Source organism: Streptomyces sp. NPDC002574 (assembly GCF_042889545.1).
GTDB lineage: Bacteria > Actinomycetota > Actinomycetes > Streptomycetales > Streptomycetaceae > Actinacidiphila.
In genome coordinates, this window is record NZ_JBIARB010000014.1 from 112,073 (window position 1) to 221,539 (window position 109,467).

At 70.9% G+C, this 109,467-nt stretch carries 116 protein-coding genes, 4 tRNA genes and 1 pseudogene (2 of these 121 only partly in view); 90 read left to right on the forward strand and 31 right to left on the reverse strand.

The features are described 5' to 3' along the window. A protein-coding gene (locus ACFYXS_RS30905) for an SDR family oxidoreductase (RefSeq protein ID WP_389254130.1) crosses the window boundary here: on the reverse strand, positions 1–765 show its 5' portion. The gene continues 111 nt to the left of window position 1, outside the view; only the first 765 of its 876 coding nucleotides appear in the window; its start codon is at positions 763–765; the stop codon falls past the left edge of the window. A gap of 106 nt (positions 766–871) precedes the next feature. Here ACFYXS_RS30905 and ACFYXS_RS30910 point away from each other — a divergent pair, with 106 nt between their 5' ends. Further along, positions 872–1,264, forward strand: a complete 393-nt coding sequence (locus tag ACFYXS_RS30910; RefSeq protein WP_389254133.1) for a winged helix-turn-helix transcriptional regulator — start codon at positions 872–874, stop codon at positions 1,262–1,264. A gap of 40 nt (positions 1,265–1,304) precedes the next feature. Here the strand turns inward: ACFYXS_RS30910 and ACFYXS_RS30915 are convergent, their stop codons facing one another. The 5 genes from ACFYXS_RS30915 to ACFYXS_RS30935 form a co-directional block, all read right to left on the reverse strand. Beyond that, positions 1,305–2,390, reverse strand: coding sequence for a 2-oxoacid:ferredoxin oxidoreductase subunit beta (locus ACFYXS_RS30915; protein WP_389254135.1), 1,086 nt, complete (start codon positions 2,388–2,390; stop codon positions 1,305–1,307). Continuing rightward, positions 2,383–4,308, reverse strand: coding sequence for a 2-oxoacid:acceptor oxidoreductase subunit alpha (locus ACFYXS_RS30920; protein ID WP_389254137.1), 1,926 nt, complete (start codon positions 4,306–4,308; stop codon positions 2,383–2,385). The genes ACFYXS_RS30915 and ACFYXS_RS30920 overlap by 8 nt, the downstream gene beginning before the upstream one ends. Positions 4,309–4,516: 208 nt before the next feature. Next, positions 4,517–5,176: a LuxR C-terminal-related transcriptional regulator gene (locus tag ACFYXS_RS30925; RefSeq protein WP_389254140.1), complete on the reverse strand. Its 660-nt coding sequence runs from the start codon at positions 5,174–5,176 to the stop codon at positions 4,517–4,519. A 121-nt stretch (positions 5,177–5,297) separates the two neighbouring features. Next, positions 5,298–6,611 carry a sensor histidine kinase gene (locus ACFYXS_RS30930; RefSeq protein WP_389254142.1) on the reverse strand — a complete coding sequence of 438 codons (1,314 nt, stop codon included), beginning with the start codon at positions 6,609–6,611 and terminating at the stop codon, positions 5,298–5,300. A 163-nt stretch (positions 6,612–6,774) separates the two neighbouring features. Further along, positions 6,775–7,935 (reverse strand): sensor histidine kinase, encoded by a 1,161-nt coding sequence (locus tag ACFYXS_RS30935; RefSeq protein WP_389254144.1) that lies wholly within the window; start codon positions 7,933–7,935, stop codon positions 6,775–6,777. Between the two features lie 213 nt (positions 7,936–8,148). On the opposite strand from ACFYXS_RS30935, the gene ACFYXS_RS30940 reads away from it, so the two are divergent. The 12 genes from ACFYXS_RS30940 (at position 8,149) to ACFYXS_RS30995 (ending at position 19,074) form a co-directional block, all read left to right on the forward strand. Further along, the gene (locus tag ACFYXS_RS30940) at positions 8,149–8,517 is read left to right on the forward strand and encodes an NADH-quinone oxidoreductase subunit A (RefSeq protein WP_389254146.1); all 369 of its coding nucleotides are present in this window, start codon (positions 8,149–8,151) and stop codon (positions 8,515–8,517) included. Continuing rightward, positions 8,508–9,113, forward strand: a complete 606-nt coding sequence (locus tag ACFYXS_RS30945; RefSeq protein WP_389254148.1) for an NADH-quinone oxidoreductase subunit B — start codon at positions 8,508–8,510, stop codon at positions 9,111–9,113. Before ACFYXS_RS30940 ends, ACFYXS_RS30945 begins: the two co-directional genes overlap by 10 nt. Next, positions 9,110–10,078 carry an NADH-quinone oxidoreductase subunit C gene (locus ACFYXS_RS30950; protein WP_389254150.1) on the forward strand — a complete coding sequence of 323 codons (969 nt, stop codon included), beginning with the start codon at positions 9,110–9,112 and terminating at the stop codon, positions 10,076–10,078. Before ACFYXS_RS30945 ends, ACFYXS_RS30950 begins: the two co-directional genes overlap by 4 nt. Then, positions 10,075–11,037 (forward strand): NADH-quinone oxidoreductase subunit NuoH, encoded by a 963-nt coding sequence (nuoH, locus tag ACFYXS_RS30955; RefSeq protein WP_389254152.1) that lies wholly within the window; start codon positions 10,075–10,077, stop codon positions 11,035–11,037. Before ACFYXS_RS30950 ends, nuoH begins: the two co-directional genes overlap by 4 nt. Next, positions 11,037–11,582: a NuoI/complex I 23 kDa subunit family protein gene (locus ACFYXS_RS30960; RefSeq protein ID WP_389254154.1), complete on the forward strand. Its 546-nt coding sequence runs from the start codon at positions 11,037–11,039 to the stop codon at positions 11,580–11,582. Before nuoH ends, ACFYXS_RS30960 begins: the two co-directional genes overlap by 1 nt. Next, entirely contained in the window at positions 11,579–12,139 is a 561-nt protein-coding gene (locus ACFYXS_RS30965) for an NADH-quinone oxidoreductase subunit J (protein ID WP_389254156.1), read from the forward strand. The genes ACFYXS_RS30960 and ACFYXS_RS30965 overlap by 4 nt, the downstream gene beginning before the upstream one ends. Beyond that, complete coding sequence (nuoK, locus tag ACFYXS_RS30970; protein WP_389254158.1) at positions 12,139–12,519, forward strand: NADH-quinone oxidoreductase subunit NuoK; 381 nt, start codon at positions 12,139–12,141, stop codon at positions 12,517–12,519. The genes ACFYXS_RS30965 and nuoK overlap by 1 nt, the downstream gene beginning before the upstream one ends. Continuing rightward, positions 12,516–14,519 carry an NADH-quinone oxidoreductase subunit L gene (locus tag ACFYXS_RS30975; RefSeq protein ID WP_389254160.1) on the forward strand — a complete coding sequence of 668 codons (2,004 nt, stop codon included), beginning with the start codon at positions 12,516–12,518 and terminating at the stop codon, positions 14,517–14,519. Before nuoK ends, ACFYXS_RS30975 begins: the two co-directional genes overlap by 4 nt. A 3-nt stretch (positions 14,520–14,522) precedes the next feature. Beyond that, positions 14,523–16,094, forward strand: coding sequence for a NuoM family protein (locus tag ACFYXS_RS30980; protein WP_389254162.1), 1,572 nt, complete (start codon positions 14,523–14,525; stop codon positions 16,092–16,094). Further along, entirely contained in the window at positions 16,094–17,608 is a 1,515-nt protein-coding gene (locus ACFYXS_RS30985; protein WP_389254164.1) for an NADH-quinone oxidoreductase subunit N, read from the forward strand. Before ACFYXS_RS30980 ends, ACFYXS_RS30985 begins: the two co-directional genes overlap by 1 nt. A 161-nt stretch (positions 17,609–17,769) precedes the next feature. After that, positions 17,770–18,630: a zinc metalloprotease HtpX gene (gene htpX, locus ACFYXS_RS30990; RefSeq protein ID WP_389254384.1), complete on the forward strand. Its 861-nt coding sequence runs from the start codon at positions 17,770–17,772 to the stop codon at positions 18,628–18,630. Between the two features lie 57 nt (positions 18,631–18,687). Then, positions 18,688–19,074, forward strand: coding sequence for a YccF domain-containing protein (locus ACFYXS_RS30995; protein WP_389254166.1), 387 nt, complete (start codon positions 18,688–18,690; stop codon positions 19,072–19,074). Positions 19,075–19,104: 30 nt separating this feature from the next. Here ACFYXS_RS30995 and ACFYXS_RS31000 read toward each other — a convergent pair whose 3' ends face one another. The 4 genes from ACFYXS_RS31000 to ACFYXS_RS31015 form a co-directional block, all read right to left on the reverse strand. Next, positions 19,105–20,487 (reverse strand): FAD-binding oxidoreductase, encoded by a 1,383-nt coding sequence (locus ACFYXS_RS31000; protein ID WP_389254168.1) that lies wholly within the window; start codon positions 20,485–20,487, stop codon positions 19,105–19,107. Between the two features lie 86 nt (positions 20,488–20,573). Beyond that, a complete protein-coding gene (locus ACFYXS_RS31005; protein ID WP_389254170.1) occupies positions 20,574–21,026 on the reverse strand; it encodes a flavodoxin family protein in 453 nt (150 codons plus the stop codon). 1 nt (position 21,027) lies between these two features. Then, positions 21,028–22,347 carry a radical SAM protein gene (locus ACFYXS_RS31010; protein WP_389254172.1) on the reverse strand — a complete coding sequence of 440 codons (1,320 nt, stop codon included), beginning with the start codon at positions 22,345–22,347 and terminating at the stop codon, positions 21,028–21,030. Between the two features lie 252 nt (positions 22,348–22,599). Next, the gene (locus ACFYXS_RS31015; RefSeq protein WP_389254174.1) at positions 22,600–23,088 is read right to left on the reverse strand and encodes a YajQ family cyclic di-GMP-binding protein; all 489 of its coding nucleotides are present in this window, start codon (positions 23,086–23,088) and stop codon (positions 22,600–22,602) included. Between the two features lie 187 nt (positions 23,089–23,275). Between ACFYXS_RS31015 and ACFYXS_RS31020 the strand changes: the two genes are divergently transcribed. The 5 genes from ACFYXS_RS31020 to ACFYXS_RS31040 all read left to right on the forward strand — a co-directional run bounded on the left by ACFYXS_RS31020 (position 23,276) and on the right by ACFYXS_RS31040 (position 28,164). After that, a tRNA-Tyr gene (locus ACFYXS_RS31020) sits at positions 23,276–23,357 on the forward strand. A 181-nt stretch (positions 23,358–23,538) separates the two neighbouring features. After that, on the forward strand, positions 23,539–24,570 hold the full coding sequence (locus ACFYXS_RS31025; protein WP_389254176.1) for a hypothetical protein: 1,032 nt from the start codon (positions 23,539–23,541) through the stop codon (positions 24,568–24,570). 150 nt (positions 24,571–24,720) lie between these two features. Then, positions 24,721–25,074: a VOC family protein gene (locus ACFYXS_RS31030; protein WP_389254178.1), complete on the forward strand. Its 354-nt coding sequence runs from the start codon at positions 24,721–24,723 to the stop codon at positions 25,072–25,074. A 110-nt stretch (positions 25,075–25,184) separates the two neighbouring features. Continuing rightward, complete coding sequence (locus ACFYXS_RS31035) at positions 25,185–26,102, forward strand: hypothetical protein (protein WP_389254180.1); 918 nt, start codon at positions 25,185–25,187, stop codon at positions 26,100–26,102. Positions 26,103–26,181: 79 nt separating this feature from the next. Beyond that, the gene (locus ACFYXS_RS31040) at positions 26,182–28,164 is read left to right on the forward strand and encodes a S9 family peptidase (RefSeq protein WP_389254182.1); all 1,983 of its coding nucleotides are present in this window, start codon (positions 26,182–26,184) and stop codon (positions 28,162–28,164) included. A gap of 35 nt (positions 28,165–28,199) precedes the next feature. On the opposite strand, the gene ACFYXS_RS31045 is transcribed toward ACFYXS_RS31040, so the two are convergent. The 6 genes from ACFYXS_RS31045 to ACFYXS_RS31070 form a co-directional block, all read right to left on the reverse strand. After that, a complete protein-coding gene (locus ACFYXS_RS31045) occupies positions 28,200–28,982 on the reverse strand; it encodes a hypothetical protein (RefSeq protein ID WP_389254184.1) in 783 nt (260 codons plus the stop codon). Next, positions 28,979–29,536 (reverse strand): SigE family RNA polymerase sigma factor, encoded by a 558-nt coding sequence (locus ACFYXS_RS31050; RefSeq protein ID WP_389254186.1) that lies wholly within the window; start codon positions 29,534–29,536, stop codon positions 28,979–28,981. The genes ACFYXS_RS31045 and ACFYXS_RS31050 overlap by 4 nt, the downstream gene beginning before the upstream one ends. Positions 29,537–29,567: 31 nt before the next feature. Next, positions 29,568–30,257, reverse strand: a complete 690-nt coding sequence (locus tag ACFYXS_RS31055; RefSeq protein ID WP_389254188.1) for a hypothetical protein — start codon at positions 30,255–30,257, stop codon at positions 29,568–29,570. Between the two features lie 267 nt (positions 30,258–30,524). Then, positions 30,525–31,070, reverse strand: a complete 546-nt coding sequence (locus ACFYXS_RS31060) for a hypothetical protein (RefSeq protein ID WP_389254190.1) — start codon at positions 31,068–31,070, stop codon at positions 30,525–30,527. Positions 31,071–31,372: 302 nt separating this feature from the next. Then, positions 31,373–32,356 carry an ABC transporter permease gene (locus tag ACFYXS_RS31065; RefSeq protein WP_389254191.1) on the reverse strand — a complete coding sequence of 328 codons (984 nt, stop codon included), beginning with the start codon at positions 32,354–32,356 and terminating at the stop codon, positions 31,373–31,375. Positions 32,357–32,540: 184 nt separating this feature from the next. After that, a complete protein-coding gene (locus tag ACFYXS_RS31070; RefSeq protein WP_389254193.1) occupies positions 32,541–33,473 on the reverse strand; it encodes a helix-turn-helix transcriptional regulator in 933 nt (310 codons plus the stop codon). Positions 33,474–33,620: 147 nt separating this feature from the next. Here ACFYXS_RS31070 and ACFYXS_RS31075 point away from each other — a divergent pair, with 147 nt between their 5' ends. Beyond that, entirely contained in the window at positions 33,621–34,550 is a 930-nt protein-coding gene (locus ACFYXS_RS31075) for an aldo/keto reductase (RefSeq protein WP_389254195.1), read from the forward strand. A 467-nt stretch (positions 34,551–35,017) separates the two neighbouring features. Here ACFYXS_RS31075 and ACFYXS_RS31080 read toward each other — a convergent pair. The 5 genes and pseudogenes from ACFYXS_RS31080 to ACFYXS_RS31100 all read right to left on the reverse strand — a co-directional run. Continuing rightward, positions 35,018–35,443: pseudogene (locus tag ACFYXS_RS31080) on the reverse strand (MarR family winged helix-turn-helix transcriptional regulator); the annotation flags it as partial. A gap of 156 nt (positions 35,444–35,599) precedes the next feature. Then, on the reverse strand, positions 35,600–36,955 hold the full coding sequence (locus ACFYXS_RS31085) for a Kelch repeat-containing protein (RefSeq protein WP_389254197.1): 1,356 nt from the start codon (positions 36,953–36,955) through the stop codon (positions 35,600–35,602). A 127-nt stretch (positions 36,956–37,082) separates the two neighbouring features. Then, positions 37,083–38,294, reverse strand: coding sequence for a Kelch repeat-containing protein (locus ACFYXS_RS31090; protein WP_389254199.1), 1,212 nt, complete (start codon positions 38,292–38,294; stop codon positions 37,083–37,085). 122 nt (positions 38,295–38,416) lie between these two features. Next, positions 38,417–39,079 (reverse strand): SDR family oxidoreductase, encoded by a 663-nt coding sequence (locus tag ACFYXS_RS31095; protein ID WP_389254201.1) that lies wholly within the window; start codon positions 39,077–39,079, stop codon positions 38,417–38,419. 28 nt (positions 39,080–39,107) lie between these two features. Beyond that, the gene (locus ACFYXS_RS31100; RefSeq protein ID WP_389254203.1) at positions 39,108–40,361 is read right to left on the reverse strand and encodes an amidohydrolase family protein; all 1,254 of its coding nucleotides are present in this window, start codon (positions 40,359–40,361) and stop codon (positions 39,108–39,110) included. Between the two features lie 214 nt (positions 40,362–40,575). Here ACFYXS_RS31100 and ACFYXS_RS31105 point away from each other — a divergent pair. The 7 genes from ACFYXS_RS31105 (at position 40,576) to ACFYXS_RS31135 (ending at position 44,262) form a co-directional block, all read left to right on the forward strand. Next, positions 40,576–40,648: transfer RNA gene (locus ACFYXS_RS31105), tRNA-Thr, on the forward strand. Positions 40,649–40,694: 46 nt separating this feature from the next. Continuing rightward, a tRNA-Met gene (locus tag ACFYXS_RS31110) sits at positions 40,695–40,767 on the forward strand. 89 nt (positions 40,768–40,856) lie between these two features. Then, positions 40,857–41,021 carry a 50S ribosomal protein L33 gene (gene rpmG, locus ACFYXS_RS31115; protein ID WP_004571794.1) on the forward strand — a complete coding sequence of 55 codons (165 nt, stop codon included), beginning with the start codon at positions 40,857–40,859 and terminating at the stop codon, positions 41,019–41,021. Positions 41,022–41,119: 98 nt separating this feature from the next. Beyond that, positions 41,120–41,572, forward strand: a complete 453-nt coding sequence (locus ACFYXS_RS31120) for a MaoC family dehydratase N-terminal domain-containing protein (RefSeq protein WP_389254205.1) — start codon at positions 41,120–41,122, stop codon at positions 41,570–41,572. Between the two features lie 4 nt (positions 41,573–41,576). Further along, positions 41,577–42,011: a MaoC family dehydratase gene (locus ACFYXS_RS31125; RefSeq protein ID WP_389254207.1), complete on the forward strand. Its 435-nt coding sequence runs from the start codon at positions 41,577–41,579 to the stop codon at positions 42,009–42,011. A gap of 92 nt (positions 42,012–42,103) precedes the next feature. Beyond that, positions 42,104–42,682 carry a TetR/AcrR family transcriptional regulator gene (locus tag ACFYXS_RS31130; protein ID WP_389254209.1) on the forward strand — a complete coding sequence of 193 codons (579 nt, stop codon included), beginning with the start codon at positions 42,104–42,106 and terminating at the stop codon, positions 42,680–42,682. Positions 42,683–42,795: 113 nt separating this feature from the next. After that, positions 42,796–44,262, forward strand: coding sequence for a DHA2 family efflux MFS transporter permease subunit (locus tag ACFYXS_RS31135; RefSeq protein ID WP_389254211.1), 1,467 nt, complete (start codon positions 42,796–42,798; stop codon positions 44,260–44,262). A 78-nt stretch (positions 44,263–44,340) separates the two neighbouring features. On the opposite strand, the gene ACFYXS_RS31140 is transcribed toward ACFYXS_RS31135, so the two are convergent. Then, a complete protein-coding gene (locus ACFYXS_RS31140; RefSeq protein ID WP_389254213.1) occupies positions 44,341–44,814 on the reverse strand; it encodes a winged helix-turn-helix transcriptional regulator in 474 nt (157 codons plus the stop codon). A 191-nt stretch (positions 44,815–45,005) separates the two neighbouring features. Between ACFYXS_RS31140 and ACFYXS_RS31145 the strand changes: the two genes are divergently transcribed. Both ACFYXS_RS31145 and ACFYXS_RS31150 read left to right on the forward strand, forming a co-directional pair. Next, complete coding sequence (locus tag ACFYXS_RS31145; RefSeq protein ID WP_389254215.1) at positions 45,006–46,175, forward strand: thiolase family protein; 1,170 nt, start codon at positions 45,006–45,008, stop codon at positions 46,173–46,175. 68 nt (positions 46,176–46,243) lie between these two features. Further along, positions 46,244–47,299: a UDP-N-acetylmuramate dehydrogenase gene (locus ACFYXS_RS31150; protein WP_389254217.1), complete on the forward strand. Its 1,056-nt coding sequence runs from the start codon at positions 46,244–46,246 to the stop codon at positions 47,297–47,299. A gap of 29 nt (positions 47,300–47,328) precedes the next feature. Here the strand turns inward: ACFYXS_RS31150 and ACFYXS_RS31155 are convergent, their stop codons facing one another. Together ACFYXS_RS31155 and ACFYXS_RS31160 are read right to left on the reverse strand one after the other, a co-directional pair. Further along, positions 47,329–47,799 (reverse strand): GNAT family N-acetyltransferase, encoded by a 471-nt coding sequence (locus tag ACFYXS_RS31155; protein WP_389254219.1) that lies wholly within the window; start codon positions 47,797–47,799, stop codon positions 47,329–47,331. 79 nt (positions 47,800–47,878) lie between these two features. Beyond that, positions 47,879–48,511, reverse strand: a complete 633-nt coding sequence (locus tag ACFYXS_RS31160; protein WP_389254221.1) for an NAD(P)-dependent oxidoreductase — start codon at positions 48,509–48,511, stop codon at positions 47,879–47,881. A 57-nt stretch (positions 48,512–48,568) separates the two neighbouring features. Here ACFYXS_RS31160 and ACFYXS_RS31165 point away from each other — a divergent pair, with 57 nt between their 5' ends. Next, positions 48,569–49,183 (forward strand): TetR/AcrR family transcriptional regulator, encoded by a 615-nt coding sequence (locus tag ACFYXS_RS31165; RefSeq protein ID WP_389254223.1) that lies wholly within the window; start codon positions 48,569–48,571, stop codon positions 49,181–49,183. Here the strand turns inward: ACFYXS_RS31165 and ACFYXS_RS31170 are convergent. After that, positions 49,177–50,190: an adenosine deaminase gene (locus ACFYXS_RS31170; protein WP_389254225.1), complete on the reverse strand. Its 1,014-nt coding sequence runs from the start codon at positions 50,188–50,190 to the stop codon at positions 49,177–49,179. The two genes, ACFYXS_RS31165 and ACFYXS_RS31170, sit on opposite strands and share 7 nt — an antisense overlap. A gap of 119 nt (positions 50,191–50,309) precedes the next feature. Then, a complete protein-coding gene (locus ACFYXS_RS31175) occupies positions 50,310–51,527 on the reverse strand; it encodes a pyridoxal phosphate-dependent aminotransferase (RefSeq protein WP_389254227.1) in 1,218 nt (405 codons plus the stop codon). Positions 51,528–51,731: 204 nt separating this feature from the next. Between ACFYXS_RS31175 and ACFYXS_RS31180 the strand changes: the two genes are divergently transcribed. The 47 genes from ACFYXS_RS31180 to truA all read left to right on the forward strand — a co-directional run bounded on the left by ACFYXS_RS31180 (position 51,732) and on the right by truA (position 89,184). Further along, a tRNA-Trp gene (locus tag ACFYXS_RS31180) sits at positions 51,732–51,804 on the forward strand. A gap of 61 nt (positions 51,805–51,865) precedes the next feature. Further along, positions 51,866–52,165 carry a preprotein translocase subunit SecE gene (gene secE / locus ACFYXS_RS31185; protein ID WP_389254229.1) on the forward strand — a complete coding sequence of 100 codons (300 nt, stop codon included), beginning with the start codon at positions 51,866–51,868 and terminating at the stop codon, positions 52,163–52,165. 69 nt (positions 52,166–52,234) lie between these two features. Continuing rightward, entirely contained in the window at positions 52,235–53,071 is an 837-nt protein-coding gene (gene nusG / locus ACFYXS_RS31190; protein WP_389254231.1) for a transcription termination/antitermination protein NusG, read from the forward strand. A 236-nt stretch (positions 53,072–53,307) separates the two neighbouring features. Further along, positions 53,308–53,742 carry a 50S ribosomal protein L11 gene (gene rplK / locus ACFYXS_RS31195; protein ID WP_384295649.1) on the forward strand — a complete coding sequence of 145 codons (435 nt, stop codon included), beginning with the start codon at positions 53,308–53,310 and terminating at the stop codon, positions 53,740–53,742. 92 nt (positions 53,743–53,834) lie between these two features. Further along, on the forward strand, positions 53,835–54,560 hold the full coding sequence (gene rplA / locus ACFYXS_RS31200; RefSeq protein ID WP_384295644.1) for a 50S ribosomal protein L1: 726 nt from the start codon (positions 53,835–53,837) through the stop codon (positions 54,558–54,560). 149 nt (positions 54,561–54,709) lie between these two features. Continuing rightward, positions 54,710–55,627 carry a hypothetical protein gene (locus ACFYXS_RS31205; RefSeq protein WP_389254234.1) on the forward strand — a complete coding sequence of 306 codons (918 nt, stop codon included), beginning with the start codon at positions 54,710–54,712 and terminating at the stop codon, positions 55,625–55,627. 275 nt (positions 55,628–55,902) lie between these two features. Further along, entirely contained in the window at positions 55,903–56,460 is a 558-nt protein-coding gene (gene rplJ / locus ACFYXS_RS31210; protein ID WP_389254236.1) for a 50S ribosomal protein L10, read from the forward strand. An 83-nt stretch (positions 56,461–56,543) separates the two neighbouring features. Further along, complete coding sequence (gene rplL, locus ACFYXS_RS31215) at positions 56,544–56,927, forward strand: 50S ribosomal protein L7/L12 (protein ID WP_389254238.1); 384 nt, start codon at positions 56,544–56,546, stop codon at positions 56,925–56,927. Between the two features lie 575 nt (positions 56,928–57,502). Then, the gene (rpoB, locus tag ACFYXS_RS31220) at positions 57,503–60,988 is read left to right on the forward strand and encodes a DNA-directed RNA polymerase subunit beta (RefSeq protein ID WP_389254240.1); all 3,486 of its coding nucleotides are present in this window, start codon (positions 57,503–57,505) and stop codon (positions 60,986–60,988) included. 134 nt (positions 60,989–61,122) lie between these two features. Next, positions 61,123–65,022 (forward strand): DNA-directed RNA polymerase subunit beta', encoded by a 3,900-nt coding sequence (locus ACFYXS_RS31225; RefSeq protein ID WP_389254242.1) that lies wholly within the window; start codon positions 61,123–61,125, stop codon positions 65,020–65,022. A gap of 117 nt (positions 65,023–65,139) precedes the next feature. Beyond that, positions 65,140–65,583: a DUF1707 and DUF4190 domain-containing protein gene (locus ACFYXS_RS31230; RefSeq protein WP_389254244.1), complete on the forward strand. Its 444-nt coding sequence runs from the start codon at positions 65,140–65,142 to the stop codon at positions 65,581–65,583. A 278-nt stretch (positions 65,584–65,861) separates the two neighbouring features. Beyond that, positions 65,862–66,233, forward strand: a complete 372-nt coding sequence (rpsL, locus tag ACFYXS_RS31235; protein ID WP_014144289.1) for a 30S ribosomal protein S12 — start codon at positions 65,862–65,864, stop codon at positions 66,231–66,233. A gap of 2 nt (positions 66,234–66,235) precedes the next feature. After that, positions 66,236–66,706, forward strand: coding sequence for a 30S ribosomal protein S7 (gene rpsG / locus ACFYXS_RS31240; RefSeq protein WP_018558864.1), 471 nt, complete (start codon positions 66,236–66,238; stop codon positions 66,704–66,706). Positions 66,707–66,745: 39 nt separating this feature from the next. Beyond that, positions 66,746–68,872, forward strand: a complete 2,127-nt coding sequence (gene fusA, locus ACFYXS_RS31245; RefSeq protein ID WP_389254248.1) for an elongation factor G — start codon at positions 66,746–66,748, stop codon at positions 68,870–68,872. A 173-nt stretch (positions 68,873–69,045) separates the two neighbouring features. Next, positions 69,046–70,239, forward strand: coding sequence for an elongation factor Tu (tuf, locus tag ACFYXS_RS31250; RefSeq protein WP_389254250.1), 1,194 nt, complete (start codon positions 69,046–69,048; stop codon positions 70,237–70,239). A gap of 212 nt (positions 70,240–70,451) precedes the next feature. Continuing rightward, positions 70,452–71,636: a S8 family peptidase gene (locus ACFYXS_RS31255; protein WP_389254252.1), complete on the forward strand. Its 1,185-nt coding sequence runs from the start codon at positions 70,452–70,454 to the stop codon at positions 71,634–71,636. Positions 71,637–72,025: 389 nt separating this feature from the next. Beyond that, a complete protein-coding gene (gene rpsJ, locus ACFYXS_RS31260; RefSeq protein ID WP_014144312.1) occupies positions 72,026–72,334 on the forward strand; it encodes a 30S ribosomal protein S10 in 309 nt (102 codons plus the stop codon). Positions 72,335–72,348: 14 nt separating this feature from the next. Next, positions 72,349–72,993: a 50S ribosomal protein L3 gene (gene rplC / locus ACFYXS_RS31265; RefSeq protein WP_389254254.1), complete on the forward strand. Its 645-nt coding sequence runs from the start codon at positions 72,349–72,351 to the stop codon at positions 72,991–72,993. Between the two features lie 4 nt (positions 72,994–72,997). Further along, positions 72,998–73,648, forward strand: a complete 651-nt coding sequence (gene rplD / locus ACFYXS_RS31270; protein ID WP_319658482.1) for a 50S ribosomal protein L4 — start codon at positions 72,998–73,000, stop codon at positions 73,646–73,648. Beyond that, positions 73,648–73,974, forward strand: a complete 327-nt coding sequence (gene rplW, locus ACFYXS_RS31275; protein ID WP_319139009.1) for a 50S ribosomal protein L23 — start codon at positions 73,648–73,650, stop codon at positions 73,972–73,974. Before rplD ends, rplW begins: the two co-directional genes overlap by 1 nt. 47 nt (positions 73,975–74,021) lie before the next feature. After that, positions 74,022–74,858 carry a 50S ribosomal protein L2 gene (gene rplB / locus ACFYXS_RS31280; protein ID WP_319658483.1) on the forward strand — a complete coding sequence of 279 codons (837 nt, stop codon included), beginning with the start codon at positions 74,022–74,024 and terminating at the stop codon, positions 74,856–74,858. 12 nt (positions 74,859–74,870) lie between these two features. Beyond that, complete coding sequence (gene rpsS, locus ACFYXS_RS31285; RefSeq protein ID WP_018558873.1) at positions 74,871–75,152, forward strand: 30S ribosomal protein S19; 282 nt, start codon at positions 74,871–74,873, stop codon at positions 75,150–75,152. Positions 75,153–75,201: 49 nt separating this feature from the next. Next, on the forward strand, positions 75,202–75,549 hold the full coding sequence (rplV, locus tag ACFYXS_RS31290; protein ID WP_319139012.1) for a 50S ribosomal protein L22: 348 nt from the start codon (positions 75,202–75,204) through the stop codon (positions 75,547–75,549). Further along, the gene (gene rpsC / locus ACFYXS_RS31295; protein ID WP_389254258.1) at positions 75,549–76,382 is read left to right on the forward strand and encodes a 30S ribosomal protein S3; all 834 of its coding nucleotides are present in this window, start codon (positions 75,549–75,551) and stop codon (positions 76,380–76,382) included. The genes rplV and rpsC overlap by 1 nt, the downstream gene beginning before the upstream one ends. A gap of 5 nt (positions 76,383–76,387) precedes the next feature. Beyond that, positions 76,388–76,807 carry a 50S ribosomal protein L16 gene (gene rplP, locus ACFYXS_RS31300; RefSeq protein ID WP_389254260.1) on the forward strand — a complete coding sequence of 140 codons (420 nt, stop codon included), beginning with the start codon at positions 76,388–76,390 and terminating at the stop codon, positions 76,805–76,807. Next, positions 76,807–77,031, forward strand: a complete 225-nt coding sequence (gene rpmC / locus ACFYXS_RS31305) for a 50S ribosomal protein L29 (protein WP_319658486.1) — start codon at positions 76,807–76,809, stop codon at positions 77,029–77,031. Before rplP ends, rpmC begins: the two co-directional genes overlap by 1 nt. Then, positions 77,031–77,315, forward strand: coding sequence for a 30S ribosomal protein S17 (rpsQ, locus tag ACFYXS_RS31310; protein ID WP_319658487.1), 285 nt, complete (start codon positions 77,031–77,033; stop codon positions 77,313–77,315). The genes rpmC and rpsQ overlap by 1 nt, the downstream gene beginning before the upstream one ends. Positions 77,316–77,470: 155 nt before the next feature. Beyond that, positions 77,471–77,839, forward strand: a complete 369-nt coding sequence (rplN, locus tag ACFYXS_RS31315) for a 50S ribosomal protein L14 (RefSeq protein WP_319658488.1) — start codon at positions 77,471–77,473, stop codon at positions 77,837–77,839. Positions 77,840–77,842: 3 nt separating this feature from the next. Further along, complete coding sequence (gene rplX / locus ACFYXS_RS31320; protein ID WP_360902495.1) at positions 77,843–78,166, forward strand: 50S ribosomal protein L24; 324 nt, start codon at positions 77,843–77,845, stop codon at positions 78,164–78,166. After that, the gene (gene rplE / locus ACFYXS_RS31325) at positions 78,166–78,735 is read left to right on the forward strand and encodes a 50S ribosomal protein L5 (RefSeq protein ID WP_319658490.1); all 570 of its coding nucleotides are present in this window, start codon (positions 78,166–78,168) and stop codon (positions 78,733–78,735) included. Before rplX ends, rplE begins: the two co-directional genes overlap by 1 nt. A 3-nt stretch (positions 78,736–78,738) precedes the next feature. Then, positions 78,739–78,924, forward strand: coding sequence for a type Z 30S ribosomal protein S14 (locus tag ACFYXS_RS31330; protein ID WP_003948630.1), 186 nt, complete (start codon positions 78,739–78,741; stop codon positions 78,922–78,924). Positions 78,925–79,187: 263 nt separating this feature from the next. Next, positions 79,188–79,586 (forward strand): 30S ribosomal protein S8, encoded by a 399-nt coding sequence (rpsH, locus tag ACFYXS_RS31335; RefSeq protein WP_389254264.1) that lies wholly within the window; start codon positions 79,188–79,190, stop codon positions 79,584–79,586. A 21-nt stretch (positions 79,587–79,607) separates the two neighbouring features. Next, positions 79,608–80,147, forward strand: coding sequence for a 50S ribosomal protein L6 (gene rplF, locus ACFYXS_RS31340; protein ID WP_389254266.1), 540 nt, complete (start codon positions 79,608–79,610; stop codon positions 80,145–80,147). Between the two features lie 3 nt (positions 80,148–80,150). Then, positions 80,151–80,534 (forward strand): 50S ribosomal protein L18, encoded by a 384-nt coding sequence (rplR, locus tag ACFYXS_RS31345; protein WP_389254268.1) that lies wholly within the window; start codon positions 80,151–80,153, stop codon positions 80,532–80,534. 40 nt (positions 80,535–80,574) lie between these two features. Continuing rightward, positions 80,575–81,180, forward strand: a complete 606-nt coding sequence (gene rpsE / locus ACFYXS_RS31350) for a 30S ribosomal protein S5 (protein ID WP_319658494.1) — start codon at positions 80,575–80,577, stop codon at positions 81,178–81,180. Continuing rightward, positions 81,180–81,362, forward strand: coding sequence for a 50S ribosomal protein L30 (gene rpmD / locus ACFYXS_RS31355; RefSeq protein ID WP_087927574.1), 183 nt, complete (start codon positions 81,180–81,182; stop codon positions 81,360–81,362). Before rpsE ends, rpmD begins: the two co-directional genes overlap by 1 nt. A 1-nt stretch (position 81,363) precedes the next feature. Continuing rightward, positions 81,364–81,828 carry a 50S ribosomal protein L15 gene (rplO, locus tag ACFYXS_RS31360; RefSeq protein WP_384295517.1) on the forward strand — a complete coding sequence of 155 codons (465 nt, stop codon included), beginning with the start codon at positions 81,364–81,366 and terminating at the stop codon, positions 81,826–81,828. 208 nt (positions 81,829–82,036) lie between these two features. Further along, entirely contained in the window at positions 82,037–83,350 is a 1,314-nt protein-coding gene (secY, locus tag ACFYXS_RS31365; RefSeq protein WP_389254271.1) for a preprotein translocase subunit SecY, read from the forward strand. Further along, positions 83,350–84,024 (forward strand): adenylate kinase, encoded by a 675-nt coding sequence (locus ACFYXS_RS31370; protein WP_389254273.1) that lies wholly within the window; start codon positions 83,350–83,352, stop codon positions 84,022–84,024. Before secY ends, ACFYXS_RS31370 begins: the two co-directional genes overlap by 1 nt. 91 nt (positions 84,025–84,115) lie before the next feature. Further along, positions 84,116–84,955, forward strand: a complete 840-nt coding sequence (map, locus tag ACFYXS_RS31375; RefSeq protein WP_389254275.1) for a type I methionyl aminopeptidase — start codon at positions 84,116–84,118, stop codon at positions 84,953–84,955. 131 nt (positions 84,956–85,086) lie between these two features. Further along, positions 85,087–85,308 carry a translation initiation factor IF-1 gene (gene infA / locus ACFYXS_RS31380; protein ID WP_003956442.1) on the forward strand — a complete coding sequence of 74 codons (222 nt, stop codon included), beginning with the start codon at positions 85,087–85,089 and terminating at the stop codon, positions 85,306–85,308. Between the two features lie 29 nt (positions 85,309–85,337). Beyond that, positions 85,338–85,451, forward strand: coding sequence for a 50S ribosomal protein L36 (gene rpmJ, locus ACFYXS_RS31385; protein ID WP_003956441.1), 114 nt, complete (start codon positions 85,338–85,340; stop codon positions 85,449–85,451). Between the two features lie 183 nt (positions 85,452–85,634). Then, the gene (rpsM, locus tag ACFYXS_RS31390; protein ID WP_389254277.1) at positions 85,635–86,015 is read left to right on the forward strand and encodes a 30S ribosomal protein S13; all 381 of its coding nucleotides are present in this window, start codon (positions 85,635–85,637) and stop codon (positions 86,013–86,015) included. Between the two features lie 65 nt (positions 86,016–86,080). Continuing rightward, positions 86,081–86,485 (forward strand): 30S ribosomal protein S11, encoded by a 405-nt coding sequence (rpsK, locus tag ACFYXS_RS31395; RefSeq protein ID WP_003956432.1) that lies wholly within the window; start codon positions 86,081–86,083, stop codon positions 86,483–86,485. A gap of 162 nt (positions 86,486–86,647) precedes the next feature. Further along, entirely contained in the window at positions 86,648–87,670 is a 1,023-nt protein-coding gene (locus ACFYXS_RS31400) for a DNA-directed RNA polymerase subunit alpha (RefSeq protein WP_319658499.1), read from the forward strand. Between the two features lie 82 nt (positions 87,671–87,752). Beyond that, positions 87,753–88,256 (forward strand): 50S ribosomal protein L17, encoded by a 504-nt coding sequence (gene rplQ, locus ACFYXS_RS31405; protein ID WP_319658500.1) that lies wholly within the window; start codon positions 87,753–87,755, stop codon positions 88,254–88,256. Positions 88,257–88,326: 70 nt separating this feature from the next. After that, positions 88,327–89,184, forward strand: a complete 858-nt coding sequence (gene truA / locus ACFYXS_RS31410; protein WP_389254282.1) for a tRNA pseudouridine(38-40) synthase TruA — start codon at positions 88,327–88,329, stop codon at positions 89,182–89,184. 266 nt (positions 89,185–89,450) lie between these two features. Here truA and ACFYXS_RS31415 read toward each other — a convergent pair whose 3' ends face one another. Then, positions 89,451–91,298: a hypothetical protein gene (locus ACFYXS_RS31415; protein WP_389254284.1), complete on the reverse strand. Its 1,848-nt coding sequence runs from the start codon at positions 91,296–91,298 to the stop codon at positions 89,451–89,453. A 35-nt stretch (positions 91,299–91,333) separates the two neighbouring features. Continuing rightward, positions 91,334–92,401 (reverse strand): hypothetical protein, encoded by a 1,068-nt coding sequence (locus ACFYXS_RS31420; protein ID WP_389254286.1) that lies wholly within the window; start codon positions 92,399–92,401, stop codon positions 91,334–91,336. 66 nt (positions 92,402–92,467) lie between these two features. Between ACFYXS_RS31420 and ACFYXS_RS31425 the strand changes: the two genes are divergently transcribed. The 4 genes from ACFYXS_RS31425 to glmM all read left to right on the forward strand — a co-directional run bounded on the left by ACFYXS_RS31425 (position 92,468) and on the right by glmM (position 96,864). Next, positions 92,468–94,090: an ATP-binding cassette domain-containing protein gene (locus tag ACFYXS_RS31425; RefSeq protein WP_389254288.1), complete on the forward strand. Its 1,623-nt coding sequence runs from the start codon at positions 92,468–92,470 to the stop codon at positions 94,088–94,090. A 279-nt stretch (positions 94,091–94,369) separates the two neighbouring features. After that, positions 94,370–94,816, forward strand: a complete 447-nt coding sequence (gene rplM / locus ACFYXS_RS31430) for a 50S ribosomal protein L13 (RefSeq protein WP_319658506.1) — start codon at positions 94,370–94,372, stop codon at positions 94,814–94,816. Positions 94,817–94,856: 40 nt separating this feature from the next. Beyond that, a complete protein-coding gene (gene rpsI / locus ACFYXS_RS31435) occupies positions 94,857–95,357 on the forward strand; it encodes a 30S ribosomal protein S9 (RefSeq protein ID WP_389254291.1) in 501 nt (166 codons plus the stop codon). A gap of 148 nt (positions 95,358–95,505) precedes the next feature. Beyond that, positions 95,506–96,864 (forward strand): phosphoglucosamine mutase, encoded by a 1,359-nt coding sequence (gene glmM, locus ACFYXS_RS31440; RefSeq protein ID WP_389254293.1) that lies wholly within the window; start codon positions 95,506–95,508, stop codon positions 96,862–96,864. Here glmM and ACFYXS_RS31445 read toward each other — a convergent pair. Together ACFYXS_RS31445 and coaA are read right to left on the reverse strand one after the other, a co-directional pair. Next, the gene (locus ACFYXS_RS31445; RefSeq protein ID WP_389254295.1) at positions 96,861–97,814 is read right to left on the reverse strand and encodes a DUF389 domain-containing protein; all 954 of its coding nucleotides are present in this window, start codon (positions 97,812–97,814) and stop codon (positions 96,861–96,863) included. The two genes, glmM and ACFYXS_RS31445, sit on opposite strands and share 4 nt — an antisense overlap. A gap of 29 nt (positions 97,815–97,843) precedes the next feature. Next, positions 97,844–98,836, reverse strand: coding sequence for a type I pantothenate kinase (gene coaA, locus ACFYXS_RS31450; protein ID WP_389254297.1), 993 nt, complete (start codon positions 98,834–98,836; stop codon positions 97,844–97,846). A gap of 162 nt (positions 98,837–98,998) precedes the next feature. On the opposite strand from coaA, the gene ACFYXS_RS31455 reads away from it, so the two are divergent. The 10 genes from ACFYXS_RS31455 (at position 98,999) to ACFYXS_RS31500 (ending at position 109,095) form a co-directional block, all read left to right on the forward strand. Next, entirely contained in the window at positions 98,999–99,973 is a 975-nt protein-coding gene (locus ACFYXS_RS31455) for an ATP-binding cassette domain-containing protein (protein ID WP_389254299.1), read from the forward strand. After that, positions 99,970–100,776 (forward strand): ABC transporter permease, encoded by an 807-nt coding sequence (locus ACFYXS_RS31460; RefSeq protein ID WP_389254301.1) that lies wholly within the window; start codon positions 99,970–99,972, stop codon positions 100,774–100,776. The genes ACFYXS_RS31455 and ACFYXS_RS31460 overlap by 4 nt, the downstream gene beginning before the upstream one ends. 97 nt (positions 100,777–100,873) lie before the next feature. Continuing rightward, complete coding sequence (gene glmS, locus ACFYXS_RS31465) at positions 100,874–102,721, forward strand: glutamine--fructose-6-phosphate transaminase (isomerizing) (RefSeq protein ID WP_389254386.1); 1,848 nt, start codon at positions 100,874–100,876, stop codon at positions 102,719–102,721. Between the two features lie 13 nt (positions 102,722–102,734). After that, the gene (locus tag ACFYXS_RS31470; RefSeq protein WP_389254303.1) at positions 102,735–103,103 is read left to right on the forward strand and encodes a holo-ACP synthase; all 369 of its coding nucleotides are present in this window, start codon (positions 102,735–102,737) and stop codon (positions 103,101–103,103) included. 113 nt (positions 103,104–103,216) lie between these two features. Beyond that, positions 103,217–104,671 (forward strand): NAD(P)H-hydrate dehydratase, encoded by a 1,455-nt coding sequence (locus ACFYXS_RS31475; RefSeq protein WP_389254305.1) that lies wholly within the window; start codon positions 103,217–103,219, stop codon positions 104,669–104,671. Between the two features lie 69 nt (positions 104,672–104,740). Further along, positions 104,741–105,679: a L,D-transpeptidase gene (locus tag ACFYXS_RS31480; RefSeq protein WP_389254307.1), complete on the forward strand. Its 939-nt coding sequence runs from the start codon at positions 104,741–104,743 to the stop codon at positions 105,677–105,679. Between the two features lie 35 nt (positions 105,680–105,714). Continuing rightward, positions 105,715–106,851, forward strand: coding sequence for an alanine racemase (alr, locus tag ACFYXS_RS31485; protein ID WP_389254309.1), 1,137 nt, complete (start codon positions 105,715–105,717; stop codon positions 106,849–106,851). Between the two features lie 32 nt (positions 106,852–106,883). Continuing rightward, the gene (locus ACFYXS_RS31490; protein WP_389254311.1) at positions 106,884–108,233 is read left to right on the forward strand and encodes an alpha/beta fold hydrolase; all 1,350 of its coding nucleotides are present in this window, start codon (positions 106,884–106,886) and stop codon (positions 108,231–108,233) included. A gap of 11 nt (positions 108,234–108,244) precedes the next feature. Continuing rightward, positions 108,245–108,772, forward strand: a complete 528-nt coding sequence (gene tsaE, locus ACFYXS_RS31495) for a tRNA (adenosine(37)-N6)-threonylcarbamoyltransferase complex ATPase subunit type 1 TsaE (protein WP_389254313.1) — start codon at positions 108,245–108,247, stop codon at positions 108,770–108,772. A 134-nt stretch (positions 108,773–108,906) separates the two neighbouring features. Next, the gene (locus tag ACFYXS_RS31500) at positions 108,907–109,095 is read left to right on the forward strand and encodes a hypothetical protein (protein ID WP_389254315.1); all 189 of its coding nucleotides are present in this window, start codon (positions 108,907–108,909) and stop codon (positions 109,093–109,095) included. A gap of 43 nt (positions 109,096–109,138) precedes the next feature. Here ACFYXS_RS31500 and ACFYXS_RS31505 read toward each other — a convergent pair whose 3' ends face one another. Then, positions 109,139–109,467, reverse strand: the 3' portion of a protein-coding gene (locus ACFYXS_RS31505) for a hypothetical protein (RefSeq protein ID WP_389254317.1). Its footprint extends 241 nt past the window's final position; the window shows 329 of its 570 coding nt (coding positions 242–570); its start codon lies beyond the right edge, outside the window; its stop codon occupies positions 109,139–109,141.

The window sequence follows — 109,467 nt, forward strand, 5'->3', positions numbered from 1 at the left end:
GGCGTCGCAGTCGGCGTAGAGCGCGGCGACCGGCGCGGGCAGGCCGGCGCCGACGAGGGCCTCCGCGAACGCCGCCTCGGGCAGGTCGGTGTAGGTGACCGTGCGGCCGGACTGCCGGGACAGCTCCGCCGCGTACTCGGCGAGCGTCCAGGCGTGGTCGCCGCTGAGCTCGTAGGTCTTGTTCTCGTGGCCCTCGCCGGTCAGGACGGCGGCCGCCGCGGCGGCGAAGTCGCGGCGGGTCGCGGTGCCCACCCGGCCCTCGCCCGCGCTGCCGACGACACCGTGCTCCAGGTGGACGGGGATCTGGGCGGTGTAGTTCTCGGTGTACCAGCCGTTGCGCAGCAGGGTGTGGGTCAGCCCGGAGTCGAGCAGCGCCTGCTCGGTGGCCTTGTGCTCGTCCGCGAGCGCGATGTCGGCCTTCGGGCCGCCCAGGATGCCGGTGTAGACCAGGCGCGCGACGCCCGCCTCCTTGGCGGCGTCGATCACGGCCGTGTGCTGGGCGACCCGCTGCCCGACCTCGCTGCCGGAGATCAGCAGGACGACGTCGCCCTCCTCGAAGGCGGCCTTGAGGGTGTCGGGAGCGCTGTAGTCGGCGACCCGCAGCTCCACACCGCGCGCGGCGATGTCCGAGGCCTTCTCCGCGTCGCGCACGACGGCCACGACCCGGTCGGCCGGGACTCCGGCCTCGGTCCCGGCCCCGGCCAGCAGTTCGTCGATGACGAGACGGCCCAGATGTCCGGTGGCTCCGGTGACGACGATGCTCATGAGGGGTTCACTCCAGTCGGGCGGTTCCATTGGGTGCGGATGCGGAACTAACCCTAGGTGGGGTACTAACTCTGGGAAAGTACCCACTTTTGGGTAAGGTAGTGGCATGGACGTAAGGGAACAGCTCGCCGCCGTGCTGGGGAAGCCGGACGTGAACGCCCGCGACTGCCCCTCGCGCGTGATCCTCGAACACGTCACCAGCAGGTGGGGCGTCCTCGTGCTGGCCGCGCTCATCGACGGCACCCGGCGCTTCAGCGAGCTGCGGCGCACGGTCGGCGGCGTCAGCGAGAAGATGCTCGCGCAGACCCTGCAGACCCTGGAGCGCGACGGTTTTGTGCACCGCGTGGCCTACCCGGTGATCCCGCCGCGCGTCGAGTACTCCCTCACCGCGCTCGGCAAGGAGGCCGCCGACCAGGTCTGGGGCCTGGCCCGGTGGGCCGAGAGCCGTACCGAGCAGGTCGCGGCGGCCCGCGAGACGTACGACGGGGCCCGGGCCTGATCGACAGGCCCGGGCCCCGGAAGAGAGCGGGAACGGCGCGTCAGCCGACGACCGTCCAGGTGTCGCCGCCGGCCAGCAGCGAGGACAGGTCGCCCTTGCCGTGCTGCTCGACGGAGCGCTCCAGTTGCTCCGACATCAGGTCGTCGTAGACCGGTCTGACGACGCTGCGGAGCACCCCGATCGGCGTGTGGTGCAGGGTGTCGGGGTCGGCGAGGCGGGACAGGGCGAAGGCGGTGGTGGGCGACGCGGCGTGCGCGTCGTGCACCAGGATGTCGCCCTCGTTCTCGCCGGTGACCTCGACGACCTTCAGGTCGCCGGTGGCGGGGTCGCGTACGACGCCCTTGCTGCCCTCGGCGCCGAAGCGCACCGGCTGACCGTGCTCCAGGCGGATCACCGCCTCCTCGGCGGTGGCACGGTCCTTGAGCGTCTCGAAGGCGCCGTCGTTGAAGATGTTGCAGTTCTGGTAGATCTCCACGATCGCGGTGCCCGGGTGCGCCGCCGCCGCGCGCAGCACGCTCGTGAGGTGCTTGCGGTCGGAGTCGATGGTGCGGGCGACGAAGGACGCCTCCGCGCCGATTGCCAGCGACACCGGGTTGAAGGGTGCGTCCAGCGAACCCATGGGCGTGGACTTGGTGATCTTCCCGAGCTCGGACGTCGGGCTGTACTGGCCCTTGGTGAGCCCGTAGATCCGGTTGTTGAAGAGCAGGATCTTCAGGTTCACATTGCGCCGCAGCGCGTGGATCAGGTGGTTGCCGCCGATCGACAGTCCGTCGCCGTCACCGGTGACCACCCACACGGACAGGTCGCGCCGCGAGGCGGCGAGCCCGGTCGCGATGGCCGGGGCGCGGCCGTGGATGGAGTGCATCCCGTAGGTGTTCATGTAGTACGGGAAGCGGGAGGAGCAGCCGATCCCGGAGACGAAGACGATGTTCTCCCTGGCCAGGCCCAGTTCGGGCATGAAGCCCTGCACGGCGGCGAGGATCGCGTAGTCGCCGCATCCGGGGCACCAGCGCACTTCCTGGTCCGACTTGAAGTCCTTCATGGACTGCTTGGCGTCGGCCTTGGGAACCAGTGCGAGCGCCGGCAGCCCCGGGCCCGGGTGGTCGACGGCAGGAGCCTCAGACATCCGCACTCTCCTCCTGGATGGCGGCAGCAAGCTGCTCGGCCTTGAACGGAAGACCGGTGACCTGGGTGTGGGAGCGGGCGTCGACCAGGTACTTCGCCCGGAGCAGGTGGGCGAGCTGGCCGAGGTTCATCTCCGGCACCACCACCTTGTCGTAACGCTTCAGGACCTCACCGAGATTCCCCGGGAAGGGGTTCAGATGGCGCAGATGGGCCTGCGCGACCGCGCCCCCCGCGCCCCTGATGCGCCGTACGGCCGCCGTGATCGGCCCGTACGTCGAGCCCCAGCCGACGACCAGGGTGCGCGCGGCGCCGCCGGGGTCGTCCACGGCGACGTCCGGCACCTCGATGCCGTCGATCTTGGCCTGCCGGGTGCGCACCATGTGGTCGTGGTTGGCCGGGTCGTAGGAGATGTGACCCGTGCCGTCCTGCTTCTCGATGCCGCCGATCCGGTGCTCCAGCCCCGGTGTGCCCGGCACCGCCCAGGGGCGGGCCAGGGTCTCGGGATCGCGCTGGTAGGGCCAGAACTCCTCGGTGCCGTCCTCGGCCAGGTGGTTGGGCGTGGTGGCGAACTGCACGCGCAGATCCGGCAGTTCGTCCAGTTCCGGGACGCGCCAGGGCTCGGAGCCGTTGGCCAGGTAGCCGTCGGAGAGCAGCAGGACCGGCGTCCGGTACGTCAGGGCGATCCGGGCCGCCTCCAGGGCGGCGTCGAAGCAGTCGCCGGGGGTGCTGGGGGCCACGATGGGCACCGGCGCCTCGCCGTTGCGGCCGTACATCGCCTGCAGCAGGTCGGCCTGCTCGGTCTTGGTCGGCAGGCCCGTCGAGGGCCCGCCGCGCTGGATGTCGATCACCAGCAGCGGCAGTTCCAGCGACACCGCCAGGCCGATCGTCTCCGACTTCAGCGCCACACCGGGGCCGGAGGTCGTGGTGACGGCCAGCGAGCCGCCGAAGGCCGCGCCGAGCGCCGCGCCGATGCCGGCGATCTCGTCCTCGGCCTGGAAGGTGCGCACACCGAAGTTCTTGTGCTTGCTCAGCTCGTGCAGGATGTCCGAGGCCGGGGTGATCGGGTACGAGCCCAGGAACAGCGGCAGGTCGGCCTGGCGGCTCGCGGCGACCAGGCCGTAGGACAGGGCCAGGTTCCCGGAGATGTTGCGGTACGTGCCGGCCGGGAAGGCCTGCTCCGCCGGGGCCACCTCGTAGCTGACCGCGAAGTCCTCGGTGGTCTCGCCGAAGTTCCAGCCCGCACGGAAGGCGGCGACATTGGCCTCGGCGAGCTCGGGCTTCTTCGCGAACTTCTTGCGCAGGAAGTCCTCCGTGCCCTCGGTGGGCCGGTGGTACATCCACGAGAGCAGTCCGAGCGCGAACATGTTCTTGCTGCGCTCGGCCTCCTTGCGGGTCAGCGGGTAGTCCTTGAGTGCTTCCACCGTCAAGGTGGTCAGCGGCACCGGGTGCACCGCGTAGGCCGACAGCGAGTCGTCCTCCAGGGGGGAGGCGGCGTAGCCGACCTTCGTCATCGCGCGGGTGGTGAATTCATCGGTGTTGACGATGATCTCGGCGCCGCGCGGCAGGTCGCCGATGTTCGCCTTCAGTGCCGCCGGGTTCATCGCGACCAGCACGTTCGGGGCGTCACCCGGGGTGAGGATGTCGTGGTCGGCGAAGTGCAGCTGGAAGCTCGAGACGCCCGGCAGGGTGCCTGCGGGCGCCCTGATCTCGGCGGGGAAGTTCGGCAGTGTCGAGAGATCGTTGCCGAACGACGCCGTCTCCGAGGTGAACCGGTCCCCCGTGAGCTGCATGCCGTCGCCGGAGTCCCCCGCGAAACGGATGACGACCCGGTCGAGTTTCCTGGTCTCCTTGGCGGGTTTCCGCTGCTCACCCAGAACGGGCTGATCGGTGCCTGACGCGCTGCTGACCTGGCTGGTCACTGAAACGGACCTCCTTCAGGCGGCGGCACACGGCCGGAGCCGTGACCTTTTGTCCCACGCGCCATCGTACGTGGGTAAGGGTCGCCTTCCCGGGTGTTCCCACAGGGTGAAATCCGCGCGGGACACGCAGGCCCCACGCGCGGGGACGCCTGGCGTCCTCCCCATAGTTCCGCGCACCCGCGACCGGATCTGACAATATGTCAGCAGGCTACGAGTTCAGGTACGTCAGCACGGCCAGCACACGCCGGTGGTCCCCGACGCTGGGCGCCAGTCCCAGCTTCAGGAAGATGTTGCTCACGTGCTTCTCCACCGCCCCGTCGCTCACCACGAGCTGCTTGGCGATCGCGGAGTTCGTCCGCCCCTCGGCCATCAGCCCCAGCACCTCGCGCTCGCGCGGCGTCAGCCCGGTCAGCACGTCCTGCTTGCGGCTGCGGCCCAGCAGCTGGGCCACCACCTCCGGGTCCAGCGCGGTGCCGCCCGCAGCCACCCTGACCACGGCGTCGACGAACTCCCGGACGTCGGCCACCCGGTCCTTGAGCAGGTAGCCGACGCCGCGGCTGCTTCCCGCCAGGAGCTCGGTGGCGTACTGCTCCTCCACATACTGCGACAGCACGAGCACACCCAGCCCCGGGTGGTCGCGGCGCAGTCGCACCGCCGCCCGCACACCCTCGTCGGTGTGGGTGGGCGGCATCCGCACGTCGGCGACGACGACGTCGGGCAGCGCGCCCTCCGCCGCGAGCTCCGCGATCACCTTCAGCAGCGCCTCGGCGTCCCCCACGCCCGCCACGACGTCGTGCCCCCGGTCGGTCAGCAGACGGGTCAGCCCCTCCCGCAGCAGCACCGAATCCTCGGCGATGACCACACGCACTCTGTCCTCCACGCTTCCGGCCCCCAGGTCGACGTCGACGTGTCCCTCCCCAGCATTCCAGCTTCCGGCGGAAGGCACACGGCCTTGCCGCGCCGGGGAGGGCGGGGGACCGGATCGTCGCTCAGGTGCGCCAGGGCAGTTCCGCGGCCACGGTCGTCGGGCCGCCGGCCGGGGAGTCCACGGCCAGCACGCCGTCCACCGCGCCCAGCCGCTCGGCGAGACCGGCCAGACCCGACCCGGCGGCGGTGCTCGCGCCGCCGCGGCCGTTGTCGACGACGTGGATCATCAGCCGGTCACCGGAGCGCCACAGGTCGACGGTCGCCCGCGAGGCCCCGCTGTGCTTGCTGATGTTCTGCAGCAGCTCGGAGACGGTGAAGTACGCGATGCCCTCGATCGCCGGCACCGGGCGGCCCGGCAGGTCCACGCTCACCTGGACCGGCACGGTGCAGCGCGCGGCCAGCGAGGACAGCGCCGCGTCCAGGCCGCGGTCGGTGAGGACCGCGGGGTGGATGCCGCGGGCCAGGTCGCGCAGTTCCTGGAGGGCGAGTTTCACCTCGCCGTGCGCCTCCTCGACCATGGTCGCGGCGGCCTCCGGGTCCTCGTGGAGCTTCTCCTTGGCCAGGCCCAGGTCCATGGCCAGGGCCACCAGGCGGGCCTGCGCGCCGTCGTGCAGGTCGCGCTCGATGCGCCGCAGGTCGGCGGCGGCGGTGTCCACGACCACGCCGCGGTCGGACTCCAGCTCCGTGACACGGCTGGCCAGCCGGGACGGGCCGAGCAGCCCGGCGACCAGCCCCCGGTCGACGTAGGCCATGCCGCGGATCAGCCACGGCGTGGCCAGCACCAGCAGCAGCCCCACCGCGGAGGTCGCGGCCAGCTCGAACGGGGAGTCCAGGTACCAGCCGCGGCCGTGTCCGTCCCCGTACAGCTGCAGACCCGGCTGGTCGGTGTAGGCCGGGAAGACCCACCGCCACAGCGGGTAGGTGAGCATGCCCCAGCCGTAGGTGAAGAAGGAGACGGCCACGGAGAAGGTGAAGACGCCCCACGGGAAGTGCACGAAGCAGTAGAGGACGTGCCGCCAGGACGTGCCGTTGGTGAGCTGGCCGCCCAGCCACGCCATGAAGCCCTGCCCCGGCTGCCGCCGCAGCGGCGCCGGCTCGGCGACGTCCAGGTGCAGGCACTTGCGGGCCCGCTCGCGCTCCACCATGCCGAGGCCGCGGCAGCCGGCCAGCGTCACCGCGAGGACCGGCAGGCCGAGGAAGGTCACCAGCAGACCGGCGCCCAGGGACAGCATCGTCACGGCGAAGGTGAAGCCGATGATGCCCATCGGCAGATTGAGCAGCAGATAGAGGAGTTCGCGCCAAGTGCGGGCCTCGATCGGCGCTCGCAGCGCCGCGGGCAGCCGGTGCTCTCGCGGCTCCGGAAAACCGTATGCCATGGTCACGTCCGTCCCTTTCTCCGTGTGCCTGTGCCCTTGTGCCACTGGTCTGTGCACGCTTTCAGCCTCGCCGCCCCGGACTCCCCGGCACATGGTGCGGATGGGCCTCTTCGACCTGGGGAAAACCCCACCCCGGCCCCCGGGTCGCCGGCCAGTCCCGCGGTCAGTCGTGGTCGCGCCAGGGCAGCTCGGCCGTCACCGTCGTGGGGCCGCCCTGAGGGGAGTCGACGACCAGCAGACCGTCCACGGAGCCCAGCCGCTCGGTGAGCCCGGCAAGACCGCTGCCGCTCGCGGTGCTCGCGCCGCCCCTGCCGTCGTCCCGCACCTGGATCATCAGGCGCCCGTCGGACCGCCACAGCTCCACCGCGGCATGGTCCGCGCCGCTGTGCTTGCTGATGTTCTGCAGCAGCTCGGAGACGGTGAAGTACGCGATGCCCTCGATGGCGGGCGCCGGCCGGGACGGCAGGTCGACGCTCACCTGGACCGGCACGGTGCAGCGCGCGGCCACGGAGGACAGGGCCGCGTCCAGGCCGCGGTCGGTCAGGACCGCGGGGTGGATGCCGCGGGCCAGGTCGCGCAGTTCCTGGAGGGCGAGTTTCACCTCGCCATGGGCGTCGCCGACCATCCTGGCCGCCGCCTCCGGGTCCTCCTGGAGCTTCTCCTTGGCCAGGCCCAGGTCCATGGCCAGGGCGACCAGGCGGGCCTGCGCGCCGTCGTGCAGGTCGCGCTCGATGCGCCGCAGGTCGGCGGCGGCAGTGTCCACCACGGTGCCCCGGTCGGACTCCAATTCGGCGATGCGCCGCTCCAGTTCGTCCGAGGGCGACAGCAGGGCGCGCACCATCGCCCGGTCCGCGTTCGCCAGCCCCCGGGCGATGAACGGCAGCACCGGCCACGCCACGAACAGCGAGGTCAAGGCGATGGTGAAGGTGGCGATGCCCCACGGCAGCCGGGCGAGGAAGTACAGCGCGTGCCGCCACGCCACCGGGTCCTTCAGTGAGGTCCACAGCCACGGGAAGAAGCCCATCCGCCCCGGCCGCAGCGGGCGCGGCTCGTCCACCGCCACCCCGAGCAGCCCGCGGGCCCGGATCCGCTCCAGCCATCCCAGCAGCCGGCAGCCGGCCAGCCCCAGCGCCAGCAGCGGCAGGCCCACGACCGTGACCGACAGGCCGATGCCGAGGGACAGCACGACGACGACGTAGACGAAGCCCACGAGGTCGACCGCCAGGTTCGTCAGGAGATACGAGATCTCCTTCCACGTCACCGGGTCGAAGGCGATTCGCGCCGGCGGGAGGGGGGCGTCCCCGCGCTGGGAGTTGGTGGTCATGGGGCAAGCCTGCCGTCGGACGGGGGGCCGCCGCCATGGGGTGCGCCTGCCGGGACAAGGTGGGGTTATCCGTACCCCGCTCCGTGCCCCGCTCAGATGGGGTGGCTGCGACGCCTGGGGCAGGGCCTAGACTCCGTTCGTACAGATCGTCTAAAGATCCACCGGGATCGCTGGACAACGCACGAACGACGAGAGAACGAGGGGCGGACGGACGTGGACTACTTCCACGGCTACTCGGTCGTCGGCCTGGTCGCGGTGCTCGGGGTGCTCTTCGTGGCCGTGGCCTTCGGGGCCGGCCGTCTGCTGCGGCCAGTCGTGCCCACGCAGGAGAAGATGCTCACGTACGAGTGCGGCGTCGACCCGGTCGGCGAGGGCTGGGCGCACACCCAGATCCGCTACTACGTCTACTCCTTCCTGTACGTGATCTTCGCGGTCGACGCGGTCTTCCTCTTCCCGTGGGCGACGGTCTACGCGGCTCCCGGCTACGGCGGCACGACGCTGGTGGAGATGTTCGTCTTCCTCGGTTTCCTCGCCGTCGGCCTGCTCTACGCTTGGAAGAAGGGGGTCCTGCAATGGACGTGACCACCCCCGAGCCCCAGTACCTGCCCGAGCCCCGCCGGCTCGGCACGCTGGCCCGCCTCGCACCCGAACCCATGAAGGTGGTCCTCAACTGGGGCCGCCGCTACAGCCTGTGGGTCTTCAACTTCGGCCTCGCGTGCTGCGCCATCGAGTTCATCGCCGCCTCCATGGCCCGGCACGACTTCATCCGGCTCGGCGTGATCCCCTTCGCGCCGGGCCCGCGCCAGGCCGACCTCATGATCGTCTCGGGCACGGTGACCGACAAGATGGCGCCCGCCGTCAAGCGCCTGTACGAGCAGATGCCCGAACCGAAGTACGTCATCTCCTTTGGCGCCTGCTCCAACTGCGGCGGCCCCTACTGGGACTCGTACGCCGTCACCAAGGGCGTCGACCAGATCATCCCCGTCGACGTCTACGTGCCCGGCTGCCCGCCGCGGCCCGAGGCGCTGCTGCAGGGCATCCTCAAGCTCCAGGAGAAGATCGCCCGCGAGTCGCTGGGCGAGCGGTACGCCGAGAGCGGCACCCCGCAGGTGTCCGCCGAGGCGCTGCGCAGCGGCCTGGTGCAGGCACCGCCGCCGCCAGGGGAGGCCGCGAAGTGACCACCCCCTTCGAGCGGCTGACCGATCCGACGGCCGTCGCCGAGGTCTTCGGCCCGGAGGCCACGGTGGAGGAGGCGTACGGGCTGCTCACCGTGGACGTGCCCGCCGGCGCCTGGACCGGCGCCCTGCAGGCCGCCCGTGACGTGCTCGGCTGCACCTTCTTCGACTGGCTCAGCGCGGTCGACGAGCCCGGCTCCGGCTTCCGGGTCTGCGCCCACGTCGTCGCCCCGTCCGTCGGCTCCGTCCGTCGGCTGCTCATCCGCACCACCGTCCCGCACGACGCCCCGGTGCTGCCGACCGCGACCGGTATCTACGCGGGCGCCGCCTGGCACGAGCGCGAGACCCACGAGATGTTCGGCGTCGGTTTCACCGGTCATCCGCACCTGGCACCGCTGCTGCTGCCCGACGGATTCGAGGGGCACCCGCTGCGCAAGGACTTCGTGCTGGCGGCGCGGGTGGCGAAGGCGTGGCCGGGAGCCAAGGAACCGGGCGAGCCCTCGGCGGGAGCGGCGCACGGCGGGCCCAAGCGCCGCCAGATGCTGCCCCCGGGCGTGCCCGACCCCAACGACTGGGGCCCGCTGAAGGGCCAGCTCCCGCCCGCCCCGGCCCGTCCCGCCCGCACCCCGCGCGCGGCCGGTGCCACGGGCGCGGCCGGTGCAGCCGCCGCGGGACCCGCCGCGGGAGCCGCCGCAGGGGAACGCCCCGCCCGGCGTACCCGCAGCGTCACGGAGGGCTCGGTCAGTCAGACCGCCCCCGCCGCGCCGCCCCGCAAGCGCACCCCTGACGCCCCCTGGGACGTTCCCCAGGACACCCCGGCACCCGCACCCGCGCCGGCCGCGGCCGAGGGGGAGCCGGAGAGCGAACCCGTTCAGCCCACGGAACCCGAGGGCAACGGCAACGGCAACGACACCGGTCGCGGGAAGGGCAACGACGGCGACAAGGCAGAAGGAGGCGGCACCCAGTGAGCGACGCACTCGACGTGATCCTCCGGCTGCTCGCCGTCCTCGTGGTCTTCCTCGTGCTGCCCCTCGTCGTCGGCCAGACCGAGCACAAGGTGATGGCCCACATGCAGGGCCGGCTCGGCCCGATGTACGCGGGCGGTTTCCACGGCTGGGCGCAACTCGTCGCCGACGGCGTGAAGTTCGCGCAGAAGGAGGACGTGGTCCCGGCCGACGCCGACCGCAAGGTCTTCCAACTGGCGCCGGCCGTCGCGCTGCTGCCCTACCTCCTCGTCCTCGTCGCGATCCCGCTCGGCCCGAACGGCCTCGTGGGCCAGACCATCGACGCCGGCCTGTTCTTCGTGCTGGCCGTGATGGGCGTCGGTGTCCTGGGCTCGCTCATGGCGGGCTGGGCGTCGGCCAACAAGTTCTCCCTGCTCGGCGGCCTGCGGACCGCCGCGCAGCTGATGTCGTACGAACTGCCGATGCTGCTGGCCGCCGCGTCCGTCGCCATGGCCGCCGGGACGCTCTCGCTGCCCGGCATCGTGGAGGCGTACCAGTGGTGGTGGACGCCGTGGCAGCTGATCGGCGCCGTCGTCTTCTTCACCGCGGGCCTGGCGGAGCTGCAGCGGCCGCCGTTCGACATGCCGGTGGCCGACTCGGAGATCATCTTCGGGGCGTACACCGAGTACACGGGCCTGCGGTTCGCGCTGTTCCTGCTCGCCGAGTACGCGGGCATCGTCGTGCTGTGCGGGCTGACCACCGTCCTGTTCCTGGGCGGCTGGCACGGCCCGTGGTCCGACAGCCTCGGCTGGCTGTGGACCCTGGTCAAGACCGGTCTGCTGGCCTTCGTCGTCATCTGGCTGCGGGTCACCTACCCCCGTATGCGCGAGGACCAGCTGCAGCGCTTCGCCTGGACCTTCCTCATCCCGCTCGCCCTCGCCCAGATCGCGCTCACCGGCGTGGTGAAGGTGGTGACCTCCTGATGGGCATCCCCGGTTCCGGCCTGGCCAAGGGCCTGGCCGTCACCCTCCGCACCATGACGCGGCGTTCGCACACCGCGCAGTACCCGGAGGCGCAGCCCGAACTCCCGCCGCGCAGCCGCGGCGTGATCGCGCTGTTCGAGGAGAACTGCACGGTCTGCATGCTCTGCGCGCGCGAGTGCCCCGACTGGTGCATCTACATCGACTCCCACAAGGAGACGATGCCGGCCGCCGCGCCCGGCGGCCGCGAGCGCAGCCGCAATGTGCTCGACCGCTTCGCCATCGACTTCTCGCTCTGCATGTACTGCGGCATCTGCATCGAGGTGTGCCCCTTCGACGCGCTCTTCTGGTCGCCGGAGTTCGAGTACGCGGAGACCGACATCCTCGACCTCACCCACGAGCGCGACAAGCTGCGCGAGTGGATGTGGACGGTGCCCGCCCCGCCGCCGCTCGACCCCGCCGCCGAGGAGCCCAAGGAACTGGGCGCGGCGCGCAAGGCCGCCGAGAAGGCCGCGGCCGCCGCGCAGCAGGCGGAGGGCGACGCGTGAACCTCTCCGCAGCGGCCCACCCGGGCTTCCTGTCCCCGACGGGCGTCGAGATCGTCTTCGTGCTCGTCGGCATCGCCACCCTCGCCGCGGCCGTGGTCAGCGTCACCACCAAGCACCTGGTGCACGCCGCCCTGTGGCTGGTGGTCGCGCTCGGTGGGGTCGCCGTCGAATACCTCCTGCTCACCGCCGAGTTCATCGCCTGGGTGCAGGTGCTGATCTACGTCGGCTCCGTGGTCGTCCTCGTCCTGTTCGGCCTGATGCTCACCAAGGCGCCCATCGGGCCCTCCCCGGACGCCGATTCGGGCAACCGGATCGCCGCACTGACCGTCGCGATCGCGTCCGCCGGCACCTTGGTGTGGCTGGTCGTCGACGCCTTCCGGGCCACCTGGATCGACGTGGACCACGGTGTGCAGGGCTCCACCGAGGTCACCGGGCAGATCCTCTTCCGGCACTGGGTGCTGCCCTTCGAGGCGCTGTCGGTGCTCCTGCTGGCCGCCCTGGTCGGCGCCATCGTGCTGTCCCGCAAGCAGTCCCGTCAGCAGCCCGGGGAGTGCTGATGCATCTCGCCTATCCCGCCGTCCTGGCCGTCCTGCTCTTCTCCGTCGGCCTGTACGGGGTCCTGGCCCGGCGCAACGCGATCCTCGTCCTGATGTCGGTCGAGCTGATGCTGAACGCGGTCAACCTCAATCTGGTCGCCTTCGACGTGTGGCTGCGCGACACACTGCACGCGGGGCAGGCGCTGACGCTCTTCGTCATCGTCATCGCCGCCGCCGAGATCGGCATCGGGCTCGCCATCGTCCTGCTCGTGTACCGCAACCGGGGCACCTCGGACATCGACCGGCTCACCGAACTCGCCGCGGGGGACGGCGAGGACGATGGGGGCGTGTCCACCGCCGCACCCGAGACGCCCGAGAAGAACGCCGAGGCCGCCGCGTGACCCTGACGACCCTCGCCGTCCTCGTCCCCCTCCTGCCCTTCCTCGGTGCCGCCGGCGCGCTGCTGCTCGGCCGCACCGCGCCCGGCTTCGTCCGGCCGCTGGCCGTCCTGCCGACGGCGACCGCCTTCGTGCTCGCCGTGATCGTCGCGACGCGCCAGGGCAGCGGCGCCGCCACCGACGCGGCCACCCGGCTGACGCCGACCGGCTCGGTGCCCATCGACCTCGCCCTGCACCTCGACGGCTTCTCGGTGCTCATCGCCGTGCTCGTCGGGCTGGTCGCGACCTGCGTGCAGCTGTACTCCACCGGCTACCTGCGCGACGACCCGCGCTACGCCTCCTACTCCGCGCTGGTCTCCCTCTTCACCGCCGCCATGTTCCTGGTCGTCTACACGGGCGACCTGATGGTGCTGCTGGTGGGCTGGGAGATCATGGGCATCTGCTCGTACTTCCTGGTCGGCCACTACTGGGAGACCGAGGTCGCCCGCGCCGCCTCCCTCAAGGCCTTCCTGGTCACCAAGCTCGGCGACGTCCCCTTCCTGATCGGCGTCTTCGCGCTGGCCGCCGACGCCGGGACGTTCCGGATCAACGGCATCCTCACCGCGGCGACCCACGGCGGCCTCGCCCACCCGACGGTGATCGGCCTGCTGCTGCTCGCCGGTGTGGCGGGAAAGTCCGCGCAGTTCCCGCTGCACACCTGGCTGCCGGACGCCATGGCCGGCCCGACGCCGGTGTCGGCGCTGATCCACGCCGCCACGATGGTCGCCGCCGGCATCTACCTCGTCGCCCGGCTGCTGCCGGTCTTCGAGACGTCGGCCGCGGTGCTCACCGTGCTCGCGGTGATGGCCGCCGTCACCATGATCGGCTCGGGGCTCGCGGCGTTCGCGCAGGACGACATCAAGCGCGTCCTGGCGTACTCCACGATCGGCCAGCTCGGCTACATGGCCGGCGCCCTCGCCGTCGGCGACCGCGGCGCCGCCGTCTTCCACCTCCTGTCGCACGCTGCCTTCAAGGCTCTGCTCTTCCTCGCCGCGGGCGTGGTCATCCACGCCGCGGGCACCAACTCGCTCGCCGCGATGTCCCGCATGAGCGACATCGGCAAGCGCGCACCGGACGCCATGTGGACGATGGGCATCGCCCTGGCGGCCCTGGCCGCGATCCCTCCCTTCTCCGGCTTCTTCTCCAAGGAGTCCGTGCTGCGTGCCGCCGAGCACGCCTCCTCCGGCCACGCCAAGGGCGTCCCGACGGGAGTCGGCTGGCTGGTCCTGATCGCCGCCCTGGTCACCGCCGTACTGACCGCGGGCTACGCGACCCGGCTCTTCCTGCTCGCCTTCCGCGGCCGCGGCCCCGCCGCCCCCGAGGCGCACGCCAAGGAGCCGGCCGTCATGAACACGGTCCTGTGGGTGCTGGCCATCCCCACCCTCGCCTTCGGCGCGGTCTCCCTGGTGCCCTCCCTCCTGGATCTGCCCGCCTGGTTCGACGGCAACGAACTCGCCCCGACCCTGGTGACGTCCATCCTCGGCATTGGCCTCTCCCTCGTCGGTGTGCTCGCCACCTACGGCGCCTGGCAGGCGATGTCCGCCCGCCGCGGCGCGCCGCTCGGCGCGCTCGTGACCGCCGAGGCCGCCGAGGAGGAGCCCGCCCTCACCGAGGCCGCCGCGCTGCAGACGCACGAGCAGGTCTACGGGGACGTCGCCGCCGCCCAGGACCCCGCCGACCCCGGGCGCCTGCTGCTCGGCCCGCTCTTCGGCCCCGCCTCGCACGGCTTCCGCCTCGACGCCGTCTACTCGGTGCTGTTCGTCCGCCCCGTGCTCGCCGCCTCGGGCCTCGTGCGCTTCCTCGACCGGGAGGTCGTGGAGACCTACGTGCGCGGCGCGGGCGGCCTGCCCCGGCTGATCGGCGCGGTCGTGCGCCGCACCCAGACGGGCAATGTGCAGACCTATATCAGCGTGCTGCTGGCCGGCTCCGTGATCCTCGCCGTCCTCGTCGCCGTCGGAGCGTGAGCAGTGAACGACACCGTCCTCCAGTACGTCCTCGCGGCCGTCGTCGTCCTGCCGCTGCTCGGTGCCGCCGGCGCCCTGCTGCCGCCCCCGCCCGGCCTCAAGGGCAGGACCCCCGACCAGGCGCTCCTGCGCCACGGCGTGATCGTCACCGGTGCGGTGTTCGCCCTCACCGTCGTGCTGGCCGCCGGGTTCGACCACGGCCGGCCGGCGACGATGCAGGCGACCACCGACATCAACTGGATCCCGGCGCTCGGCATCCACCTCCACCTCGGTGTCGACGGCATCAGCCTCCCCCTCCTCGTCCTGACCGCGCTGCTGACCTTCCTCTGCGCGATCTACAGCTACTTCAAGATGCCCGCGGGCCCGTCCCCGAAGGCGTTCGTCGCGCTCCTGCTCCTTCTGGAGTCGGGCACGCTGGCGACGTTCGCCGTGCTCGACCTGGTGCTCTTCTTCCTGGCCTTCGAGACCGTCCTGATCCCGATGTACTTCCTCATCGCCCACTGGGGCGGCGAGAACCGGGACAAATCCGCCCTCCGCTTCATCCTCTACACACTGCTCGGTTCCGTGGTCATGCTGCTCGGCCTGCTCCTCATCGGGGTGAAGGCCGGCACGTTCGACATGGTGGCACTCGCCACTGACAGTGGCCCCGGAGCCGCTCTCAGTCACTCCACGCAACTGATCGCCGTCCTCGCCATCGGCATCGGCCTCGCCGTGAAGGCCCCGATGTGGCCGCTGCACAGCTGGCTCCCCGACGCCCACACCGCGGCCCCCACCGTCGGTTCGGTGCTGCTCGCCGGCGTCCTGCTGAAGATGGGCACGTACGGCTTCGTGCGGATCCTGCTGCCGATCGCCCCCGACGGCATGCGGACCTTCGCGCCCTATCTGGCCGCCTTCGCCGTCGTCGGGATCATCTACGGATCGCTGGCATGCCTGGCGCTCGCCCGCAGCGGCTCCGGCGGGGACCTCAAGCGCCTGATCGCCTACAGCTCCGTCGGTCACATGGGCTTCGTCCTGCTGGGCATCGCCACCCTGACCCCGACCGGCGTCAACGGCGCGCTCTTCGCCAACATCGCCCACGGCCTGATCACCGGCCTGCTCTTCTTCCTGGTCGGCGCCCTGAAGGACCGCTACGGCACCACCGACCTGGACGGCCTCGCCGGCCGGACCGGCGCGGCGCTCTACGGCCGCGCCCCGCGCATGGGCGCCCTGCTCGCCTTCGCCGCCGTCGCCTCCCTCGGCCTGCCGGGCCTGGCGGGCTTCTGGGGCGAGATGCTGGCCATGTTCGGCTCCTTCAAGCCCGCCGCCGGCCTGGACCGGGGCGCGTACCTCACGTTCACCGCGATCGCCGCGTTCGGCACCCTGCTCACCGCCGCGTACCTCCTGGTCGTCGTGCGCCGGGTCTGCATGGGCGACCGCGACACCGTCACCGGAGCCCCGGCCCTCGCCGATGTCCGGGGCTACGAGTTCGCCGCCTGGACCCCGCTGGTCGCGCTCACCGTCCTGGCCGGCCTGTGGCCCGCCGTCCTGCTCGGCCTGACCGACCCGGCCGTGCGCTCCCTGCTCGGAGGCAGCTGATGAGCCCCCTCGCCACCTCCGTCATCCAGTCGGTCGACTGGGCGGCGATCGCGCCGCCCGCCATCGTCGCGGCGGCCGCGCTGGTCGTGCTCGTCACCGACCTGTTCCTGCCCGAGGGCCGCAAGCAGGCGCTCGCCTGGATCACCGTAGGCGGCCTGGTCCTGGCCGGGCTCGGCCTGCTGCCGCTGCTGGACGGCGACCGCACCACCTTCTGCCTTGTCGGCAGCCCCGGCGAGTGCTCCTACGTCGCCGACCACTTCACCCTGGTCGTGCAGCTCCTGGTGCTGGCCGGGGCGCTGGTCGCCGCGCTGCTCTCGGTCCACCTGACGGACCGGATGCCGGCCGGCGAGTTCTGGTTCCTGCTGCTGTCCTCGGCCGCCGGTGCCGCCCTGCTGCCCGCCTCCCGCGACCTGGCGACCCTGGTCATCGCGCTGGAGGTCACCACACTGCCCTCCTTCGCGCTCGTGGGCCTGCGCCGCGGCGACCGCCTGTCGGGCGAGGCGGCCCTGAAGTTCTTCCTCACCTCCGTCGCCGCGACCGCGGTCACCCTGCTGGGGGTCAGCTTTGTCTACGCCGCCACCGGCACCCTCCACCTGACCGCCATCGCCCGGGGCCTGGACGCGGTCGATCCGCGCCTGGACACCCTCGCCGCCGCGGGCGCCGCCCTGACCGTCGTCGGGTTCGCCTTCAAGCTCGCGGTGGCCCCCTTCCACTTCTGGGTGCCCGACACCTACACCGGCGCCCCGCTGCCCGTCGCCGGTTATCTGTCGGTCGTCGGCAAGGCGGCCGGTTTCTCCGGGCTCATCCTGGTGACGGTCGTCGCCTTCGAGCCGTACGCGCACGTGTGGGGCCCCGTCGTCGCGGTCCTGGCCGCGCTCACCATGACCGTCGGCAATGTCGCCGCCCTGCGGCAGCGCCCGGGCCAGTCGCGCAGCGCGGTGCGGCTGCTGGCGTGGTCCTCCATCGGCCAGGCGGGCTACCTCCTGGTGCCGATCGCCGCCGCCGCGTACACCGACCCCCAGCGCCAGGTCGGCATCACCTTGGCGTACGCACTGATGTACGGCGCCGTGAACCTCGGTGCCTTCGGTGTCGCCGCCCTCGTCGGCCGCACCGCCCCCGGCAACCGGCTCACCGACTACCGCGGCCTCTACGCCCGCCACCCGTTCGCGGCGCTCGCCATGGCCTTCTTCCTGCTGTGCCTGGCCGGCCTGCCGCCGGGCGTCATCGGCCTCTTCGCCAAGGTCGCCGTCTTCTCCTCGGCGGTCGACGCCGGCCTGGGCTGGCTGGCCGCCGTCACGGCCGTCAACGTCGTCATCGCCCTGGTGTACTACCTGCGCTGGACGGCCCTGCTCTTCAGCCGCGCCGAGGCCCCGGCCGCCGACCCGGCGGCCGCCGAGCGCACCCGCACCCCCGCCCCCCTGATGGCCGCCATCGCGCTCACCGCCGTCATCGGGGTCGCCCTGTCGGGCGCACCGCAGCTCGTCCTGCGCTTCGCGTCGAGCACGCTGCTCTGAGCACGCCTCCCCGAGCACGCCTCCCCGAGCACGCCTCTCCGAGCACCCTGTGAAAAGCGCACAAGGGAACTAACGTCCCCCCGGTGGCGTTGGCCCTTACAGGAGGTTCTCCTAGGAAAACGGAGAAAACGTCTTCCTGCTGCACATCTTGGAGGGTGACCGTGCACCGCCGGCACAACGGGCTGAAGACCGCCGCGCTCCTCGGCGGACTGTCGGCACTCATCCTGGTCATCGGCAGTTTCTTCGGCCGCACGGGACTGATCGTCGCGCTTGTCATCGCGCTCGGCACCAATGCGTACGCCTACTGGAACAGCGACAAGCTCGCCCTGCGGGCGATGCGTGCGCGACCGGTGAGCGAGTTCGAGGCCCCGGCCCTGTACCGGATGGTCCGCGAGCTCTCCACCGCCGCCCGGCAGCCGATGCCGCGGCTCTACATCTCCCCGACCGAGGCCCCCAACGCCTTCGCCACCGGCCGCAACCCGCGCAACGCCGCGGTGTGCTGCACCGAGGGCATCCTGCGCATCCTGGACGAGCGCGAGCTGCGCGGCGTCATCGGCCACGAGCTCAGCCACGTCTACAACCGCGACATCCTCATCTCCTCGGTCGCCGGCGCCCTGGCCTCCGTCGTGATGTTCCTGGTCAACTTCGCCTGGCTGATCCCCATCGGCCGCTCCGACGACGACGAGGGCCCCGGCCTGCTCGGCATGCTGATGATGATGATCCTGGGCCCGCTGGCCGCGTCCCTCATCCAGCTCGCCGTCAGCCGCTCCCGCGAGTACGAGGCCGACGCCTCAGGCGCCCGCCTCACCGGCGACCCGCTCGCCCTGGCCTCCGCCCTGCGCAAGCTGGACGCGGGCACCAAGCGTCTGCCGCTGCCGCCCGAGCCGCGGCTGGAGACCACCAGCCACCTGATGATCGCCAACCCGTTCCGCCCCGGCGACGCGTCCAAGCTCTTCTCGACCCACCCGCCGATGGCCGAGCGCATCGCCCGGCTGGAGGAGATGGCCGGTCACCGCCGCTGAGTGCCGGTCACCGTTCCCGCGCGGGCCCCGCCCGCGCTCCCGTGGGAGGCTGACAGCATGAAGACGATCAACCTCATCCTCAATGTCGTGTGGCTGATCATCTGGGGGCTGTGGATGGCCATCGGCTACGCCCTGCTCGGGCTGCTGATGTTCATCTTCATCGTCACCATTCCGTGGGGCATCGCCTCGCTGCGGATCGCCAACTACGTCCTGTGGCCGTTCGGCCGCACCACGGTGGAGCGCCCGGACGCGGGTGTCGCCTCGACCGTCGGCAACATCATCTGGCTGATCTTCGCGGGCATCTGGCTCGCCATCGGCCACGTGATCGCCGGCATCGGCTTCTGCCTGACGATCATCGGCATCCCCTTCGGCATCGCCAACTTCAAGATGGTGCCGATCTCCCTGGTGCCGCTCGGCCGGGAGATCGTCCCCGTCGAGGAGTGAGGCGCGGCGGTCCGGGCCGGGGGAGGGGGCTCAGCCGGGCTCGATGTTGTGGTTGAGCCGGAAGACGTTGTCCGGGTCGTACTCCGTCTTCACCCGGGCGAGGCGGCTCAGATTGTGCGCGCCGAACCCGGCGATGACCCGCCCCGCGCCCTCGTCGCCGATGAAGTTGAGGTAGACGGCGCCGATGGACCACGGCTTCACGTCCTCGCGCACGTCGTGGGCCCACTGCCGCCCCCGCCCGTCGTCCGCGGGACTCTCCCACAGCCCGAAGGGGTGGGCGACCCAGGCGGCACGGCGCCAGGGCAGCGGGTAGTCGTCCGGGCCTTGCGTCATGGCGCCGCCGCAGGGGAAGAGGACCTGCTGCGAGGGGGAGGGGACGACCATCGCCCGGGACCGGGCGCAGAAGCGCTCCACGGCCTCGTCCGGCAGCGACTCCAGGTACTCGGCCGACCAGTGGTTGCGGTAGCCCGCGGGGGCGTCGAACATGCCCTGCAACTCCGCGTACGGCAGTTCCGCGATCATGCTGCCCTCGGGGGAGAGGGCCAGCAGCGGCGCGATCAGCTCCCGCGCCGGCTCCTCCTGGCCGATGAACGTCGCCAGGGTGGCCGCCGCCATGGTGCCCACCATGTGCGGCGGGACGAAGTCCTCCGGCGGGGCCGTCACATAGAGCATGGCACCGCCGACCTCGGGCGGCGCCGACTCCATGAAGTCCCGGTAGGTACGCACCAGTTCGGGCCCAGCTTCCGGCGGCCACAGCAGCAGGGCCGCGGTCATCCGCGGCACAGGGTGCAGCCGCAGCGTCAGCGAGGTGACGACGCCGAAGTTCCCGCCGCCGCCATGCAGCGCCCAGAACAACTCGGGGTTCTCGTCCTCCGCGGCGTGCACCATGGTGCCGTCCGCGGTGATCAGCTCGGCCTCCGCCATGCTGTCGCAGGCCAGCCCGAACCCGCGCTCCAGCCACCCCGAACCGCCGCCCAGGGCGAAGCCGCACACCCCGGTCGTCGACACCCGGCCTCCGGTGGTGGCCAGGTCGTACGGCTGCGCCGCGCGGTCCAGGTGACTCATCAGGGCGCCGCCGCCGACCCGCGCCGTACGCGCCCGGGGATCGACCACCACCGCGTGCATCCGCCGCAGGTCGACCACGAGACCACCGTCGGTCAGGGACGTCCCCGCGACGCTGTGCCCGCCGCCGCGCACGGCGATCTCCAGCTCGCGCTCGCGTGCGAAGCCGACCGCCGACGCCACGTCCCCGGCCGACGCGCAGAGCGCGACGACCGCCGGACGCCGGTCGATCATCGCGTTGAAGACGGTGCGGTTCTCCTCGTACGCCGGATCGCCCGGAGCGACGACCTCGCCGTCGAAGCCGGAACGCAGCGCATCCAGTGCCGTGTCGTCGAGGACCCGGGGTGCCATCGCGTGCCCCTCTCTCCTCCTCCACGGTAGGACGGGGCCCAGGCGGCAGCACGTCGGGCCGAGGGCCCCGGCGTCCCGCGAAGTCCCTAGGAGGACAGCCCGGCCGCCAGGGTGGCCCCCAGCTCCCAGCAGGCCTCCAGGTCGCCCTTGGAGGGCTCGCCGGTGACCGTGACCTCGGCGGCCGCCTGCTCCCAGCCCAGGCCCGTGGTGATCGACCGGATCCCGCGCACGGTCCCCGTCAGGTCGCTCCCGCCGTGCACCCAGTAGCCGAACGGGCGGCCGCGGGTGGCGTCCAGGCACGGGTAGTAGACCTGGTCGAAGAAGTGCTTGAGCGCCCCCGACATGTAGCCCAGGTTCGCGGTCGTGCCGAGCAGGTAGCCGTCCGCCGCCAGCACGTCGGAGGCGGTCGCGGACAGCGCCGGCCGCCGTACGACGTCCACGCCCTCGATCTCGTCCGCCGTCGCGCCCGAGACCACCGCCTCGAACATCGCCTGCAGATTGGGCGAGGGCGTGTGATGGACGATCAGGAGCGTGGCCACCTCAGCCGACCGGGGTCGCGGCGGCGGGGATGCTGTCCATGAAGGAGCTGACGGAGAACACCGCGTTGCCGGGGCCGGCCGGACCGTACCCGGGCGGCGAGGACAGGCCGAACTCCTCCAGCGTCGCGCGGTACACGTCCAGCAGCCGGATGTGGTACTCCAGCGGCGCGCCCTCGGGGTTGGCCTTGCCGAGCGGCGTCGTCGGCTCCGGGCACCAGGTGGTGAAGCGCGGCGTGATGCCCCGCGACATGAAGTAGCGCAGGCCCTCGGCGGTGGAGTCGATCGCCTCGCCGACACTGGTGAAGCCGAACGGCTCGGCCATCTCCACGCCCGCCACGAAGTTCGGGATCACATTGCGCGGGCCGAAGATCTCGGCGGAGTCCAGGATGCGGCGGTGCCACTCGTCGCGGCCCACGTGCTGCTCCTTGCCGGGGCAGTACAGCTCGAACAGCCGGCGGTCCCACACCTCGTAGTTGGGGTGGTAGATCTGCACGCCGTAGTCCTTGAAGCGCTGCACGTCCTCCTTGGGCAGCGCCTGGGCGACGACCTTGCCGATCCAGCGGCCGGGGAAGCGCTCCTCGATGGCCTTGGCGTAGTGCCCGTAGAAGTCGGCCTCGTCGCGGCCCGCCACCTTGCTGGTGATGGCCCCGCCGGTGAGGGTGTACGCGGTGGAGGTCTTCGCCGTGTCGTACTTGTCGATGATCTCCAGCGCCTCCAGCACCTCCTCGACCGGCTTCACGCCCGTGTAGGGCCGGCCGGCCGCCTTGTGCTGGCGCCAGTTGTGGTTGATGTCGCAGTACTGGCACTCGGACTTGGCGCCGAAGTACTGGCAGACGCGGAAGACCGTCAGGTAGATGAGGTAGCCCCACTGGATCGTCGGCGCGACCTCCATCACCGACTTCCCGTTCTCCAGGGTGTGCCGGTAGTAGTCCGGCATCGGCGGCAGGCCCACGTCCGCGATGCGCACCCCGTCCAGGTACAGCCCGAGCACCCCGCGGCCACCGGCCTGCACGCGGTAAGGCGAGGACGGGTTGACGCGGACCGACACCACGGTGCGGCGCAGGTCGTACGGGCCGCCGGTGAGCACGATCTCCTCGGGCGGGCGGTTCAGCGCGGCGGCACCCAGCTCCGGCAGCGTGCGGTGGTCGAAGGAGAAGATGAAGTACGACTTCGGCTTCACGTCGCCGTCGTCGCCACCGCTGAGCGCGGAATCGTCGAACGCGATCCCGCCGCGCAACAGGTCCTCCTTGATGACCGCTTCGCGTGGCACGTGCGGGAAGCGGCCCATCAGGTCTTCCACCACAGCGGTGCGGTTCTGCATTGCCCGGCTCCATCCTCGAGACGACTGCCCGGGTCCCACGTGGAGGGTGGGCCCGAGGAGACCTTCAACGAACGACCCTACGCATGCCGGGGCGGTTCCCGATGTCGGCCCCTCCCGTTCACCTCGGGCCGCGTACGCGGAGGAACCCACCCGAATGCACCCGTGCCGGCGCCCCGGCGACCCCGCGGACCTGTCGGCCTACGACAAAGGTCCCGGCCGCCTCCTCCGGCCGGGACCTCGGCGTGCCCGCGGTCAGCGGTAGTTCACGAACTGCAGGGCGAAGTCCAGGTCCTTGCCCTTGAGCAGCGCGATGACCTCCTGCAGGTCGTCCCGGCTCTTCGAGCTCACCCGCAGCTCGTCGCCCTGCCCCTGCGCCTTGATGCCCTTGGGCCCCTCGTCGCGGATGATCTTGGCGACCTTCTTCGCGTTGTCCTGGGAGATGCCCTCCTCGATCGACGCGAAGATCTTGTACTCCTTGCCGGACAGCTGGGGCTCGCCCGTGTCCAGCGCCTTCAGCGAGATCCCGCGCTTGACCAGCTTCGTCTCGAAGACGTCGAGGATCGCCTTGACCCGCTCCTCCGAGTTGGCCTGCATCACGATCTTGTCCCCGGACCACGCGATCGAAGCGCCGACGTTCTTGAAGTCGTAGCGCTGCGAGATCTCCTTCGCGGCCTGGTTGAGGGCGTTGTCGACCTCCTGCCGCTCGACCTTCGAGACGATGTCGAAACTGGAGTCGGCCATCTTCTGTTGGCTCCTTGGCTCTGATCCGTCAGGTCCGCGACCCACCACCGGGCCGCTCCCGCAAGCCTAGCCATCCGACCCGCCGGAGGCGCTGATCAATAGGGTGGCGGAGCACCCCCGGGCATCGGGTATTGTTTACGACGTCGCCACGGGGACCACGCACAACGGTCCCTGGAGACACTTCCCAGGCGGTGTGCCCGAGTGGCCAATGGGAGCGGACTGTAAATCCGTCGGCTTAGCCTACCCAGGTTCGAATCCTGGCGCCGCCACAGTGGAAACACAGCCCCTGAGCTGCGGAAACGCGGCGCGGGGGCTGTTCTGTTTGCTCCGGCGGGTGGCGTGCGCGGGGCGGCTGCCGGAGGGCACCGGGCCGCGTTCGCCGGCGACATGCACGGACGTGGCGGGAGGGTGCTGGACCGCCGCGTCGGGCGCCTGTCTAAGGTCGCCCGCATGACGAGGACCACGCCGCCGCGCCCGCTGGATGTCGAGGCTCTGTTCCCGGGGCTCGGGGCGCACCGGGGCACGACGACCCGGCTTCACCCGCGGCGGGGCGAGCCGGAGGTGTCGGGGAGTTCCGTGGGCGGGCCGATGTTGTGGCCGGCGGACGAGCCGTGGCCCGTGTGTACCGAGGCCCACGGCCGTGGGCGCGGCCGGCGCCCCGCGGACATCCACCGGGAGCGGCAGGTCCTGGCCACCGCGTGGGCCCGCGCGGCAACTCCGGGGCCGACGGACGAGGAACGCGGTCTCGTGGACGAGCTGCGCCGCCCGCACCGGATCCCCGGGGCCTCCGAGACCGACGCGCTGCCGCTGATCGGTCTCGCGCAGCTGTACCGGCGGGACGTGCCCGACCTCACCGGCGGCCCGGACGACTGCGACCTGCTCCAGGTGTTCTGGTGCCCCTTCGACGCACACGGCCCGGGACGACACGGCATGCTGCTCGACCTGCGCTGGCGCAGGTCGGCCGAGGTCGGGAAGGTGCTCGCGGTGCCACCGCAGCCGCAGGTTGTCGGCTTCGACGGGTATGTACCCGAGCCCTGTGTCCTGCACCCGGAACAGGTGGTCACCTACCCCTTCGCCGGGCTCCTCCCCGAGGAACTGTGCACCCGGATCGATGCCTGGGAGGAGGCCTGGGAGGAGGAAGCCGAGGAGTCCGACCCCGAAGAAGGCGCCGACCTGGTGGCCTATCAGTACGACCTGTCCATCCCACCCGGCTGGCGCGTCGGGGGGTTCGCCTCCTGGCACGTCACCGACCCCTCCCCGATGGACTGCCCGACCTGTGCGACGCCGATGGAGCTCCTGCTGACCGTCGACAGCTCCGAGTGGGACGGCGGCAGTGCCAGTTGGAAACCGCTCGAAGAGCGGGCTCTCCCCCCGCATCCGTTCGCCACACCCACCAAGGTCCGCGTGGGCCGGGACGGTGAGCTCAATGTCTTCGAGTGCCCCGCCGATCCCGAACACCCGCACGGCTGGGACCTGCAGTAGGACGGGCTTCTGACGTCCGCGAGGTGGTGCGGCCCGAACCCGATGCGAAACCCCGGTTCGAATCCGGGCGATGACCACCCCGGACCCGCGCCTGCCGGGTGAGGCCCACGTGCATGGTGTTCGGGGTCCGGGCGGGTCTAACCTCGGCGGATGGCTTTGGAATGGGAACAGGTCGTTGTCCACTCGGAGGATCCGGCGGCCCTCGGGCAGTGGTGGGCCGAGGCCCTCGGCTGGGTCGTGGTCCACTCGTCCGACGATGAGTTCGAGATCCGCCCGGAGCCCGATCGCCTGCCCGGGTTGGATTTCGTCCGGCTCGCCGAGAGCAAGAAGGCCAAGAGCCGGCTGCATCTCGACTTCAGGCCCGATGACCAGGACGCCGAGGTGGCCCGCCTCGAGGCCCACGGCGCGAAGCGGGTCGACATCGGTCAGGGCGACCAGTCGTGGGTGGTCATGGCGGACCCGGAGGGCAATGAGTTCTGCGTCCTCGGTCAGCGGCGGCAGTAGGGCTCGACAGTGGAGTGAATGAAGGGGATCGGTCCGCGGGGCGGGTACGGTGACGTTCCGGTCCCGCGAGCCGTGAGGTCTCCGTATGACGCCGATCCGTTCGAGCAGCCGTGACTGACGCGGCCTCACGCGCGGAGGAGCGGGTAGCGCGCGTACGGGACGACCCGGCCGGACGGTACGCACTGGCAGAGGAGTTCTACCGGCAGGCCTCAGGGCCCCGGCGCCGGTACGGGCATGCCGAGCTGAGCTTCATGCGCTGGTCGCTCGGCCGCGGCGTGCTCGCGCCGGAAACCGCCGAGCGGCCCGGCAGTCCCTGGTGGCGGGCCGTCAACGAACGTCTCCTGCGGGACAAGACCGAGGCCCATCTGCTGTGCGCCGGGAAGCCGGCCGCGGCCGGGGCGCGCAGCGTGGAGTTCTGGACGGACTTCATCCGCGCACCCGCCCCCGGCCGCTGGTACCGCGCGCACAACGCCAGCATCGTCGCGGGCTACCTGGAGCACGAGGATCTGGCCGCCGCCGAGTCGCGGGTGGAGCGGTTCATGATGAACGTCGCGCTGCTGCGCGTCCTGTTCACCCACGCGATGCTGGTGCGGCCGCGACTCGCGCTCGGCCGGGCGGCCGCCTTCGGGCCGCTGCTGGCCGACCCGCGGCACCGGGCCGTCCGGATGTTCCTCGACCTCGGCCGGTCCTTCCCGCCCGACTACCCGGTGACCACGCCGGTCGACGAGACCGTCCTCGACGAGCACGCCCTCGCCCGCATGCTCGACTACGGCCTGATCGTCCCGCGGCTGCCCGCGCTCTACGCGTTCTCGGCCGAGTCGCTGGACCAGCCACGGCTGACGGACCTGCTGGACGACGGTGTTCCGGCCTACGTGTGGCCACGCACGGAGCGGCGGACCTGGTACATCGGCAACACGGGCCCCCACCTGCGGGTGATCGCCCGCGCCAGTGGCGCGCGCCTGTCCTGGGAACCGTCGCCCCTGGCCCCCGCGCGCCGCCGCGAGTCGCCCGGCCGGCGGAACCGCTGACAGGGCCGTGGCCCGAACGTTATGAAGGTCGTCTGCAGTCGGGCTGTCGCGGACGGATGGGGTTGTTGAGGTGACCGAGGTGACCGAGGTGACCGGGTTGACCGAGATGGGTTCGACATGGCTGGCCGAGTCGATCGTGGACAGCGTCGCGCCACGGTTCCCGGTGGTCTCGCCGGACGGCCGCGCGGTCGCCTACGCGGCGAGCACGATCAGCGTCAGGGAGCGCCCGGCCAGCACCCTGTGGCTGGCCGCCGCCGACGGGAGCGCGCCGTCCCGACGGCTGATCGACGGGCCGGGCCGGTACGGCGCACCGCGATGGGCGCCGGACTCGGCGTCGCTGTTCTTCACCGCGGCCGGCCAGTTGCACCGGATACCGGTCGAGGGCGGGGAGGCGGAGGCCCTGACGTCCTGGCAGAGCGGCATCGCGGGCCAGTTGCCGCTGGCCGACGGCCGTACGGTCGCCGTGATCGCGGAGGACGAGCCGGACGCGGAGGCCGAACGCCGGGAGGCCGAGGGGGACGACGCCGAGGTGTGGGGCGAGCGGATGCCCTTCGCACGTCTGCGGCTGCTCGATCTCGGCAGTGGTGAACTGCGCCTGGTGGCCGGGCTGGGCGACCGGCACGTCGTACAGATGGCGCAGCGCCCGGACGGCGGCCCGCTGGCGGTCGTCAGCTGGTCGAGCCCGGACATCGATCCGGGGTTGTCCGAGGTCGAGTTGCACGTGGTGGACCCGGTGACGGGGGCGGTGCACGACCTGGGCCCCGCCGGGCTGGACGCGCGCTCGCCGGCCTGGTGGACCGCCGACGACGGCTGGCACCTGGCCTATCTGACGACCACCCCTCCCGGCACCGTGGGCGGCCGGGCGGTCCTGGACGTCGCCGTTCCGGAGGCCGGCTCCGCCGGGGAGCACCGCAATCTGACGGCGGACATGGCCGTCTGCCCGACCGAACTGGTGCAGGCCGCCGACGGCCCGCCCTTGGCGCTGTTCGCCGACGGCCTCGACACCGCGCTGTTCCGGCTGGACCCCCGCGACCGGCGGTTCCGCCGGGTGTCCGGCAGGCAGGGCATCGTCCACGCGCTCAGCGTGAGCGCGTCCGGTGGGACGATCGCCGTGCTGGCGGGCACTGCGCACGAGCCGAAGGACGTGCACGCCGGGTCTCCCGGAGGCGTGCTGGCCCGGGTCAGCGACACCAGGCCGCAGCTGCGCGACATCGTGTGGGGGAGTCAGGAACGGCTGTCCTACAAGGCGTCCGACGGCCTGGCCCTGGACGGACTGCTGCTCCTGCCGCCCGGCCGGAGCCGCGCGGACGGCCCGTTCCCGCTCATCACGATCGTGCACGGCGGCCCGTACGCGCGCTACGCCGACGAGTTCCAGTTCCACATCGACCTGCCTCCGGGGCAGTGGTTCGCGGCCGCCGGGTACGCCGTCCTCCTGCCCAACCCGCGCGGCGGCGAGGGCCACGGCCACCCCTTCGCGGCGACGGCGGCGGGGGCGGCCGGCGGCGCCGAGTGGACCGACATCACCGAGGGGATCGACCTGCTGGTCACGGAAGGCGTCGCCGACCCGGACCGGCTCGGGATCGCCGGCTGGAGCCACGGCGGATACATGGCGGCGTGGGCCGTGGGGCAGACCGACCGCTTCAAGGCGGCAGTGATGGGCGCCGGGATCAGCGACTGGGGCATGCTGGCCGCGACCGGCGAATGGGGACCCGCCAACGAGGCCGGCGTCAGCGGCAGCGTCGGCTGGGAGGGCCCCGGCCCGCACCCGCACGACCGGGTCAGCCCGATCTCGTTCGCGTCCAGGATCCGCACCCCGGTGCTCATCCTGCACGGGGAGAACGACACCAATGTGCCCATCGGCCAGGCCGTCCTCTTCCACCGCGCACTGCGGCACTTCGGCGTCGAGCACGAATTCGTCACCTACCCGCGTGAGGGCCACATGATCGGCGAACGCGCCCACCTGCTCGACCTGCTCCGGCGCACCCGGGCGTGGTTCGACCGCCTGCTCGGCAGCCCCGGCCAGGACGAACGGCCGGTGGACGGGGACGGTCGACGGGCCTGACCGGGGCCCGTGGAAGCAGGGGCCGCGGGCCCGGGTCAGTGCCAGTCGGTGTGGTGGCCGAGCCGCTGGTCGTGGGCGTCGTACTCGTCGACCGAGGTGATCGTCAGTCCGCCGGGGACGGGGGCGGCCCAGGCGCGGTAGCCGGTGCCCTGGAGGGTGACCACCGAGGCCTTGGCCTGGCTGCCGTCGGAGAGGTGGAGCACGCCGTAGGCGACCTCGGGACCGGGGTTGGAGACGATCAGCCGGGTGCCGGTGGTGCCCTTGTCGTGCAGGCCCCACAGGCCGGTGTTCCCGCCGGCCTGTGGGTCGTCGGTGCCGGTCACGGGCTGGCAGTCGCTCCAGGGGCCGCCCTGGTGGTCGATGCGCACGCCGCCGATGTACATGCGCTGGCAGAGCAGGGCGTCGCCGGGCGCGGTGCTGCCGTCGGGGAGGACGAGCGGGGTCCAGTCCTCGGGCAGCGTGTGGTGGAACTCCAGCGCCACCGACCAGGGTTGACCGTCCGTCGTGCCCTCGGCGACGCGGACGGTGACCGTGTCGGGCGGGCGGGCCGTGCCGGTGGCGGTGGGGCTCGCGGAAGGGGAGCCCGTGTGCGAGGGGCCGACCGCGGGGTGCGAACCGGGGAACGGGAGCGTCAGGGCGGCGGTGAGCACGCCCGCGGCTCCGGCCATGACGGCGGCCGCCGCGGCACGGCGGCGCCTCCTGCGGGTGCGCGCGAAGGTCAGGATCCGCTCGACGGGCGGCCGGGACGAGGGGTAGGCGTCGCGTGACCTGGCGAAGGCGTCGCGCAGCCGGTCTTCCTGCTCGGGGTCGGGAGTCATCGTGCCTCTTGGGGGCGGCTGGGCCGGTGGGGAGGGGCGAGCCTGGCGTCGGTGCGCAGTTTGGCCAGGGCCCGGGACGCCTGGCTCTTCACCGTGCCGACCGAGCAGCCGAGGACCTCGGCCACTTCCTCGGCTGACAGGTCCTCGCAGTAGCGCAGCACCACGACCGCCCGCTGGCGCTCGGGCAGGACGGACAGCAGGCGGGCCAGGGCGTCGTTCCCGTCCACGGCGCCGACGCCCGCCCCGTCGTCCGGGACGGGGCGGGTGTCGGGCACGGAGGCGAGGAGGAGATGGGCGATCCTGCGGCGGCGGTACCGGCTGCGGTTGGTGTTGACCAGGGCCCGCCGCACGTACTGCTCGGCGGACTCGGGCCGCAGCCGGCGCCAGTGCGGGTACACCCGTGCAAGCGTCGTCTGCACCAGGTCCTCCGCCTCGTGGAAGTCCCCGGTGAGCAGGTACGCGGTGTGGGTCAGGGATCGCCAGCGGGCGGCGACGAAGCGGGAGAACTCCGCGTCCGGTCCGCTGTCGGAGGCCCTGCGGTCACGTGGCTGCACGGCAGGATGTGCCCGTCCTTCGCCTCGGAGGTCAGTGCCAGAAGGTGTCGTGCCTGAGCCGCTTGCCCTGGGCGTCGTACTCGTCGACCGCGTCGATCGTCTGCCCGTCGGCTATGGGTGCGGCCCAACCACGGTAGTCGGTGCCGGGAACGGTGACGGTGTTCGCCCGCACCCGTGTGCCGTCGGAGAGGAAGAGCACGCCGTAGGCGACCTCGGGGCCGGGGTTGGAGACCATCAGCCGGGTACCGGTGGTGCCCTTGTCCTGCAGGCCCCACAGTCCCAAGTTCCCGCTGCCCTGGGGGTCGTGGGCCCCGGTGACGGCCTGGCAGTCGCTCCAGGGGCCGCCCTGGTGGTCGATGCGCACGCCGCCGATGTACATGCGCTGGCACAGCAGGGCGTCGCCGGGCACGGTCCCGCCGCCGGGGAGCGTGGGCAGGGTGTAGCCCTTGGGCAGGGTGCGGTGGAACTCCAGCGAGACGGACCAGCGTTGGCCGTCCACCCGGCCCTTGCCGATCAGCTGGGTGACGACCCGCGGCGCCTGCCGGTGCGCGGTGGCCGCGGCGGCGGAACCGGGAGCGGGCGCCGTGGCCCGGTCGGCGGTCGGCCCCGGAGCGGCCGGGCCCGGCGCGGCCGCCATCGCGGAGGCGCCGAACGAGAGCGCGCCGACCACCGTCGCCACGACGGCGGCCAGGCCGGCCTTCCTTGCAGAACTGAGAGCCATGGGGAGTTTCTCCTTGCAGCCGGTGCCCGGCACTGCGCCGGGCGGTCCTCGGCGGCCGGCGCGCTGGGCCCGCGCGCCGGCCTGCGGCGGTCACCGGATGTGGTGGCCGCCGTGGGGACGTCCGTCCTTAGGTACTCCCGAATGCGCGTGGCGGGTTGCACGCCCGGCACAACCGATGCGTTTTCCGTCCGGGCGCGCGGAACGCCGGCCCGGGCGAAGTCCACCGGGCGCGGCGGGAGGTGACGCCGCGGAGCCCGGGCGCGCGGCCTACGCCCGCAGGGAGGTGTCGCCCGTCGGGTCGGCGTGGAGGAGGCCGAGCAGGCCCTCGCGGTGGAGGTCGGCGACGGGGCCCAGGAGGTCGGGGTGGCGGAGCAGAGGGGCCGCGCTGTGGTCGCGGGGGCTGGGGATCGTCAGACGGCGGGCGTCGCCCACGTCACCGGAGCCGCCCGCGCCGTGGTGGGTCGCGGCCAGGCAGGCCGCCGCGGTCGCGGCGAGCTCCACGTCGGCCAGCAGACAGGCGGCCCAGCTCACGACGGTCTCGTCCACCCAGGTCCGCCAGACATGGTCGTCGTCCGTCGGCGGGTGGACGTCGGAGCCGGTGACCGAGTCCAGCCGGCCGGAACCGCCGGGGCCGAGCATGTTGAGCAGCTCGGCGTCGAGCGGGGTGGGGTAGCGGAGGGCGGCGGCGATGGTGGCCGCCTGCCACGCCTGGGCCTCGGCCAGGGCGTGGTTGAGCGGGCCCGCCGCCGGCGGGAAGGCCGAGAGCAGCCAGCGCGTGGCGGCGGCGATGAATGGCGAGAGATCAGTGGGCATCGTGAACCGTCCTTCACACGTGCCCGCCGTGGTCCTCTACCGGCGCGTCATTGCGGTCGCGAGCACTGGCGCGCCCGTGAGGGACGTGCCTGGCCGGCCAGCGTAGGACGGCCGCCGGGATGCCGACAGGACGTGGCTCACAGCCGCCCGTCGTTCCCCGGGGGCGCCCCGGACCCCCGCATCCGCTCCCCGTCTCGCCATTTCGGGTGTTTCGTCCACTCGGGACCCCGTCCCGGAGCATCCGCGACGTGGCGAAGGTCACCGCGCGCCGCTGCCGTCCGGCGAGCCGGAGCGCCGGCGGATCAGGATGCCGGGCGGCGGCGGAAGCGCTGGATCCAGAAGACCGCCGCGGCCAGCAGGGCCCACCCGATGAGCACCAGGAACGGGAAGGCGTACTGGTGGCCGTAGAAGTAGATGGCGTTGTGCTGGGCGTTGACCGACGCCCCGGGCGGGAGCCAGCGCCCGATGGTGCCCAGCGGCTGCGGCAGCAGCGGCCACGACACAGCGCCGCCGGAGGACGGGTTGCCCAGCAGGACCATCAGCGCCCAGGTCGGCAGGATCGCCCAGCGGCCGCAGAGGATGTGGAACATCGTGAAGACCAGGGCCGAGGTCACCATGGTCAGGGTCAGGATGCCCCAGGACTCCCAGAACGGCAGGTGCAGCACGTCCAGGCCCCAGTCCACGACGGCGCAGATCGCGAAGCCGCCGAGCGCCGAGAACGCCACGATCGCCGCGAGACGCTCCAGCGGCCGCAGATCCGGTGCGTGCGCGGTGAGTTGGCCGGACCCGACGAAGCCGACGATGATGGCGGCCAGGGTGATGTAGAAGATGGCCAGGCCCTGCGGGTCGCCGGGCTGCAGCGGTTTGAGGCTGGTGACGGTCAGCGGTACGCCGGCCTGCGCGGCCGCGCCGGGCGCCGCGGTCGCCAGGACCCGGGCCACCGACGCGCCGGCGGCCGGCACGAGTTCGAGGGTGACGCCCCTGCCGCCGGGTCCCGCCTGGAGCACGGCGAAGATGTGCTGCCGTTCCACGGCCGCGACGGCCGCGGCGCGGGTGGCGAAGCGCCGTTCCTCCAACTGGGTGCTCAGCCCGGCGTCCAGGCGCGACACGAAGCTCCCCACGGCGGGTGCGTCGTCGACGACCCCGACCGGCACGCGGTGCGGCGTGGGATGCGCCATGGCGAAGCTGTAGGAGCCGGCGAAGAGCCCGGCCATGGCGGCCAGGATCGGGATGAGGACGAGCGCCGGCAGAAACCGCGAACAGACCGACTCGCGTTCCGCGTTCATTCGCGCATCGCATCCTCCGCGATTCCGGCCGCTCCTCGTGCGCCCGGGCCCGGGATGCCTGTGCGCCACGCGGACCCGGAGGGAATGCCCTTTCCGTACAAAGCGTGCGAAAGGCTGTCGTGAGTCAAAGTACTGCCCGGGTTCCGCGGTCGCCACCGCGACGGCATGCGCCGTGAGGCAGGGCCTAGACCTCGCGGCGGGGCCCGCCTTGCGCGGCCCGGTCGCCGGCCCGCCCGGACCACTGGAGGAGGAAGCGCAGCGCCTCGTAGGACGGTGAGTCCGGCCGGGCGGTGTACGCCACCAGGAGCTGGTCGGGCGCGGTCGCGACGGACAGCTGCTGGACGTCCAGGGTGAGCCGCCCCACCACCGGATGCTGGTAGGTCTTGGTGAGCTGCCGGGGCCCGCGCACCCGGTGCGTCTCCCACCAGGTGCGGAAGTCCGGGTCGCGCGCCCTGAGTTCGCCCACCAGCGCGGCCAGGGCCGGGTCGTCGGGGTGCCGGCCGGCCTCCATGCGCAGGACGGCGACGCAGTCCCGGGCCGCGCGCGGCCAGTCCGTGTACAGGGCGCGGTAGGCGTCGTCGAGGAAGGTCATCCGGATCAGGTTGCGCTCGCCCGGCGGTACCGCGGCGAAGTCGGTGAGCAGGGCGGTCGCGGCGGCGTTCCAGGCCAGTACGTCCTGGCGGCGCCCGAGGACCAGCGCGGGCACGTCGCGCATGCCGTCGAGCACCTGGAGCAGTTGCGGGTCGACCGTCTGCGAGGCGGGCTGCCGCGCCGGGGCGGCGGGCGCGACGTCGGCGACGGCGAAGAGGTACGCGCGTTCGTCCGGGGCGAGTTGGAGGGCGTCCGCGAGCGCGTCGAGGACGGGGCGGGACACCCGCCGGGTGCGGCCCTGCTCCAGCCGTACGACGTAGTCGATGCTCACATGCGCGAGCTGGGCCAGTTCCTCCCGCCGCAGGCCCGGTACGCGGCGCAGCCGTCCGTCGTCCGGCAGGCCCGCCCGGCGCGGGTCGAGGGCGGCGCGGCGGGCGCGCAGGAAGTCGCCCAGCTCGTTCCCGCCGGAGGCGCTGCCCGGAGTGCTGCCGGGAGGGCCGCCGGAGGTGTCACCACGGTGCTCCATGACTCCAGTGTCCGGCGCCGCCGCGCCGCGTGCCTGGTACCGGTCTGCACAGGCACGGTCCTCCCTGGCACCACGCCCCCGGCGGCACGACGGTGGGACCCCGGAGGCGCCCACGACCGGCGTGGGCCCCGGCGAGAGGCGGACACCATGAGCACCACGGCGGAACAGGAACGAAGGACGCTCGTACTCGGCGGCGACCTGCCCGTCGGCCGGATCGGCTACGGCGCGATGCGGCTCACCGGGCCGGAGCTGTGGGGGCCGTACCCCGACCACGACGGCGGGGTCGCGCTGCTGCGGCAGGCGGTCGAGGCGGGCGTGACCCTGATCGACACGGCGGACGTCTACGGACCCCACACCAACGAGGAGCTGATCCGCGAGGCCCTGCACCCCTACCGCGACGGGCTCGCGGTCGCGACCAAGGGCGGCTTCGTCCGCGGCGGCCGCGACCTGTCGACGATCGGCGCCGTCGGCAGCACGCACTACCTGCGGCAGTGCGTGCACACCAGCGCCCGGCGGCTCGGGGTCGAGCGGATCGACCTGTACTACCTGCACAGCGGCTGGGCGCGCGACGCGTCCTTCGAGGAGCAGGTCGGCACCCTCGCCGCGCTGCGCCAGGAGGGACTGATCCGGCACATCGGGCTGTCGAACGTGACCCCCGCCCAGCTGGCCGCGGCACGCGGGATCGCCCCGATCGCCGCCGTCACGGCGCACTTCAACGTGGCGGCCCGCGGCGAGGCCGAGCTGCTGGAGGCGACCGCGGCGGCCGGCGCGGTCTTCGTCCCCTGGCAGCCGGTCTCGCTCACGCCGCCGGGGGCGGCCACCGACACCGGCGGCCCGGAGGCGCTGCGCGCGGTGCTGGGACCCGTCGCCGCCCGGCACGGGGCGACCGTCCCGCAGGTCGCCCTGGCCTGGCTGCTCGCCCGCTCGCCCGCGGTACTGCCGATCCCCGCCACCACGAGCATCGGCCACCTGCGGGAGAACCTGGCCGCGCGGGACCTCGTGCTGACGGCCGGGGAGATCGAGGCGATCACCGCCCTCGTCCCGGAGCGGGCGGGCGAGACGGCCTGGACGGCCTAGACCTCGTCGTGCAGCTCGCGTGCCCGGTCGGTGATCAGCGCGAGGGTGCGCTGGGTGGTGGCCAGGTCGGCGGGGTCGAGGTGGCCGTAGATGCGGTCGGTGACGCCGGCCAGGGCCTCGGTGATCTCGGCGTGCAGGGCGTCGCCCCGGGGGGTGGGGGAGAGGGCGCCGGAGGCGTCGGCGGTGGCGAGCCCGGCGTCGGTGAGGCGGTCGGTGATGCTGCCCAGGGCCTCGGGCGTGAAGGCGCGGCTCTCGGTCAGCACCCGTTCGAGGTCGGGACGGGTGAGGGCCTCGCCGCGGGTGGTGAGGGTGCGCAGGGCGGCCCACTGGCCGAAGTCGAGTCCGTGCCGCTGGAGGAGCACGTCGAGCACGGCGCGGGTCGAGTAGTGGGCGCTGCCGATGTCCTGGCCGGTCAGCGGGGTGGGAGTACGGGTCATGGGAGTGCTCCTGTTCCATTCGTCGGTGCCGAGAAGGGTGTGCAGGGCGTTCGTGAACTCGGCGGTGGGCGCGGAGCCCGGTCCGCCGAGGGGTGCGGTCAGTTCCTCGTGGAGCTTCCGTACGACGGCGACGGCCCGGACGGCCACGTCCGCGCCCTCGTCGGTGAGGGTGAGCTGGACCGCGCGGGCGTCGTCGGGGTGGGCGTCGCGGCGTACGAGGCCGGCCGCCTCCAGGGTGCGGACGAGCTTCGAGACGAAGATCGGCTCCAGGCCCGTGTGATCGGCGAGCTCCCGCTGGCTGGGCCGCGTCCCGTCGCGGGTCATGCCGGAAAGCGACGCCAGGAGCGAGTACTGCGCGTGGGTGAGGCCGAGCGGGCCGACCGCGCGGTCGACGGCGGCGCGCCACTTCATGGAGAGCCGCCAGACCAGGTAGCCGGGCGTGTAGTCGAGCTTCATGGGAGATACTGTACGCGGATACTGTTTCCATGGCTACTATTTTTCGGGCGGAGTCACGAGGCCATGAACCGTGAGCACCAAGTCTGTTGACGGGGCGTCACTCTTGAAGGATTCGGGCCGGCACCCCGAGAGGTGCCGGCCCGAAGGGCGTTTCCGTCAGCCGGCGAGAGGCCCGGAGCGGCCGGTGCCGGCGTCGTCCAGATCGTTCTGACCCGCGTCGCCGCGAGGACTCTGCTGAGGACCGTTGTCGTTCCAGCCGCCACCCGGACGGCCGCCCTGTGCGGCGTCGGGCCTCCCGCCACCGCCACCGCCGCCACCGCCGCCGTACGGACGCTCACCCAGGCTCGGGCGGGCCGGCGGGAGTTCGTACTTGACGGCCAGTGCGTCCGCCGTGTCCGTGAGGGCGGGGGTGAACCCGCCGAGGGGGTACAGGCAGATGCCCTTCGACGTCTTCGGGCACGCCGCCGACGCGACCGCCAGCTCGGAGCGGGCGGTCCTGAGCGGGGGCAGGATCGCCCAGGTGTCGGCCAGCGGGCTGTACGCCTGGACGGTGTCCAGACTCCCCCCGGCCGCCGTCAAGCCACCGAAGGCGTACAGGCACCGGCCGCGCAGCCCGTCGGAGCAGGGCGCCGGGGCGACCGCGAAGGCGTACCGGGGCGCGGGCAGCGGCGTCAGGCTGAGCCAGGCGTCGGTGACGGGGCTGTAGACCTCCACCGTCGGCACGACCGTCCCCGCGCGGTTCCGGCCGCCGAATGCGTACACGCACAGGCCGCGCAGCCCCGACGTCTCAGGGCACGGCGCGGAAGCGACCGCGAGATCGGCGCGCGGTGTGGGCAACGAGTGAACCGTGATCCAGGTGCCGGTGGCGATGCTGTAGGCCTCCACCGTGTCCACCGCGCTGTTCGTGTTCGTACGGCCGCCGACGGCGTACACGCAGGCGCCGCGCAGGCCGTACCCCTCGGGGCACTGCGCGGGCGCCGCGCCCAGTTCACTGCGAGGGGTGAGCAGCGGGTGGATGTAGATCCAGTTCTTGGCGGCCGGGTTGTAGGCCTCCACGTTGCCCCGGACACCGCTACCGTCGCGGCCGCCGATGGCGTACACGCACGTCTTCTTCTTCAGGGCCTCCGGGCACGGGGCCGCCTTGCCCGCCAGCCCCACGCGGGGCGTGGGCAGCGGGGTCAGGGTGGCCCAGGCGTTGGTGGCGGGGCTGTACGCCTCGAGCGTGCGGGTCAGCCCGGCCGGGTCGATGCCTCCGAAGGCGTATACACAGGTTTGCCGCAGTCCCGGCGGGCAGGGTGCGGGTGCGGCGGCGAGACCCGCGCGCGGGCTCTGCAGCGGGGGGATGCTCAGCCACACGCCCTCCGCCGTCGCGGCGGCGGGCAGCAGCGCGAGGAGCGGGGCCAGGACAAGGCCGGCGAGCCCGGCGAGCCGGCGGCGGCGCCTGAGGTGGCCGGCCGGGGCGGCCGCGGGCCGGGGTCCCGACCCGGGCACGGGCCGTCGGATGCGCCTCATCGATTACCTCTTCCATGGCGGGGCGCTGCTGTTGCCGCGCCCCCAAAGGGAGTTGCGGGGTACGGGCTCGAACAGGGCGAGCGCAAAGGTGTGTCAAGGGACGCTGGGACGAGGGCGGTCGACTCGCTCATCCGCGAGGTCCGCCGGGGCCGACTGGACCGCCTGGACCGCCGGGTCCGCCCGGCCCGCCGGGACGTCCCGGTTCGCGCTCGACCGCGAAGGCCTCGGTCGCCGCGCTCGGCTCGGGAGCGCCGGTGTCGGACAACCCGCCGACGACGTACACACAAGGGCTCGTGGACTCCTTGGGGCAGGGCGCCACCGTGCCGGCCGTTCGCCGGTGCGGGGAGGGCGTCCGGGGCAGGGTGATCCAGGTGCCGGTGAGAGGGCTGTACGCGTGGACGTCCTGCAGTGCGGGGCGCAGTGCCGGGTTCACGCCGCCGATGACGTAGACGCAGCCGCCCGGCAGTCCGCCCGGGCAGGGCGCCGCGACCACGGCCGGACGGTCGCCGTGCGAGAGGGGGAGTGGCTGGAGCGCCGTCCAGGCGTTGGTGGCGGGGCTGTAGACCTCGACCGAGCCGTCACCGGTGCCGTCGATGGCGTACACGCAGCCGCCGCGCAGGCCCATTCCGGGAGGGCAGGGCGCACCCACGGCGCCGAGGCCGGTACGGCGCTTGGACAGGGGGGTGAGAGTGGCCCAGGTCTCGGTGGCGGGGCTGTAGGCCTCCACCGTGGCGAGGGCCGTGTTGGCCGTGTCACGCCCGCCGATCGCGTAGACGCACGTGCCGCGCAGGCCGAGACCGGTGGGGCAGGGCGCTTTCGCGGCGGCGAGGTCCCTGCGCGCGGTGGGCAGGCCCGTCAGGGTGGCCCAGGCGCCGGTGGCCGGGCTGTACGCCTCGACGGTCTTCAGCGGCGTGGTGCCGTCGGCGGTCCCGCCGATCGCGTACACGCACCCGTCCTGGAGCCCGCCGGGACAGGGCGCCCCTCGGCCGGCGAGGCCTTCGCGCGGTGTGGGCAGCGGGGGGAGGGTGGCCCAGGCGTTGCTGGCGGGGCTGTAGGCCTCGAACTCGGCACGCAGGGCACCGGAAGTGCCGCCGAACACGTACACGCACGCCTTCTGCAGTCCGCCCGGGCACGGCGCCGTCGCCGCCGCGTGGCCCGAACGGGCCGTGGGGATGGAGGGGAGGGTCAGCCACACGCCCTGGGCGGTCGCGCCGGTGGCGGTCAGCGCCAGCAGGGGGGCGAGGGCCAGGACGACGAGCCGCCGCCAGCGATGGCGGCGGCCTGTGCGGGATATGCCGGGTGGAGTGTCGTCCTGACCCGATCGTTCGATACGCCTCATCGGACACCTCTTTCGTGGCTTGCCGCAGCGTTTCGCTACGACCGAAATGAGACTGATGAGGCCATTCAAGAGGCCGCCACAGATGGTCGCTCACTGTGACGGCCAAACGAATGAAGTGACGTTCAGTTGCCGGCGACGTCCTTGACCGCGACCGGCACCGGGGTGTGACCACCGATCAGTTCCAGCGTCAGGCCGGCCGTCGACGGGGTGTCCAGCAGTTCGGCCAGGACCGCGGCGACGTCGTCGCGGGTCACGGAGCCGTAGCCGGTGGACGCGGCGAGCCGCACCCGGCCGGTGCCGGGGTCGGTGGTGAGCAGGCCGGGCCGCAGCACGGTCCAGTCGAGGGCGGTTCGGTGCCGCACCGCCGCGTCGGCGGCGCCCTTGGCCTTCAGGTAGGCGGCGAAGGTGTCGTCGGTGCCCGGCCGGGGATCGGAGTCGGCACCCATCGACGAGACCATCAGATAGCGGCGCACGCCCGCGCGTTCGGCCGCGTCGGCGAGCAGCACGGCCGCGTCCCGGTCGACCGTCTCCTTGCGCGCGACGCCGCTGCCCGGTCCCGCGCCCGCGGCGAAGACCACCGCGTCGGCGTCCCGCAGGACCTCGGCGAGCTCGTCGACCGAGGCCGCCTCCAGGTCCAGGACGACCGGCTCCGCGCCGGCCTCTCTCAGCGCCGCGGCCTGTTCGGGCTTGCGGATGATGCCCGCCACCTCGTCACCGCGCCCGGCGAGCAGCCGCTCCAGCCGCAGCGCGATCTGTCCATGTCCACCAGCGATCACAGTGCGCATGCCACCGACCGTACGCCCGCCGGACGGCTCATGCCGGATCTCGGCGGCTCCGGGACTGACGTGGCAGGTCGAGCGCGAGCGTGTCGGTGAACTCGCGGACGGCACTGGTGCGCGAGACCACCCTCCCGCGGTGGATCACGACCCGGCTGTACGCGAGCGACAGCGCGTTCTCCAGCCGCTCGGCGCGCACCGCCAGCAGCTCCGCGGGGAAGCCCGCCTCGACCCGCACCTCGGGCAGGCCCATGACGGCCCGCGCCTCGCGGCTGATCGCGTCGTAGGCCTCGGTGGGGGAGCACTCGCCGTGCGACGCGAGCAGGAACGCGGCCTCCAAGGGGTCGCCCCGGCCCACCGGGTTGGTGAGGTCGCGCAGCGCCCCGCTGCCCGCGGCGACGCGTACCCCGGCCGCGCGCAGCGCGCGGACCGGCGCGGTGGTGCCCCGGCGCACGGACTCCATGGCACCGCAGCCGCCCTGCGGCAGGGCGGTCAGCGAGACCCCGGCGGCCGCGAGTTGCCCGGCGAGCCGGGTGACGGTGTCGGCGCCCTGCAGGGACAGCCCCCCGCACGGCCCGAGGGTGACCCCGGGGCGCAGGCCCCCGGCCATGGCGGCGAGCCGGGAGAGCCGGGCGGGGTCGGCCGCGTCGGTGTGCAGGTCGACGGGGAGCCCGTACTCCGCGGCGACGCCGAGCACCGTCTCCGCGTACCCGGAGGGGTCGGGGTCCAGGTCGGGGCAGCCGCCCACCACGCCGGCCCCCATCTTCAGCGCGTCGTGGAGCATCGCGAGGCTGTCCGCGCCGGCGGCGCCCGTGAGCACCCGGGGCACCGCGACCGCCTGCACCTCGATCAGCCCGCGCAGGGCGCGCCGGGCCTGGAGGACGGCCTCGACCGCGCGCAGTCCCTGCACGTCGCCGATCCGCGCGTGGGCCCGCACCGCGGTCACGCCGTGGCCGAGCTGCAGGAGGGCCGCCTCGGTCACCCGGCGCTGGACCTCCTCGCCGTCGTAGGAGGGCGGCCCGGCGCAGTCCGCGGTCAGGGCGGTGTCGAGATGGGCGTGCGGTTCGGCGGGGGCGGGCAGCAACAGGTAGCCGGCCAGGTCGACGCGGGGTGTCTGACCGTCACCGGTGAGACTGCCCGCGGTGCCGACGGCCTCGATCCGCGGGCCGGCCAGGCGCACGTCGACCGTCCTGCCGTCGGCGAGGCGGCCCCCGCAGAGCAGGAGTGCGGGCGCCGGGGCGGATTCGCCGCGGAGCGGGTCGGCGGGCTGTTGCGGCTGGCTGTCGGTCATCGCGCTCCTCGGGGCCGGAGGCAAGATCACGCGGATCCGAGCCTAGGGGCCGGTGCCCGATCCGTCCGGGAAGAGCGAATAGTCGTACTGGTGCCGTCAAGTGACGTACGGGACCGGGTGGGTGGCGCGTGGCCGCCGCCCGGGGGACCCGGCCGGTGCCCACTAGATACGGATTTCACCTTCGGCGGCGGACCGTGTAATGTCTTCCTCGCTCGCCCCAATAGCTCAGTCGGCAGAGCGTCTCCATGGTAAGGAGAAGGTCTACGGTTCGATTCCGTATTGGGGCTCTGATGATCAGGTGACCCGCCTCCGGGCGGGTGATCTCCTCATCGAAGCGGCGTAGCTCAGTCGGTAGAGCAAGCGGCTCATAATCGCTGTGTCACCGGTTCAAGTCCGGTCGCCGCTACCTTGCGTAGCCGATTGTGGGATCGGTCCCTCAATCGGCTACTCTTTCCGTGTTCGAAACCTTATTACCGTTCGTCAAGGAGCACTCACGTGGCCGCCACCGACGTCCGCCCGAAGATCACGCTGGCCTGCGTGGAGTGCAAGGAGCGGAACTACATCACCAAGAAGAACCGGCGCAACGACCCGGACCGTCTTGAGATGAAGAAGCACTGCCCGCGCTGCAACGCGCACACCGCGCACCGCGAAACGCGCTGACACAGGCCGTAGTAAGACCGACGAGGCCGTCCCTGTACTCCAGGGGCGGCCTCGCGGCGTTGTTGGACCGAGAACCACCACAGCTCCAGGAGGTGCCGATGGCGCTGGACCAGTCGTTCGTGGGGCGGACCTACCCCCCCACCGCCCCGTACGAGGTCGGCCGGGAGAAGATCCGCGAGTTCGCCGAGGCGATCGGCGACCCGAACCCGGTCTACCTCGATCCCGAGGCGGCCAAGGCGCTCGGACACCCCGATGTGATCGCCCCGCCGACCTTCGCCTTCGTGATGACCTTCAAGGCCTCGATGCAGGTCATCCTCGACCCGGAACTGGGTCTCGACTACGGCCGGGTCGTCCACGGCGACCAGCGGTTCGAGTACACCCGTCCGGTGCGCGCCGGTGACCGGCTGTCGGTGACGGTCGCGATCGACGCGATCAAGTCGCTCGCGGGCAACGATGTCATCGACGTCCGTGGCGAGGCTCACGACGAGAGCGGCGAGCACGTGGTGACGGCGCTGACGAAGCTGGTGGCGCGCGCGCCGGAGGGTGAGTGAGCTGATGACTGCGAAGATCTCCTACGACGAGGTCGAGGTCGGCACCGAACTGCCGGCGCGGTCCTTCCCCGTGAATCGCGCCACACTCGTGCGGTACGCGGGTGCCTCGGGCGACTTCAATCCGATCCACTGGAACGAGCGGTTCGCCAAGGAGGTGGGCCTGCCGGACGTCATCGCGCACGGCATGTTCACCATGGCCTCGGCCATCCGGGTGGTCACCGACTGGGCGGGCGACCCGGGCGCGGTCGTCGACTACGGGGTGCGCTTCACCAAGCCGGTCGTGGTGCCCGACGGCGACGAGGGCGCGCTCATCGAGGTCAGCGCCAAGGTCGCGGCCAAGCTGGACGACGAGGAGCGCACGGTGCGGGTGGACGTGACGGCCGTCAGCGCCGGGCAGAAGGTGCTGGGCATGTCCCGCGCGGTGGTCCGGCTGGCGTAGCCGGAAGCGGCGTGCAAACGGGGTGGAGGCGGCGGGAGGTCCCGCCGCCTCCCCCTTGCGGTGTCTTGTTAGTGACTGATAACTTACTAAGCATGGCGAGCGACGGAATGCGGATGAGCGCGGATGAGCGCCGCGAGGCCGCCGTGCGCGCCGCGATGACGGAGTTCGGCATGAGCGGTTACCACGGCACCTCCACCGGCGTCATCGCCAAGCGCATGGGCGTGTCGCAGCCGTACCTCTTCCGGCTCTTCCCGAACAAGAAGGCGCTGTTCCTGGCCGTACTGGAGCGGTGCCTGCACTCCATCGAGGCGCACTTCGAGAAGGCGGCGCAGGGCCTGGAGCGCGGCGAGGCCTTCGAGGCGATGTGCGGCTCGTACCAGGAGCTCATCTCGGGCGGCGACGTCCTGCGGATGCAGTTGCAGATGTACGTGGCCTCGGTCGACGACGAGGAGATTCGCGACGCCTGCCGCAGGGGCTGGCTGGAGCTGTGGGAGTACGTCGCGGCCCGTACCGGGGTGAGCGAGCGGGAGATGGCCGAGTTCTTCGGCACCGGCATGCTGGTGAACGTCCTGGTCGCGCTCGGTGTCCCACCGGAGGCACGCTGCTGGACGGGTATCGAGGACCTGTACGCCGACCGCTTCCCGGGCAAACCCCCGGGCGGCGCGCACTGAGCACGTACAAGGAGGGCAACGGCCGGCGGATCGCGTCGTCCGGACCCCGATGGCCGGACGTATGTCCACGAAAGTTATTGATCAATTACTAATCGCTTGGGGGAACGAGAACCATGGAACCGGCACAGCAAGAACAGCGGCAGGACGCCCCCGCCGGACGCGGGGGCATCGGCTGGGCCCTGCTCGTCACCAGCGTCGCCGGCTTCATGGCCGCGCTGGACAACCTCGTCGTCACCACCGCGCTGCCCTCCATCCGCAAGGACCTGGGCGGCGCCCTGGAGGACCTGGAGTGGACGGTGAGCGCCTACACGCTCACCTTCGCCGTCCTCCTCATGTTCGGCGCGGCCCTCGGCGACCGCTTCGGGCGGCGCCGCATGTTCCTGGTCGGCCTCGGGATCTTCTCCACGGCCTCCGCCGGCGCCGCGCTCGCGCCGGGAATGGGGGAGCTGATCGCGGCCCGCGCGGTCCAGGGCGTCGGCGCCGCCATCCTCATGCCGCTCACCCTCACCCTGCTGTCGGCCGCGGTGCCGCCGCAGCGGCGCGGCATGGTCTTCGGCATCTGGGGCGCGGTCAACGGCCTCGCGGTCGCGGCCGGGCCGCTGATCGGCGGCTCGCTGACCGAGCACATCTCCTGGCAGTGGATCTTCTGGGTCAACGTCCCGCTCGGTCTGCTGCTCATCCCGCTCGCCCGGCTGCGCTTGGCGGAGAGCCGCGGTCCCAACCCGCGGCTGGACGTGACCGGCACGCTGCTCGCCAGTGGCGGTCTCTTCGGGATCGTCTACGCCCTGGTCCGCGGCAACGCCGACGGCTGGACCAGCGGGCCGGTACTCGGCGGCCTGATCGCGGGCGGCGTCCTGCTCGTCCTCTTCGTGCGGCACGGCGTGCGGGCCCGAAATCCGATCCTGCCGATGCGGCTGTTCCGCAGCCGCGCGTTCGCCGCGATCAACGCGGCCAGCCTGCTGATGTTCCTCGGGATGTTCGGATCGATCTTCCTGCTCAGCCAGTTCCTGCAGGGCGTGGCGGGCTACTCCCCGACCGAGGCGGGGCTGCGGATGCTGCCCTGGACCGGCATGCCGATGATCGTGGCGCCGATCGCGGGCTTCCTCTCCGACCGGATCGGCGGCCGCCCGGTCGTCGCGGCGGGACTCGCCCTGCAGGCGGTCGGGCTCGGGCTCTTCGCCCTGGTCATCGAGCCGGGCGTGTCCTACGGAGCGCAGATCCCGGCGCTCGTCGTGAGCGGTGTCGGTATGGCCCTGTACTTCGCGCCGAGCGCCAACATCGTGATGAGCAGCGTCCGCCCCGAGGAGCAGGGCATCGCCTCGGGCGCCAACAACGCCCTGCGCGAGGTCGGCGGCGCGCTCGGTGTGGCCAGTCTGGCGGCGGTCTTCTCCGCCCAGGGCGGTTACGAGTCCGCGGCCCGTTTCGTGGACGGCATCACTCCCGCCCTCTGGGTCGGTGCGGCGGCGGTCGCCGTCGGCGCGGTCGCGGCGCTCCTCGTGCCGGGGCGGCGTTCCGTGGCGGCGGCCGGGAAGGCCGGCGCGGCCGGGGACGCGCGGATCCTGGTGGGCGCCGAGCAGTGACGCCCGCGCTCGTGCGGCTCCGTCCCCGGTGGGGGCGGGGCCGCACGGCGTTCACCGGCGGACCCGGGGTGGCGGGGTTCAGCCGACGGGGCCGGTGTGGTCCCAGTCCGGGGTGTTGAGGGTGAGCGACAGGGTGCCCTCGGCCACCGTCTCCCCGCAGGTGCGGCACGTCTCGACGGGGTCGAAGTGGTGGTCGTGGTGGCGGAAGGAGACCGGCGGCTCGTCGAGGACCCAGGTGTCGCCCCACCTGACCAGGGCGCGGAGCACCTCGGTGAGGTCCCGGCCGGCGGCGGTGGGGTGGTACTCGTAGCGCGGCGGGCGCTCGCTGTACGCACGGCGCTCGATGACGCCCGCCTCCTCCAGCGCGCGCAGTCGCGCGGTGAGCCGGTCGCGGGGGGCGCCGGTGTTGCGGGCGATGGCGTCGAAGCGGTGGTTGCCGTAGAGGATCTCGCGCATCGCGAGCAGCGCCCACTTCTCCCCGACGACCTGGAGCGCGGCGGCGGCGGAGCAGGGGCGTCCGGGGACGGCGGGGCGGGCTGTGGTCGGGCTCACCGGACCAGTCTCACATGGCAGGTTGTGATTTCAAATCGACTGGACCTACTCTGGAGTAGGGAGTGAGTTGGAGATTCAAATCAACTCCTCGGCGGACCCGGTGTCCGGCCCGGTGACCTGCCGGGAGCGGCCACCGCGCGCCGCCCCTCTCGTCGTCCGGAACCCCCACCCTCACCCAGGAGGCGACCGTCATGCGTGACGCCGTCATCGTCGAAGCCGTCCGCACCCCGATCGGCAAGGGCAAGCCCGGCGGGGCGCTCGCCGGGACGCACCCGGTGGAACTGCTCGCCCACACGCTCGCGGAGCTCGTCACCCGCAGCGGCATCGACCCCGCGCTGGTGGACGACGTCATCGGCGGCACCGTCGGCCAGGTCGGCGAGCAGGCCATGAACACCACCCGCTGGGCCTGGCTGTCGGCCGGCTTCCCCGACTCCGTCCCGGCCACCACCGTCGACCGCCAGTGCGGTTCCTCGCAGCAGGCCGTGCACTTCGCCGCGCAGGGCGTCATGGCGGGCGCCTACGACATCGTCGTGGCCTGCGGAGTGGAGTCGATGAGCCGGGTGCCGATGGGGTCCAACGTGCTCCCCGGCTCCGACCCGTTCGGGCCCGGCATCGCCGAGCGCTTCCCCGGAGGGCTGATCCCGCAGGGCATCAGCGCCGAGCTGATCGCGGCCAAGTGGTCGCTGAGCCGTGAGGCCATGGACGTCTTCGCCACCGAGTCGCACCGCAAGGCGGCCGCGGCCTGGGCGGCGGGCGCCTTCGACGCGGAGGTGGCACCGCTCGCCGGGCTGACCGCCGACGAGTCCGTGCGCCCCACGACCACCCCGGAGGTCCTGGCCGGGCTCCGCCCCGCCTTCGCCCACCCCGGCTACACCGAGCGCTTCCCGCAGATCGACTGGTCGGTGACCGCCGGCAACAGCAGCCCGATCAACGACGGCGCCTCCGCCGTGCTGATCATGAGCAGCGAGACCGCGGAACGCCTCGGCCTGCGCCCGCTCGCCCGCCTGCACAGCTTCGCCGTCACCGGTTCCGACCCGCTGCTCATGCTGACCGGCGTCATCCCGGCCACCGAGCGGGTCCTGCGCCGTGCCGGGCTGAACCTGGAGGACATCGACCTGTTCGAGGTCAACGAGGCCTTCGCCAGCGTCGTCCTCGCCTGGCAGCAGGAGACCGGCGCCGACCCGGCCAAGGTCAACGTCAACGGCGGTGCCATCGCGCTCGGCCACCCGCTCGGCGCCAGCGGCGCGCGGATCATGACCACCCTCGTCCATGCCATGCGGGCCCGCGGCGCGCGCTACGGGCTGCAGACCATGTGCGAGGCGGGCGGCCTGGCCAACGCGACGATCGTCGAAGCCCTCTAGTCACCCCGGGGGTACGGGGCGGCGGCCGGGCCTCGGACCGGCGCGGGCCGCCCCGTACCCTGAATGCCGTGCACGTACTCCACGACGCCCCGCTCGCGCCCCTGACCACCTTCCGCCTCGGCGGCCCCGCCACCCACCTGGTGACCGCGACCACCGACGCCGAGGTCGTCGAGGCCGTCCGGGAGGCCGACGCGTCCGGGACGCCGCTGCTGGTCATCGGCGGCGGCAGCAATCTGGTCATCGGCGACGAGGGCTTCGCGGGCACCGCGCTGCGCATCGCCACCCAGGGCTTCGAACTGCGCGGCACCGCACTGGAACTGGCCGCGGGCGAGGTGTGGACGGACGCCGTCGCCCGCACCGTGGAGGCGGGCCTGGCGGGCGTGGAGTGCCTGGCCGGCATCCCCGGCTCCGCCGGGGCCACGCCGATCCAGAACGTGGGGGCGTACGGCCAGGAGGTGGCCAGCACGGTCACCGAGGTGATCGCGTACGACCGCGTCGCGGGGGAGACCGTCACGCTGGACAACGCCGCGTGCGCCTTCTCCTACCGCCACAGCCGCTTCAAGGCGGACGCCGCGCGCTACGTCGTGCTGCGCGTCCGCTTCGCGCTGGAGGACGCCGACGGCATGTCCGCGCCCGTGAAGTACGCCGAGGTGGCCCGCGCCCTGGGGGTCGGCGCCGGTGAGCGGGTGGCGCTGGCCACCGCCCGCGAGACGGTGCTGAAGCTGCGCTCCGGCAAGGGCATGGTGCTGGACCCCGAGGACCACGACACCTGGTCGGCCGGCTCCTTCTTCACCAACCCGATCCTCACCGAGGCCGGCTACGCCGACTTCCTGGCCCGCGTCCACGACCGCCTCGGCCCGGACACCGAGCCCCCCGCCTACCCCGCGGGCGACGGCCGGATCAAGACCTCCGCGGCCTGGCTGATCGACAAGGCGGGCTTCACCAAGGGCTACGGCACGGGTCCCGCCCGTATCTCCACCAAGCACACCCTCGCCCTGACCAACCGCGGCTCCGCCACCACCGCCGATCTGCTGGCGCTCGCCCGCGAGGTCGTCGCCGGCGTCCAGGAGGCCTTCGGCGTCGTCCTGGTCAACGAGCCGGTGACGGTCGGCGTCAGCGTCTGACCGGGGCCTCCGGCCGGGCCCGGCTCCGGTCAGACGAGGTCCAGCTCGCCGACCACCTGGTCCTCGCTGGTCTCCCCGGTCGTGCGGAAGCCGAGGCCGCCGTAGAACCGCTCGGGGCCCCCGGGGCCGGGCACCCAGGTCGTGGTCATCCGGGTGCCGCCGCGGCGGCGGATCTCGGCGGCGACCTCCATGACGGCGAAGCGGCCGTAACCGCGGCCCTGCTCGTCCGCGTCCACGAGCAGCCGCCACAGGCCGGACCGCACGTCGCGGCCCGTGCCGTCCTCGGCCCAGTCGATGTCCAGGAACGCCATCACGAAGCCGACCGCCCGGCCGCCGTCGACGATCAGCCGCGGCCAGGCGGTGTCCTGATGGACGTACGCCTCGGCGAGGGACTTCACGACCGGCGCGACCAGGTGCTCCTGGCCGGGCCGGACGCGCAGGCCGAGCGCGGCGTCGATATTGCCGGGGGTGATCGTCTCCAGGCGTGGCGCAGGGGTCATGCCGGGAACGATGCCGCAGCGGCCCCGCGGGCGGGAAGGGGTTTTCCGGGGAGGTCGGCGCCGGCGGCCGGTCAGCAGGTCAGTACGCCACGCCGAGGGCCTGTTTCACGGTGGAGGTGTCGCCGATCGCGGCGAGCATCGCGTGGGCCACGTCGGCCCGGCCGATGCTGTGGCCGCCGCGCAGGTTGGCGCCCAGGGCCGTCCGGTAGACCCCGGTCAGCGGCCTGTCGTTGAGCTTCGGCGGCCGGACGGCGGTCCAGTCGGTCGCGCTGCGGCGCATCTCGTCCTCCATCTCCCGCAGGTCGTCGTAGACCGGCCGCAGCAGGCCGGAGACCACGGGCGTCATGATCCGCCCGAACAGCGTCTCGCCCTCCGGCACGGGGCCCAGCGGCGCCGCGCTGACCGCGACGAAGCGGCGAACGCCCTCGGCCTCCATGGCGCGCAGCACCGGACGGGTGACCCGGGTGGCGATCCCCGCGTCCCCCCGCCGTCGTGCGCCGAGCCCGGACAGCACCGCGTTCCGCCCGGCGACCGCCGTCCGCAGCGGTTCGGGGTCGGTCAGCCCCGTGGTGACGACCCGCAGGCCGGCGCCGGTCACCGGCAGCCGGGCCGGGTCGCGCACCACCGCGGTCACGCCGTGGCCCTGCGCCAGCGCCTGCCGCACGATCTCCTGCCCGATGCCGCCGGTCGCTCCGAACACCGTGAGTTCCATCGCTGATCTCCCCGAGTGAGAGGTGGGTGAGTATTCACTCACTACTAGGGTGAGTGCATGCTCACCCCCGAGTCAACGCCCACACGGCAGCGAATTCTGGACGCCGCCGACCGCCTGATGCGCACGATCGGCCTCGCCAGGACGACCACCAAGGAGATCGCCAAGGCGGCCGGCTGCTCAGAGGCCGCGCTCTACAAGCACTTCGCCAACAAGGAGGAGCTCTTCGTCCACGTCCTGGCGGAGCGGGCGCCCCGGCTCGGGCCGCTGATGGCCGAACTGACAGCGGATCCGGGCGGCCGCAGCGTCGAGAGCTGCCTGGCCGACATCGCGCGCACCGCCGTGCTGTTCTACGAGTCCAGCGTGCCGATCGCCGCCTCGCTCTTCGCCGAACCCGCTCTGCTGGCCCGGCACCGCGAGGCCCTGCGCCCGCTGGACCGCGGCCCGGTCGTCCCGCTGCGCGCGCTGTCCCGCTACCTGCGCGCGGAGCGCGCGGGCGGCCGTATCCGCACGGACGCCGACACCGACGCGGCCGCCGCGCTCCTGCTCGGCGCGTGCTACCAGCGCGGCTTCCTCAACTGCTACCTGGGCGAACCGGTCGACGACCAGCCGCTGGAGGAGTTCGCCGCCGCCATCGCCCGCACCGTGCTGGCCGGGATCGCCCCGGATCAGTGAGCGAGCCAGTCGTCGATGCCGGCCAGCAGCTTGGTGCGCACCCCCTCCGGCGCCGCCGAACCGCGCACCGACTGGCGGGCCAGCTCGGCCAGTTCGGCGTCCCCGAAGCCGTGCGCCCCGCGCGCGAGCTCGTACTGTGCGGCCAGCCGTGAGCCGAACAGCAGCGGGTCGTCCGCGCCCAGGGCCATCGGCACCCCGGCGTCGAAGAGCGTGCGCAGCGGCACCTGCCCGGGCTCCTCGTAGACACCCAGGGCGACGTTGGACGCGGGGCAGACCTCGCAGGTCACGCCGCGCTCGGCGAGCTTGGCCATCAGCCGCGGGTCCTCCGCGGCGCGCACGCCGTGCCCGATCCGGCTCGCGTGCAGGTCGTCCAGGCAGTCACGGACGCTGCTCGCCCCGGCCAGCTCGCCGCCGTGCGGGGCCGCCAGCAGGCCGCCCTCCCGGGCGATGGCGAAGGCCCGGTCGAAGTCCCGCGCCAGGCCCCGCCGTTCGTCGTTGGAGAGCCCGAAGCCGACCACGCCGTGGCCGGCGTAGCGGACCGCGAGCCGGGCCAGCGTGCGGGCGTCCAGCGGGTGCTTGGTGCGGTTGGCGGCGACGACCACGGCCATGCCCACGCCGGTGTCGCGGGAGGCGGTCTCCACCGCGTCCAGGATGATCTCCATGGTCGGGATCAGCCCGCCCAGCCGGGGCGCGTACGAGGTCGGGTCGACCTGGATCTCCAGCCATCCCGAACCGTCCCTGGCGTCCTCCTCCGCCGCCTCCCGCACCAGCCGCCGGATGTCCTCGGGGGTGCGGAGCACCGACCGCGCGATGTCGTACAGGCGCTGGAAGCGGAACCAGCCGCGCTCGTCGGTCGCGCGGAGGCTGGGCGGCTCGCCGGAGGTCAGGGCCTCGGGGAGGTGGACCCCGTACTTCTCGGCCAGTTCCAGCAGGGTCGCCGGCCGCATCGAGCCGGTGAAGTGCAGGTGGAGGTGCGCCTTGGGGAGGAGGGAAACATCGCGTGCCATTCACAGATCCTGCCGCACCGCCCCGGGGTGCCGGTAGCGCTTTCCCCGAACGAGGGCTTGCCCGCACACGCGCGCGGGCCCCGGCCGAACCGGCCGGGGCCCGCGACAGCGCCGATGCGTCAGGCCTTGGCCTCGCCCAGCAGCTTCTGGATCCGGGACACGCCCTCGACCAGGTCCTCGTCGCCGAGCGCGTACGACAGCCGCAGGTAGCCCGGGGTGCCGAAGGCCTCGCCCGGGACGACCGCGACCTCGGCGTCCTCCAGGATGAGCTCGGCGAGCTCCACGGAGCTCTGCGGCCGCTTGCCGCGGATCTCCTTGCCGAGCACGCCCTTGACCGACGGGTACACGTAGAACGCGCCCTCGGGCTCGGGGCACACCACGCCGGGGATCTCGTTGAGCATCCGCACGATGGTCCGCCGGCGCCGGTCGAAGGCCTCGCGCATCGTCGCCACGGCCTCCAGGTCGCCGGAGACGGCGGCCAGGGCGGCGGCCTGTGCGACGTTGCTCACATTCGAGGTGGCGTGCGACTGCAGGTTGGTCGCGGCCTTGACCACGTCCTTGGGGCCGATGACCCACCCGACCCGCCAGCCGGTCATGGCGTACGTCTTGGCGACGCCGTTGACCACGATGCACTTGTCGCGCAGCTGGGGCAGGACCGCGGGCATCGAGACCGCGGAGGCGCCGCCGTAGACCAGGTGCTCGTAGATCTCGTCGGTCAGCACCCACAGGCCGTGCTCGACGGCCCAGCGTCCGATGGCCTCGGTCTCGGCCTCGCTGTAGACGGCGCCGGTCGGGTTGGACGGCGACACGAAGAGCACCACCTTGGTGTTCTCGGTGCGCGCGGCCTCCAGCTGCTCGACGGTGACCCGGTAGCCGGTGGTCTCGTCGGCGACGACGTCGACCGGGACACCGCCGGCCAGCCGGATCGACTCCGGGTAGGTCGTCCAGTACGGGGCCGGGACGATGACCTCGTCGCCCGGGTCGAGGATGGCGGCGAAGGCCTCGTAGATGGCCTGCTTGCCGCCGTTGGTGACCAGGATCTGGGAGGCGTCGACCTCGTAGCCGGAGTCGCGCAGCGTCTTGGCGGCGATCGCGGCCTTCAGCTCCGGCAGCCCGCCGGCGGGGGTGTAGCGGTGGTACTTCGGATTGCGGCACGCCTCCACGGCCGCCTCGACGATGTAGTCGGGCGTGGGGAAGTCGGGCTCGCCGGCACCGAAGCCGATGACCGGTCGCCCGGCGGCCTTGAGCGCTTTGGCCTTGGCGTCCACGGCGAGCGTCGCGGACTCGGAGATCGACCCGATGCGGGCCGACACGCGTCGTTCAGTTGCTGCGGTCATGTCTGCATCGTCGCAGACCGCGGGGGGCCCGGGCACACGAGTTCACGTTCCGGGCAGAACCGATCCCGAGCGCGCCGAACCCGCAACGCATTCGACGGCCGGGCCCGGAACACGTACACTCATCCGTCGATGGCCCCCACGAGCCGATCTTGCCTGTGCACATCGTGCACTCGGCCGGATGCGGTACGTTGAGGGGACACTCGAAGGGTCGTAGCTCAATTGGTAGAGCACTGGTCTCCAAAACCAGCGGTTGGGGGTTCGAGTCCCTCCGGCCCTGCTGTTCGCAGGCACACGCTTCTTCGTTGTATCGGCAATCAATCGGATTCAGGTGAGGACGAGTGACGGAAGCCCTGGGCTCGACCGCAACACCTGAAAGCGGTCGTCCTGACGACGGCTCCGCGGACGACGGCTCCAAGAAGGCCCGTCGTGGCGGCAAGCGCGGGAAGAAGGGCCCCCTGGCCCGCCTCGCGCTCTTCTACCGCCAGATCGTGGCGGAGCTCCGCAAGGTCGTCTGGCCGACGCGCAACGAGCTCAGCACGTACACCAGCGTGGTGATTGTCTTCGTTGTGGTCATCATCGCGCTCGTGACCGTGATTGACTGGGGACTCAACAAGGGCGTCTCGTACATCTTCGGGTGATTCCCCTCGCGGAGGGCACCCGTGGTGCCGGACCGCCTGTTCCACATCTTGAAGGAAGAAGCAGCGACCGTGTCTGACCCGAACCTGTACGACGCCGACGAGACCGTCGAGGGCGACGACACCGCGCTCGACATCGTCGAGGCCGCCGACGGCGACATCGACCAGGCCGAGGCTGCTGACCAGGCCGCCGGTGAGCCGGCCGAGCAGGACGCGGTGCAGGTCGTCGACGAGGACGTGGACGAGACGGCGGCCGTCGAGGGCGAGGACGAGAAGACCGCGGAGGAGCAGGCCCCGGTGGACCCGGTGGCGGCCTTCCGCGACGAGCTGCGTGCCCTGCCCGGTGAGTGGTACGTCATCCACACCTACGCCGGCTACGAGAACCGCGTGAAGTCCAACCTGGAGCAGCGCGCCGTCTCGCTGAACGTCGAGGACTACATCTACCAGGCCGAAGTGCCCCAGGAAGAAGTCGTCCAGATCAAGAACGGCGACCGCCGCACCGTCCGTCAGAACAAGCTCCCCGGCTACGTGCTGGTGCGCATGGACCTGACGAACGAGTCCTGGGGCGTCGTCCGCAACACGCCCGGCGTCACCGGCTTCGTCGGCAACGCCTACGACCCGTACCCGCTGACGCTGGACGAGGTCACCAAGATGCTCGCTCCCGAGGTCGAGGAGCAGGCCGCGGCCGCCGACGGCGGAGAGGGCGGCGTCACCAAGCGCAAGGTCGAGGTCCAGGTGCTGGACTTCGAGGTCGGCGACTCGGTCACCGTCACCGACGGTCCCTTCGCGACCCTCCAGGCCACGATCAACGAGATCAACCCCGACTCCAAGAAGGTCAAGGGCCTCGTCGAGATCTTCGGCCGCGAGACCCCGGTCGAGCTCAGCTTCGACCAGATCCAGAAGAACTAGCCGGACGGTCTTCCGAAAGGGCCCCTGCCTCCAGCGTCCTCGCGCTGAGCAGGGGCTCTTTCGCGTGTCGGGGGCGGTGACCGGGCCGCCGGCCGCCACCGGGTGCGCGGGGCGGCGGAGGGTCTCCGGCGGACGGCCTGACCTGCCGGTTTCCGGGTTTCGCCGGCACACCGCTAAAATCGTGCGGTATGCCTGCTCGCAGGCAGGAACACTCTCACTAGGACCCGGAGAGAGCAATGCCTCCCAAGAAGAAGAAGGTCACGGGGCTTATCAAGCTCCAGATCAACGCAGGTGCGGCCAACCCGGCCCCGCCCGTCGGCCCGGCGCTCGGCCAGCACGGCGTCAACATCATGGAGTTCTGCAAGGCCTACAACGCGGCGACCGAGTCGCAGCGTGGCTGGGTGATCCCGGTGGAGATCACGGTCTACGACGACCGTTCCTTCACCTTCATCACCAAGACGCCGCCGGCCTCCCGCATGATCCTGAAGGCCGCGGGTGTGGAGAAGGGCTCGGGCGAGCCGCACAAGACCAAGGTCGCGAAGCTGACGCGTGACCAGGTCCGCGAGATCGCCACGACCAAGCTGCCCGACCTGAACGCGAACGACCTGGACGCCGCCGAGAAGATCATCGCCGGCACCGCGCGTTCCATGGGCATCACGGTCGAGGGCTGACACAGCCCCTCGGGACCACTTCCCACCGGCAAGAACGTGGCAGGGCCGGCTCGGCCCGCACCACGACTCCTCACGAACACACAGGAGCAGCAGTGAGCAAGCGCAGCAAGTCTCTCCGCGCTGCGGACAGCAAGATCGACCGGGAGCGTGTGTACGCCCCCCTCGAGGCGGTCCGTCTCGCCAAGGAGACCTCCAGCACCAAGTTCGACAGCACCGTCGAGGTGGCCTTCCGTCTGGGTGTCGACCCGCGCAAGGCCGACCAGATGGTCCGTGGCACCGTGAACCTTCCGCACGGCACCGGTAAGACCGCCCGGGTCCTGGTCTTCGCGACCGGTGACCGTGCCGAGGCCGCGCGTGCCGCGGGCGCCGACATCGTCGGCGCCGACGAGCTGATCGACGAGGTGGCGAAGGGCCGTCTGGACTTCGACGCCGTCGTCGCCACCCCGGACCTCATGGGCAAGGTCGGCCGCCTGGGCCGCGTCCTCGGCCCCCGTGGTCTGATGCCGAACCCGAAGACCGGCACCGTCACCCCCGACGTCGCCAAGGCCGTCACCGAGATCAAGGGCGGCAAGATCGAGTTCCGCGTCGACAAGCACTCGAACCTGCACTTCATCATCGGCAAGACGTCGTTCGGTGAGCAGCAGCTGGTCGAGAACTACGGCGCCGCGCTGGACGAGATCCTGCGTCTGAAGCCGTCCGCCGCCAAGGGCCGCTACATCAAGAAGGCCGCCATCAGCACCACGATGGGCCCCGGCATCCCGCTCGACTCCAACCGCACCCGCAACCTCCTCACCGAGGAGGACCCGGCCGCTCTCTGACCGGGTCGTGTGCTGTGAACCGGCCCCCGCGCCTCCAAGGCGCGGGGGCCGGTTTTTTCTTACGACAGTGTCGGCGCGGTGCGCTAGCGTGCAATCGGTCCCGGGGTACCTGCCGGGGCGCGAGAGACGAGACACAGGGGTGGGAATTCATGAGCATGTCCGCAGCCAGGCGCGCGAGTGCCGGTCTGGCGGCCGCGGCCGTCGTGGTGGGTCTCGCGGGTTGCCAGGGCGGTGACACGGGCACCGGTGGGAAGGCGGGGGCCCTGCAGACGCGGAGCGAGGCGGCCGACTTCATCCGCGCCGCCTTCACCAAGACCTCCGAGGCCAAGTCCGCCAAGGTCCGGATGACGGTGACGACACCGCCCGGCATGGACGACAGCGGCACCGTGCAGGTCTCCGGTGTCCAGGGCTGGGACCCCGCGGTGATGGACATGGTGGTCAAGGGCTCCGCTCTCACCGACAGCGCCCCTGGCGCACCCTCCCAGGTGCACATGGTGATGGTGGACGACGCCATGTACATGGACATGGGCGCCGAGCAGGCCGCCTCGATGGGCGGCAAGCACTGGATGAAGCTGGACTTCAAGGCCGCCGCCGCGGCCAGCGGCAACGCCGAGATGCAGAAGCAGATGAGCGCCGGCCTGGAGAACATGAACCAGGACCCGTCCGAGCAGCTCGCCCTGCTGCTGGAGTCCCCGAGCCTGAAGCACCTCGGCTCGGAGAAGGTCGGCGGCGTCCAGGCGGAGCACTACAAGGGCACGCTCACGTTCGAGGAGATGCTCGACGCCGACAAGTCCGCCTCCGCCCTCTCGGCGAAGCAGCGGGCCGAGGTGCTCGCCAACACCAAGAAGCTGGGGATCAAGGGCTACGACACCGAGATCTGGGTCAACTCCGAGCACTACCCGGTCCGGATGGCCGTCGGGATGACGATGCCGAAGGGCACGGTCAAGATCCGCGCCGACTACTCCGACTACGGTGCCGCGGCCACCGTCCAGGCGCCGCCGGCGAAGGAGACCGTCGACCTGTTCAAGATGCTCGGGAGCATGAAGCCCTCCGGCGCGAACGGCTGACGCCAGGCCCCGGACGCCCGATTTGCTTGCCGCCGATCGGTTCGCGTAACCTTCCACAGAAGCCAAAGACCGCTGGTCGTTGCCGTGCCCGTACAGGGCTCGGCGGCCGAAGGATCCGTTTACTGCGGACGACCCGCGCAGGTGACTGTGGATGGACTCCTGGGATCGCTCTGCGAGACCGGTCGAGTCACGCCCCGTGCGCCTGCGCCGGGGCGTTCGTTTTTGCCGGCCCCTTCCCGCGCGGTCCGAATCACCCGGAAGGAGGCCGAGGCTCTATGGCGAGGCCCGACAAGGGCGCCGCGGTTGCCGAGCTGACGGACAAGTTCCGCAGCTCCAACGCCGCCGTGCTGACCGAGTACCGCGGTCTCACCGTGGCGCAGCTCAAGACGCTGCGTCGTTCGCTCGGTGAGAACGCCACGTACGCCGTGGTGAAGAACACGCTGACCAAGATCGCGGCCAACGAGGCCGGGATCAGCCAGCTGGACGACCTGTTCGCGGGTCCGACGGCTGTCGCCTTCGTCACCGGTGACCCGGTGGAGTCGGCGAAGGGTCTTCGTGACTTCGCCAAGGACAACCCGAACCTCATCATCAAGGGCGGCGTGCTTGACGGCAAGCCGCTGACCGCCGATGAGATCAAGAAGCTCGCGGACCTCGAGTCCCGCGAGGTGCTGCTCGCCAAGCTGGCGGGTGCCATGAAGGCCAAGCCCTCCCAGGCTGCCGCGGTCTTCCAGGCGCTCCCCTCGAAGCTCGTCCGCACCGTGGACGCGCTCCGTGCCAAGCAGGCCGAGCAGGGCGGTGCCGGCGAGCCGGCTCCCGCCGAGGACGCGGAGTAACCACTCCAGCTGTTCTCTAGCGGGCCCGTACGCCCGCCGCAATGTACCTACGGCACCAGCCGCATAGTGGAAGGACCGCCATCATGGCGAAGCTCAGCCAGGACGACCTGCTCGCGCAGTTCGAGGAGATGACCCTCATCGAGCTCTCCGAGTTCGTGAAGGCCTTCGAGGACAAGTTCGACGTCACCGCCGCCGCCCCCGTCGCCGTTGCCGGTGTCGCGGGCCCGGGTGCCCCGGTCGAGGCCGTCGAGGAGCAGGACGAGTTCGACGTCATCCTCACCGGCGCCGGTGAGAAGAAGATCCAGGTCATCAAGGTCGTGCGCGAGCTGACCTCCCTGGGTCTGAAGGAGGCCAAGGACCTCGTCGACGGCGCTCCGAAGCCGGTCCTCGAGAAGGTCGCCAAGGAGGCCGCCGACAAGGCTGCCGAGTCCCTCAAGGCCGCGGGCGCGTCCGTCGAGGTCAAGTGATCCACGCCCCTTCCGGGGCTGATCAGCCGCAGGGCGGCCACCCTTTCGGGTGGCCGCCCTCGGTCGTTTGCGTGGGCCTTCACCCGGGCTGTCGTCGTCCCCGGGTAAGGTGATCATCGTCGTTCCGCTGACGTCGCCGTTGGTCACGCGCCACCCCCTGTGACGATCTCCGCGGGGCGGGGGCCTTGACGAACCGCACGCAGCGCGCGATTCTCAGGACGCGTCGCCAGATCGGCCATGTACCGAGGCATGGATCGAAGGCGATGCGGGAATGCCTAGCGTGGCAAGCGTGAACGAGGGGCATGACGGCTCACAACAAGGGGCTCCTAGCGACCCCTACGGAGGACGAGATTGGTGCAGCACCGGTCTCCGAAACTCTGCACTGGACATCAGTGTGCCAAGTGGCTACACTGACCCTTTGCGCTGCCTGTTAGCTGTCGCCTGGCCCGTCACCAGGGACCAGCCCAAGCCTGAGCACACATGAGGAACGGTCCTGAACAGGACATCCTTGTCTGCGCCCGGGGGCGGAAGCCGGTACGCGCGTAGTGAGTCCGAGCCCTCGGAAGGACCCCCTCTTGGCCGCCTCGCGCAACGCCTCGACTGCCAATTCGAACAACGGCGCAAGCACCGCCCCGCTGCGCATTTCTTTCGCGAAGATCAAGGAGCCCCTCGAGGTCCCGAACCTCCTCGCGCTGCAGACCGAGAGCTTTGACTGGCTCCTCGGCAACGCCGCGTGGAAGGCTCGTGTCGAGGCGGCCCTGGACAGTGGGCAGGACGTCCCCACGAAGTCCGGACTGGAGGAGATCTTCGAGGAGATCTCCCCGATCGAGGACTTCTCCGGGTCGATGTCGCTGACCTTCCGCGACCACCGTTTCGAGCCGCCGAAGAACTCGATCGAGGAGTGCAAGGAGCGCGACTTCACCTACGCGGCGCCGCTCTTCGTCACCGCCGAGTTCACCAACAACGAGACCGGCGAGATCAAGTCCCAGACGGTCTTCATGGGCGACTTCCCGCTCATGACCAACAAGGGCACCTTCTGCATCAACGGCACCGAGCGTGTCGTGGTGTCCCAGCTGGTCCGCTCGCCGGGTGTCTACTTCGACAGCCAGATCGACAAGACGTCCGACAAGGACATCTACTCCGCCAAGGTCATCCCCTCCCGCGGTGCCTGGCTGGAGATGGAGATCGACAAGCGCGACATGGTCGGTGTCCGCATCGACCGCAAGCGCAAGCAGTCCGTCACCGTCCTCCTGAAGGCGCTCGGCTGGACCACCGAGCAGATCCTCGAGGAGTTCGGCGAGTACGAGTCCATGCGCGCCACCCTGGAGAAGGACCACACCCAGGGGCAGGACGACGCGCTGCTGGACATCTACCGCAAGCTGCGTCCGGGCGAGCCGCCGACCCGTGAGGCCGCGCAGACGCTGCTCGAGAACCTCTACTTCAACCCCAAGCGCTACGACCTGGCCAAGGTCGGCCGCTACAAGATCAACAAGAAGCTGGGTGCCGACGCGCCGCTCGACGCCGGCGTGCTGACCGTCGAGGACGTCATCGCGACGATCAAGTACCTGGTCAAGCTGCACGCGGGCGAGACCGAGACGACCGGCGACAACGGCACGTCGATGGTGGTCGAGGTCGACGACATCGACCACTTCGGCAACCGTCGTCTGCGCAACGTCGGCGAGCTCATCCAGAACCAGGTCCGCACGGGCCTGGCCCGTATGGAGCGCGTCGTCCGCGAGCGGATGACCACTCAGGACGTCGAGGCGATCACGCCGCAGACCCTGATCAACATCCGGCCGGTCGTCGCCTCCATCAAGGAGTTCTTCGGCACCAGCCAGCTGTCCCAGTTCATGGACCAGACGAACCCGCTGTCGGGCCTGACCCACAAGCGCCGCCTGTCCGCGCTGGGCCCCGGTGGTCTGTCCCGTGAGCGGGCCGGCTTCGAGGTCCGTGACGTGCACCCGTCCCACTACGGACGCATGTGCCCGATCGAGACCCCCGAAGGCCCGAACATCGGTCTGATCGGCTCGCTGGCCTCCTACGGCCGGGTGAACGCGTTCGGCTTCGTCGAGACCCCGTACCGCAAGGTCGTCGAGGGTGTCGTCACGGACGACGTGGACTACCTGACCGCCGACGAGGAGGACCGCTTCGTCATCGCGCAGGCCAACGCGCCGCTGACCGAGGACCTGCGGTTCGCCGAGTCCCGCGTGCTGGTCCGCCGCCGCGGCGGCGAGATCGACTACATCCCCGGCGACGACGTCGACTACATGGACGTCTCGCCGCGCCAGATGGTGTCGGTCGCGACCGCCATGATCCCGTTCCTCGAGCACGACGACGCCAACCGCGCGCTCATGGGCTCGAACATGATGCGCCAGGCCGTGCCGCTGCTGAAGGCTCAGGCCCCGCTGGTCGGCACCGGCATGGAGTACCGCTGCGCGGTCGACGCCGGTGACGTCATCAAGGCCGACAAGGACGGTGTGGTCCAGGAGGTCTCCGCGGACTACGTCACCGTCGCCAACGACGACGGCACGTACAACACCTACCGCGTCGCCAAGTTCTCCCGCTCGAACCAGGGCACGTCCTTCAACCAGAAGGTCGTCGTGGACGAGGGCGCCCGGGTGGTCGCCGGCCAGGTGCTCGCCGACGGTCCGTCCACCGAGCAGGGTGAGATGGCGCTCGGCAAGAACCTGCTGGTCGCGTTCATGCCGTGGGAGGGTCACAACTACGAGGACGCGATCATCCTGTCGCAGCGCCTCGTGCAGGACGACGTCCTCTCCTCGATCCACATCGAGGAGCACGAGGTCGACGCCCGTGACACCAAGCTCGGCCCCGAGGAGATCACCCGGGACATCCCGAACGTCTCCGAGGAGGTCCTGGCGGACCTGGACGAGCGCGGCATCATCCGCATCGGTGCCGAGGTCGTCGCCGGCGACATCCTGGTCGGCAAGGTCACGCCGAAGGGCGAGACCGAGCTGACCCCGGAGGAGCGTCTGCTGCGCGCGATCTTCGGCGAGAAGGCCCGTGAGGTCCGTGACACCTCGCTGAAGGTGCCGCACGGTGAGACCGGCAAGGTCATCGGCGTGCGCGTCTTCGACCGCGAGGAGGGCGACGAGCTGCCCCCGGGCGTGAACCAGCTGGTCCGCGTCTACGTCGCGCAGAAGCGCAAGATCACCGACGGTGACAAGCTCGCCGGCCGTCACGGCAACAAGGGCGTCATCTCCAAGATCCTGCCGATCGAGGACATGCCGTTCCTGGAGGACGGCTCCCCGGTCGACATCATCCTCAACCCGCTGGGTGTCCCGTCCCGAATGAACCCGGGACAGGTCCTGGAGATCCACCTGGGCTGGCTCGCCGCACAGGGCTGGGACGTCTCCGGCCTCAGCGACGAGTGGGCCCGCCGCCTCACGGCGATCGGCGCCGACCAGGTCGCCGCCGGCACCAACGTCGCCACCCCGGTGTTCGACGGTGCCCGCGAGGACGAGATCACCGGCCTCTTCGAGGCCACGATCCCGAACCGCGACGGCCAGCGCCTGGTGCTGCCCTCGGGCAAGGCCCGGCTGTTCGACGGCCGCTCCGGCGAGCCGTTCCCGGACCCGATCTCGATCGGCTACATGTACATCCTCAAGCTGCACCACCTGGTGGACGACAAGCTGCACGCCCGTTCCACCGGTCCGTACTCGATGATCACCCAGCAGCCGCTGGGTGGTAAGGCGCAGTTCGGTGGTCAGCGATTCGGCGAGATGGAGGTGTGGGCCCTTGAGGCTTACGGCGCGGCCTACGCGCTGCAGGAGCTCCTCACCATCAAGTCCGACGACGTTCTCGGCCGTGTGAAGGTCTACGAGGCCATCGTCAAGGGCGAGAACATTCCCGAGCCGGGCATTCCCGAGTCCTTCAAGGTGCTCATCAAGGAAATGCAGTCGCTCTGCCTCAACGTGGAGGTGCTGTCCTCGGACGGCATGTCGATCGAGATGCGCGACACCGACGAGGACGTCTTCCGCGCTGCGGAGGAGCTCGGAATCGACCTGTCCCGGCGTGAGCCGAGCAGCGTCGAAGAGGTCTGACGGGCCGGTCGGGGAACTGCTCCGGCAGTTCCCCGGCTACCTCTCCCTGAGAGCCGCTGACGCGGCGCCTGAGGGCCCCCCGGACCGTTCAGACATGTTTGACATTCGACCCCGAAAGAGGGATTGACGACAAAGTGCTCGACGTCAACTTCTTCGACGAGCTGCGGATCGGCCTTGCGACCGCGGACGACATCAGGCAGTGGTCCCACGGCGAAGTGAAGAAGCCGGAGACCATCAACTACCGCACCCTGAAGCCGGAAAAGGACGGGCTCTTCTGCGAGAAGATCTTCGGCCCCACCCGGGACTGGGAGTGCTACTGCGGCAAGTACAAGCGTGTCCGCTTCAAGGGCATCATCTGCGAGCGTTGCGGCGTCGAGGTCACTCGCGCCAAGGTGCGTCGTGAGCGGATGGGCCACATTGAGCTGGCCGCTCCCGTGACCCACATCTGGTACTTCAAGGGCGTTCCGTCGCGGCTGGGCTACCTGCTCGACCTCGCCCCGAAGGACCTGGAGAAGGTCATCTACTTCGCCGCCTACATGATCACGTGGGTGGACGAGGAGCGGCGCACCCGCGACCTGCCCTCGCTGGAGGCCCAGGTCTCCGTCGAGCGCCAGCAGGTCGAGCAGCGCCGTGACGCGGACATCGAGTCCCGGCAGAAGAAGCTCGAGGCGGACCTCGGCGAGCTGGAGGCCGAGGGCGCCAAGTCCGACGTGCGCCGCAAGGTGCGCGAGGGCGCCGAGCGTGAGATGAAGCAGCTGCGCGACCGTGCCCAGCGCGAGCTGGACCGCCTCGACGAGGTGTGGTCCCGCTTCAAGAACCTCAAGGTCCAGGACCTGGAGGGTGACGAGCTGCTCTACCGCGAACTGCGGGAGCGCTTCGGCACCTACTTCCAGGGTTCGATGGGTGCCGCGGCGCTGCAGAAGCGCCTGGAGTCCTTCGACCTCGACGAGGAGGCCGCCAAGCTCCGCGAGATCATCCGTACCGGCAAGGGCCAGAAGAAGACCCGTGCGCTCAAGCGCCTCAAGGTCGTCTCCGCCTTCCTGCAGACCACCAACCAGCCCAAGGGCATGGTGCTGGACTGCGTGCCGGTGATCCCGCCGGACCTGCGTCCGATGGTGCAGCTGGACGGTGGCCGCTTCGCGACCTCCGACCTGAACGACCTGTACCGCCGCGTCATCAACCGCAACAACCGCCTCAAGCGCCTCCTCGACCTCGGTGCCCCCGAGATCATCGTGAACAACGAGAAGCGCATGCTTCAGGAGGCCGTCGACGCGCTCTTCGACAACGGCCGTCGTGGTCGCCCCGTCACGGGCCCCGGCAACCGTCCGCTGAAGTCGCTGTCCGACATGCTCAAGGGCAAGCAGGGCCGGTTCCGTCAGAACCTGCTCGGCAAGCGCGTCGACTACTCGGCCCGTTCGGTCATCGTCGTCGGCCCGCAGCTCAAGCTGCACCAGTGCGGTCTTCCCAAGGCCATGGCGCTGGAGCTCTTCAAGCCGTTCGTGATGAAGCGCCTGGTGGACCTGAACCACGCGCAGAACATCAAGTCGGCCAAGCGCATGGTCGAGCGCGGCCGCACGGTCGTGTACGACGTGCTCGAAGAGGTCATCGCCGAGCACCCGGTGCTGCTGAACCGTGCGCCGACCCTGCACCGCCTCGGCATCCAGGCCTTCGAGCCGCAGCTGGTCGAGGGCAAGGCCATCCAGATCCACCCGCTCGTCTGCACCGCGTTCAACGCGGACTTCGACGGCGACCAGATGGCCGTGCACCTGCCGCTGTCCGCGGAGGCGCAGGCCGAGGCCCGCATCCTGATGCTGTCCTCGAACAACATCCTCAAGCCCGCCGACGGCCGTCCGGTGACGATGCCGACGCAGGACATGGTCCTGGGTCTGTTCTTCCTCACCACGGACGCGGAGGAGCGCGTGCTCAAGGGTGAGGGCCGTGCGTTCGGCTCGACCGCCGAGGCGATCATGGCCTTCGACGCCCGCGAGCTGTCGCTGCAGTCGAGGATCGACATCCGCTTCCCGATCGGCACCGTCCCGCCGCGTGGCTGGACCCCGCCGGCGGACGTGGAGGGCGAGGAGCCCTGGCAGCTGGGCGACTCCTTCCGGCTGAACACGACCCTGGGCCGTGCGCTCTTCAACGAGCTGCTGCCCGAGGACTACCCGTTCGTGGAATACCCGGTGGGCAAGAAGCAGCTCTCCGAGATCGTCAACGATCTCGCCGAGCGCTACCCGAAGGTCATCGTGGCGGCGACGCTCGACAACCTGAAGGCGGCCGGCTTCCACTGGGCGACCCGTTCCGGTGTCACCGTGGCCATCTCCGACATCGTCGTTCCCGAGGCGAAGAAGGGGATCATCGCGGGCTTCGAGGCGCAGGACGAGAAGGTCCAGAAGCAGTACGAGCGTGGTCTGATCACCAAGGACGAGCGCACGCAGGAGCTCATCGCGATCTGGACGAAGGCGACCAACGACGTCGCCGAGGCCATGCGCGAGAACTTCCCGAAGACCAACCCGATCTTCATGATGGTCGACTCGGGTGCCCGTGGAAACATGATGCAGATGCGTCAGATCGCGGGTATGCGTGGCCTGGTGTCCAACGCCAAGAACGAGACCATCCCGCGTCCCATCAAGGCCTCGTTCCGTGAGGGCCTGACCGTGCTGGAGTACTTCATCTCCACCCACGGTGCCCGTAAGGGTCTGGCCGACACCGCTCTGCGCACCGCCGACTCGGGTTACCTGACCCGTCGTCTGGTGGACGTCTCCCAGGACGTCATCATCCGCGAGGAGGACTGCGGCACCGAGCGCGGCCTCAAGCTGGCGATCGCCGAGCGGGCCGAGGACGGTTCGCTGCGCAAGACGGACGACGTCGAGACCAGCGTGTACGCGCGCTGCCTCGCGGAGGACGTCGTGGTGGACGGGCGCGTCCTGGCCACCGCCGGCACCGACCTGGGCGACGTGCTCATCGAGCAGCTCATCCACAACGGTGTCGCCGAGGTCAAGACCCGCTCGGTCCTGACCTGCGAGTCCGCGGTGGGCACCTGCGCGATGTGCTACGGCCGCTCGCTCGCGACCGGCAAGCTGGTGGACATCGGCGAGGCGGTCGGCATCATCGCCGCCCAGTCCATCGGTGAGCCCGGCACCCAGCTGACGATGCGTACCTTCCACACCGGTGGTGTGGCCGGTGACGACATCACCCAGGGTCTGCCGCGTGTCGTCGAGCTCTTCGAGGCCCGTACGCCCAAGGGTGTCGCCCCGATCTCGGAGGCGGCCGGCCGCATCCGCATCGAGGAGACCGAGAAGACCAAGAAGATCGTCATCACCCCGGACGACGGCTCCGAGGAGATCGCCTACCCGATCTCCAAGCGTGCCCGTCTGATGGTCGGCGAGGGCGACCACGTCGAGGTCGGCGAGAAGCTGACCGTGGGTGCCACCAACCCGCACGACGTGCTGCGCATCCTGGGTCAGCGGGCCGTCCAGGTCCACCTGGTCGGGGAAGTCCAGAAGGTCTACAACTCGCAGGGTGTGTCGATCCACGACAAGCACATCGAGATCATCATCCGGCAGATGCTCCGCCGGGTCACGATCATCGAGTCCGGCGACGCGGAGCTGCTGCCGGGCGAGCTGGTCGAGCGCGGCCGCTTCGAGACCGAGAACCGTCGGGTCGTGGCGGAGGGTGGCCACCCGGCCTCCGGCCGTCCGCAACTGATGGGTATCACCAAGGCCTCGCTGGCGACCGAGTCCTGGCTGTCGGCCGCCTCCTTCCAGGAGACGACCAGGGTCCTGACGGACGCGGCGATCCACGCCAAGTCCGACTCGCTGCTGGGCCTGAAGGAGAACGTCATCATCGGTAAGCTCATCCCGGCCGGTACGGGTCTGTCCCGTTACCGCAACATCCGGGTGGAGCCGACCGAGGAGGCCAAGGCCGCGATGTACTCGGCCGTCGGCTACGACGACATCGACTACAGCCCGTTCGGCACCGGCTCCGGCCAGGCCGTTCCGCTGGAGGACTACGACTACGGCCCGTACAACGGCTGACGTCCACGTCATCACGCCGAAGGGCGGTCACCCTCACGGGGTGGCCGCCCTTCGGCCGTCCATGCCCGTCTTCGGGCACTATGGGAGGACGGAGCGGATCGGGGAGGTGGTGCGACGGTGCTTGCCGGGGATGCCGCACGCGAGCGGACGGTGGAAGTGCTCAAGGACGCGTACACCGAGGGACGGCTGACGCTCCAGGAGTACGAGGAGCGCATCGGGCGGGCCTACGTGTCCCGTACCTACGGTGAACTGGACGTCCTGGTGCTGGATATCCCGCGGCCGCGGCCGGCGCCGCCGCCCGGGGTCAACTCGAAGGCGATCGCCGCGCTGATCTGCGGCATAAGCGCGGTGTTCCTGGGGCTCACGGCGCTGCCCGCGATCGTGCTGGGTCACCTGGCCCGCCGGGAGGTCCGCCGCACGGGTGAGCAGGGAGACGGGTTCGCGCTGGCCGGCCTGATCCTGGGCTACGTCGTCACCGCGCTGCTGCTGCTCGTGGCGGTGCTCGTGGCGGTGCTCGTGGTCGCCGTGACGAACGAGGTCACGGCACCGACCGGCCCTTAACATACGGGGACATACCGGGCACTGCGGAACGAAATCCCATTTGTTTTGACCGGAGCGGGTGTGCTGGGTACGCTCTGACCTTGTGCCTGGGGTGTGCCCGGGTTCCTGCGCGTGCACTTGTCCGCGCGGGATTCCGAGGCCGAACGCCGCGACACGCCGACAATACGCACTTTCCACTTCGGTGGGAAGCGTATGGGGCTCGCGACACACCCGACCGCGTGGGTCGGGGAACTCCAGGTTAGATGTATCGAGATCGGCACACAGAAACCGGAGAAACGGTGCCTACGATCCAGCAGCTGGTCCGAAAGGGCCGGCAGGACAAGGTCGAGAAGAACAAGACGCCTGCGCTGAAGGGCTCCCCCCAGCGTCGCGGCGTCTGCACGCGTGTGTACACCACCACCCCGAAGAAGCCGAACTCTGCCCTGCGCAAGGTCGCGCGTGTGCGACTGACCAGCGGCATCGAGGTCACCGCCTACATCCCGGGTGAGGGTCACAACCTGCAGGAGCACTCCATCGTGCTCGTGCGTGGTGGCCGTGTGAAGGACCTGCCGGGTGTTCGCTACAAGATCATCCGTGGTTCGCTCGACACCCAGGGTGTCAAGAACCGCAAGCAGGCCCGCAGCCGCTACGGCGCCAAGAAGGAGAAGTAAGAATGCCTCGTAAGGGCCCCGCCCCGAAGCGCCCGGTCATCATCGACCCGGTCTACGGTTCTCCTCTGGTGACGTCGCTCGTCAACAAGATCCTTCTGCACGGGAAGCGCTCCACCGCCGAGCGCATCGTGTACGGCGCCCTCGAGGGCCTGCGCGAGAAGACCGGCCAGGACCCGGTCATCACGCTCAAGCGCGCCCTGGAGAACGTCAAGCCCTCCCTGGAGGTCAAGTCCCGCCGTGTCGGTGGCGCGACCTACCAGGTCCCGATCGAGGTCCGCCCCGGTCGTGCCAACACCCTGGCGCTGCGCTGGCTCGTGGGTTACTCCCGCGCCCGCCGCGAGAAGACCATGACCGAGCGTCTGATGAACGAGCTGATGGACGCCAGCAACGGTCTGGGCGCCGCGGTCAAGCGCCGCGAGGACACCCACAAGATGGCCGAGTCCAACAAGGCCTTCGCGCACTACCGCTGGTAGTCGCTACCCCATCGAGAACCGAGAGAAGACTGAAGCCTTATGGCTACCACTTCACTTGACCTGGCCAGGGTCCGCAACATCGGGATCATGGCTCACATCGACGCGGGCAAGACGACGACCACCGAGCGGATCCTGTTCTACACCGGTGTCTCGTACAAGATCGGTGAGGTCCACGACGGCGCTGCCACGATGGACTGGATGGAGCAGGAGCAGGAGCGCGGCATCACGATCACGTCCGCCGCGACGACCTGTCACTGGCCGATGGACGACGTCGACCACACCATCAACATCATCGACACGCCGGGTCACGTCGACTTCACCGTCGAGGTGGAGCGTTCCCTTCGCGTGCTCGACGGTGCCGTGACGGTGTTCGACGGCGTCGCCGGTGTCGAGCCGCAGTCCGAGACCGTGTGGCGTCAGGCGGACCGCTACGGCGTTCCGCGCATCTGCTTCGTCAACAAGCTGGACCGTACCGGCGCGGAGTTCCACCGCTGCGTCGACATGATCTCGGACCGGCTGGGCGCGACCCCGATCGTCATGCAGCTGCCGATCGGTGCCGAGGCCGACTTCAAGGGCGTCGTGGACCTGGTCCGCATGAAGGCCCTGGTCTGGTCCGCGGAGGCGACCAAGGGCGAGATGTACGACGTCGTCGACATCCCGGCCACGCACACCGAGGCGGCCGACGAGTGGCGCGGCAAGATGCTCGAGGCCGTCGCCGAGAACGACGAAGAGATGATGGAGCTGTACCTGGAGGGCACTGAGCCCACCGAGGACCAGCTGTACGCGGCCATCCGCCGCGTCACCATCAACTCCGGCAAGGGCGACGGCGTCACCGTCACCCCGGTCTTCTGCGGCACCGCCTTCAAGAACAAGGGCGTGCAGCCCCTGCTCGACGCGGTCGTGCGCTACCTCCCCTCCCCGCTGGACGTCGAGGCCATCGAGGGCCACGCGGTCGGCAACGCGGAGGAGGTCGTCAAGCGCAGGCCGTCCGACGACGAGCCGCTGTCGGCGCTGGCGTTCAAGATCATGAGCGACCCGCACCTCGGCAAGCTCACCTTCGTCCGCGTGTACTCCGGCCGTCTGGAGTCCGGCACCGCCGTGCTGAACTCCGTCAAGGGCCGCAAGGAGCGCATCGGCAAGATCTACCGCATGCACGCGAACAAGCGTGAGGAGATCGAGTCGGTGGGCGCCGGCGACATCGTGGCCGTCATGGGCCTGAAGCAGACCACCACCGGTGAGACGCTGAGCGACGAGAAGAACCCGGTGATCCTGGAGTCCATGGACTTCCCGGCGCCGGTCATCCAGGTCGCGATCGAGCCCAAGTCCAAGGGCGACCAGGAGAAGCTGGGTGTCGCCATCCAGCGTCTCGCGGAGGAGGACCCCTCCTTCCAGGTCCACTCGGACGAGGAGACCGGCCAGACCATCATCGGCGGTATGGGCGAACTGCACCTCGAGGTGCTGGTCGACCGTATGCGCCGTGAGTTCAAGGTCGAGGCCAACGTCGGCAAGCCGCAGGTGGCGTACCGCGAGACCATTCGCAAGAAGGTCGAGCGGATCGACTACACCCACAAGAAGCAGACCGGTGGTACGGGCCAGTTCGCGAAGGTCCAGATCGCCATCGAGCCTCTCGAGGGTGGCGACGCCAACTACGAGTTCGTCAACCAGGTCACCGGTGGCCGCATCCCCCGCGAGTACATCCCGTCGGTGGACGCCGGTGCTCAGGAGGCCATGAAGTTCGGCATCCTGGCGGGCTACGAGATGGTGGGCGTTCGCATCACCCTTCTCGACGGTGCCTACCACGAGGTCGACTCCTCCGAGCTGGCGTTCAAGATCGCCGGTTCGCAGGCCTTCAAGGAGGGCGCGCGCAAGGCGAGCCCCGTGCTGCTCGAGCCGATGATGGCCGTCGAGGTCACCACGCCCGAGGAGTCCATGGGCGACGTCATCGGCGACATCAACTCCCGCCGTGGCCAGATCCAGGCCATGGAGGAGCGTGCCGGCGCCCGGGTCGTCAAGGCCCTGGTGCCGCTGTCGGAGATGTTCGGCTACGTCGGCGACCTCCGCAGCAAGACGTCGGGTCGCGCGAGCTACTCGATGCAGTTCGACTCCTACGCCGAGGTTCCCAAGAACGTCGCCGAGGAGATCATCGCGAAGGCCAAGGGCGAGTAACCGCAGTTCTTTCAGGCTGCACACACGCCGTAGGCTTGACCGGGAGGCTTCGGGGTATTCCGCCGCAAACCGCAAGGGGAGCGTCGGATGCCCCGGCCGCCCGCAACCCAGCAAAGATCACCCTGGCGCCGATGAAGTAAGGCGTACCAGAACCACTTCACAGGAGGACCCCAGTGGCGAAGGCGAAGTTCGAGCGGACTAAGCCGCACGTCAACATCGGCACCATCGGTCACATCGACCACGGTAAGACGACCCTCACGGCCGCCATTACCAAGGTGCTGCATGACGCGTACCCGGACCTGAACGAGGCCTCGGCCTTCGACCAGATCGACAAGGCTCCCGAGGAGCGCCAGCGCGGTATCACCATCTCCATCGCGCACGTCGAGTACCAGACCGAGGCGCGCCACTACGCCCACGTCGACTGCCCGGGTCACGCGGACTACATCAAGAACATGATCACCGGTGCCGCGCAGATGGACGGCGCCATCCTCGTGGTCGCCGCCACCGACGGCCCGATGCCGCAGACCAAGGAGCACGTCCTCCTGGCCCGCCAGGTCGGCGTCCCCTACATCGTGGTCGCGCTGAACAAGGCCGACATGGTGGACGACGAGGAGATCCTGGAGCTCGTCGAGCTCGAGGTCCGCGAGCTGCTCTCCGAGTACGAGTTCCCGGGCGACGACCTGCCGGTCGTCCGCGTCTCCGCGCTCAAGGCCCTCGAGGGCGACAAGGAGTGGGGCGAGAAGCTCCTCGGCCTCATGGCGGCCGTGGACGAGGCCATCCCCACCCCCGAGCGCGACGTCGACAAGCCGTTCCTGATGCCGATCGAGGACGTCTTCACGATCACCGGTCGTGGCACCGTCGTCACCGGTCGTATCGAGCGCGGCATCCTCAAGGTCAACGAGACCGTCGACATCATCGGCATCAAGACCGAGAAGACCACCACCACGGTCACCGGTATCGAGATGTTCCGCAAGCTGCTCGACGAGGGCCAGGCCGGTGAGAACGTCGGTCTGCTCCTCCGTGGCATCAAGCGCGAGGACGTCGAGCGCGGCCAGGTCATCATCAAGCCGGGTTCGGTCACGCCGCACACCGACTTCGAGGCCCAGGCCTACATCCTGTCGAAGGACGAGGGTGGCCGTCACACCCCGTTCTTCAACAACTACCGCCCGCAGTTCTACTTCCGTACCACGGACGTGACCGGCGTCGTGACCCTCCCCGAGGGCACCGAGATGGTCATGCCGGGCGACAACACCGCCATGACGGTCGCGCTGATCCAGCCGATCGCCATGGAGGAGGGCCTGAAGTTCGCCATCCGTGAGGGTGGCCGGACCGTCGGCGCCGGCCAGGTCACCAAGATCCTGAAGTAAGGATCCCGGCGATCTGCCGCTTGCCGTAGGCGAGCTGCACGAGGGCCCCGGCCCACCGTTCACGCGGTGGGCCGGGGCCCTCGTCGTTGTGCCGTGCCGTTCCGGCCGGCCGCGTACCACCAATGGCGCGCAGGGCGGGCGTGCCCCGCTCACCGGGTGTTACGAATGATTGCGTTCGGTGCACATTCGTACGACTCCTGGAGCCCCCCGCCATGCGCATATCCCCGCGCCGGCTCGCGGCCGTCGCCGCAGCCCTCACGGCCGTTCTCGCCGCCCCGGCAGGCACCTCCGGGGCGGCGGCGCCGCCCCCGGTCCCGGCGCCGCTCAGGATGGCGTCGGAGGGCGGCATCGCGGGGCAGTACCTGGTGACGCTGGCGGCCGGCACCGACCCGCGGTCGGTGGTCCGCGAGGTGGGCGCGGCGCCCATGTTCACCTTCACCAGCGCCCTGTCGGGCTTCGCGGCACGGCTGACCGACCGTCAGGTCTCGGAACTGCGCACGCTGCCCGGTGTGCGGGCGGTGGAGCAGGACGCGGTGGTGACGGTGCCGCGGCCGCAGGAGGTGGCGACCGCGTCCGACGAGGTCTCGTGGGGCCTGGCCCGGATCAACCACCGGGAGGCGGGCGCCGTCGGCTTCTCGGTCCGGGCGACCGGTGCCAGGGTCACCTCGTACATCATCGACACGGGAATCGACTTCGCCCACGAGGAGTTCGGCGGGCGCGCGGTGCCCGGCTACGACGTCGTGGGGGACGGGCAGCAGGGCGCGGACTGCAACGGGCACGGCACCCATGTCGCCGGCACGGTCGGCGGCGCGCACTCGGGCGTGGCCCGCGGCACCCGGCTGGTGTCGGTGCGGGTGCTGGGCTGCGACGGCAGCGGCTCGATCGCCTCGGTGGTGGCGGGCGTCAACTGGGTGGCGGCGCACGCCGTGAAGCCGGCCGTCGCCAATCTGTCCGTCGGCGGGCCGCACACCGAGGCCTCGGAGCGGGCGGTCGAGGGGCTGGCCGCGGCCGGGGTGTTCCCGGTCGTCGCGGCGGGCAACGGCGACACCGACGCCTGCGGCACCTCGCCCGCGGGGGCGCCGGACGCCTTCACGGTGGCCGCCGTCGACGAGTCCGACCGCAAGGCGGAGTTCAGCAACTGGGGGCCGTGCGTGGACATCAACGCGCCGGGCACGAACATCACCTCGGCCGCCCGCGGCGGCGGCTTCACCCGGATGAGCGGCACGTCCATGGCGGCGCCGCACGTCACCGGTGTCGCCGCGCTCTACAAGGGCACCCACGGGGACGTGTCCACCGCCGCCCTCGCGGCCTGGCTGACCGCCAACGCCACGCCGGACGTCCCCGCGCAGCTGCCCGCCGGCACGCCGCGCCTGTTGGTGTACACCGCGGGGCTGTGATCCGGGACGGGGGGCGGGTTTGGAGTCCGCCGGGGGAGGGGTAAGCTACCCGGCCCGATTGGCGTCCGGCACGTCCGGTATGGCAGACTAGCCGGGTTGCTCGGTCGAGCGCCGATGTTGCGCGCCTCCCGTCGGGAGGACCGGAAGCGAGTCCCACAGTACTCGTCGTCCCTCACGGGACGGACGTACGGGAATCTTCCGGGAAGCGTCAGCGGGGTGCTCACCAGGCGCTCGGTGGGTGTCTTCTCCCACGTATCCCCTCCCTGAGGGTCTCCGCCATGCGGAGATTTACAAGAAGGGGCGCGACACGCCCGACCGCGTGGGTCGGAGAAGACGGTCGAACCACCGGGTTCCAGAGCGTTACTACTAGACAGGACTACGAAGTAGCCATGGCGGGACAGAAGATCCGCATCCGGCTCAAGGCCTACGACCACGAGGTCATCGACTCTTCGGCGAAGAAGATCGTCGAGACGGTGACGCGTACTGGTGCGCAGGTCGCGGGCCCGGTGCCGCTGCCCACTGAGAAGAACGTGTACTGCGTCATCAAGTCGCCGCACAAGTACAAGGACTCGCGCGAGCACTTCGAGATGCGCACGCACAAGCGCCTGATCGACATCCTCGACCCGACGCCCAAGACCGTTGACTCGCTGATGCGCCTGGACCTTCCGGCCGGCGTTGACATCGAGATCAAGCTCTGAGAGGCGCGGAACAGATGGCTAAGCAGATCAAGGGCATCCTGGGCGAGAAGCTCGGCATGACCCAGGTCTGGGACGAGAACAACCGTGTCGTCCCGGTGACCGTGGTCAAGGCCGGCCCGAACGTCGTGACCCAGGTCCGTACGAACGATGTCGACGGTTACGAGTCGGTCCAGATCGCCTTCGGCGAGATCGACCCGCGCAAGGTGAACAAGCCCCTCAAGGGCCACTTCGCCAAGGCCGACGTGACCCCCCGCCGCCACATGGTGGAGCTCCGCACCTCCGACGCGGCCGAGTACAGCCTCGGCCAGGAGATCACTGCCGAGGTCTTCGAGGCCGGCGTGAAGGTGGACGTCACCGGCAAGAGCAAGGGCAAGGGCTTCGCCGGTGTCATGAAGCGTCACAACTTCAAGGGCCTCGGCGCCGGTCACGGCACCCAGCGCAAGCACCGCTCTCCCGGCTCCATCGGTGGCTGCGCCACCCCGGGCCGTGTGTTCAAGGGTCTGCGCATGGCGGGCCGCATGGGCAACGAGCGGGTCACCACCCAGAACCTGACCGTCCACGCCGTTGACGCGGAGAAGGGCCTGCTGCTCATCAAGGGCGCGGTTCCCGGCCCGAACGGCGGCCTCGTCCTGGTCCGCACCGCGGCCAAGGGGGCCTGAGGATATGAGCACCATTGACATTCTGTCGCCCGCCGGCGACAAGGCCGGGACCGTTGAGCTCCCGGGCGAGATCTTCGACGCGAAGGTCAGCATCCCGCTGATCCACCAGGTCGTCGTGGCGCAGCTGGCCGCCGCCCGTCAGGGCACGCACAAGGTCAAGACGCGTGGCGAGGTCCGCGGTGGCGGCAAGAAGCCGTACCGCCAGAAGGGCACCGGCCGCGCCCGTCAGGGTTCGACCCGCGCCCCGCAGTTCGCCGGTGGTGGCGTCGTGCACGGTCCCGTGCCGCGTGACTACTCGCAGCGGACCCCGAAGAAGATGAAGGCCGCCGCCCTGCGCGGTGCCCTCACCGACCGGGCGCGTCACAACCGCATCCACGTCGTGACCGGCGTCATCGAGGGCGAGTCCCCGTCGACGAAGGCCGCCAAGGTGCTGCTGGGCAAGATCAGCGACCGCAAGAACGTGCTGCTCGTCGCCGACCGCGCCGAAGAGGCCGCGTGGCTGTCCGCGCGCAACTTGCCCCAGGTGCACATCCTGGAGGCCGGCCAGCTGAACACGTACGACGTGCTCGTCTCCGACGACGTGGTCTTCACCAAGGCCGCCTTCGACCGCTTCATCGGTAACGGCGCCGCCGAGACCGAAGGGAGCGACGCCTGATGGCCGAGCAGACCGCGATCACCAGCCGGACCTTCACGGACCACCGTGACATCCTGGTCAAGCCGGTGGTCTCCGAGAAGAGCTACGCGCTGCTGGACGAGAACAAGTACACGTTCGTCGTCGACCCGCGCGCGAACAAGACCCAGATCAAGCAGGCCGTCGAGGCGGTCTTCTCGGTCAAGGTCACCGGGGTCAACACGATCAACCGTCAGGGTAAGCGCAAGCGCACCAAGACCGGTTTCGGCAAGCGCAAGGACACCAAGCGCGCCATCGTGACCCTCGCCGAGGGCGACCGCATCGACATCTTCGGCGGACCGGTCTCCTAACGGGGGCCGGGACGAGTCGAAGTCCGGAATCTTCCGAGGACTGAGAAATGGGTATCCGCAAGTACAAGCCGACGACCCCGGGCCGTCGTGGCTCCAGCGTCGCCGACTTCGTCGAGGTCACGCGGTCCACGCCGGAGAAGTCGCTGGTCCGCCCGCTGCACAGCAAGGGCGGCCGTAACAACGCCGGTCGTGTGACCGTTCGCCACCAGGGTGGTGGCCACAAGCGCGCCTACCGCGTGATCGACTTCCGTCGTCACGACAAGGACGGCGTGCCGGCCAAGGTCGCGCACATCGAGTACGACCCCAACCGCACCGCGCGCATCGCGCTCCTGCACTACGCGGACGGCGAGAAGCGCTACATCCTGGCCCCGGCCAAGCTGAGCCAGGGTGACCGGATCGAGAACGGCCCCGGGGCCGACATCAAGCCGGGCAACAACCTGCCGCTGCGCTACATCCCGGTCGGTACGACGGTGCACGCCATCGAGCTGCGTCCCGGCGGCGGCGCGAAGATCTCCCGTTCCGCGGGTTCTTCGGTGCAGCTGCTGGCGAAGGAGGGCTCCATGGCCACCCTTCGCATGCCGTCCGGTGAAGTTCGCATGGTCGACGTCCGCTGCCGCGCCACCATCGGCGAGGTCGGCAACGCCGAGCAGTCGAACATCAACTGGGGCAAGGCCGGCCGTATGCGCTGGAAGGGCGTCCGCCCGACCGTCCGCGGTGTGGCCATGAACCCCGTCGACCACCCGCACGGTGGTGGTGAGGGCAAGACCTCCGGTGGTCGCCACCCGGTCAGCCCGTGGGGCCAGAAGGAAGGTCGTACTCGCTCGCCGAAGAAGGCCAGCAGCAAGTACATCGTCCGCCGCCGCAAGACGAACAAGAAGCGCTAGGAGCGGGTTTAGATGCCGCGCAGTCTCAAGAAGGGGCCCTTCGTCGACGACCACCTCATCAAGAAGGTGGACGTTCAGAACGAGGCCGGTACCCACAACGTCATCAAGACCTGGTCCCGCCGCTCGATGATCATCCCGGCGATGCTGGGCCACACGATCGCGGTGCACGACGGCCGTAAGCACGTCCCGGTGTTTGTCACCGAGTCGATGGTCGGCCACAAGCTCGGCGAGTTCGCGCCGACCCGCACCTTCCGCGGCCACGAGAAGGACGACCGCAAGTCGCGTCGTCGCTGACCTGCGGAGCGGAACAGTGACGACAAAGACAGACACCGAAGGGACAACCATGGAAGCCAGGGCCCAGGCGCGGTACATCCGCGTCACGCCCATGAAGGCCCGCCGCGTGGTGGACCTCATCCGTGGCATGAGTGCCACGGAGGCTCAGGCGGTCCTGCGTTTCGCCCCGCAGGCCGCGAGCGTGCCGGTGGGCAAGGTGCTCGACAGCGCCATTGCCAACGCCGCGCACAACTACGACCACACCGATGCCGAGTCGCTGTACATCAGCGAGGCGTTCGTGGACGAGGGCCCGACCCTGAAGCGGTTCCGTCCGCGTGCGCAGGGTCGTGCCTACCGGATCCGTAAGCGGACCAGCCACATCACCGTGGTCGTCAGCAGCAAGGAAGGAACCCGGTAATGGGCCAGAAGGTTAACCCGTACGGGTTCCGCCTCGGCATCACCACGGACTTCAAGTCCCGGTGGTACGCCGACAAGCTGTACAAGGACTACGTCAAGGAAGACGTCGCCATCCGCAAGATGATGACGCAGGGCATGGAGCGGGCCGGCATCTCGAAGGTTGAGATCGAGCGCACCCGCGACCGCGTCCGCGTCGACATCCACACCGCCCGGCCGGGCATCGTCATCGGCCGTCGCGGCGCGGAGGCCGACCGCATCCGCGGCGACCTGGAGAAGCTGACCGGCAAGCAGGTCCAGCTGAACATCCTCGAGGTCAAGAACCCGGAGACGGACGCTCAGCTGGTGGCCCAGGCCGTCGCCGAGCAGCTGTCCTCCCGCGTCTCCTTCCGTCGTGCCATGCGCAAGAGCATGCAGAGCACGATGAAGGCCGGCGCCAAGGGCATCAAGATCCAGTGCGGTGGCCGTCTCGGCGGCGCCGAGATGTCCCGCTCGGAGTTCTACCGCGAGGGTCGCGTTCCGCTGCACACGCTGCGCGCCAACGTCGACTACGGCTTCTTCGAGGCCAAGACGACCTTCGGCCGTATCGGCGTGAAGGTCTGGATCTACAAGGGCGATGTCAAGAACATCGCCGAGGTCCGCGCGGACAACGCCGCGGCCCGCGCCGGCAACCGCCCGGCCCGTGGCGGCGGCGCCGGCGGCAACGACCGCCCGCAGCGCCGCGGTGGCGAGCGCGGCGGCCGTGGCCGTCGTCCCCAGGGTGACGCCCAGGCCCCCAAGGCCGAGGCGACCACCGCTGAGGCCCCGGCCGCGGAGACCACTGGAACGGAGGCCTGACCCCCATGCTGATCCCCCGTCGGGTCAAGCACCGTAAGCAGCACCACCCCAACCGCGATGGCATGGCCAAGGGTGGCACCGAGCTGGCGTTCGGTGAGTACGGCATCCAGGCGCTGACCCCGGCCTACGTGACGAACCGGCAGATCGAGTCCGCTCGTATCGCCATCACCCGTCACATCCGCCGTGGCGGCAAGGTCTGGATCAACATCTACCCGGACCGTCCCCTCACGAAGAAGCCGGCCGAAACCCGCATGGGTTCCGGTAAGGGCTCCCCGGAGTGGTGGGTCGCGAACGTCAAGCCCGGTCGGGTGATGTTCGAGCTGTCCTTCCCGAACGAGAAGGTTGCGCGTGAGGCGCTCACCCGAGCCGCCCACAAGCTTCCGATGAAGTGCCGGATCGTCCGGCGCGAGGCAGGTGAGCTGTGATGGCGGCCGGTACCAAGGCGACCGAGCTGCGTCAGCTGGGCGACGAGGAACTCGTCGGCAAGCTGCGTGAGGCCAAGGAGGAGCTGTTCAACCTCCGCTTCCAGGCGGCCACCGGACAGCTCGAGAACAACTCCCGGCTGAAGATCGTCCGCAAGGACATCGCCCGGATCTACACCCTCATGCGTGAGCGTGAGCTCGGCATCGAGACGGTGGAGAACGCCTGATGAGCGAGAAGAATGTGACTGAGAGCAGCGAGCAGCGCGGCGACCGCAAGACCCGTGAGGGCCTCGTGGTGAGCGACAAGATGGACAAGACCGTCGTGGTCGCCGTCGAGGACCGTGTGAAGCACGCCCTCTACGGCAAGGTCATCCGCCGCACCAACAAGCTCAAGGCGCACGACGAGCAGAACGCCGCGGGCGTCGGCGACCGTGTCCTCCTCATGGAGACCCGGCCGCTGTCCGCGACCAAGCGCTGGCGCGTCGTCGAGATCCTCGAGAAGGCCAAGTAACACGCCGGGCCCGGGACCGGCCGCGTGATCGCACGCGGCCGGCCCGGAGCCGGCCAGCAATTCCTGCGGGGAACATCCCGCAGGACGGTTCCGCCAGGCTCGCAGGGTGATCCGCAAGGATCCTGCGGGAACCGGCAGACGATCAGGAGATAGACGTGATCCAGCAGGAGTCGCGACTGCGTGTCGCCGACAACACTGGTGCGAAGGAAATCCTTTGCATCCGTGTGCTCGGCGGCTCCGGTCGCCGCTACGCGGGAATCGGTGACGTCATTGTCGCCACCGTCAAGGACGCGATCCCCGGTGGCAACGTGAAGAAGGGCGACGTCGTCAAGGCGGTCGTCGTGCGCACCGTCAAGGAGCGCCGCCGTGCCGACGGCTCGTACATCCGCTTCGACGAGAACGCGGCCGTCATCCTCAAGAACGACGGTGACCCCCGCGGCACCCGCATCTTCGGCCCGGTGGGCCGGGAGCTGCGCGAGAAGAAGTTCATGAAGATCATCTCGCTCGCTCCGGAGGTGCTGTAACCGATGAAGATCAAGAAGGGCGACCTGGTCCAGGTCATCACCGGTAAGGACAAGGGCAAGCAGGGCAAGGTCATCGCGGCCTACCCGACTGAGGACCGTGTCCTGGTCGAGGGTGTCAACCGGGTCAAGAAGCACACGAAGGCCGGCCAGACGGACCGCGGTTCGAAGACCGGCGGCATCATCACGACCGAGGCCCCCGTCCACGTCTCCAACGTCCAGCTGGTCGTGGAGAAGGACGGCAACAAGGTCGTGACTCGCGTCGGCTACCGCTTCGACGACGAGGGCAACAAGATCCGCGTTGCGAAGCGGACCGGTGAGGACATCTGATGACTACCACCGACACGACGCACGTGAAGCCGCGTCTGAAGGCGCGCTACCGCGAGGAGATCGCGGGCAAGATGCGTGACGAGTTCCAGTACGAGAACGTCATGCAGATCCCCGGTCTCACCAAGATCGTGGTCAACATGGGTGTGGGCGACGCCGCCCGCGACTCCAAGCTGATCGAGGGCGCCATCCGCGACCTCACCACGATCACCGGCCAGAAGCCGGCCGTCACCAAGGCCCGGAAGTCCATCGCGCAGTTCAAGCTGCGCGAGGGTCAGCCGATCGGCGCCCACGTCACCCTCCGCGGTGACCGCATGTGGGAGTTCCTGGACCGCCTGCTGTCGCTCGCGCTTCCGCGTATCCGCGACTTCCGGGGTCTTTCGCCGAAGCAGTTCGACGGCCGCGGCAACTACACCTTCGGTCTCACGGAGCAGGTCATGTTCCACGAGATCGACCAGGACAAGATCGACCGTGTCCGGGGTATGGACATCACCGTGGTGACCACGGCGACCAACGACGCTGAGGGCCGCGCGCTCCTTCGTCACCTCGGCTTCCCGTTCAAGGAGGCGTGAGCCGTGGCGAAGAAGGCTCTTATCGCGAAGGCCGCCCGCAAGCCCAAGTTCGGCGTGCGTGGTTACACGCGCTGCCAGCGTTGCGGCCGTCCGCACTCCGTGTACCGCAAGTTCGGCCTCTGCCGCGTGTGCCTTCGTGAGATGGCACACCGCGGTGAGCTGCCGGGCGTGACCAAGAGCTCCTGGTAACAACCCTTCTGGGTTGTGCCGGACTCTCGGTGAGCATCAAGGACGGCGAGTTCCCGTCCGTCGTCCGCCGGCGCCCTTCGCGGGGCGTCTGGCGGGCGGCGGAACTCCCTTCCCGCATACCGTAAGGTAGAAGGGTTGGGCGCTCGTCGCCCATGACCGTCTTACTACGCCGTAGGTCCCCGCGCCGCACCCGTCCCCAGTCTGATGGGGGAGAGGGATGGCGCATATAGGAAACCCCGGCGAGAGAGGCCTAAGGCCATCACATGACCATGACTGACCCGATCGCAGACATGTTGACGCGTCTGCGGAACGCGAATTCCGCGTATCACGACGACGTCGCGATGCCGTTCAGCAAGATCAAGTCGCACATCGCGGAAATCCTCCAGCAGGAGGGTTACATCACCGGCTGGAAGGTCGAGGACGCCGAGGTCGGCAAGAGCCTCGTTCTCGAGCTGAAGTTCGGTCCGAACCGCGAGCGCTCGATCGCCGGTATCAAGCGCATCAGCAAGCCCGGTCTGCGGGTCTACGCAAAGTCCACCAACCTGCCGAAGGTGCTCGGCGGCCTGGGCGTGGCGATCATCTCCACCTCCCACGGGCTCCTCACCGACAAGCAGGCGAACAAGAAGGGCGTGGGTGGGGAAGTCCTCGCCTACGTCTGGTAGTCGGGAAACGGAGGTAAAGCCATGTCGCGAATTGGACGGCTGCCCATCCCGGTTCCCGCCGGCGTGGACGTCACCATCGATGGCCGGACGGTCTCGGTGAAGGGCCCCAAGGGTTCCCTGACCCACACCGTTGCCGCGCCGATCGACATCGCCAAGGGCGAGGACGGCACCCTGCAGGTGACGCGCCCGAACGACGAGCGTCAGAACAAGGCCCTGCACGGCCTGTCCCGCACGCTGGTGGCGAACATGATCACCGGCGTGACCGCGGGCTACGTGAAGAGGCTCGAGATCAGCGGTGTCGGCTACCGCGTCCAGGCGAAGGGCTCCAACCTGGAGTTCGCCCTGGGCTACAGCCACCCGATCCTTGTCGAGGCCCCCGAGGGCATCTCCTTCAAGGTCGAGAACCCGACCAAGTTCTCGGTCGAGGGCATCGACAAGCAGAAGGTCGGCGAGGTCGCCGCGAACATCCGCAAGCTGCGGAAGCCCGACCCGTACAAGGCCAAGGGCGTCAAGTACGAGGGCGAAGTCATCCGCCGCAAGGTCGGAAAGGCTGGTAAGTAAGCCATGGCATACGGTGTGAAGATCGCCAAGGGCGATGCTTACAAGGGCGCCGCCAAGAAGCGCCGCCACATCCGGGTCCGCAAGCGTGTCTCGGGCACCGAGGCGCGTCCGCGCCTGGTCGTGACCCGGTCCAACCGCGGTATCACGGCGCAGGTCATCGACGACCTCAAGGGCCACACGCTGGCCTCGGCGTCGCACCTGGACACCTCGGTTCGCGGTGTCGAGGGCGACAAGACCGAGCAGGCGAAGAAGGTCGGCCAGCTGGTCGCCGAGCGCGCCAAGGCGGCCGGTGTCGAGACCGTCGTGTTCGACCGTGGTGGCAACCGGTACGCCGGGCGCATTGCCGCCCTTGCCGACGCCGCCCGCGAAGCCGGACTCGGTTTCTGAGCCGGTTCCGTAGCTAGCGGAAACAGAGAGAGGTAATCCAATGGCTGGACCCCAGCGCCGCGGTGGCGGTGCCGGTGGCGGCGAGCGGCGGGACCGGAAGGGCCGTGACGGCGGCGCAGCTGCCGCCGAGAAGACCGCGTACGTTGAGCGCGTTGTCGCGATCAACCGCGTCGCCAAGGTTGTGAAGGGTGGTCGTCGCTTCAGCTTCACCGCGCTGGTCGTGGTGGGCGATGGTGACGGCACCGTGGGTGTCGGTTACGGCAAGGCCAAGGAGGTGCCGGCCGCCATCGCCAAGGGTGTTGAGGAGGCCAAGAAGCACTTCTTCAAGGTCCCCCGCATCCAGGGCACCATCCCCCACCCCATCCAGGGCGAGAAGGCCGCGGGCGTTGTCCTGCTCAAGCCTGCTTCCCCCGGTACGGGTGTGATCGCCGGTGGTCCGGTGCGCGCCGTTCTGGAGTGCGCCGGTATCCACGACGTTCTGTCGAAGTCGCTCGGCTCCGACAACGCGATCAACATCGTGCACGCCACGGTGGCCGCTCTCCAGGGCCTGCAGCGCCCCGAGGAGATCGCCGCCCGTCGTGGCCTGCCCCTCGAGGACGTGGCTCCCGCGGCTCTGCTCCGGGCGCGTGCTGGGGTGGGTGCGTAATGGCTCGCCTCAAGGTCACGCAGGTCAAGTCGTACATCGGTAGCAAGCAGAACCACCGTGACACCCTGCGTTCGCTCGGCCTGAAGCGGCTGAACGACGTTGTGGTCAAGGAGGACCGCCCGGAGATCCGCGGCATGGTCCAGACTGTCCGCCACCTCGTCACGGTCGAGGAGGTTGACTGACATGGGAACCGACAACACGTCGAATCCGCTGAAGGTCCACAACCTCCGTCCGGCCCCCGGCGCCAAGACCGCCAAGACCCGTGTGGGTCGTGGTGAGGCGTCCAAGGGCAAGACGGCCGGTCGTGGTACCAAGGGCACCAAGGCCCGTTACCAGGTGCCGGCGCGCTTCGAGGGTGGGCAGATGCCCCTCCACATGCGCCTGCCGAAGCTGAAGGGGTTCAAGAACCCCTTCCGCACCGAGTTCCAGGTCGTGAACCTGGACAAGCTGACCGCGCTCTACCCCGAGGGTGGCGAGGTCACGGTGGCCGATCTGGTCGCCAAGGGCGCGGTGCGCAAGAACCAGCTCGTCAAGGTGCTCGGCACCGGCGAGGTCTCCGTGGCGCTGCAGGTGACCGTTGACGCGGTCTCCGGCTCCGCCAAGGAGAAGATCACCGCTGCGGGCGGCTCGGTCACCGAGCTCGTCTGAGTGATGCAACATCCGACCGGGGATGTTCCGCACATTGTGCGGAGCATCCCCGGTTGTTCATTCCAAGCGGTGGCCGTGCGCCGGTAAGGTGGCAGACGCTGCTAGTCTCGTGAAGCCTGTGTGCTGACGCGGGTCTGGGACCACACTCGTATTCGTTGCTGTTCAACCGTTACCCCCCGCCCAAGAAGCGGGGGGCGCAGGAGGCACCGTGCTCACCGCGTTCGCCCGGGCGTTCAGGACGCCCGACCTGCGCAAGAAGCTGCTGTTCACGCTGGGCATCATGGTGCTGTTCCGGCTGGGTGCGCACATCCCGATCCCGGGGATCGACTACCAGGTCGTGAACCAGTGCATCAAGGAGGTGCAGGGTAGCCAGGGTCTCTTCGGCCTGGTGAACCTCTTCAGCGGCGGCGCGCTCCTTCAGCTGACCATCTTCGCGCTCGGGATCATGCCGTACATCACGGCGAGCATCATCCTGCAGCTGCTGACCGTGGTCATCCCCCGGCTCGAGGCCCTCAAGAAGGAGGGTCAGGCCGGCCAGACCAAGATCACGCAGTACACCCGTTATCTGACGGTGGCCCTCGCGGTCCTGCAGGGCACGGGTCTGGTGGCGACCGCCCGCTCCGGCAGCCTGTTCCAGGGGTGCACCGAGCGCTTCAGCATCGTCCCGAACCAGTCGATCTTCACGACCGTCACGATGGTCATCACGATGACCGCGGGCACCGCGTTCATCATGTGGCTGGGCGAGCTGATCACCGACCGCGGCATCGGCAACGGCATGTCGATCCTGATGTTCCTGTCCATCGCGGCCGGCTTCCCCGGCGCCCTCTGGGCGATCAAGAAGTCCGGCAAGATCGCGGACGGCTGGGTCGAGTTCGGTGCGGTCATCCTGGTCGGCCTGGCGATGGTGGCCCTGGTGGTCTTCGTGGAGCAGGCGCAGCGCCGGATCCCCGTGCAGTACGCCAAGCGCATGATCGGCCGCCGTTCCTACGGCGGTACGTCCACCTACATCCCGCTGAAGGTGAACCAGGCGGGTGTGATTCCCGTCATCTTCGCGTCATCGCTCCTGTACATCCCGTCACTGGTCGTCCAGTTCAGTGGATCCACCTCAACGTGGGCAAACTGGGTCAGGGACAACCTGGTCAAGGGCGATCACCCGATCTACATCGCCACGTACTTCCTGCTGATTGTCTTCTTTGCCTTCTTCTACGTGGCCATCTCGTTCAACCCCGAGGAAGTCGCGGACAACATGAAGAAGTATGGTGGGTTCATCCCGGGCATCCGGGCTGGTCGACCCACCGCGGAGTACCTCAGCTACGTGCTCAACCGCATCACGTGGCCGGGCGCGATGTACCTGGGTCTGATCGCCCTGGTGCCCACCGTGGCGCTGGTGCTGTTCAACGCGAACCAGAACTTCCCGTTCGGCGGGACGAGCATCCTGATCATCGTGGGTGTCGGCCTGGAAACCGTGAAGCAGATCGAGAGCCAGCTTCAGCAGCGTAACTACGAAGGGTTCCTCCGCTGATGCGCATTGTCCTCGTCGGGCCCCCCGGGGCCGGCAAGGGTACGCAGGCCGCGTACCTTGCCAGGAACCTGTCGATCCCGCACATCTCCACGGGCGACCTCTTCCGGGCGAACATCAGCCAGGGCACGGAACTGGGCCGCAAGGCCCAGGAGTACATGGACGCCGGCCGGCTGGTTCCCGACGAGATCACCATCGGCATGGCCCAGGACCGCATGCTCCAGCCCGACGCCGGGAACGGCTTCCTGCTGGACGGCTTCCCGCGGAACGTCGGCCAGGCCCAGGCGCTCGACACGATCCTCAGCGAGAACGGGATAGCGCTGGACGCGGTCCTGGACCTGGAGGTCCCGGAGGAAGAGGTCGTCAAGCGGATCGCCGGTCGCCGGCTGTGCCGCAAGGACGGCAGCCACGTCTTCCACGTGGTCTACAACCCTCCGGCCGCCGAGGGCGTCTGCGACGAGTGCGGTGGCGAGCTCTACCAGCGCTCGGACGACACCGAGGCGAAGGTCAGGGTCCGGCTCGAGGAGTACCACAGCAAGACCGAGCCGATCATCGACTACTACAAGCAGCAGGGCCTGGTCCGCACGATCTCGGCTCTGGGCAAGGTCTCCGAGGTCACCCAGCGGGCGATGGAAGCCCTGGGCGTCAAGAAGGCCACGGGCGACAGCGCCGCCTGAACCTGTCAGAGTCCGTTGCGGCCGCGGTGTCCGGGAGGACGCCGCGGCCGTACCGTTGAGCTATCCGCTGCACTGAGGAAGGCGAGAGCCGATGGTGGAGATCAAGACCCCCGAGCAGATCGCGAAGATGCGTGCCGCGGGGCTGGTCGTCGCGGCGGCGCTCAAGGCGTGCCGCGACGCGGTCGCGCCGGGGGTGAGCACCGGCGATCTGGACGAGATCGCGGCCAAGGTGATCGCCGACCACGGCGCCACCTCCAACTTCAAGGCCGACCACGGCGGTCTGTACTTCCCGGGTGTGATCTGCGCGTCGGTGAACGACGAGGTCGTGCACGGCATCCCCGGCGGGCGGGTGCTGGAGGAGGGCGACCTGATCTCCATCGACTGCGGCGCGATCGTCGACGGCTGGCACGGCGACGCCGCGATCACCGTCCCGGTCGGTGCGGTCGCCCCGGAGCTGCTGCAGCTCAGCGCGACCACCGAGGGCTCGATGTGGTCCGGCATCGCCCAGGTGAAGAAGAACAACCGGCTCCAGGACATCAGCCGCGGGGTGGAGTCCTACATCCGCCGGCAGCCGCTGCCCTCCAAGGGCAAGTACGGGATCGTCGAGGGGTACGGCGGCCACGGCATCGGCTCGGCCATGCACATGGAGCCGCACGTGCTGAACTACGTCGAGCGCGGCCGGGGCCGCGGGCCCAAGCTGGTGCCGGGCATGTGCCTCGCCATCGAGCCGATGGTCAGCCTGGGCACCCCGCACACCAAGGTGCTGCAGGACCAGTGGACGGTGGTCACCACCGACGGCACCTGGGCCTCGCACTGGGAGCACTCGGTCGCCCTGACCGAGCAGGGCCCGCTGGTGCTCACCGCCGAGGACGGCGGCAAGGCCAAGCTGGCGGAGCACGGGGTCACGGCGGCGCCCGACCCGCTCGCTTAATGATCTTCATTCGGGGGCATACACCCCGGATTCGTCTTTCACGGATGCCTGGCGTAGACTGACACGTCGGCTCACGTATGTCTTCAGGCATGCCAAAAGCCGACCAAGGTAGCCGATCCCGAAAGCAGGACATGGCCAAGAAGCAAGGCGCCATTGAGATCGAGGGCACCGTGATCGAATCTCTGCCGAACGCTATGTTCAAGGTGGAGCTGCAGAACGGTCACAAGGTCCTCGCGCACATCAGCGGCAAGATGCGTATGCACTACATCCGCATCCTCCCCGATGACCGAGTCGTTGTGGAGCTGTCTCCCTACGACCTCACGCGCGGACGGATCGTCTACCGCTACAAGTAGATCTCACGACCCGGAGAACCTGACATCCCATGAAGGTCAAGCCGAGCGTCAAGAAGATCTGCGACAAGTGCAAGGTGATCCGCCGTCACGGCCGGGTCATGGTCATCTGCGACAACCTGCGCCACAAGCAGCGCCAGGGCTGACGCACACCGACCTGCACCTCGCAGTTCTTCGCGCGACGCAAGCAATGTGTACATAGGCAGCATCCGTTGAGCCGACAAGGCTGACGACACCTCCGGCCGGGGGCCGGGGACCTGATCCGTACCTCGTACGGCGGTCAGGAGTGGTGCTGCAGAAGACCCCCGAACACCAACAGGAGCCATTGAATGGCACGCGTTTCAGGTGTTGACATCCCGCGCGAAAAGCGCGTGGAGGTTGCCCTCACCTACGTCTTCGGCATCGGCCGTACTCTGGCCCAGGAGACCCTCGCCGCCACGGGCGTGAACCCGAACGCCCGCGTTCGCGACCTGGACGAAGAGGACCTGGTCAAGATCCGCGAGTACGTGGACGCCAACATCAAGACCGAGGGTGACCTCCGTCGCGAGATCCAGGCGGACATCCGCCGCAAGGTCGAGATCGGCTGCTACCAGGGCCTGCGCCACCGCCGCGGCCTGCCGGTCCACGGCCAGCGCACCCACACCAACGCCCGCACCCGCAAGGGCCCGCGTCGCGCCATCGCCGGTAAGAAGAAGCCGGGCAAGAAGTAGTCCTCAGCGGACGCTCGTCAGCGGTCTTCGCTGTAGGACCGACCACCTCCCGTAGGAGTTAGTAGATGCCCCCCAAGGGTCGTCAGGGCGCTGCCAAGAAGGTGCGCCGCAAGGAAAAGAAGAACGTCGCTCACGGCCACGCGCACATCAAGAGCACGTTCAACAACACCATCGTCTCGATCACGGACCCGTCCGGCAACGTGATCTCCTGGGCCTCCGCCGGCCACGTCGGCTTCAAGGGCTCGCGCAAGTCGACCCCGTTCGCCGCGCAGATGGCCGCCGAGTCGGCCGCGCGTCGCGCGCAGGAGCACGGCATGCGCAAGGTCGATGTGTTCGTCAAGGGTCCCGGCTCCGGCCGTGAGACCGCGATCCGCTCGCTCCAGGCCACCGGCCTGGAGGTCGGCTCGATCCAGGACGTCACGCCGACCCCGCACAACGGATGCCGCCCGCCGAAGCGCCGGCGCGTCTGACCAGTGATGTACCGGCGCCCCGCGCCGGCGCAACGCTACGGGTTCCGGGCGGTGCGGCGCTTCTGGCGCCGCACCGCCCGTACCCTTGCAGTATCGATATCGGGCTGACGCCCGGCGGCTCGGCATCAAATAGCGGGTGCCGATGACTGGAAGGCTTTATCCATGCTGATCGCTCAGCGCCCCTCGTTGACCGAAGAGGTCGTCGACGAATTCCGCTCCCGGTTCGTGATCGAGCCGCTGGAGCCGGGCTTCGGCTACACCCTCGGCAACTCGCTCCGCCGCACGCTCCTCTCCTCGATCCCGGGTGCCGCCGTCACCTCGATCCGGATCGACGGTGTCCTGCACGAGTTCACCACCGTGCCGGGCGTCAAGGAGGACGTCACCGACCTCATCCTCAACATCAAGCAGCTGGTCGTCTCCTCGGAGCACGACGAGCCGGTCGTGATGTACCTGCGCAAGCAGGGCCCGGGTGTGGTCACCGCCGCCGACATCGCGCCCCCGGCCGGTGTCGAGGTGCACAACCCCGACCTCGTCCTCGCCACGCTGAACGGCAAGGGCAAGCTGGAGATGGAGCTGACCGTCGAGCGCGGCCGCGGCTACGTCTCCGCCGTCCAGAACAAGCAGCAGGGCCAGGAGATCGGCCGCATCCCGGTCGACTCCATCTACAGCCCGGTGCTCAAGGTCAGCTACAAGGTCGAGGCGACCCGTGTCGAGCAGCGCACCGACTTCGACAAGCTGATCGTCGACGTCGAGACCAAGCCCGCCATGCGTCCCCGTGACGCCGTGGCGTCGGCCGGCAAGACCCTCGTCGAGCTGTTCGGTCTCGCCCGCGAGCTGAACGTCGACGCCGAGGGCATCGACATGGGCCCGTCGCCGACGGACGCCGCCCTGGCGGCCGATCTCGCGCTCCCCATCGAGGAGCTCGAGCTCACCGTCCGTTCCTACAACTGCCTCAAGCGCGAGGGCATCCACTCCGTGGGTGAGCTCGTGGCGCGCTCCGAGGCCGACCTGCTCGACATCCGCAACTTCGGTGCGAAGTCGATCGACGAGGTCAAGGCGAAGCTGGCCGGCATGGGCCTGGCCCTCAAGGACAGCCCGCCCGGATTCGACCCGACCGCCGCCGCCGACGCCTTCGGCGCGGACGACGACGTCGACGCCGGCTTCGTCGAGACCGAGCAGTACTGATCTGACTGCCCCCGGGCGCCCGCCCGGGGGGCCCTGACACCGGTACCTGACACGGCCGGTGCAGAGATTGAGGAGAAACACCATGCCGAAGCCCGCCAAGGGTGCCCGTCTGGGCGGCAGCGCCGCGCACGAGCGTCTGCTTCTCGCGAACCTCGCGAAGTCGCTGTTCGAGCACGGTCGCATCACCACCACCGAGGCCAAGGCGCGCCGTCTGCGTCCGGTCGCGGAGCGCCTGATCACCAAGGCGAAGAAGGGCGACATCCACAACCGTCGCCTGGTGCTGCAGACGATCACGGACAAGAGCATCGTCCACACGCTCTTCACCGAGATCGCCCCGCGGTACGAGAACCGTCCGGGTGGCTACACCCGCATCACCAAGATCGGTAACCGTCGTGGCGACAACGCGCCGATGGCGGTCATCGAGCTGGTGGAGGCGCTGACCGTGGCCCAGCAGGCCACGGGTGAGGCGGAGGCCGCGACCAAGCGCGCGGTCAAGGAGGCCGAGACCAAGACCGAGGCTCCCGCCGAGGTCGAGGACAAGGCCGAGGCTGCCGAGGCTCCGGCCGAGGAGTCCAAGGACGCGTAAGGCGTACTCGGACGGGCCCGCACCCAGGTTCCTGGGTGCGGGCCCGTTCCGTTTGGGAGGGTGAGTGCTGGTGAGTGACGAGGTGGCGCCCGGCTCGGTGCGGGTGCGGCTGGACCTGGCGTACGACGGCGCCGAGTTCTCCGGCTGGGCGAAGCAGCGCAGTCGGCGGACCGTGCAGGGCGAGCTGGAATCGGCCCTCCAGACCGTGCTGCGGCTGCCCGACCCGGTCGAGCTGACCGTGGCGGGGCGCACGGACGCGGGCGTGCACGCGCGGGGACAGGTCGCGCACGTGGACCTGCCGCAGGACGTGTGGGCCCGGGAGGGCGACAAGCTGATGCGCCGGCTGGCCGGGCGACTGCCCTGGGACGTACGCGTGTGGCGGGTCGCTCAGGCCCCGGCGGGCTTCAACGCCCGCTTCTCGGCGGTCTGGCGGCGCTACGCCTACCGGGTCGGCGACCACCAGGGCGGTGTCGACCCGCTGCTGCGGGGCCATGTGCTCTGGCACGACCGGCCGGTCGACGTGGACCTGATGAACGCGGCCGCGCAACGACTGCTCGGGGAGCACGACTTCGCCGCGTACTGCAAGAAGCGTGAGGGCGCGACGACCATCCGCACCCTGCTGGAGCTGCACTGGGAGCGCGATCCCTCCGGGGTGGCCGTCGCGGCCGTCCGCGCGGACGCGTTCTGCCACAACATGGTGCGCGCCCTGGTCGGGGCCATGCTGCTGGTCGGCGACGGGCACCGTGCGGAGGGCTTCCCCGGCGAGGTGCTGGCCGGGCGCGTGCGGCACTCGGCGGTCAACGTCGTCCGCCCGCACGGCCTGACCCTCGAAGAGGTCGGCTACCCCGCGGACGACCTCCTCGCCGCCCGCAACCGCGAAGCCCGCAACCTCCGCACCCTTCCCTGCGCCCCACCCCCCACCCCCTGACGGACCCGCCCCACGGGGGCGGGGGCAGCGCCGGGGTGCGGGGGACTGTGCGATCGGCGGGAGCGGACTTGTGGGTGCGGGTATCGGGCGGGGGTTCGTGGCCCGAAGGGGGCGCGGGGAACTGCGCGATCGGCCGCGACGCACCGGCAGGTGGGGGTATCGGACGCGGGGGCAGCGCGGGCCGGGGGCCCCATAGGGGCGCGGGGGACGGCGCGATCGGCCGCGACGCACCCGCAAGCGCACGTATCCCGGTTCCCGCGGAGCGCCTAACGGCGGCGCAGGGCCAGCGCGACCTGCGCGAGGACGTAGGCCGCGCCCAGGGATGTCACCACGAGCGGGACCGTGCGCAGGTGACCGTGGAAGGCGCTGTACCAGGTGAAGGCGGCGCCGGGCAGCAGGAAGAACAGGTAGAGCACGCGCAGCAGCCACCAGCGGTACGGCAGCCGGACGGGGGTGCCCGGGGCCGGGAACGACAGGGCGCTCTCGTCCGTGGTGAGCGAGTCCTTCACGCCGGTCAGGAAGCCCCGCTGGGCCAGTATCCGCGCGCCGGGCAACCCGTCGAGGACGCCAGGGTGGTCCCCGAAGCCCTCCGGGAGGGCCGGCAGGCCCAGGGCCGCGGCGGTGTCCGCGAGCCGCCGTGCGGGGGCGTCGGTGCCGCGCAGCAGGGACGTCAGCGGCCGTGCGTCGGGTATGCCGAAGGCGGCCGCGAGCGCGGCGGCGGTGGAGCCGGCCCTGTCGAGGGAGGGGACCGGCGCGCCGGGTGCCCATTCGTGGGCGGCCAGCCTCCTGCCGCGGGAGGAGAGCGTGATCCCGTACCGGTCGCCGGACCGCTGCAGTACGACCGCCGGCCACTTCTCGCCCGCCGTGAACAGGTCGACCACGCCCGCGAGGCTGCCCTCACCGGTGAGCTCGACGTAGGTGAAGCGACCCCCGGCGGGCGCCAGCCGCAGCCCCGTGCGGCAGAGCAGCGCGGCCTGGGCGACCGCGGGCAGCGGCGCCGCGGCGACCGCGAGGGCGCGTGGGGCCCACTCCGGGGTGCCGGCCGGGACCGGCGGCCGGGGCGGGGCGTGGAAGAACCGGGTGCGGATGGCGACCTGCATGCGCACGCCGGTGCGGAAGTCCAGGAACTCCTGGCGCGGATCGGCGCCGAGGTACGCCCAGGGCAGGCTCGTGGCGTGCACGCCGATGTCCCGGAAGACGGCCAGCGCCTCCTCCCAGCGGCTCGTCCGCAGCAGCATGAGGGCCAGGTGGTTGCGGAAGTCCGCGGCCTCCGGGTCACCGGGTTCGTACCAGGTGGACAGCTCCAGGGCGCGCTCGACGGCGGCGGTGAGCCGGGCCGGGTCGATGACGTCCTCGCCGTCCTCGCCGTCGCCGGGTGCACCGCCGGCGACGATGTCGTACTCCACGGCGGCCAGCAGCGGCAGGGCGTTGATCTTCGAGCCGGGCAGCGCCTCGTCGGCGGCGTGCTCGGCGAAGTCGAACATCTCCTCGTGGGAGCCGTACCACTTCGCGCACAGGTACTGCAGCGCGGTGGCGTGGCAGCCGTAGTGGTGCGGCGAGCGCTCGACGGCCTCGGCCCAGTAGGCGTCGAAGATCTCGCGGGAGGCCTGGATGCCGCGGGCGTGGGTGAGTGCGATCCGCCACGGCACGGGGTCCGACGGGTTGAGCTCGGCGGCGCTGCCGATCACCGGGACGGCGTCCTTGAGCAGGGCGAAGAAGGCCTTGAACTGCTCCGGTTCGACGTCCTTGGCGCGGGCGCCGCTGCGTATCTCCCAGGCCTGGAGGATGGACAGGTCGGCCTTGACCAGCGTCGCGTCCGGGTCGTCGGGGGAAGCGGCCAGCCACGCGTCCAGCCAGCCGGGGTTGTGCAGCGCGAACTGCGCCATCTCGGCCACGTACACGTCCCTCCGCTCCCACTCGCAGCCCAGCCGGGTGGCCGACAGCAGGTCCCGGGCCGGGCCGTGGTCGCCGGTGCCCGCCACGGCCAGCGCGGCGCGCAGCGGGGCGCCGGGCACGTCGAGCACGACGGCCTCGTCCGGCGGCAGCCCGGCGCCGACGGCGGTGCCATGGCGGAGCATGCGGGGGAGGGTCAGCAGCGTACGCAGGGAGGGCATGCCGTTCCGGTCCGGGTCGCGGGGGGAGGGGCGGGTCAGTGGCCCGGGGAGGCCACGGTGGAGACCATCGCGGCGGCGGCCTGGTCCTTGCCGCGCTGGACGATCCGGTTGAAGGCGTAGTCGGAGCCGTCGGTGCCCGCCTGCCTGGCAACGGTGTCGGAGGCGGTGATGCGGCCGTTGTTCTTGAGCCCGGCGATGGTGAAGTACGCGTAGCGGCCCTTGGCGTTGGTCGTCGTCCGGCACGAGGTGGCGTGGCAGAAGGCGCCCACACCGCCGCCGGACAGCGGCATGACGTACCCCTTGGCCTGCGACTTCGCCTTGCCGGCCGCGGACTGGTCGTCGAAGACGGCCACACCGACGGTGACGGCGACCTCGCCGCCGACGTAGGTGACGCGCAGGACCCTGCCGCAGCCGTTCCTCCGCAGCACGGCGGCGAGGTCGGCGGAGGCCGCGGAGGAGCACTGCCCCTCGGCGGCGGTGGCCTTGGTGTACGTGCGGCCGCCCCACACGAGCTTCTTGCCGGGGAACAGGCCCGCCACCGAGAGCGGGGCGGTGTCCTTCTCCCGGTCGGAGATGAAGACCAGCGGATCGAGCTGCGCCGGAACGGAGAGCTCGGAGAACGAGGGCTCCGGCGGCAGGGGCCGCTCGGAGGGTGCGTACGACGCGGCCGCGACGGGGGAGACCGACGGCCGGCCGGAGCCTGCGACGAGGGTGGCGACGATCCCCGCGACGGCGGCGACGGCGAGGACGCCGCCGCCTATGAGCCGGCGCTTGCGGCGCCGGGCGCGGGACGCGTTCGCGTCCGCCAGTGCCGACCAGTCGGGCCCGGCGCCGGCCGGCCGCCCGAATTGCTGGTGCTGCTGTGGCTGCTGTTGCTGCTGCGACGGGCCGCGGGTGCCCTGGCCGGGCAACGGCGGCGCCCATTCGGCGGGGGGCGTCCACGCGGGCCGCTGCGGCTGGTGGTCCGGACCGCCGACGATGTTGCCGTGCAGAACCTGGCGCGCCTCCCCGGGCGTCCCCGGCGTGCGGGGACTGTCGTGCGGCCCCGGTGGTGCGGGCCATCCCTGGTTCGGGTGGTACGGCTGCTGCGGCCCTTCAGTCATGGCGCGGATTCTATAGAGGAGAAAACCCGTTTGGCGGCGGGCGGCCGCGCAACGAGAATCCAGGACATGGGACATGTCGACGTTGCACATCTGGAGTACTACCTGCCGGACGGGCGGGTGCTGCTCGGCGATGTCTCGTTCCGGGTGGGCGAAGGCGCCGCGGTGGCCCTCGTGGGCGCGAACGGCGCGGGCAAGACGACGCTGCTGCGGCTGATCTCCGGGGACTTGAAACCGCACGGCGGCACGGTCACCGTCGGCGGCGGACTGGGCGTGATGCCGCAGTTCGTCGGCTCGGTACGGGACGACCGCACGGTGCGCGACCTGCTGGTGTCGGTGTCCCCGCCCCGCATCCGCGAGGCGGCCGCGGCGGTCGACGCCGCCGAGCTGGAGATCATGGCGCAGGACGACGAGGCCGCGCAGCTCGCGTACGCGCAGGCGCTGAGCGACTGGGCGGAGGCGCGCGGCTACGAGGCCGAGACGGTCTGGGACATGTGCACCATGGCCGCGCTCGGCGTCCCGTACGAGCGCGCGCAGTGGCGCGAGGTGCGGACGCTGTCGGGCGGCGAGCAGAAACGCCTGGTCCTGGAGGCGCTGCTGCGCGGCACCGACGAGGTGCTGCTGCTCGACGAGCCGGACAACTACCTGGACGTGCCCGGCAAGCGCTGGCTGGAGGAGCAGCTGCGGCAGACCCGCAAGACCGTGCTCTTCGTCTCCCACGACCGCGAGCTGCTGGCCCGTTCCGCCGAGAAGATCGTCTCCGTCGAGCCGGGCCCCGCGGGGTCGGACGTGTGGGTGCACGGCAGCGGCTTCGCCACTTACCACGAGGCCCGCCGCGAGCGCTTCGCCCGCTTCGAGGAACTGCGGCGGCGCTGGGACGAGGAGCACGCCAAGCTGAAGAAGCTGGTGCTGACCCTGCGTCAGCAGGCGGCGATCAGTCCCGACATGGCCTCCCGCTACCGGGCCGCGCAGACCCGGCTGAAGAGGTTCGAGGACGCGGGCCCGCCGCAGGAGCCGCCGCGCGAGCAGGACATCCGCATGCGGCTGTCCGGCGGGCGCACCGGCGTGCGCGCCGTCACCTGCGAGCGGCTGGAGCTGACCGGGCTGATGAAGCCCTTCGACCTGGAGGTCTTCTACGGCGAGCGGGTCGCGGTGCTGGGCTCGAACGGCTCCGGGAAGTCGCACTTCCTGCGGCTGCTGGCGGGGGACACCGGCGTCCGGCACACCGGGCAGTGGAAGCTGGGCGCGCGGGTCGTGCCGGGGCACTTCGCGCAGACGCACGCGCACCCGGAGCTGCTCGGCCGCACCCTCGTCGACATCCTGTGGACGGAGCACGCCCGCGACCGCGGCAAGGCGATGTCCGCCCTGCGCCGCTACGAGCTGGACCGCCAGGGCGACCAGCGCTTCGACCAGCTGTCGGGCGGGCAGCAGGCGCGCTTCCAGATCCTGCTGCTGGAGCTCTCGGGGACCACGGCGCTGCTGCTGGACGAGCCGACGGACAACCTGGACCTGGAGTCGGCGGAGGCCCTCCAGGAGGGCCTGGAGGCCTTCGACGGGACCGTGCTCGCGGTGACCCACGACCGCTGGTTCGCCCGCAGCTTCGACCGCTTCGTGGTCTTCGGCGCGGACGGGGTGGTCCGGGAGGTGCCGGAGCCGGTGTGGGACGAGACACGCGTGGCGCGGGAGCGGTAGCCGGCCACCGGACCGGTGGTGCCCCGGGTGGGCCGTGCGGAGGGGCTCGCGCGGGGCGTCGGCGACGCGTTTTGACCCGAACAGGGCACCGCGGGTATTCTGCAGGTTCGTTATGCGTATTGGCTTGCTCGTTCTCACGTGAGAGGCCGCTACGCCGGTCCACCGGGCCGATGACCAGCGTTCGTCCAGCGGTTGCGTCGCCGCAGGACGGCAGGGCTGTCGTGATCGTCCGGGTGGCCTTGTCAGTACCCACTCACTGAAGAAGCGAAGGCTACGACCGTGCGTACGTTCAGCCCCAAGCCCGGCGATGTCCAGCGCCAGTGGCACGTCATCGACGCGCAGGACGTCGTCCTGGGCCGACTGGCGGCCCACACCGCGTCCCTCCTCCGGGGCAAGCACAAGCCGGTGTACGCGCCTCACGTTGACACTGGTGACTTCGTCATCATCATCAACGCCGACAAGGTGCACCTGTCCGGCAACAAGAAGCAGCAGAAGCTGGCCTACCGCCACTCCGGTTTCCCCGGCGGTCTCCGCTCCGTTCGTTACGACGAGCTGCTCGACAAGAACCCGGAGAAGGCCATCGAGAAGGCCGTCAAGGGAATGCTGCCCAAGAACACCCTGGGCCGTCAGATGCTCTCGAAGCTGAAGGTCTACGCGGGTGCCGAGCACCCGCACGGCGCTCAGCAGCCGGTTCCGTTCGAGATCAGCCAGGTCGCGCAGGGCTAGTCCCGGCCACCGTCAACACAGAAAGCATCTGAGGAGAATCGTGGCCGAGACCACCGCTGAGACCCCTCTCGTCGAGGACGGCGAGATCGTGGAGACCATCGAGATCCCGGAGGAGTACACCTCCGAGTCCCTCGCATCCCGCTTCGGCGAGCCCCAGCCGGCCGCCGGCACGGGCCGCCGCAAGGAGTCCGTCGCCCGTGTCCGGATCGTTCCGGGCTCCGGCAAGTGGACCATCAACGGTCGCACCCTTGAGGAGTACTTCCCCAACAAGGTGCACCAGCAGGAAGTCAACGAGCCGTTCAAGATCCTTGAGCTCGACGGCCGTTACGACGTCATCGCCCGCATCAACGGCGGTGGCATCTCCGGCCAGGCCGGTGCGCTGCGCCTGGGCGTGGCCCGTGCGCTGAACGAGGCGGACGTGGACAACAACCGCGGCCCGCTCAAGAAGGCCGGCTTCCTGACCCGTGACGCTCGCGAGATCGAGCGCAAGAAGGCCGGTCTGAAGAAGGCCCGCAAGGCGCCTCAGTACAGCAAGCGCTGATCACCCCGCGCGTGCTGCACTGCACGTACGCCCCGGAGGCACTTTGTGCGTCTCCGGGGCGTACGCGTTTCGGGGGGTAGTGGCGTATAACCGGATGAACGCCCGCTGAACACGGGGCGACGCACGGCAACATCTCGGAGGAAATACTGTGGGACGACTCTTCGGTACGGACGGTGTGCGCGGCGTCGCGAACGCCGATCTGACGGCCGAGCTGGCGCTCGGGCTGTCGGTCGCGGCGGCGCACGTGCTGGCCGAGGCGGGCACCTTCGAGGGCCACAAGCCGGTGGCCGTGGTGGGACGTGATCCGCGGGCATCCGGAGAGTTCCTGGAGGCGGCCGTGGTGGCCGGCCTCGCCAGCGCCGGTGTGGACGTCCTGCGGGTGGGCGTGCTGCCGACCCCGGCTGTGGCGTATCTCACGGGGGCGCTCGGCGCGGACCTCGGCGTGATGCTCTCCGCGAGCCACAACCCGATGCCCGACAACGGTGTGAAGTTCTTCGCCCGCGGCGGCCACAAGCTCGCCGACGAGCTGGAGGACCGCATCGAGTCCGTCTACGCGGAGCACCGCACCGGCGCGCCCTGGGAGCGCCCGACGGGCTCCGGCGTCGGCCGGGTCCGTGACTACGACGAGGGCTTCGACCAGTACGTCGCCCACCTGATCGGCGTCCTGCCCAACCGCCTCGACGGACTGACGATCGTCCTGGACGAGGCGCACGGCGCCGCGGCCCGCGTCTCTCCCGAGGCCTTCGCCCGGGCCGGCGCCGAGGTGATCACGATCGGCACCCAGCCGGACGGCCTCAACATCAACGACGGCTGCGGCTCCACCCACCTGGACCTGATCAAGGCCGCCGTCATCGAGCACCACGCGGACCTCGGTATCGCCCACGACGGCGACGCCGACCGCTGCCTGGCCGTGGACCACCTCGGCAACGAGGTCGACGGCGACCAGATCCTCGCCGTCCTGGCCGTCGCCATGCGCGAGGCGGACCGACTGCGCAAGAACACCGTCGTCGCCACCGTCATGTCCAACCTGGGCTTCAAGCTCGCCATGGAGCGCGAGGGGATCGACCTGATCCAGACCGCCGTCGGCGACCGCTACGTGCTGGAGTCCATGAAGGAGCACGGCTACGCGCTCGGCGGCGAGCAGTCGGGCCACGTGATCATCCTGGACCACGCCACCACCGGTGACGGCACCCTCACCGGCCTGATGCTGGCCGCCCGCGTCAGCGCGACCGGCCGCACGCTGGCCGACCTGGCGCAGGTCATGGAGCGGCTGCCGCAGGTGCTGATCAACGTCCGCGATGTCGACAAGCACCGGGTGGACTCCTCGCCCGAGCTCACCGCCGCGGTCGCCGAGGCCGAGGCCGAGCTGGGCACCACCGGCCGCGTCCTGCTGCGCTCCTCGGGCACCGAGCCGCTGGTGCGCGTCATGGTCGAGGCCGCCGACATCGACCACGCCCGTTCGGTGGCCGGCCGGCTCGCCGACGTCGTGAAGTCCGCGCTCGGCTAAGCCGCGAACGCCCCCGGTCCCGTACGCCGCCTGCGCTGCGCCGCCCAGAAGCCCTTCTGGGCGAGCAGCGTCAGGACACCCGCGATGACGATGCCCGCCAGGTTCACGCCCAGCTGGACCGAGGAGCCCCACAGCTCGTGGTAGTCGCCGTAGCTCAGCGCGAGGGCGGCGTTGGCCGCGGCCGGGACGGTCGTGACGGAGATCGCCACCCCGACCAGGGCCCCCGACTTGGCCGAGGTCAGGGAGAGGATGCCGGCGACCCCGGCGAGCAGCGCCACCACGAGGGAGCTGAGGTCGGGCTGCCAGATGAACTCGGTGGACGGGTGGGGCGCGGTGAAGTCCGCCTCGCTGAAGACGCCGAGCAGGTCCATCAGGTAGTTGAAGCCGCCGGTGAGCACCATCGCCACCGGGAAGCCGACCAGCAGTGCGATCAGCGAGCGCCGGGCCAGCCCGAGCCTCCTGCGCACCAGGCCGGTGCACACCCCCGCCAGCGGCCCGAACTCCGGCCCGACCACCATCGCGCCCACGATGAGGATCGCGCTGTCCAGCATCACGCCGCAGGCGGCGAGCATCGTGGCGACCGACAGGAACGCCAGGTAGGTGACGGTGAGCGTGGACTCCTCGTGCGTCGCCTCGGTCAGCGACTCCCACAGCACGGCGTCCGCGCCCTCGCCCGGCGCCTCCTCCTCGGCCTTGTCGGCACGCCGGGACAGCGTGAGGTCGATGTGCTCGACCGTGATCGCCCCGGTGTCCGCGATGCCGAGGCCGCGCAGGCCGTGCAGCAGTTCGTCGGCGGACTCGCGGGCCACGTCGCACATCACGACGTCGCCCCGCGGGTTGCGCGCGACGCCGGGCAGCACGGCGACGTGGGCGGTGCCCACGGTCCGTGCCACGAGCGAGACCACCCGGTCTGTGTCGGCTTCCGGCACGATCATCCGAAGATGCAGCATGCGCGCAGGCTACCGGCCCCCGTGCGCGCCTAGAGCTTGCGCAGGGAGAGCTTCTGCACCTTGTGGTCGGCGCCCTTGCGCAGCACCAGCGTGGCCCGGCCGCGGGTCGGCAGGACGTTCTGGACCAGGTTCGGCTGGTTGATGGCGCGCCAGGTGTGCCGGCCGTACTCCATGGCCTCCTCCTCGGAGACCTCGGTGTAGCGGTGGAAGTACGACCGGGGGTTCTGGAAGGCGGTCTCGCGCAGCTTGCGGAAGCGCGCCAGGTACCACTGCTCGATGTCCTCGGTGCGCGCGTCCACGTACACGCTGAAGTCGAAGTAGTCGGCGAGCGCCACGCGCGTGCGGCCGTCCTTGCCGGGCAGGGCCGGCTGGAGCACGTTGAGACCCTCGACGATGAGGATGTCGGGGCGCCGGACGACCAGTTCCTCGTCGGGCACGATGTCGTAGATCAGGTGGGAGTACACCGGCGCCCGCACCTCGTCCTTGCCCGCCTTCACGTCGGCGACGAAACGGGTGAGCGCCCGGCGGTCGTACGACTCGGGGAAGCCCTTGCGGGACATCAGCCCGCGGCGCTGCAACTCGGCCTTGGGGAGCAGGAAGCCGTCGGTCGTGACGAGTTCCACCCGCGGGTGCTCCGGCCAGCGGGCCAGCAGCGCCTGGAGGATGCGGGCGGTGGTGGACTTGCCGACCGCCACACTGCCCGCGACCCCGATGACGAAGGGCGTGCCCGGCTGGGCGCCGTGCCCGCCCGCGGTGTCGTCCAGGAAGGTGTTGACCGCGCCGCGCAGACCGTGGGTGGCGCCGACGTAGAGGTTCAGCAGCCGCGACAGCGGCAGGTAGACGTCGATCACCTCGTCCAGGTCGACGACGTCGCCGAGGCCCCGCAACCGTTCGACCTCCTCGGCCGAGAGCGGCAGCGGGGTGCGGTCGCGCAGCGCGCTCCACTCGTCCCGGGTCAGGTCGACGTACGGGGTCGGCTCGGCGCGGCGGCGCGTCTGGTGGGGCGAAGTGGTCGGCGGCACGGACTCATTGTTGCGCCGGGATGAACGGTGTTCGCGGCGGGGTCGCCCGGTGCCGCCCCGGACCGGCTGTCAGCGGCCTGTCAGCCCGTTGTCAGTGGGGGCGAGGACAGTGGTGCGCATCGCACGAAGACCGCAGGAACCATGACGGGGAGGACATCGCGGATGAGTTACGCGATCCAGGCGGAAGGCCTGGTCAAACGCTTCAAGGAGACGGAGGCCCTGTCCGGCGTCGACCTGGCCGCCCGGACCGGCACCGTGCTCGGCGTGCTCGGCCCGAACGGGGCCGGCAAGACCACCGCGGTGCGCATCCTCGCCACCCTGCTGCGGCCGGACGCCGGCCGCGCCCTGGTCGGCGGCCACGACGTCGTGCGGGAAGCGGGCGCGGTGCGCGCCCTGGTCGGTCTCACCGGGCAGTACGCCGCGGTGGACGAGATGCTCACCGGCCACGAGAACCTGCTGATGATCGCCCGCCTGCTCGGTCTGCCGCGGCGGGAGGCCCGCGCCCGGGCGACCGGCCTGCTGGAGGACTTCCGGCTGTCGGACGCGGGCGGCAGGGCCGCCAAGACGTACTCCGGCGGCATGCGCCGCCGCCTCGACCTCGCCGCGAGCCTGGTCGGCCGCCCCCGCATCCTCTTCCTCGACGAGCCCACCACCGGCCTGGACCCGCACAGCCGCAACGAGCTGTGGGACATCGTCCGCGGCCTGGTCGGGGACGGTACGACCGTCCTGCTCACCACCCAGTACCTGGAGGAGGCCGACCGGCTCGCCGACGACATCGCCGTCGTCGACCGCGGCCGCGTGATCGCCGAGGGCACCCCCGACGGCCTCAAGGAACAGGTCGGCGGCCAGGTGCTCCAGGTGCGCCCGATGAACGCCGGAGAGCTGGAGAAGGTGCACGCGATGGTCTCGGTGATCGCCGGCCCCGCGGCCACCGTGGAGAACGGCGCGGTGACCGCGCCGGTGAACGACCCGGAGCTGATGCCCACCGTCGTACGGCGGCTGGACGAGGCCGGGGTGCGGGTGGGCGAGCTCACGCTGCGCCGCTCCAGCCTGGACGAGGTGTTCCTGTCGCTGACCGGGCACCGCGCGGTGGAGGGCACGACGACCGACGAGGACAGGACGGAGGCACTGGTATGACCGCCGTGGCCCTGGACGTGACGCCGGCCGCCAAGGTGCGGCCCTGGGACGGGCTGCGGCAGACCTGCACCCTCGCCTGGCGCAACCTGGTGCAGATCAAGCACAACCCGATGGAGCTGATGGACCTCAGCGTCCAGCCCATCATGTTCGTCCTGCTGTTCACGTACGTCTTCGGCGGCCAGATGGCCGGTTCGCCGGACGCCTATCTGCAGTACGCGCTGCCCGGGATCATCGTGCAGAACGCGCTCTTCGCGACGATGAACACCGCGATGGGCCTCAACATCGACCTCACCAAGGGAGTTCTGGACCGGCTGCGCTCCCTGCCGATCGCCCGCTCCGCGCCGCTCATGGGCCGCGTCGTGGCCGACCTCGGCAAGCAGCTCTGGTCGCTGCTGCTGATGCTCTGCCTCGGCATGCTGATGGGCTTCGACGTCAACGGCGGTGTGCCCGGCGTACTCGGCGCGGCGGGCCTGCTGCTGGCCTTCGCGCTGGCGATGTCCTGGATGACGCTGCTCATCGGGATGCTGGTCTCCGAGCCGGAGAAGGTGATGACCTTCGGCTTCGTCCTGGTGATGCCGCTGACCTTCACCTCCAGCGCCTTCGTGCGGGCCGACACGATGCCGGGCTGGCTCAAGGCGTGGGCCGACGTCAATCCCGTCACCCGACTGGCCGACGCGGTGCGGGCGTTGACGACCGGCACCGGCGAGGTCGCCGGCCCGGTGCTGTGGTCGCTGCTGTGGGCCGCCGGAATCGCCGTCGTCTTCGTCCCGCTGGTGATGCGCGCCTACCGCGCGCGGACCTGACCGAGCGCCACCCGGCGCCCGGATGCCCGGCACCACGGGCATCCGGGCGGCCGTCTCCGACTTCGGCGGCGGGCGCCCGCCGCTTAGAGTTCTCCTCATGTGCGGAATCGTGGGATACGTCGGCGGGCAGTCCGCCCTCGAGGTGGTCATCGCAGGTCTGAAGCGTCTGGAGTACCGGGGTTACGACTCCGCGGGCGTCGCCGTCCTGGCGGACGGCGGCATGGCGGCGGCCAAGAAGGCGGGCAAGCTCGCCAACCTGGAGAAGCTGCTGGACGAGCGCCCGTTGCCGACCGGCCCGGCCGGCATCGGCCACACCCGCTGGGCCACCCACGGCGGCCCCACCGACGCCAACGCGCACCCGCACCTGGACAACGCGGGCCGGGTCGCCGTCGTCCACAACGGCATCATCGAGAACTTCGCCGCCCTGCGCGCGGAGCTCGCCGAGCGCGGCCACGACCTGCTCTCCGAGACCGACACCGAGGTGGTCACCCACCTGCTCGCCGAGGCCCACTCCTCCACCGGCGACCTCACCGAGGCCATGCGCCAGGTGTGCCGCCGCCTGGACGGCGCCTTCACCCTCGTGGCCGTCCACGCCGACGAGCCGGACGTCGTGGTCGGTGCCCGCCGCAACTCCCCGCTCGTCGTGGGCGTCGGGGACGGCGAGAACTTCCTCGCCTCCGACGTGTCGGCGTTCATCGACCACACCCGCGAGGCGATCGAGCTCGGCCAGGACCAGGTCGTGGAACTGCGCCGGGAGGGCGTCACCGTCACCGACTTCGAGGGCAAGCCCGCCGAGGTCCGGCCGTACCACATCGACTGGGACGCCTCCGCCGCCGAGAAGGGCGGCTACGACTACTTCATGCTCAAGGAGATCGCCGAGCAGCCCAAGGCCGTCGCCGACACGCTGCTGGGCCGGATCGACGCGAGCGGCCTGCTCACGCTGGACGAGGTCCGCATCCCCACCTCCGTGCTGCGCGAGATCGACAAGATCGTGATCGTCGCCTGCGGCACCGCCTTCCACGCCGGCATGATCGCCAAGTACGCGATCGAGCACTGGACCCGCGTGCCCTGCGAGGTCGAACTCGCCAGCGAGTTCCGCTACCGCGACCCCATCCTCGACTCGCGCAGCCTCGTCGTCGCCATCAGCCAGTCCGGCGAGACCATGGACACCCTCATGGCGCTGCGCCACGCCCGCGAACAGGGCTCCAAGGTGCTCGCGATCTGCAACACCAACGGCTCGACCATCCCCCGCGAGTCCGACGCGGTCCTGTACACCCACGCCGGCCCCGAGGTCGCCGTCGCCTCCACCAAGGCGTTCCTCACCCAGGTGGTGGCCTGCTACCTCGTCGCCCTCTACCTCGGCCAGGTGCGCGGCACCAAGTGGGGTGACGAGATCATCGCCGTCATCCGCGAGCTCTCGCACATCTCCCAGCAGGTCGAGCAGGTCCTGGAGACCATGGAGCCGGTGCGCGAACTGGCCCGCTCCCTGGCGGACAAGAACACCGTCCTCTTCCTCGGCCGCCACGTCGGCTACCCCGTCGCCCTCGAAGGCGCGCTCAAGCTCAAGGAGCTCGCCTACATGCACGCGGAGGGCTTCGCCGCCGGCGAGCTCAAGCACGGGCCCATCGCACTCATCGAGGACGACCTGCCGGTCGTCGTGGTCGTCCCGTCCCCGCGCGGGCGGTCCGTGCTCCACGAGAAGATCGTCTCCAACATCCAGGAGATCCGGGCCCGCGGCGCCCGCACGATCGTCATCGCCGAGGAGGGCGACGAGTCCGTCGTCCCCTACGCCGACCACCTCATCCGCGTGCCGCAGACGCCGACCCTGCTGCAGCCGCTGGTCGCGACCGTGCCGCTGCAGGTCTTCGCCTGCGAGCTCGCCACGGCCCGCGGCAACGAGGTGGACCAGCCGCGCAACCTCGCGAAGTCCGTCACCGTCGAATGAGCCGGGGGGCCGCGTGATCATCGGGGTCGGCATCGACGTCGCGGAGATCGACCGCTTCGGGGAGTCCCTTGAGCGCACACCCGGCCTGGCCGAGCGGCTCTTCCTCCCCGGCGAACTCCACCTCCCCAGTGGGGCGCGCCGCGGCACCGCCTCCCTCGCGGCGCGCTTCGCCGCGAAGGAGGCGGTCGCGAAGGCGCTGGGAGCCCCTGGGGGGCTCCACTGGGCGGACGCGGAGGTCGTCACGGAGGATTCGGGGCAGCCCCGCCTTGTCGTGCGGGGCACGGTCGCGGCGGCGGCGGACGCGCTGGGGGTGCGGGTGTGGCACGTCTCGCTCAGTCATGACGCGGGGGTCGCGTCGGCGGTCGTCATCGCGGAGGGCTAGCCGCCCGGCGCGGGGCGCCGTTGTGTGTGCGGTGAGGTTTCTCCCCGGCGGGAAAAACAGGCACAGGTGGCCACCCCGCGCAACATCGGGGCGGCGATGGGAACATGGGGCACATGCGGGTTGCGCACAGCGTGGAGAACGTCAGGGCCGCCGAGCGCGAGCTCATGTCCCGGGTGCCGGAGGGCGCACTGATGCAGCGCGCCGCCGCAGGCCTCGCCACGGCCTGCGCGACAGCGCTCGGCGGCGGCGCGTACGGCGCCCGCGTCGTCGTGCTGACCGGCAGCGGCGACAACGGCGGCGACGCCCTGTACGCGGGCGCGCGCCTCGCCCGGCGCGGGGCCGGCGTGACCGCCGTACTGCTCGCCCCGGAGAAGGCCCACCCCGGCGGGCTGGCGGCCCTGCGTGCCGCGGGCGGCCGGGCCGTGACCGCGCGGGAGGTGGACGCCGTGGCGCTGATCCACCGCGCCGACCTCGTCCTGGACGGCATCGTGGGCATCGGCGGCAAGGGCGGGCTGCGCCCGGAGGCGGTGCCGCTGGCGGAGGCCGCGCACGCGGCGCCCGCGATCGTGGTCGCCGTCGACCTGCCCAGCGGGGTGGACGCGGACACCGGTGAGGTGCGCGGCGCGGCGGTCCGGGCCGACATGACGGTGACGTTCGGTACGTACAAGCCGGGCCTGCTCGTCGACCCCGCCGCCGAGTACGCCGGCGCGCTGCGCCTGATCGGCATCGGGCTGGACCCGCCCGCCCCGGACCTGGAGGCGCTGCAGCACGCGGACGTGGCGGCGCTGCTGCCGCACCCCTCGGCCGAGAGCGACAAGTACCGCCGCGGTGTGGTCGGTGTCGTCGCTGGGTCCGAGCGCTACCCCGGCGCCGCCGTCCTCGCGGTGGCGGGCGCGCTGCGCGCCGGCGCGGGGGCCGTGCGGTACGTGGGGCCGGGCGCGCGGGCGGTGATCGCGCGCTTCCCGGAGGCTCTGGTGTCGGCGGGGCCGCCGCACAAGGCGGGCCGGGTGCAGGCGTGGGTGGTCGGCCCGGGGCTCGGCGACGGGTCGGAGGCGCGGCGGTCCGTGGAGGACGTGCTCGCCTCCGACGTGCCCGTGCTCGTGGACGCGGACGGGCTGCGCCTGCTGGACCGCGCGGCGGTGCGCGAGCGCTCCGCGCCCACCGTGCTGACCCCGCACGCGGGCGAGGCGGCCGCGCTGCTGGGCGTGGCCCGGGAGGAGGTCGAGGCGGCCCGGCTGGTCTTCGTACGGCGACTGGCGGCGGAGTTCGGCGCGACGGCGCTGCTGAAGGGTTCCACGACGCTCGTGGCGGCACCGGACCCGGCCGTGCCGGTCCGGGTCAATCCGACGGGGACGTCCTGGCTGGCCACGGCCGGCAGCGGGGACGTGCTCTCCGGCATCACCGGCTCGCTGCTCGCCGCGGGTCTCGCGGCACGTGACGCCGCGTCGGCCGGCGCGTATCTGCACGGCCTGGCCGCACGCATCGCCTCCGGCCCGGTGGGGGCGCCGATCGCGGCGCACGATGTGGCCGCCGCGGTCCCCGATGCCTGGCGGAGCGTCAGATCGTAGCTGGGCGAAACGGGTGGAGTCCGCCCGCGGAGTGTTCCGGCGGGCGGCGTCGCGTCTATGCGTCAAGGCATGGGAAGAACGTACGCCTGCCGGGGGGCGCGGTTGTGCACCGCCGCCCTGGTCGTCCTGTCCGCTCTGGGCGCAGGGACGACGGCCTCCGCCGATGATCACCACCCCGTGAAGCTCGAGGACTACGTCGCGGGGGTCCCGTTCCAGCAGTACGACTTGCCGGGGCCCGCCGACACCCCGGACCAGGGGCTGCCGCCCAAGCACGTGGACCACTCGCACGACGCCGAGGAGAACAGGGGCGACTACGACGAGGAGGAGGCCGAGGAGGAGCAGGAGCCCATCGACCCGCAGCAGGTCGAGTGGCTGCCCCCCGACGAGGCCGCCGCGGGCCGTCTGTCGCCGTACTGCACGCCGCTCACCGGCCCGTACCAGCGGGACGTGGAGCGCCTTCTGGGGCTGCGCGTGGACGGGAGGCAGTCGGAGGACGACTGCTACGCGATCCAGCGCTACCAGCAGTCGAGCGACATCCTGCCCGACACCGGGTTCGCCGGTCCCACCACGTTCGGCCACCTTCGCCTGGACCTGGCCATCCAGCAGGGCCCGAACGCGGGCCACCAGTGCATGACGCCGGCCAAGGGGCAGCGCGTCGCGTGCGTGGACCTCACCCGGCAGATCCTGTGGGTGCAGACCAGCGCGTCGAACGTGGTCTTCGGGCCGGTCTCGATGCGCAGCGGCCGTACCGGCTTCGCGACCCGTACGGGGCGCTTCAAGGTCTACTGGCGCCACCGCGACCACGTGTCCGACATCTACGACGCCCCCATGCCGTTCAGCCAGTTCTTCAGCGGTGGCCAGGCCCTGCACGCCATCACCGGCAGCGTCTACCGCGCGCCGGGTTCGCACGGCTGCGTGAACCTGTCCACGCCCGACGCGGGACGGCTGTGGAACGTGCTGAAGCTGCACGACCAGGTGCATGTCTTCGGGCACAAATCCGGCACGTGACGGAGGCACCGGGCGGGCCTGAGAGACTGGGCGCGATGGATGACACAAATCTGCGCGCCCAGGCCACGATCGATCTCGCCGCACTGCGGTCGAACGTCGCGGCTCTGCGCGCCCGTGCGCCCCGCTCCGGGCTGATGGCCGTGGTAAAGGCGGACGCCTACGGCCACGGCATGGTCCCGTCCGCGCGGGCGGCGCTGGAGGCCGGCGCCGCCTGGCTGGGCGCCGCGACCCCCGAGGAGGCGCTCGCCCTGCGCGCCGCGGGGATCACCGCACCGGTGCTGTGCTGGCTGTGGACGCCGAACGGGCCGTGGCGCGACGCCGTCGAGGCCGGTATCGACGTGACGGTCAGCGGCCTGTGGGCGCTGCGCGAGGCGGCCGCGGCCGCCGAGGCCACCGACCGCACCGCGCGGGTGCAGCTCAAGGCGGACACCGGGCTGGGCCGCAACGGCGCCCAGCCCGGGGACTGGGCGGACCTGGTGACCGCCGCCCGGGCCGCCGAGAAGGCGGGGCTGGTCAAGGTGACCGGGCTGTGGTCGCACTTCGCGTGCGCCGACGAGCCCGGGCACCCCTCCAACGCCGCCCAGTTGGCCGTCTTCCGTACCGCGCTGGAGTCCGCCGAGCGCGCCGGGCTGCGCCCGGAGGTCCGGCACATGGCCAACTCCCCGGCGACGCTCACCCTGCCCGAGGCGCACTTCGACCTCGTCCGGACCGGCGTCGCGATGTACGGGATCTCGCCGATCCCGCAGGTCGGCGGCCCGGAGGAGTTCGGGCTGCGACCGGTGATGACGCTCTCCGCCCGCCTGGCCTCGGTCAAGCGGGTGCCGGGCGGCCACGGCGTCAGCTACGGCCACCACTACACGACGCCGGGCGACACCACGCTCGCCCTCGTCCCCCTCGGCTACGCGGACGGCGTCCCGCGGCACGCCTCGGGCACCGGACCGGTGCTGGTGGCGGGCAAGTGGCGGACCGCCGCGGGCCGGGTGGCGATGGACCAGTTCGTCGTGGACCTCGGCGGCGACCGCGCCGAGGCCGGCGACGAGGCCGTGCTGTTCGGCCCGGGCGACCGCGGCGAGCCGACCGCCGAGGACTGGGCGCGTGCCGCCGGCACCATCGCGTACGAGATCGTCACCCGGATCGGGAGCCGGGTGCCGCGCGTCTACGTGGGTACGTAACCGCGTAGCCGAGGGGAAGCAGCGAAGACGACATGAGCGGGTCCGAGAGCGGTAACACGGCGGGGAGAGCGGTGGAGGCTGCCGAGGCGGTGGCCGGGGCCGCGGAGGCGGTCGCGGAGGCCGTGACAGGCGGTTCGGGCGGGGTGCTGCCGTCCGGTCGCTGGCGCCACGCCGGGATAGCCGGCGCGGCCATCGGCGTCGTCGCGGCGGGTGCCGCCGCGGGTGTGGCGCTGGAGCGCGTCACGGTCGGCCGCAGCATGCGCCGGCGCGCGCGGCTCGCCCTTGATGTGGCCGGACCCTACGGGTCCCTGCGCGGGATGCCGGGGCGGGTGGCCGCCGAGGACGGCACCGAGTTGTACTACGAGGTCGAGGAGGCCGATCCGGCCGTCGCCGAGCCGGTCCCGCCGGCCCGCCGCTGGGGGCTGTTCCGGCGCGGCGGGCAGAACGCCCCGCTCACCGTGGTCTTCAGCCACGGCTACTGCCTCAACCAGGACTCCTGGCACTTCCAGCGCGCGGCCCTGCGCGGCACGGTGCGCGCCGTGTACTGGGACCAGCGCAGCCACGGCCGCTCCGGCCGCGGCAACGACCAAGCAGGGGGCGAGCCCGCCACCATCGACCAGCTCGGCCGCGACCTGAAGCAGATCGTCGACGCCGCCGTCCCGGAGGGCCCGGTGGTGCTCGTCGGGCACTCCATGGGCGGCATGACGGTCATGGCGCTGGCCGACCAGTTCCCGGAGTTCGTCCGGGAGCGTGTGGTGGGCTTCGCCTTCGTCGGCACGTCCTCCGGCAAGCTCGCCAGTGTGACGCTGGGCCTGCCGGCGGCGGGGGCGCGGGCGCTGCGGGCGCTGGCGCCGGGGGTGCTGCGGATCCTGGGCACCCAGGTGGACCTGGTGGAACGAGGGCGCCGGGCGACGGCCGACCTCTTCGCCGGGATCATCAAGCGCTACTCGTTCGGCTCGGACGTCGACCCGGCGGTCGCGCGGTTCGCCGAGCGGATGATCGAGTCGACGCCGATCGACGTGGTCGCCGAGTTCTATCCGGCCTTCACCGAGCACGAGAAGAGCGAGGCGCTGGACGTCCTGGACGGCCTGCCCGGACTGGTGCTCGCCGGGGACAAGGACCTGCTGACCCCGAGTGAGCACAGCAGGGCCATCGCCGAGCGGCTGCCCGACACCGAGCTGGTGGTCGTCCCCGGCGCCGGCCACCTGGTGATGCTGGAGCAGCCGGACCTGGTCAACACGCATCTCGCCGCGGTGCTCGCGGAGGCGGCGGACGCCTCGCGCGCGCCCGTTCCGCAGGCGCTGCGCGAGCTCGCCGCGGACCGGCCGGGCGTGCCGCGGCAGCAGGATCGCTCGGGGCACGCGGTCACCGGCGGCGCGTAGCATTCGGGCACATGGGCATGGAAGCCATCGGCAGGGAAGCGATCCGGGTCGTCGTCAAGACCCCCGAGCAGATGCGGGAGCTGGGGCAGCGCCTCGCGCCGCTGTTGCGGGCGGGTGATCTGGTCCTGCTCAGCGGGGACTTGGGCGCGGGCAAGACGACACTGACCCGCGGTCTGGGCGAGGCCATGGGCGTGCGCGGCGCGGTGACGTCGCCGACCTTCGTGATCGCGCGGGTCCACCCGTCGCTGAGCGGCGGGCCGGCGCTGGTGCACGTCGACGCGTACCGGCTCGCCGGCGGCCTGGACGAGATGGAGGACCTGGACCTCGACGTCTCGCTCCCGGAGTCGGTCATGGTCGTCGAGTGGGGCGAGGGCAAGGTCGAGGAGCTCTCCGAGGACCGTCTGCAGCTGGTGATCCACCGCGCCGTCGGCGAGGTCGCGTCCGGGAACGGGCAGGAGGACCACGACGTGCGCGAGGTGGTCGTCACCGGCGTCGGCGCACGCTGGGCAGGGGAGGACCTGGCGGCGCTGGGGGAGTAACCGTTCCGACAAGGTGTCGGGAAGATGTTGCGCCGGGCACGGGTGACGTGTTCTTCTGGTGGTGCGAGGAGAAGTTAGGGCTGCCTAACCTCCAGCCCCTCGGACCACGCCGCCCCCCGCCCCAGGAGGCAACCATGTCGGCCCACAAGGTGCCGGAGCCGGAGCCGGGCTACTCGGTGCAGGCCCTGCTCGCCGCGTGTGCCGCGGCGAACGCGGTCAGCACGCCCCCGAAGTCGCCGGACGAGCCCGCGGCGCCCGACGACCCGGACGCACGGACCACCGGCCGAGCCGGGACCGCCGCCCCGGAGGCCGACGCGGCCTAGGGCCGGTCGGCCGTTCACCCGGTCGGGTGATTTCCGCGTGCGCTCAGCGGACGACGACGACCTTGGTGTCGATCGTGGCGAAGGACCACAGCGCCGCGCCGTCCTTGCGCTTCTCGCGGATGCCGCCGGTCTGCTGCGAAGGGTCGGGCTTGCCGGGCAGCGAGCCGTCACGGGCGGCGCTGAAGCCGACGACCACGTTGTCCACCGACGCGAAACGCACCACGTGCTCGATCGGGACCCCGTCGCCGCCGGTGCCGCTGGCACTGCGGGTGGTCACGTCGTACGTCCCCGGGTCGGGGTCCACCGTGCCCGGCACCACGACGTAGGTGCGGCTCACCGCGCCCGCGTCGCCCACCAGCCACACGCGGTCCT

What these genes read in the sequence shown, in the direction of transcription:
- map (WP_389254275.1), top strand. Translation starts at nt 84,116, where the DNA reads ATGGTGGAGATCAAGACCCCCGAGCAGATCGCGAAGATGCGTGCCGCG.
- nuoK (WP_389254158.1), top strand. Translation starts at nt 12,139, where the DNA reads ATGCATCTCGCCTATCCCGCCGTCCTGGCCGTCCTGCTCTTCTCCGTC.
- fusA (WP_389254248.1), top strand. Translation starts at nt 66,746, where the DNA reads ATGGCTACCACTTCACTTGACCTGGCCAGGGTCCGCAACATCGGGATC.
- ACFYXS_RS30915 (WP_389254135.1), bottom strand. Translation starts at nt 2,390, where the DNA reads ATGTCTGAGGCTCCTGCCGTCGACCACCCGGGCCCGGGGCTGCCGGCG.
- rplR (WP_389254268.1), top strand. Translation starts at nt 80,151, where the DNA reads ATGGCATACGGTGTGAAGATCGCCAAGGGCGATGCTTACAAGGGCGCC.
- ACFYXS_RS31415 (WP_389254284.1), bottom strand. Translation starts at nt 91,298, where the DNA reads ATGCCCTCCCTGCGTACGCTGCTGACCCTCCCCCGCATGCTCCGCCAT.
- rpsC (WP_389254258.1), top strand. Translation starts at nt 75,549, where the DNA reads ATGGGCCAGAAGGTTAACCCGTACGGGTTCCGCCTCGGCATCACCACG.
- ACFYXS_RS31490 (WP_389254311.1), top strand. Translation starts at nt 106,884, where the DNA reads ATGAGCGGGTCCGAGAGCGGTAACACGGCGGGGAGAGCGGTGGAGGCT.
- rplP (WP_389254260.1), top strand. Translation starts at nt 76,388, where the DNA reads ATGCTGATCCCCCGTCGGGTCAAGCACCGTAAGCAGCACCACCCCAAC.
- ACFYXS_RS30935 (WP_389254144.1), bottom strand. Translation starts at nt 7,935, where the DNA reads ATGACCACCAACTCCCAGCGCGGGGACGCCCCCCTCCCGCCGGCGCGA.
- ACFYXS_RS31205 (WP_389254234.1), top strand. Translation starts at nt 54,710, where the DNA reads ATGAGCATGTCCGCAGCCAGGCGCGCGAGTGCCGGTCTGGCGGCCGCG.
- rpsM (WP_389254277.1), top strand. Translation starts at nt 85,635, where the DNA reads ATGGCACGCGTTTCAGGTGTTGACATCCCGCGCGAAAAGCGCGTGGAG.
- tsaE (WP_389254313.1), top strand. Translation starts at nt 108,245, where the DNA reads ATGGGCATGGAAGCCATCGGCAGGGAAGCGATCCGGGTCGTCGTCAAG.
- rpsE (WP_319658494.1), top strand. Translation starts at nt 80,575, where the DNA reads ATGGCTGGACCCCAGCGCCGCGGTGGCGGTGCCGGTGGCGGCGAGCGG.
- ACFYXS_RS31125 (WP_389254207.1), top strand. Translation starts at nt 41,577, where the DNA reads ATGACTGCGAAGATCTCCTACGACGAGGTCGAGGTCGGCACCGAACTG.
- ACFYXS_RS30995 (WP_389254166.1), top strand. Translation starts at nt 18,688, where the DNA reads ATGAAGACGATCAACCTCATCCTCAATGTCGTGTGGCTGATCATCTGG.
- ACFYXS_RS31010 (WP_389254172.1), bottom strand. Translation starts at nt 22,347, where the DNA reads ATGCAGAACCGCACCGCTGTGGTGGAAGACCTGATGGGCCGCTTCCCG.
- ACFYXS_RS31000 (WP_389254168.1), bottom strand. Translation starts at nt 20,487, where the DNA reads ATGGCACCCCGGGTCCTCGACGACACGGCACTGGATGCGCTGCGTTCC.
- ACFYXS_RS31075 (WP_389254195.1), top strand. Translation starts at nt 33,621, where the DNA reads ATGAGCACCACGGCGGAACAGGAACGAAGGACGCTCGTACTCGGCGGC.
- rpmJ (WP_003956441.1), top strand. Translation starts at nt 85,338, where the DNA reads ATGAAGGTCAAGCCGAGCGTCAAGAAGATCTGCGACAAGTGCAAGGTG.
- rplC (WP_389254254.1), top strand. Translation starts at nt 72,349, where the DNA reads ATGGCTAAGCAGATCAAGGGCATCCTGGGCGAGAAGCTCGGCATGACC.
- ACFYXS_RS31480 (WP_389254307.1), top strand. Translation starts at nt 104,741, where the DNA reads ATGGGAAGAACGTACGCCTGCCGGGGGGCGCGGTTGTGCACCGCCGCC.
- ACFYXS_RS31130 (WP_389254209.1), top strand. Translation starts at nt 42,104, where the DNA reads ATGGCGAGCGACGGAATGCGGATGAGCGCGGATGAGCGCCGCGAGGCC.
- alr (WP_389254309.1), top strand. Translation starts at nt 105,715, where the DNA reads ATGGATGACACAAATCTGCGCGCCCAGGCCACGATCGATCTCGCCGCA.
- ACFYXS_RS30960 (WP_389254154.1), top strand. Translation starts at nt 11,037, where the DNA reads ATGGGCATCCCCGGTTCCGGCCTGGCCAAGGGCCTGGCCGTCACCCTC.
- rplL (WP_389254238.1), top strand. Translation starts at nt 56,544, where the DNA reads ATGGCGAAGCTCAGCCAGGACGACCTGCTCGCGCAGTTCGAGGAGATG.
- ACFYXS_RS30910 (WP_389254133.1), top strand. Translation starts at nt 872, where the DNA reads ATGGACGTAAGGGAACAGCTCGCCGCCGTGCTGGGGAAGCCGGACGTG.
- ACFYXS_RS31155 (WP_389254219.1), bottom strand. Translation starts at nt 47,799, where the DNA reads ATGACCCCTGCGCCACGCCTGGAGACGATCACCCCCGGCAATATCGAC.
- ACFYXS_RS31070 (WP_389254193.1), bottom strand. Translation starts at nt 33,473, where the DNA reads ATGGAGCACCGTGGTGACACCTCCGGCGGCCCTCCCGGCAGCACTCCG.
- ACFYXS_RS31055 (WP_389254188.1), bottom strand. Translation starts at nt 30,257, where the DNA reads ATGGCTCTCAGTTCTGCAAGGAAGGCCGGCCTGGCCGCCGTCGTGGCG.
- ACFYXS_RS31475 (WP_389254305.1), top strand. Translation starts at nt 103,217, where the DNA reads ATGCGGGTTGCGCACAGCGTGGAGAACGTCAGGGCCGCCGAGCGCGAG.
- rplD (WP_319658482.1), top strand. Translation starts at nt 72,998, where the DNA reads ATGAGCACCATTGACATTCTGTCGCCCGCCGGCGACAAGGCCGGGACC.
- ACFYXS_RS31455 (WP_389254299.1), top strand. Translation starts at nt 98,999, where the DNA reads ATGAGTTACGCGATCCAGGCGGAAGGCCTGGTCAAACGCTTCAAGGAG.
- ACFYXS_RS31460 (WP_389254301.1), top strand. Translation starts at nt 99,970, where the DNA reads ATGACCGCCGTGGCCCTGGACGTGACGCCGGCCGCCAAGGTGCGGCCC.
- rplW (WP_319139009.1), top strand. Translation starts at nt 73,648, where the DNA reads ATGGCCGAGCAGACCGCGATCACCAGCCGGACCTTCACGGACCACCGT.
- ACFYXS_RS31090 (WP_389254199.1), bottom strand. Translation starts at nt 38,294, where the DNA reads ATGAGGCGTATCGAACGATCGGGTCAGGACGACACTCCACCCGGCATA.
- ACFYXS_RS31100 (WP_389254203.1), bottom strand. Translation starts at nt 40,361, where the DNA reads ATGACCGACAGCCAGCCGCAACAGCCCGCCGACCCGCTCCGCGGCGAA.
- ACFYXS_RS30985 (WP_389254164.1), top strand. Translation starts at nt 16,094, where the DNA reads ATGAGCCCCCTCGCCACCTCCGTCATCCAGTCGGTCGACTGGGCGGCG.
- ACFYXS_RS31170 (WP_389254225.1), bottom strand. Translation starts at nt 50,190, where the DNA reads ATGGCACGCGATGTTTCCCTCCTCCCCAAGGCGCACCTCCACCTGCAC.
- ACFYXS_RS30945 (WP_389254148.1), top strand. Translation starts at nt 8,508, where the DNA reads ATGGACGTGACCACCCCCGAGCCCCAGTACCTGCCCGAGCCCCGCCGG.
- rpsG (WP_018558864.1), top strand. Translation starts at nt 66,236, where the DNA reads ATGCCTCGTAAGGGCCCCGCCCCGAAGCGCCCGGTCATCATCGACCCG.
- rplO (WP_384295517.1), top strand. Translation starts at nt 81,364, where the DNA reads ATGGGAACCGACAACACGTCGAATCCGCTGAAGGTCCACAACCTCCGT.
- ACFYXS_RS31030 (WP_389254178.1), top strand. Translation starts at nt 24,721, where the DNA reads ATGGCTTTGGAATGGGAACAGGTCGTTGTCCACTCGGAGGATCCGGCG.
- rpsS (WP_018558873.1), top strand. Translation starts at nt 74,871, where the DNA reads ATGCCGCGCAGTCTCAAGAAGGGGCCCTTCGTCGACGACCACCTCATC.
- rplX (WP_360902495.1), top strand. Translation starts at nt 77,843, where the DNA reads ATGAAGATCAAGAAGGGCGACCTGGTCCAGGTCATCACCGGTAAGGAC.
- rplV (WP_319139012.1), top strand. Translation starts at nt 75,202, where the DNA reads ATGGAAGCCAGGGCCCAGGCGCGGTACATCCGCGTCACGCCCATGAAG.
- ACFYXS_RS31145 (WP_389254215.1), top strand. Translation starts at nt 45,006, where the DNA reads ATGCGTGACGCCGTCATCGTCGAAGCCGTCCGCACCCCGATCGGCAAG.
- ACFYXS_RS31160 (WP_389254221.1), bottom strand. Translation starts at nt 48,511, where the DNA reads ATGGAACTCACGGTGTTCGGAGCGACCGGCGGCATCGGGCAGGAGATC.
- ACFYXS_RS31370 (WP_389254273.1), top strand. Translation starts at nt 83,350, where the DNA reads ATGCGCATTGTCCTCGTCGGGCCCCCCGGGGCCGGCAAGGGTACGCAG.
- glmS (WP_389254386.1), top strand. Translation starts at nt 100,874, where the DNA reads ATGTGCGGAATCGTGGGATACGTCGGCGGGCAGTCCGCCCTCGAGGTG.
- rpmC (WP_319658486.1), top strand. Translation starts at nt 76,807, where the DNA reads ATGGCGGCCGGTACCAAGGCGACCGAGCTGCGTCAGCTGGGCGACGAG.
- ACFYXS_RS31500 (WP_389254315.1), top strand. Translation starts at nt 108,907, where the DNA reads ATGTCGGCCCACAAGGTGCCGGAGCCGGAGCCGGGCTACTCGGTGCAG.
- ACFYXS_RS31135 (WP_389254211.1), top strand. Translation starts at nt 42,796, where the DNA reads ATGGAACCGGCACAGCAAGAACAGCGGCAGGACGCCCCCGCCGGACGC.
- ACFYXS_RS31420 (WP_389254286.1), bottom strand. Translation starts at nt 92,401, where the DNA reads ATGACTGAAGGGCCGCAGCAGCCGTACCACCCGAACCAGGGATGGCCC.
- ACFYXS_RS31085 (WP_389254197.1), bottom strand. Translation starts at nt 36,955, where the DNA reads ATGAGGCGCATCCGACGGCCCGTGCCCGGGTCGGGACCCCGGCCCGCG.
- ACFYXS_RS31425 (WP_389254288.1), top strand. Translation starts at nt 92,468, where the DNA reads ATGGGACATGTCGACGTTGCACATCTGGAGTACTACCTGCCGGACGGG.
- rplF (WP_389254266.1), top strand. Translation starts at nt 79,608, where the DNA reads ATGTCGCGAATTGGACGGCTGCCCATCCCGGTTCCCGCCGGCGTGGAC.
- ACFYXS_RS31165 (WP_389254223.1), top strand. Translation starts at nt 48,569, where the DNA reads ATGCTCACCCCCGAGTCAACGCCCACACGGCAGCGAATTCTGGACGCC.
- ACFYXS_RS31045 (WP_389254184.1), bottom strand. Translation starts at nt 28,982, where the DNA reads ATGACTCCCGACCCCGAGCAGGAAGACCGGCTGCGCGACGCCTTCGCC.
- ACFYXS_RS30930 (WP_389254142.1), bottom strand. Translation starts at nt 6,611, where the DNA reads ATGGCATACGGTTTTCCGGAGCCGCGAGAGCACCGGCTGCCCGCGGCG.
- infA (WP_003956442.1), top strand. Translation starts at nt 85,087, where the DNA reads ATGGCCAAGAAGCAAGGCGCCATTGAGATCGAGGGCACCGTGATCGAA.
- rplK (WP_384295649.1), top strand. Translation starts at nt 53,308, where the DNA reads ATGCCTCCCAAGAAGAAGAAGGTCACGGGGCTTATCAAGCTCCAGATC.
- rpsQ (WP_319658487.1), top strand. Translation starts at nt 77,031, where the DNA reads ATGAGCGAGAAGAATGTGACTGAGAGCAGCGAGCAGCGCGGCGACCGC.
- rplJ (WP_389254236.1), top strand. Translation starts at nt 55,903, where the DNA reads ATGGCGAGGCCCGACAAGGGCGCCGCGGTTGCCGAGCTGACGGACAAG.
- rpmD (WP_087927574.1), top strand. Translation starts at nt 81,180, where the DNA reads ATGGCTCGCCTCAAGGTCACGCAGGTCAAGTCGTACATCGGTAGCAAG.
- rpsJ (WP_014144312.1), top strand. Translation starts at nt 72,026, where the DNA reads ATGGCGGGACAGAAGATCCGCATCCGGCTCAAGGCCTACGACCACGAG.
- ACFYXS_RS31175 (WP_389254227.1), bottom strand. Translation starts at nt 51,527, where the DNA reads ATGACCGCAGCAACTGAACGACGCGTGTCGGCCCGCATCGGGTCGATC.
- rpsH (WP_389254264.1), top strand. Translation starts at nt 79,188, where the DNA reads ATGACCATGACTGACCCGATCGCAGACATGTTGACGCGTCTGCGGAAC.
- ACFYXS_RS31060 (WP_389254190.1), bottom strand. Translation starts at nt 31,070, where the DNA reads ATGCCCACTGATCTCTCGCCATTCATCGCCGCCGCCACGCGCTGGCTG.
- ACFYXS_RS31400 (WP_319658499.1), top strand. Translation starts at nt 86,648, where the DNA reads ATGCTGATCGCTCAGCGCCCCTCGTTGACCGAAGAGGTCGTCGACGAA.
- ACFYXS_RS31015 (WP_389254174.1), bottom strand. Translation starts at nt 23,088, where the DNA reads ATGGCCGACTCCAGTTTCGACATCGTCTCGAAGGTCGAGCGGCAGGAG.
- ACFYXS_RS31255 (WP_389254252.1), top strand. Translation starts at nt 70,452, where the DNA reads ATGCGCATATCCCCGCGCCGGCTCGCGGCCGTCGCCGCAGCCCTCACG.
- rpsK (WP_003956432.1), top strand. Translation starts at nt 86,081, where the DNA reads ATGCCCCCCAAGGGTCGTCAGGGCGCTGCCAAGAAGGTGCGCCGCAAG.
- rplQ (WP_319658500.1), top strand. Translation starts at nt 87,753, where the DNA reads ATGCCGAAGCCCGCCAAGGGTGCCCGTCTGGGCGGCAGCGCCGCGCAC.
- ACFYXS_RS31445 (WP_389254295.1), bottom strand. Translation starts at nt 97,814, where the DNA reads ATGCTGCATCTTCGGATGATCGTGCCGGAAGCCGACACAGACCGGGTG.
- ACFYXS_RS31095 (WP_389254201.1), bottom strand. Translation starts at nt 39,079, where the DNA reads ATGCGCACTGTGATCGCTGGTGGACATGGACAGATCGCGCTGCGGCTG.
- rplB (WP_319658483.1), top strand. Translation starts at nt 74,022, where the DNA reads ATGGGTATCCGCAAGTACAAGCCGACGACCCCGGGCCGTCGTGGCTCC.
- ACFYXS_RS31025 (WP_389254176.1), top strand. Translation starts at nt 23,539, where the DNA reads ATGACGAGGACCACGCCGCCGCGCCCGCTGGATGTCGAGGCTCTGTTC.
- rplE (WP_319658490.1), top strand. Translation starts at nt 78,166, where the DNA reads ATGACTACCACCGACACGACGCACGTGAAGCCGCGTCTGAAGGCGCGC.
- ACFYXS_RS31120 (WP_389254205.1), top strand. Translation starts at nt 41,120, where the DNA reads ATGGCGCTGGACCAGTCGTTCGTGGGGCGGACCTACCCCCCCACCGCC.
- ACFYXS_RS31065 (WP_389254191.1), bottom strand. Translation starts at nt 32,356, where the DNA reads ATGAACGCGGAACGCGAGTCGGTCTGTTCGCGGTTTCTGCCGGCGCTC.